This window comes from Methylobacterium gossipiicola (assembly GCF_900113485.1).
In the GTDB taxonomy this organism is placed as follows: Bacteria; Pseudomonadota; Alphaproteobacteria; order Rhizobiales; family Beijerinckiaceae; genus Methylobacterium; species Methylobacterium gossipiicola.
The window spans coordinates 1-110,653 of sequence record NZ_FOPM01000015.1; the positions used below are offsets into that span (position 1 = coordinate 1).

Annotated in this window: 105 protein-coding genes and 1 tRNA gene; 59 read left to right on the forward strand and 47 right to left on the reverse strand. The window is 69.1% G+C overall.

Annotated elements, in window-relative coordinates:
* The 9 genes from BM249_RS21735 to BM249_RS21340 form a co-directional block, all read left to right on the forward strand.
* Nucleotides 1-364: hypothetical protein (locus BM249_RS21735; RefSeq protein ID WP_177232413.1), on the forward strand; the 364-nt coding region annotated here is incomplete at its 5' end.
* 50 nt (nucleotides 365-414) lie between these two features.
* Entirely contained in the window at nucleotides 415-1,551 is a 1,137-nt protein-coding gene (locus tag BM249_RS13555; RefSeq protein WP_143103762.1) for a hypothetical protein, read from the forward strand.
* 59 nt (nucleotides 1,552-1,610) lie between these two features.
* Nucleotides 1,611-2,108: a glycoside hydrolase family protein gene (locus BM249_RS22000; protein WP_244528748.1), complete on the forward strand. Its 498-nt coding sequence runs from the start codon at nucleotides 1,611-1,613 to the stop codon at nucleotides 2,106-2,108.
* A gap of 93 nt (nucleotides 2,109-2,201) precedes the next feature.
* Entirely contained in the window at nucleotides 2,202-3,989 is a 1,788-nt protein-coding gene (locus BM249_RS21335; RefSeq protein ID WP_143103763.1) for a hypothetical protein, read from the forward strand.
* A gap of 99 nt (nucleotides 3,990-4,088) precedes the next feature.
* The gene (locus BM249_RS13570) at nucleotides 4,089-4,748 is read left to right on the forward strand and encodes a lysozyme (RefSeq protein ID WP_091972613.1); all 660 of its coding nucleotides are present in this window, start codon (nucleotides 4,089-4,091) and stop codon (nucleotides 4,746-4,748) included.
* Nucleotides 4,749-4,804: 56 nt separating this feature from the next.
* Nucleotides 4,805-5,290 carry a hypothetical protein gene (locus BM249_RS13575; RefSeq protein ID WP_091972615.1) on the forward strand — a complete coding sequence of 162 codons (486 nt, stop codon included), beginning with the start codon at nucleotides 4,805-4,807 and terminating at the stop codon, nucleotides 5,288-5,290.
* Nucleotides 5,291-5,351: 61 nt separating this feature from the next.
* On the forward strand, nucleotides 5,352-5,765 hold the full coding sequence (locus BM249_RS13580; protein ID WP_091972616.1) for a hypothetical protein: 414 nt from the start codon (nucleotides 5,352-5,354) through the stop codon (nucleotides 5,763-5,765).
* 47 nt (nucleotides 5,766-5,812) lie between these two features.
* Nucleotides 5,813-6,109 (forward strand): putative HlyD family type I secretion protein, encoded by a 297-nt coding sequence (locus BM249_RS13585; RefSeq protein ID WP_091972617.1) that lies wholly within the window; start codon nucleotides 5,813-5,815, stop codon nucleotides 6,107-6,109.
* Entirely contained in the window at nucleotides 6,106-6,690 is a 585-nt protein-coding gene (locus BM249_RS21340; RefSeq protein WP_143103764.1) for a hypothetical protein, read from the forward strand. The genes BM249_RS13585 and BM249_RS21340 overlap by 4 nt, the downstream gene beginning before the upstream one ends.
* Before the next feature lie 230 nt (nucleotides 6,691-6,920).
* Here BM249_RS21340 and BM249_RS21345 read toward each other — a convergent pair whose 3' ends face one another.
* Nucleotides 6,921-7,115: a hypothetical protein gene (locus BM249_RS21345; RefSeq protein ID WP_143103765.1), complete on the reverse strand. Its 195-nt coding sequence runs from the start codon at nucleotides 7,113-7,115 to the stop codon at nucleotides 6,921-6,923.
* A 155-nt stretch (nucleotides 7,116-7,270) separates the two neighbouring features.
* Nucleotides 7,271-7,930 (reverse strand): ParA family protein, encoded by a 660-nt coding sequence (locus BM249_RS13595; RefSeq protein ID WP_091972619.1) that lies wholly within the window; start codon nucleotides 7,928-7,930, stop codon nucleotides 7,271-7,273.
* A gap of 111 nt (nucleotides 7,931-8,041) precedes the next feature.
* Here BM249_RS13595 and BM249_RS21350 point away from each other — a divergent pair, with 111 nt between their 5' ends.
* From BM249_RS21350 to BM249_RS21355, 4 genes are read left to right on the forward strand one after another with little or no spacing between them, the layout of a single operon-like run.
* Entirely contained in the window at nucleotides 8,042-8,707 is a 666-nt protein-coding gene (locus tag BM249_RS21350; RefSeq protein WP_143103766.1) for a hypothetical protein, read from the forward strand.
* A gap of 22 nt (nucleotides 8,708-8,729) precedes the next feature.
* Nucleotides 8,730-9,293: a hypothetical protein gene (locus tag BM249_RS13600; RefSeq protein WP_091972620.1), complete on the forward strand. Its 564-nt coding sequence runs from the start codon at nucleotides 8,730-8,732 to the stop codon at nucleotides 9,291-9,293.
* Nucleotides 9,290-9,730, forward strand: coding sequence for a beta-barrel domain-containing protein (locus BM249_RS13605; RefSeq protein ID WP_143103767.1), 441 nt, complete (start codon nucleotides 9,290-9,292; stop codon nucleotides 9,728-9,730). Before BM249_RS13600 ends, BM249_RS13605 begins: the two co-directional genes overlap by 4 nt.
* Nucleotides 9,730-10,320 (forward strand): hypothetical protein, encoded by a 591-nt coding sequence (locus BM249_RS21355; RefSeq protein ID WP_143103768.1) that lies wholly within the window; start codon nucleotides 9,730-9,732, stop codon nucleotides 10,318-10,320. Before BM249_RS13605 ends, BM249_RS21355 begins: the two co-directional genes overlap by 1 nt.
* A 176-nt stretch (nucleotides 10,321-10,496) precedes the next feature.
* Here the strand turns inward: BM249_RS21355 and BM249_RS13610 are convergent, their stop codons facing one another.
* The 3 genes from BM249_RS13610 to BM249_RS13620 form a co-directional block, all read right to left on the reverse strand.
* On the reverse strand, nucleotides 10,497-11,567 hold the full coding sequence (locus BM249_RS13610; RefSeq protein WP_143103769.1) for an IS630 family transposase: 1,071 nt from the start codon (nucleotides 11,565-11,567) through the stop codon (nucleotides 10,497-10,499).
* A gap of 274 nt (nucleotides 11,568-11,841) precedes the next feature.
* On the reverse strand, nucleotides 11,842-12,063 hold the full coding sequence (locus tag BM249_RS13615) for a hypothetical protein (RefSeq protein WP_091972623.1): 222 nt from the start codon (nucleotides 12,061-12,063) through the stop codon (nucleotides 11,842-11,844).
* Nucleotides 12,064-12,144: 81 nt separating this feature from the next.
* A complete protein-coding gene (locus tag BM249_RS13620) occupies nucleotides 12,145-12,702 on the reverse strand; it encodes a metallophosphoesterase (RefSeq protein ID WP_091972624.1) in 558 nt (185 codons plus the stop codon).
* A gap of 180 nt (nucleotides 12,703-12,882) precedes the next feature.
* Between BM249_RS13620 and BM249_RS13625 the strand changes: the two genes are divergently transcribed.
* On the forward strand, nucleotides 12,883-13,413 hold the full coding sequence (locus BM249_RS13625) for a DUF2059 domain-containing protein (RefSeq protein WP_244528749.1): 531 nt from the start codon (nucleotides 12,883-12,885) through the stop codon (nucleotides 13,411-13,413).
* 31 nt (nucleotides 13,414-13,444) lie between these two features.
* On the opposite strand, the gene BM249_RS13630 is transcribed toward BM249_RS13625, so the two are convergent.
* Nucleotides 13,445-13,855: a globin family protein gene (locus BM249_RS13630; protein WP_091972631.1), complete on the reverse strand. Its 411-nt coding sequence runs from the start codon at nucleotides 13,853-13,855 to the stop codon at nucleotides 13,445-13,447.
* Between the two features lie 164 nt (nucleotides 13,856-14,019).
* Here BM249_RS13630 and BM249_RS21740 point away from each other — a divergent pair, with 164 nt between their 5' ends.
* Nucleotides 14,020-15,033, forward strand: coding sequence for a glycosyltransferase (locus tag BM249_RS21740; protein ID WP_177232414.1), 1,014 nt, complete (start codon nucleotides 14,020-14,022; stop codon nucleotides 15,031-15,033).
* Between the two features lie 3 nt (nucleotides 15,034-15,036).
* Here the strand turns inward: BM249_RS21740 and BM249_RS13640 are convergent, their stop codons facing one another.
* Entirely contained in the window at nucleotides 15,037-15,285 is a 249-nt protein-coding gene (locus tag BM249_RS13640; RefSeq protein ID WP_091972633.1) for a hypothetical protein, read from the reverse strand.
* Between the two features lie 206 nt (nucleotides 15,286-15,491).
* Between BM249_RS13640 and BM249_RS13645 the strand changes: the two genes are divergently transcribed.
* On the forward strand, nucleotides 15,492-15,743 hold the full coding sequence (locus tag BM249_RS13645; RefSeq protein ID WP_342029859.1) for a hypothetical protein: 252 nt from the start codon (nucleotides 15,492-15,494) through the stop codon (nucleotides 15,741-15,743).
* Nucleotides 15,744-15,958: 215 nt separating this feature from the next.
* On the forward strand, nucleotides 15,959-16,510 hold the full coding sequence (gene dps, locus BM249_RS13650) for a DNA starvation/stationary phase protection protein Dps (protein WP_091972634.1): 552 nt from the start codon (nucleotides 15,959-15,961) through the stop codon (nucleotides 16,508-16,510).
* 121 nt (nucleotides 16,511-16,631) lie between these two features.
* Here the strand turns inward: dps and BM249_RS13655 are convergent, their stop codons facing one another.
* The 7 genes from BM249_RS13655 to BM249_RS13685 all read right to left on the reverse strand — a co-directional run bounded on the left by BM249_RS13655 (nucleotide 16,632) and on the right by BM249_RS13685 (nucleotide 27,126).
* Entirely contained in the window at nucleotides 16,632-18,176 is a 1,545-nt protein-coding gene (locus BM249_RS13655; protein ID WP_091972636.1) for an efflux transporter outer membrane subunit, read from the reverse strand.
* Between the two features lie 113 nt (nucleotides 18,177-18,289).
* Nucleotides 18,290-21,454, reverse strand: a complete 3,165-nt coding sequence (locus tag BM249_RS13660) for an efflux RND transporter permease subunit (protein ID WP_091972638.1) — start codon at nucleotides 21,452-21,454, stop codon at nucleotides 18,290-18,292.
* Nucleotides 21,455-21,644: 190 nt separating this feature from the next.
* Nucleotides 21,645-22,943: an efflux RND transporter periplasmic adaptor subunit gene (locus BM249_RS13665; RefSeq protein WP_091972640.1), complete on the reverse strand. Its 1,299-nt coding sequence runs from the start codon at nucleotides 22,941-22,943 to the stop codon at nucleotides 21,645-21,647.
* A 356-nt stretch (nucleotides 22,944-23,299) separates the two neighbouring features.
* Nucleotides 23,300-25,411, reverse strand: coding sequence for a carbohydrate porin (locus BM249_RS13670; protein ID WP_091972642.1), 2,112 nt, complete (start codon nucleotides 25,409-25,411; stop codon nucleotides 23,300-23,302).
* A gap of 248 nt (nucleotides 25,412-25,659) precedes the next feature.
* A complete protein-coding gene (locus BM249_RS13675) occupies nucleotides 25,660-26,034 on the reverse strand; it encodes a DUF4440 domain-containing protein (protein WP_091972644.1) in 375 nt (124 codons plus the stop codon).
* Nucleotides 26,035-26,243: 209 nt separating this feature from the next.
* Nucleotides 26,244-26,483, reverse strand: a complete 240-nt coding sequence (locus BM249_RS13680) for an Lrp/AsnC ligand binding domain-containing protein (RefSeq protein ID WP_091972646.1) — start codon at nucleotides 26,481-26,483, stop codon at nucleotides 26,244-26,246.
* 226 nt (nucleotides 26,484-26,709) lie between these two features.
* Nucleotides 26,710-27,126, reverse strand: a complete 417-nt coding sequence (locus BM249_RS13685) for an NTF2 fold immunity protein (protein WP_091972648.1) — start codon at nucleotides 27,124-27,126, stop codon at nucleotides 26,710-26,712.
* A 188-nt stretch (nucleotides 27,127-27,314) separates the two neighbouring features.
* Between BM249_RS13685 and BM249_RS13690 the strand changes: the two genes are divergently transcribed.
* Nucleotides 27,315-27,911, forward strand: coding sequence for a hypothetical protein (locus tag BM249_RS13690; protein WP_091972650.1), 597 nt, complete (start codon nucleotides 27,315-27,317; stop codon nucleotides 27,909-27,911).
* A 186-nt stretch (nucleotides 27,912-28,097) separates the two neighbouring features.
* Here BM249_RS13690 and BM249_RS13695 read toward each other — a convergent pair.
* From BM249_RS13695 to BM249_RS13710, 4 genes are all read right to left on the reverse strand, one after another.
* A tRNA-Val gene (locus BM249_RS13695) sits at nucleotides 28,098-28,172 on the reverse strand.
* 139 nt (nucleotides 28,173-28,311) lie between these two features.
* Nucleotides 28,312-29,964 carry an ABC transporter permease gene (locus BM249_RS13700; protein WP_244528750.1) on the reverse strand — a complete coding sequence of 551 codons (1,653 nt, stop codon included), beginning with the start codon at nucleotides 29,962-29,964 and terminating at the stop codon, nucleotides 28,312-28,314.
* 121 nt (nucleotides 29,965-30,085) lie between these two features.
* The gene (locus tag BM249_RS13705) at nucleotides 30,086-31,108 is read right to left on the reverse strand and encodes an extracellular solute-binding protein (RefSeq protein WP_091972652.1); all 1,023 of its coding nucleotides are present in this window, start codon (nucleotides 31,106-31,108) and stop codon (nucleotides 30,086-30,088) included.
* Between the two features lie 132 nt (nucleotides 31,109-31,240).
* Nucleotides 31,241-32,281 carry an ABC transporter ATP-binding protein gene (locus BM249_RS13710; protein WP_091972654.1) on the reverse strand — a complete coding sequence of 347 codons (1,041 nt, stop codon included), beginning with the start codon at nucleotides 32,279-32,281 and terminating at the stop codon, nucleotides 31,241-31,243.
* A gap of 128 nt (nucleotides 32,282-32,409) precedes the next feature.
* Between BM249_RS13710 and BM249_RS13715 the strand changes: the two genes are divergently transcribed.
* From BM249_RS13715 to BM249_RS13725, 3 genes are all read left to right on the forward strand, one after another.
* The gene (locus BM249_RS13715; protein WP_177232415.1) at nucleotides 32,410-34,773 is read left to right on the forward strand and encodes a primosomal protein N'; all 2,364 of its coding nucleotides are present in this window, start codon (nucleotides 32,410-32,412) and stop codon (nucleotides 34,771-34,773) included.
* Nucleotides 34,774-34,959: 186 nt separating this feature from the next.
* The gene (locus BM249_RS13720) at nucleotides 34,960-36,492 is read left to right on the forward strand and encodes a sensor domain-containing diguanylate cyclase (RefSeq protein WP_091972656.1); all 1,533 of its coding nucleotides are present in this window, start codon (nucleotides 34,960-34,962) and stop codon (nucleotides 36,490-36,492) included.
* 109 nt (nucleotides 36,493-36,601) lie between these two features.
* Nucleotides 36,602-36,961, forward strand: coding sequence for a SpoIIAA family protein (locus tag BM249_RS13725; protein WP_091972658.1), 360 nt, complete (start codon nucleotides 36,602-36,604; stop codon nucleotides 36,959-36,961).
* A 3-nt stretch (nucleotides 36,962-36,964) separates the two neighbouring features.
* Here BM249_RS13725 and BM249_RS13730 read toward each other — a convergent pair whose 3' ends face one another.
* From BM249_RS13730 to BM249_RS13760, 7 genes are all read right to left on the reverse strand, one after another.
* Nucleotides 36,965-37,357 carry a hypothetical protein gene (locus BM249_RS13730; protein ID WP_091972660.1) on the reverse strand — a complete coding sequence of 131 codons (393 nt, stop codon included), beginning with the start codon at nucleotides 37,355-37,357 and terminating at the stop codon, nucleotides 36,965-36,967.
* A 220-nt stretch (nucleotides 37,358-37,577) separates the two neighbouring features.
* The gene (locus BM249_RS13735; protein WP_177232419.1) at nucleotides 37,578-38,603 is read right to left on the reverse strand and encodes an asparaginase; all 1,026 of its coding nucleotides are present in this window, start codon (nucleotides 38,601-38,603) and stop codon (nucleotides 37,578-37,580) included.
* 101 nt (nucleotides 38,604-38,704) lie between these two features.
* Nucleotides 38,705-38,908, reverse strand: coding sequence for a Trm112 family protein (locus BM249_RS13740; RefSeq protein ID WP_091972664.1), 204 nt, complete (start codon nucleotides 38,906-38,908; stop codon nucleotides 38,705-38,707).
* A gap of 21 nt (nucleotides 38,909-38,929) precedes the next feature.
* On the reverse strand, nucleotides 38,930-39,598 hold the full coding sequence (locus BM249_RS13745) for an LON peptidase substrate-binding domain-containing protein (RefSeq protein WP_091972666.1): 669 nt from the start codon (nucleotides 39,596-39,598) through the stop codon (nucleotides 38,930-38,932).
* A 43-nt stretch (nucleotides 39,599-39,641) separates the two neighbouring features.
* Nucleotides 39,642-40,535, reverse strand: coding sequence for a thioredoxin (gene trxA, locus BM249_RS13750; protein ID WP_091972668.1), 894 nt, complete (start codon nucleotides 40,533-40,535; stop codon nucleotides 39,642-39,644).
* Between the two features lie 151 nt (nucleotides 40,536-40,686).
* Complete coding sequence (locus BM249_RS13755; RefSeq protein WP_091972670.1) at nucleotides 40,687-41,172, reverse strand: hypothetical protein; 486 nt, start codon at nucleotides 41,170-41,172, stop codon at nucleotides 40,687-40,689.
* 93 nt (nucleotides 41,173-41,265) lie between these two features.
* Nucleotides 41,266-42,198 (reverse strand): alginate O-acetyltransferase AlgX-related protein, encoded by a 933-nt coding sequence (locus BM249_RS13760; protein ID WP_091972672.1) that lies wholly within the window; start codon nucleotides 42,196-42,198, stop codon nucleotides 41,266-41,268.
* An 82-nt stretch (nucleotides 42,199-42,280) separates the two neighbouring features.
* Here BM249_RS13760 and BM249_RS13765 point away from each other — a divergent pair, with 82 nt between their 5' ends.
* From BM249_RS13765 to BM249_RS13785, 5 genes are all read left to right on the forward strand, one after another.
* A complete protein-coding gene (locus BM249_RS13765; RefSeq protein WP_091972674.1) occupies nucleotides 42,281-42,811 on the forward strand; it encodes a 2'-5' RNA ligase family protein in 531 nt (176 codons plus the stop codon).
* A 37-nt stretch (nucleotides 42,812-42,848) separates the two neighbouring features.
* Nucleotides 42,849-43,613, forward strand: coding sequence for a phosphatase PAP2 family protein (locus tag BM249_RS13770; RefSeq protein WP_091972675.1), 765 nt, complete (start codon nucleotides 42,849-42,851; stop codon nucleotides 43,611-43,613).
* Between the two features lie 85 nt (nucleotides 43,614-43,698).
* Nucleotides 43,699-44,061, forward strand: coding sequence for a hypothetical protein (locus BM249_RS13775; protein WP_091972677.1), 363 nt, complete (start codon nucleotides 43,699-43,701; stop codon nucleotides 44,059-44,061).
* Nucleotides 44,062-44,169: 108 nt separating this feature from the next.
* On the forward strand, nucleotides 44,170-45,525 hold the full coding sequence (locus BM249_RS13780; RefSeq protein WP_091972679.1) for a Gfo/Idh/MocA family protein: 1,356 nt from the start codon (nucleotides 44,170-44,172) through the stop codon (nucleotides 45,523-45,525).
* 167 nt (nucleotides 45,526-45,692) lie between these two features.
* On the forward strand, nucleotides 45,693-47,093 hold the full coding sequence (locus tag BM249_RS13785) for a carbohydrate porin (RefSeq protein ID WP_244528753.1): 1,401 nt from the start codon (nucleotides 45,693-45,695) through the stop codon (nucleotides 47,091-47,093).
* Nucleotides 47,094-47,175: 82 nt separating this feature from the next.
* Here BM249_RS13785 and BM249_RS13790 read toward each other — a convergent pair whose 3' ends face one another.
* Nucleotides 47,176-48,597 carry a TAXI family TRAP transporter solute-binding subunit gene (locus tag BM249_RS13790; protein WP_091972681.1) on the reverse strand — a complete coding sequence of 474 codons (1,422 nt, stop codon included), beginning with the start codon at nucleotides 48,595-48,597 and terminating at the stop codon, nucleotides 47,176-47,178.
* Between the two features lie 93 nt (nucleotides 48,598-48,690).
* On the opposite strand from BM249_RS13790, the gene BM249_RS13795 reads away from it, so the two are divergent.
* The 3 genes from BM249_RS13795 (at nucleotide 48,691) to BM249_RS13805 (ending at nucleotide 52,249) form a co-directional block, all read left to right on the forward strand.
* On the forward strand, nucleotides 48,691-49,284 hold the full coding sequence (locus BM249_RS13795; RefSeq protein WP_091972683.1) for a regulatory protein RecX: 594 nt from the start codon (nucleotides 48,691-48,693) through the stop codon (nucleotides 49,282-49,284).
* A gap of 85 nt (nucleotides 49,285-49,369) precedes the next feature.
* A complete protein-coding gene (locus BM249_RS13800; protein WP_091972685.1) occupies nucleotides 49,370-50,584 on the forward strand; it encodes a putative DNA modification/repair radical SAM protein in 1,215 nt (404 codons plus the stop codon).
* Nucleotides 50,585-50,803: 219 nt separating this feature from the next.
* Entirely contained in the window at nucleotides 50,804-52,249 is a 1,446-nt protein-coding gene (locus BM249_RS13805) for a UdgX family uracil-DNA binding protein (RefSeq protein WP_091972687.1), read from the forward strand.
* Here the strand turns inward: BM249_RS13805 and BM249_RS13810 are convergent, their stop codons facing one another.
* Entirely contained in the window at nucleotides 52,250-52,570 is a 321-nt protein-coding gene (locus tag BM249_RS13810; protein ID WP_091972689.1) for a hypothetical protein, read from the reverse strand.
* A 138-nt stretch (nucleotides 52,571-52,708) separates the two neighbouring features.
* Here BM249_RS13810 and BM249_RS13815 point away from each other — a divergent pair, with 138 nt between their 5' ends.
* The 4 genes from BM249_RS13815 to guaD all read left to right on the forward strand — a co-directional run bounded on the left by BM249_RS13815 (nucleotide 52,709) and on the right by guaD (nucleotide 58,145).
* Nucleotides 52,709-52,918, forward strand: a complete 210-nt coding sequence (locus BM249_RS13815) for a hypothetical protein (protein WP_091972691.1) — start codon at nucleotides 52,709-52,711, stop codon at nucleotides 52,916-52,918.
* A gap of 291 nt (nucleotides 52,919-53,209) precedes the next feature.
* Nucleotides 53,210-54,025, forward strand: a complete 816-nt coding sequence (locus tag BM249_RS13820; protein WP_091972692.1) for an FAD binding domain-containing protein — start codon at nucleotides 53,210-53,212, stop codon at nucleotides 54,023-54,025.
* Complete coding sequence (locus tag BM249_RS13825) at nucleotides 54,022-56,775, forward strand: molybdopterin-dependent oxidoreductase (RefSeq protein WP_091972694.1); 2,754 nt, start codon at nucleotides 54,022-54,024, stop codon at nucleotides 56,773-56,775. The genes BM249_RS13820 and BM249_RS13825 overlap by 4 nt, the downstream gene beginning before the upstream one ends.
* On the forward strand, nucleotides 56,772-58,145 hold the full coding sequence (guaD, locus tag BM249_RS13830; protein ID WP_091972696.1) for a guanine deaminase: 1,374 nt from the start codon (nucleotides 56,772-56,774) through the stop codon (nucleotides 58,143-58,145). The genes BM249_RS13825 and guaD overlap by 4 nt, the downstream gene beginning before the upstream one ends.
* An 18-nt stretch (nucleotides 58,146-58,163) precedes the next feature.
* On the opposite strand, the gene BM249_RS13835 is transcribed toward guaD, so the two are convergent.
* Nucleotides 58,164-58,412 (reverse strand): hypothetical protein, encoded by a 249-nt coding sequence (locus BM249_RS13835; RefSeq protein WP_091972698.1) that lies wholly within the window; start codon nucleotides 58,410-58,412, stop codon nucleotides 58,164-58,166.
* A 327-nt stretch (nucleotides 58,413-58,739) separates the two neighbouring features.
* Complete coding sequence (locus BM249_RS13840) at nucleotides 58,740-59,645, reverse strand: LysR family transcriptional regulator (protein WP_091972790.1); 906 nt, start codon at nucleotides 59,643-59,645, stop codon at nucleotides 58,740-58,742.
* A 190-nt stretch (nucleotides 59,646-59,835) separates the two neighbouring features.
* Between BM249_RS13840 and BM249_RS13845 the strand changes: the two genes are divergently transcribed.
* A complete protein-coding gene (locus BM249_RS13845; protein WP_091972700.1) occupies nucleotides 59,836-60,030 on the forward strand; it encodes a hypothetical protein in 195 nt (64 codons plus the stop codon).
* A gap of 32 nt (nucleotides 60,031-60,062) precedes the next feature.
* Complete coding sequence (locus BM249_RS13850; RefSeq protein ID WP_091972793.1) at nucleotides 60,063-60,317, forward strand: hypothetical protein; 255 nt, start codon at nucleotides 60,063-60,065, stop codon at nucleotides 60,315-60,317.
* 52 nt (nucleotides 60,318-60,369) lie between these two features.
* On the opposite strand, the gene BM249_RS13855 is transcribed toward BM249_RS13850, so the two are convergent.
* The 7 genes from BM249_RS13855 to uraD all read right to left on the reverse strand — a co-directional run bounded on the left by BM249_RS13855 (nucleotide 60,370) and on the right by uraD (nucleotide 68,995).
* Nucleotides 60,370-61,443 carry a BMP family ABC transporter substrate-binding protein gene (locus BM249_RS13855; protein ID WP_091972702.1) on the reverse strand — a complete coding sequence of 358 codons (1,074 nt, stop codon included), beginning with the start codon at nucleotides 61,441-61,443 and terminating at the stop codon, nucleotides 60,370-60,372.
* A 91-nt stretch (nucleotides 61,444-61,534) separates the two neighbouring features.
* A complete protein-coding gene (locus tag BM249_RS13860; protein WP_091972704.1) occupies nucleotides 61,535-62,461 on the reverse strand; it encodes an ABC transporter permease in 927 nt (308 codons plus the stop codon).
* A gap of 34 nt (nucleotides 62,462-62,495) precedes the next feature.
* On the reverse strand, nucleotides 62,496-63,602 hold the full coding sequence (locus BM249_RS13865; RefSeq protein ID WP_091972706.1) for an ABC transporter permease: 1,107 nt from the start codon (nucleotides 63,600-63,602) through the stop codon (nucleotides 62,496-62,498).
* A 180-nt stretch (nucleotides 63,603-63,782) separates the two neighbouring features.
* Nucleotides 63,783-65,378: an ABC transporter ATP-binding protein gene (locus BM249_RS13870; protein WP_177232416.1), complete on the reverse strand. Its 1,596-nt coding sequence runs from the start codon at nucleotides 65,376-65,378 to the stop codon at nucleotides 63,783-63,785.
* Nucleotides 65,378-66,742 (reverse strand): 8-oxoguanine deaminase, encoded by a 1,365-nt coding sequence (locus tag BM249_RS13875; protein ID WP_091972708.1) that lies wholly within the window; start codon nucleotides 66,740-66,742, stop codon nucleotides 65,378-65,380. Before BM249_RS13875 ends, BM249_RS13870 begins: the two co-directional genes overlap by 1 nt.
* A 44-nt stretch (nucleotides 66,743-66,786) precedes the next feature.
* Nucleotides 66,787-67,788 (reverse strand): hypothetical protein, encoded by a 1,002-nt coding sequence (locus BM249_RS13880; protein ID WP_091972710.1) that lies wholly within the window; start codon nucleotides 67,786-67,788, stop codon nucleotides 66,787-66,789.
* A gap of 322 nt (nucleotides 67,789-68,110) precedes the next feature.
* Nucleotides 68,111-68,995 carry a 2-oxo-4-hydroxy-4-carboxy-5-ureidoimidazoline decarboxylase gene (gene uraD, locus BM249_RS13885; RefSeq protein WP_091972712.1) on the reverse strand — a complete coding sequence of 295 codons (885 nt, stop codon included), beginning with the start codon at nucleotides 68,993-68,995 and terminating at the stop codon, nucleotides 68,111-68,113.
* A gap of 327 nt (nucleotides 68,996-69,322) precedes the next feature.
* Between uraD and BM249_RS13890 the strand changes: the two genes are divergently transcribed.
* The 8 genes from BM249_RS13890 to BM249_RS21745 all read left to right on the forward strand — a co-directional run bounded on the left by BM249_RS13890 (nucleotide 69,323) and on the right by BM249_RS21745 (nucleotide 77,548).
* The gene (locus BM249_RS13890; RefSeq protein ID WP_091972714.1) at nucleotides 69,323-70,705 is read left to right on the forward strand and encodes a nucleobase:cation symporter-2 family protein; all 1,383 of its coding nucleotides are present in this window, start codon (nucleotides 69,323-69,325) and stop codon (nucleotides 70,703-70,705) included.
* Between the two features lie 35 nt (nucleotides 70,706-70,740).
* Complete coding sequence (pucL, locus tag BM249_RS13895; protein ID WP_091972716.1) at nucleotides 70,741-71,580, forward strand: factor-independent urate hydroxylase; 840 nt, start codon at nucleotides 70,741-70,743, stop codon at nucleotides 71,578-71,580.
* 78 nt (nucleotides 71,581-71,658) lie between these two features.
* Nucleotides 71,659-73,281 carry a DEAD/DEAH box helicase gene (locus BM249_RS13900; RefSeq protein ID WP_091972718.1) on the forward strand — a complete coding sequence of 541 codons (1,623 nt, stop codon included), beginning with the start codon at nucleotides 71,659-71,661 and terminating at the stop codon, nucleotides 73,279-73,281.
* A 421-nt stretch (nucleotides 73,282-73,702) separates the two neighbouring features.
* Entirely contained in the window at nucleotides 73,703-75,238 is a 1,536-nt protein-coding gene (locus BM249_RS13905; RefSeq protein ID WP_091972720.1) for a GGDEF domain-containing protein, read from the forward strand.
* A gap of 108 nt (nucleotides 75,239-75,346) precedes the next feature.
* Entirely contained in the window at nucleotides 75,347-75,802 is a 456-nt protein-coding gene (locus BM249_RS13910) for a phage holin family protein (protein WP_143103770.1), read from the forward strand.
* 78 nt (nucleotides 75,803-75,880) lie between these two features.
* On the forward strand, nucleotides 75,881-76,789 hold the full coding sequence (locus tag BM249_RS13915) for an HpcH/HpaI aldolase/citrate lyase family protein (protein ID WP_091972724.1): 909 nt from the start codon (nucleotides 75,881-75,883) through the stop codon (nucleotides 76,787-76,789).
* Entirely contained in the window at nucleotides 76,789-77,265 is a 477-nt protein-coding gene (gene dut, locus BM249_RS13920; protein ID WP_091972799.1) for a dUTP diphosphatase, read from the forward strand. Before BM249_RS13915 ends, dut begins: the two co-directional genes overlap by 1 nt.
* Before the next feature lie 109 nt (nucleotides 77,266-77,374).
* A complete protein-coding gene (locus BM249_RS21745) occupies nucleotides 77,375-77,548 on the forward strand; it encodes a ribosome modulation factor (protein WP_177232417.1) in 174 nt (57 codons plus the stop codon).
* Nucleotides 77,549-77,570: 22 nt separating this feature from the next.
* Here the strand turns inward: BM249_RS21745 and BM249_RS13925 are convergent, their stop codons facing one another.
* Nucleotides 77,571-77,912, reverse strand: a complete 342-nt coding sequence (locus tag BM249_RS13925; protein WP_091972725.1) for a hypothetical protein — start codon at nucleotides 77,910-77,912, stop codon at nucleotides 77,571-77,573.
* Nucleotides 77,913-78,086: 174 nt separating this feature from the next.
* Nucleotides 78,087-80,249 carry a TonB-dependent receptor gene (locus BM249_RS13930; protein WP_091972728.1) on the reverse strand — a complete coding sequence of 721 codons (2,163 nt, stop codon included), beginning with the start codon at nucleotides 80,247-80,249 and terminating at the stop codon, nucleotides 78,087-78,089.
* Nucleotides 80,250-80,873: 624 nt separating this feature from the next.
* On the opposite strand from BM249_RS13930, the gene sbnA reads away from it, so the two are divergent.
* The 9 genes from sbnA (at nucleotide 80,874) to BM249_RS13975 (ending at nucleotide 92,641) form a co-directional block, all read left to right on the forward strand.
* Nucleotides 80,874-81,872 (forward strand): 2,3-diaminopropionate biosynthesis protein SbnA, encoded by a 999-nt coding sequence (gene sbnA / locus BM249_RS13935; protein ID WP_091972730.1) that lies wholly within the window; start codon nucleotides 80,874-80,876, stop codon nucleotides 81,870-81,872.
* Between the two features lie 28 nt (nucleotides 81,873-81,900).
* Complete coding sequence (sbnB, locus tag BM249_RS13940) at nucleotides 81,901-82,911, forward strand: 2,3-diaminopropionate biosynthesis protein SbnB (protein WP_091972732.1); 1,011 nt, start codon at nucleotides 81,901-81,903, stop codon at nucleotides 82,909-82,911.
* A gap of 23 nt (nucleotides 82,912-82,934) precedes the next feature.
* Nucleotides 82,935-84,683, forward strand: coding sequence for an IucA/IucC family protein (locus BM249_RS13945; protein WP_091972734.1), 1,749 nt, complete (start codon nucleotides 82,935-82,937; stop codon nucleotides 84,681-84,683).
* Nucleotides 84,680-85,813: an MFS transporter gene (locus BM249_RS13950; RefSeq protein ID WP_091972736.1), complete on the forward strand. Its 1,134-nt coding sequence runs from the start codon at nucleotides 84,680-84,682 to the stop codon at nucleotides 85,811-85,813. Before BM249_RS13945 ends, BM249_RS13950 begins: the two co-directional genes overlap by 4 nt.
* The gene (locus BM249_RS13955; protein ID WP_091972738.1) at nucleotides 85,810-89,211 is read left to right on the forward strand and encodes an IucA/IucC family protein; all 3,402 of its coding nucleotides are present in this window, start codon (nucleotides 85,810-85,812) and stop codon (nucleotides 89,209-89,211) included. The genes BM249_RS13950 and BM249_RS13955 overlap by 4 nt, the downstream gene beginning before the upstream one ends.
* Nucleotides 89,208-89,981 carry an HpcH/HpaI aldolase family protein gene (locus BM249_RS13960; RefSeq protein ID WP_091972740.1) on the forward strand — a complete coding sequence of 258 codons (774 nt, stop codon included), beginning with the start codon at nucleotides 89,208-89,210 and terminating at the stop codon, nucleotides 89,979-89,981. Before BM249_RS13955 ends, BM249_RS13960 begins: the two co-directional genes overlap by 4 nt.
* On the forward strand, nucleotides 89,978-91,186 hold the full coding sequence (locus tag BM249_RS13965; protein ID WP_091972742.1) for a type III PLP-dependent enzyme: 1,209 nt from the start codon (nucleotides 89,978-89,980) through the stop codon (nucleotides 91,184-91,186). Before BM249_RS13960 ends, BM249_RS13965 begins: the two co-directional genes overlap by 4 nt.
* Nucleotides 91,183-91,566 (forward strand): ParB N-terminal domain-containing protein, encoded by a 384-nt coding sequence (locus tag BM249_RS13970; protein WP_091972744.1) that lies wholly within the window; start codon nucleotides 91,183-91,185, stop codon nucleotides 91,564-91,566. Before BM249_RS13965 ends, BM249_RS13970 begins: the two co-directional genes overlap by 4 nt.
* A gap of 217 nt (nucleotides 91,567-91,783) precedes the next feature.
* A complete protein-coding gene (locus BM249_RS13975) occupies nucleotides 91,784-92,641 on the forward strand; it encodes a manganese catalase family protein (RefSeq protein WP_091972746.1) in 858 nt (285 codons plus the stop codon).
* A 60-nt stretch (nucleotides 92,642-92,701) separates the two neighbouring features.
* Here the strand turns inward: BM249_RS13975 and BM249_RS13980 are convergent, their stop codons facing one another.
* The 3 genes from BM249_RS13980 to BM249_RS13990 form a co-directional block, all read right to left on the reverse strand.
* Entirely contained in the window at nucleotides 92,702-93,082 is a 381-nt protein-coding gene (locus BM249_RS13980) for a response regulator (RefSeq protein ID WP_091972748.1), read from the reverse strand.
* Between the two features lie 41 nt (nucleotides 93,083-93,123).
* Entirely contained in the window at nucleotides 93,124-93,861 is a 738-nt protein-coding gene (locus tag BM249_RS13985; protein ID WP_091972750.1) for an HWE histidine kinase domain-containing protein, read from the reverse strand.
* Between the two features lie 61 nt (nucleotides 93,862-93,922).
* The gene (locus BM249_RS13990; RefSeq protein WP_091972754.1) at nucleotides 93,923-94,663 is read right to left on the reverse strand and encodes a Crp/Fnr family transcriptional regulator; all 741 of its coding nucleotides are present in this window, start codon (nucleotides 94,661-94,663) and stop codon (nucleotides 93,923-93,925) included.
* Nucleotides 94,664-95,392: 729 nt separating this feature from the next.
* Between BM249_RS13990 and BM249_RS13995 the strand changes: the two genes are divergently transcribed.
* Nucleotides 95,393-96,475 carry a catalase family protein gene (locus tag BM249_RS13995; protein ID WP_091972756.1) on the forward strand — a complete coding sequence of 361 codons (1,083 nt, stop codon included), beginning with the start codon at nucleotides 95,393-95,395 and terminating at the stop codon, nucleotides 96,473-96,475.
* Nucleotides 96,472-97,179, forward strand: coding sequence for a haloacid dehalogenase type II (locus tag BM249_RS14000; RefSeq protein WP_091972758.1), 708 nt, complete (start codon nucleotides 96,472-96,474; stop codon nucleotides 97,177-97,179). The genes BM249_RS13995 and BM249_RS14000 overlap by 4 nt, the downstream gene beginning before the upstream one ends.
* A 116-nt stretch (nucleotides 97,180-97,295) precedes the next feature.
* Here BM249_RS14000 and BM249_RS14005 read toward each other — a convergent pair whose 3' ends face one another.
* The 3 genes from BM249_RS14005 to BM249_RS14015 are packed head-to-tail and all read right to left on the reverse strand — an operon-like array spanning nucleotide 97,296 to nucleotide 100,723.
* Nucleotides 97,296-98,381 carry a sensor histidine kinase gene (locus tag BM249_RS14005; RefSeq protein WP_091972760.1) on the reverse strand — a complete coding sequence of 362 codons (1,086 nt, stop codon included), beginning with the start codon at nucleotides 98,379-98,381 and terminating at the stop codon, nucleotides 97,296-97,298.
* Entirely contained in the window at nucleotides 98,378-98,812 is a 435-nt protein-coding gene (locus BM249_RS14010) for a response regulator (protein WP_091972762.1), read from the reverse strand. Before BM249_RS14010 ends, BM249_RS14005 begins: the two co-directional genes overlap by 4 nt.
* Before the next feature lie 15 nt (nucleotides 98,813-98,827).
* Nucleotides 98,828-100,723: an MHYT domain-containing protein gene (locus BM249_RS14015; protein WP_091972764.1), complete on the reverse strand. Its 1,896-nt coding sequence runs from the start codon at nucleotides 100,721-100,723 to the stop codon at nucleotides 98,828-98,830.
* Nucleotides 100,724-100,913: 190 nt separating this feature from the next.
* On the opposite strand from BM249_RS14015, the gene BM249_RS14020 reads away from it, so the two are divergent.
* Entirely contained in the window at nucleotides 100,914-101,849 is a 936-nt protein-coding gene (locus tag BM249_RS14020) for a hypothetical protein (protein WP_091972766.1), read from the forward strand.
* A gap of 9 nt (nucleotides 101,850-101,858) precedes the next feature.
* Here the strand turns inward: BM249_RS14020 and BM249_RS14025 are convergent, their stop codons facing one another.
* Nucleotides 101,859-102,194, reverse strand: a complete 336-nt coding sequence (locus tag BM249_RS14025) for a winged helix-turn-helix domain-containing protein (protein ID WP_091972768.1) — start codon at nucleotides 102,192-102,194, stop codon at nucleotides 101,859-101,861.
* Between the two features lie 140 nt (nucleotides 102,195-102,334).
* On the opposite strand from BM249_RS14025, the gene modA reads away from it, so the two are divergent.
* The gene (modA, locus tag BM249_RS14030; protein WP_091972769.1) at nucleotides 102,335-103,117 is read left to right on the forward strand and encodes a molybdate ABC transporter substrate-binding protein; all 783 of its coding nucleotides are present in this window, start codon (nucleotides 102,335-102,337) and stop codon (nucleotides 103,115-103,117) included.
* A 110-nt stretch (nucleotides 103,118-103,227) separates the two neighbouring features.
* Nucleotides 103,228-103,437 carry a TOBE domain-containing protein gene (locus BM249_RS14035; protein WP_091972771.1) on the forward strand — a complete coding sequence of 70 codons (210 nt, stop codon included), beginning with the start codon at nucleotides 103,228-103,230 and terminating at the stop codon, nucleotides 103,435-103,437.
* A gap of 45 nt (nucleotides 103,438-103,482) precedes the next feature.
* Here the strand turns inward: BM249_RS14035 and BM249_RS14040 are convergent, their stop codons facing one another.
* Together BM249_RS14040 and BM249_RS14045 are read right to left on the reverse strand one after the other, a co-directional pair.
* Nucleotides 103,483-103,968 carry an SAM-dependent methyltransferase gene (locus BM249_RS14040; protein ID WP_091972773.1) on the reverse strand — a complete coding sequence of 162 codons (486 nt, stop codon included), beginning with the start codon at nucleotides 103,966-103,968 and terminating at the stop codon, nucleotides 103,483-103,485.
* A 13-nt stretch (nucleotides 103,969-103,981) separates the two neighbouring features.
* Nucleotides 103,982-105,010 carry a substrate-binding domain-containing protein gene (locus tag BM249_RS14045; protein WP_091972775.1) on the reverse strand — a complete coding sequence of 343 codons (1,029 nt, stop codon included), beginning with the start codon at nucleotides 105,008-105,010 and terminating at the stop codon, nucleotides 103,982-103,984.
* A 691-nt stretch (nucleotides 105,011-105,701) separates the two neighbouring features.
* On the opposite strand from BM249_RS14045, the gene BM249_RS14050 reads away from it, so the two are divergent.
* Both BM249_RS14050 and BM249_RS14055 read left to right on the forward strand, forming a co-directional pair.
* Nucleotides 105,702-108,242: a TonB-dependent receptor gene (locus tag BM249_RS14050; RefSeq protein ID WP_091972777.1), complete on the forward strand. Its 2,541-nt coding sequence runs from the start codon at nucleotides 105,702-105,704 to the stop codon at nucleotides 108,240-108,242.
* Nucleotides 108,243-108,657: 415 nt separating this feature from the next.
* Nucleotides 108,658-110,653 (forward strand): beta strand repeat-containing protein (locus tag BM249_RS14055; RefSeq protein WP_210186998.1); only part of this gene is annotated, 1,996 nt, incomplete at its 3' end.

A 110,653-nucleotide genomic window follows, 5' to 3' on the forward strand; every position in this document is an offset into this window, starting at 1 on the left:
GGTGGCGCGCTATCAGGACGTGCCCGGCCTCACCGTCGCCCTGGGGGGGAAAGCGGCCATCGGCCATACTCCGGCGCCCGATGCCGATTACCAAGCCCTCGTCACCGACGTGCAAATCGGCTTTGCGGTCCTGACTGCCGCGCGCACGGTCACGCTGCCCGATGTGGATCTCTATCCCATCGGTCAAGTGCTGTTCATCGCGGACGAGTCGGGCCAGTGCTCCGTGGATCGCCCCATCACCGTCACGACCGGTGCCGGCACGAACGACACCATCGCTGGCCAAGTCGCCATCCAGATCACCGACGCCTATCAGGGCCTTGGCTTCCGCCGAGGCGCCGCCAACGTGTGGATCATCGCCCGATGAAGACGCTTCGCATCCTCGCAACGGCCCTGGCGCTCCTCCAGGCCGGTCCCGTGCTCGCCCTCGATCGCGTGCTGCCGGCCCCGCGCATCAAGGACAACGGCGACGTGCGCCTGTCCGACGATCTCAAGATCGGGCGATACCAGGGCGGCAAGTACATCGGCACTCCTGACGCCCTGACGATCCAGACCCTCAAAGCTCCCCTGTTTTCCGAGGCGGCCGGCGTGCTCGGTCGCGGCATCATCTTCGACAGCGGCGGAAGCGTCGACACGCCGACCACGTTCACGATGCCGGCGAACAAGCAGTTCGATTACATGGGATGGCGCCAGACGATCCAGCAGACCGGCGGCTCAAAGGTCTCGTGGCTGGATTACGACCTGATCGTCAACGGCGGACGCGCCGACGCACCGGGCGTTCCGGGCTCGAACGCCTACTTCCACATCGGCAACATCACGAATAACGGCCCCGGCACCGTGGCGGGCTCGTATTCGCGCGTCACCATCGGGACCGACAATACCGGCGGCAACGCCCTTGCCTACAAGGGAGGCGTCACCACACGGCCCGGCGCCGGATTGACTGCCGGGTTCCAGATGAACATCGACACGACGAGCGCCGCAAAGCCCGTCGATTACGGTTACTACCTCGGGACCAACAACTATGGCGGGTTCGGCTACGCGCCATTGAATTACGGATTTCTTGCTGCTCAAAACATCCGCATTGAACAAGCCCTTGTCCAGGGCTTTGCAGGCGGTGCGGGCGATGCGCTTCGATGGTTGTCCGTAGACGGCACCACCTATCTCGCCCGCATCGACAAAGCGGGGACCGCCTCGTTCACCCGTCTGGATATTCCGAACGGACCCACGCTTCGGTCTGACCGGCTCACGATGCCGGTCCAGGGCGTCGTAAGCCTGCCCAATGCCAACCGGGAGTTCCAACTTCAGAGCGTGGACGCTGGAGACCGCTTCCGCGTGATAGCCGGCGGCGTGGGCGAGGTCATCTCGCTCGATGCCAACCAAAACCTCGGCGTTGCCGGGTTCACGGACCGCCAGGGTGCCACCAAGTCGATCCTCATGCCGAACGGCACATGCGCCACGGCGGCGCCGACCGGCGGCGGTGTCCTGTGCGTCGAGGGTGGCGCGCTGAAGTATCGGGGCTCCTCCGGAACGCTGACGACCATCGCGCCGCCGTAGCCCGCTCGCCGCGCCGCCCGGCCCGCGCCTGAGACACCCCTGACAGTCCGGAGACCACCATGGACCTCTCATCCATCGGCGCAGCCGTGCTCATCGCCCGCGAGGGGCGACGGCTCAAAGCCTACAGCGATTCGGTGGGCGTCTGGACCATCGGCATCGGCGTCACCACCGTGGCGGGCCGCACGGTCGCGCCCGACCGGGCCGGACGCCAATGGCGTGACGCTGTTCTCGGCGCCCAGCGGTGTCGGCAGCGGTATGAGGGCCAGCGGCAGCGACACGAACATCGCCACGAGTCGGACGCCCGCCTCGGCGACGGCTGCCTGCGCGGCAGGCGCTCACTCGTGGGACAGCGACTACATCTACGTCTGCGTTGCGGCGAACACGTGGAAGCGCTCGGCGCTCGCGACTTGGTAGCGAGCCGCCAGCCTGTCGTGGAAGGTTCAAGCCCCCTTCAAGGGCTCGCGGTAGGCCGCCCAGGTGATGACATTCGATCCTGCGCGCCGTTCCATTCGATTTTGCGCGCTACAGCTGCCGGTGGGCAAACACCCTCTCGTTGAACACCACGAAGAACCGCGCCTCCCTCTGGATGAACCGGGGCGGCGACATTACCGATGCCTTCGACCCCGGCACCTTTTGAACGGACGCTCCCCATGCCGAACCGTCTCCTCGCATTCGCGGTCCTGCTGATCGCCTCCGCCGCGCCGTCGGCCGCGTTCGATCTCCAATCCTCGACCGTTCCGGGACTCGCGCCGCCCGCCCTCGGCGACGCCGAGATCGCCATCAACCGCGCCGACAAGCGCCTGATCTTCAAGAACCCCGACGGGACGCTCGGCTACGGCTCGCTGCTCAATGCGCTGCCCTCCGGCCGCAAGGCGGTCGAGCAGGGCGACGGGTCGGACTTGGGGGTTCTCCTGCCGAGCGGCAATGTTCGCTCTTTGGCCTCGAACCTCGGAGATCAGAAGTCGATCCTCGATTATGTTCAGCCGAGCGACGACGGAGACTACGCCCTGGCGATCGAGCGAGCTGCTGCGGCTGGTGTCACTGAACTGTTTCTTCCCGCCGGCACGCAATACACATTCAAGCACACGGCAACGCTGCCGAACGCAAACATGAGTATTGCATGTGCTGGCCGTAAGACGACAGAAATACGTCTTCTTGGGGATAATGATTACTTTTTCCTGGTCGGCAACACCTCTTCGATGTCGTATAATTTCTATCTTGAAGAGTGTTTATTCACAAAGGAAAAGGTTTCATCTAGTGGTGCAATTCTGAGGCTTCAGAACGTTTATAAGTGGGGTTTCAGCCATATCCGCGCGTTTTGCGAGAATAAAATCTGGCGTGTTCTCGAATTGAAAAACGCATCATCGATGATAAGCCGTGATGTTGATGTAGACAGTGTGCGCGAGCGTGCTGTCTACGCAGAGCCCGGCGGAAGCGGAACGGCCGGTTCCTTGGACGGGCTTACGATCGACCACGTGTATGACCTTTGGTATGTCGTCGGGTCTAATAGCGTATCGACTAATCCTGCTAACGAAGGTGTTTTTGAATTTGCGGACAATTTTCAGGCGATCTGGTTCCTTGGCCCTAAAGTCGCAAGCCATAAGGGTTATGCGATTTATTTTAAGGGCACTATCGCCAATCGTACCAACAATACGCTGAACCTTGTGTTTAATCCGAACATTGAAAGTGGCAAAGACCCGTCGGGGATTGTGCGGATGGACGCGACAGCGGCCTCTCATATTGCAGGCCCTTCATCTTGGAGCACGGGGAAGGGAACGACCTTTCCCGCGATTCGTCTTGATCCGGATAGCCAAGGAAACTTTGTGCGGCAGATCCAAATCGGTATATCCGGAGCCGGTTACGGCATCCTCGATGAAGGAACAGTCAACACTGTGGAGGACATGGAACTGGTCGGCTACGATTCTAGTGCCGAAACCGGGATTGTTATTGGAGCAACCGCCCGAAAAGGTCGGTACAGCCGCAACAAAGTCAGTCAGTTCCAGCGGGCGATCTTCGATAACAGCCCCGACACGGCTGGCCACGTCATCCGAGCCCTGGATTACACGGCCATCACCGGCCAGCCGCTCACCGGCCTCGTGGGGAGCGTGAACAGCAACAAAGTGGTCAAGGACATCACGAACCTCGATGCCGGCGCCCCCAACCTCGATGCCGCCGTGACCCTGTCCCCGCCGGACAAGGGTGAGACCTTCACCATCAACACGGCCGGCACCATCAACCTCATCACGCCGACCTATATCGGCCGCCGTGTCACGCTGCTGCTGGCGCAAGGGGGGACGACGATCAACGACTTACAAAGCGGCAAAGGCACGGGTGCGATCTACCTCGCCAAGCCGCTGACGACGGCCGACGGCCGGTCTCGCATCACCCTGGAGTGGCGCGGCGACTACTGGTGGGAGATCGGCCGGACGGGACCGTGAGCCCGGCGACCCTGCCCCGCATCCTCACGGCCCTTGCCGTCCTCGCCGCGCCGCCCGGCCCGAGCCCGACACCATCCCCCTGATACTCCGGAGACGACCATGGACCTCTCATCCATCGGCGAAGCCGTGCTCATCGCCCGCGAGGGGCGACGGCTCAAAGCCTACCGCGATTCGGTGGGCGTCTGGACCATCGGCATCGGCGTCACCACCGTGGCGGGCCGCACGGTCACGCCCGGCATGACCATCACGTCGGCCGAGTGCGACCGGCTGTTCGCCGTCACCGTCGCCCGCTACGTCGCGGCGGTGAACCGGGGCCTGAAGGTGCCGGTGCCGCAGCACGTGTTCGATGCCCTGGTGAGCGTCTGCTACAACATCGGCATCGCGGGATTCCTCGGCTCCACCTTCCTGAAGCGCGTCAATGCCGGCGACCTAGCCGGCGCCCGCGACGCGATCCTGATGTGGCGCAAGCCCGCCGCCATCGTCACCCGGCGCCAAGCCGAGGCCGAACAGATCGTGACGGCCTACGCCGTGGCCCTGCCGCGCGCGACGACGGCGCAGAGGCCCATCGTGGTCGCCGCCCCCGTCATCGCCGTGCTGCACCCGGAGGTGCCCACACCCGTCATCGCCCCCGTGGCGCCCGCCGTCACCGCCCGGCCGAACCTCCTGGCGCGGCTGTTCCGCTGGATCGACGACACCTATGGCGCCGGCGCGACCGTGCCGGCCGACGATGCGGGCCTGCCGACGATCCGCGCGGCCTGATCCGAGTTCCCGAGCCCGGCCGGGTCCGCCGCGCACCCCACATCTGAAAGCCCCCCATGACCCGCACGTTCCTCGCGGCGCTGGCCCTCGCCGGCGTCTTCTCCAGTCATGCCTTCGCGGCCGAGGCCACCGCCATCGTGGTCCCGTGGGGCGATGGCGTCGCCGCCGTCGGGCAGATCCTCACGGCTTTGCTGCTGCCCCTCCTCGTCGGCCTCGTGAGCCGGGCCGTGTATCAGGTCGCCCCGTGGGCGCGCCTGGTGCTGACGCAGGCTCGCCTCGAACAGATGACGAAGGCCGTGACCGACTACGCCCTCAACGCCGTCGAGGGCGCGGCCAAGGGCCAGACCCTCACCATCCCGGTCGGCTCGGCCGTCATCGCCAAGGGGGTGCAGCGCGCCGTCGACGTGGTGCCCGCCCGGGTGCTGGCGGCGGCGGGCGGCCCGGCCGGCGTGGCGGAACTCATCTTCCGGAGCCTGAAGCTCGAGGACGGCGCCAACGCCGCCAACACCCTGGCGCCGGCCCAGGCCGCCCTCGCGCCGTAGGCCGCCGCCGCCCGTGCGAGACCATCGCGTGGGCGCTCCTCCCCGAGCCCGAGGGCCAGCCATGATCACCGCCGCCATCGAATACGCTAAAACCGCAGCGGCTGCCCTCGGCGTCGGGGGCGTGCTGTTCTCCGCCTACGCCACCGCCGGCCTGCCGATCCCGGCCTCGCAGGAATTCGTCGAGGCCAAGGTCGGCGCCGTCGTCGACCGCATCAACGAGTCGGACGTGGTCATGGGTAAGAAGATCGACGTCCTGTCGGCCACTACGCTCGAGCTGCAGCGCAAGTCCATCGTGCAGCAGCGGGCGCGCCTGCGCTACGAATTCGGGGCCAACACGGCGCTGGCCACGAAGGCGGATGCCGTGCGCCGGGTGGCCCTGGAGCGGCGCGCGGCCGAGATCAGCGATGAACTCGCCGAACTCGACCGGGACGACGTGGATCTGCGTGCGCGCATCGACAAGCTGCGTCAGCCGTAGGGTCAGAACTCGATCAGCATTAAAAAGCGAAGACGGCAGCGAGGGCGATGGCTGAGGCGGAACCGGACGGCTCGGGCATCGAGATCGGCGCGCAGGTGATTAACGGCGATATCGGGTTCGTGGCGGAGGTGCAGGCCGTGGAGATAAAGCTCCAGGTGGTGCCGTTCACCCTGTACGATCTAGTGAAGGGACGGGTGCGCAGGCTTGGCCGCAACGCTGCAACTGGGGGCTCCAATGGGGCGGTACCGGTATCGGCGGAGATCCGGACCGGTAAGCGGCGGGTGATCGAGTACCTGCCGTCGACGGTGCTGCAGGCGGTGCAGGAAGCGGGGAGAGAACGGTGAAAGTTATTCGCAGATCTGACGCTTTTATTTTCGAGTCCATAATTATGATTGCATGCTCCCTGTTGGTCGTATTGTGGCCTTTTTGCGTTAACGCCGGCGAGAGAAACGACCCACGAAGCAGTCATAAAATTAGGGAAGAGACGGACAATTCCAATAATCTTGAGATTGTTGCATCTCGTATTACGGGCTCGAAGGATATAAATAATAGCGTATTCCCAGAAGAAAAATTAGGGATTTATGGAATATGGGACTGTAAAGGCACCAAAACCAAACGATGCACGACTGACGATGGCTTCAACGGCACTGTAATCGGACCAGTTACGGCTGAAGGGATTAGGGTTCGTATCATCACATACGGCTATCACGTTTCATACGTATTTGACTCTATAGCCGAATGGAATGGGAGCAGGTTAACTGCTTCAGCCTCTGAATTTCCAGAAAATCCTCCATGTACCATTGATTTTACATTTGGTAATAATTATGTTGAAAACAAACCCCGAGATGTTGAGCGGTGTTTTATATATGGCTGGCTCGGGAACAAAGATAAATTGATCAAGCATTCTTTGATTGGGGCTGAATAAAATAATTCCCAAAACATGTCCTCTGAGGTTGATTGCTTCGTGAGCGGAGAAGTAATAAAAATTCCTACTGATTCCGAACGGGGGCCCTCGCTATCGCACATCGACAAGCTGCGTCAGCTCTGATCGGGGCCGCCTCCCCGCCGCTCCCTTGCCTAGGGCGCCCTCCGGCTCCGTCCGGAAGGCGCCCTTTTTTAATTTTAGAGCTTCTGTTCGCGCTTTCCCATGCCGGGTCATCGGACCCGCCGGCCATCCTCCGGGATCTGGGACATGTCGATGTCGTAGCCCTGGGCCGCCAGGGCGGCGAGGATCAGGTATCGCACCGTGACGCCTTTCACGGCGGCTTCCTGCCGGAGCGTGATGGCAAGCGCCCTCGGGACCATCACCTTGAGCGACACCTCCGCCGAGGCAACCGCCCCTTTGGGCATTTGCCCTCTTGGGCCGTCGGTCGCTTCGTCGCGATCCGGTGGCGTGGAGACTCGCGTGAACCCGAGGTCGCCCGCGGCATTCGCCAGGCGGTCGGCCTCTTCCGGGCTCGTGCGGGGCCGGGGGCGCGGCGCCGGCTGGAACGGAGGCTTGCTCATCAGGCGGCCTGCACCTGGGCGGCGAGGATCTCCAGGACCTCGTCGAGGACGCCGGTGATCTCGGCCAGGGCCTTGGGATCGCCGTCGGGATGGGCCGGTGTCAGCCCAGTGAAGTGCATCGAGGCGTAAGCCGCCCGTTGCAGGATCTCGGTGCGCAGGACCGGGAGATCGGCACCGCGGATTTCTTGCCGGGCGTGCTGGCTCACGTTGCTCCGGAGAGAGGGCATTTGCGTCAGCAGGATCCGGGCGGGGATCGCACGGCGCAGCATCCGCTCGGCGCGCTGGACCACCTCGTAGGTCCGGAACACCTCCTGGAGGTCCATGCCGGAGATCTTCGACGGGATCAGCACGAGGTCGGACTCGGCGATCGCGTAGGTGACCATCTGCGAGGCCGCGCCTTCCAGGTCGACGAGGACGAGGCCGTACTGGCTGGCAGCCTCGGCGACCCGGTCGAGGGTCGACTTTTCGGTGATGCCGGTGATGACGTCGACACCGCAAGCCTCACCGGCCCGCTCGCGCCACGTCGCGACATGGCCGTTGGGATCGGCATCGACGACGGCGACGCGCCCACCCCGCCGGGCGAAGGCGTCGGCGAGGCAGATGACCAGCGTCGTCTTCCCGACGCCTCCCTTGGTGTTGCACACGCTGATGACGGCCACGCTCGCCTCCGATGGGAATGGTACTCCTGGGCAAGATACCATCTGCCCAAGTGGTCAAAAGGCCGTAAACTCAAGAAGGCAGATGGGCAAAGGGGAACTTGCCCATGGCGCTTGTTCGCGGCTGGTGCGTCGTTAGGTGATCGAGTATTTGCTATCGCCGGTGGTGCAGGAAGCGGGGAGAGAACGTTGACCGATACTCGAAGGTCCGATAATTACAATCTCAATTCCAGAAATAAGTTTATTTACTCTATGTTCGTAGTGTTATTTTCTTTCGGTGCGCTTGGCGACGATAAAAATAGATCAAACAACAACAACGAACCTATAAAATCAATCAATATTTCTGATAATTTAAAAATCGTCACTCCACATACGACGCGCACGGACGCTAAAAATAATGCCCCGTTTCCAGAAGATAAAATAGGAATCTATGGAGATTGGACCTGCAAAAGTACCAAGAAGAAGAAATGTACGACCGATGACGGATTCAACGGGACTGTTATCGGGCCAATTACAGATGCAGGGGTTAGGGTTCGCATCATTTCGTATGGATATCATGTTTCGTATTTATTTGATGCCATAGCTATTTGGGACGGAAACAAATTAACTGCTTCTGATTCTAGTGCTCAACTTTCCGATGAAGATCCTTGCGTGATTGATTTTATGTTCAGCGACGACTCTGTTAAAAATAAACCAGTGAATATTGAACCGTGCTTTTTATACGGACCACTTGGAAATAAAGATAAAATAATCACCCACTCCCTGACTGGCGCTCAATAATACACTTGCTCATGTCGCGCGCATGCTCATGCCCCGCGATCCGCATGAAACGTTCCGGGTGCCGGCCGGGATCGATCCGGTCCTGGCCGAGCAGAATCATGCCCAGGCCGACCGGGAGATCGAGCGGCACCTCGCCGTGATCGCCGGACTGGAGGCGGATCGGGCGCAGAAGGTTGCGAGCCTGGAGGCCAACGCCGCGCAGATCGCGCGCGGCCGGCAGCTCCTGCCTATCCTCGAGGAACGCCACACGGTCCTCGAGGGGCTGTTCGACAAGCAGTACGGCGCCCGTCCCCCTGTGTTGGAGGTAGAGCAGCAGATCGTAGAGAAACGGGCCGATGTGGCGGCAGCCCAGGGGCAGCAACGCCAGATCGAGGCGGAAATGCGCTCCCTCGCCGCCAAGACCGCGGAGGTGCGGGCGGGATTTCTGGCCGACGCCACCGACAGGCGGACGAAGGCACTGCAGAAAATCGCCGCGCTCGACCAGGACATCACCAAGGCGCGCCAAAAGGAGAGCTACCGGCGGCTTCGCGCGCCGGTGGCGGGTACCATTCAGGGCATCAAGATCCAAACGCCGGGTGGGTGGTGACGACGGCGGACGTGCTGATGAGGGTGGTGCCGGACGGCTCGGGAATTGAGATCGACGCGCAGATGCTCAACGGCGATATCGGCTTCGTTGCAGAGGATCAGGCCGTGGAGGTGAAGCTCGAGGCGTTCCCGTCCACCCAGTACGGTCTGGTTAAGGGACGGGTGCGAAAGCTCGGCCGCGACGCCGCGACTGGGGGCTCCAATGGGGTGGTATCGGGATCGACGGCGCCGTCGTTGGCGTCGAGCATGGCAACCGACCTAGCCTATCCGGCCAAAGTGACATTGGAGCAGGACTGGATCGGGGGCGAGGGACGCCGAGAGGCAATCCGACCCGGGATGCGAGTGTCGGCTGAGATCAGGACGGGCGAGCGGCGGGTGATCAAGTACCTGCTGTCGCCGGTGGTGAAGACGGTGCAGGAAGCGGGCAGGGAACGGTGATGGTGCCAATTTTTTCCAATCAAATCGAATTCCAGAGATGTTGCCGAAGAGTTATAGGTATAGAAATTTATTCCAATTCTCGACGACAACGTACAACTTGGGCTGCTATTTTATTTGCCCTTATCCAATCGGGAGCATTATTTTCACTTCCGAATTCAGCTCAAAGTAAAGAAATGACCGGACCGGCCGCCGAGAAATACCACAATATTGACAATTGCTTTCGACAGAAGAATCATTTAAATGAATCTTTGACCTGTGTTTTTACTTATAAAATCAAGTGCTATCAGAGGAGTGATAAGTCAAACGTCTCTGAGGGCATCTGCGCCCAACAAACAATTGATGCTCTTTCGCAGTTTTCCGAAGAACAAAGCAGAAATATCGTGAGATTAAGCAGTGAAATGGCAGTACAAATGCGCAGATCTCAAATCTTATGGAATCTAAATAAAGAAATCATCTGCAACTGGCCAGAGTTATCCTTCGATTCTGGATCCGATATAGGAAGATTGAAGGGAAAATGTTCACTAGAACTGCTTACGGCACAAACATTCAACAACCAGCAGATGCTGGAATATTTCCAGCAAAACCATTGATCCGCATAAACATAGGGAGAATAAAAAATGGCGGGCGCCTCTTCAAAGTTGATTGATGACGTTTTTAAGGTCCTGTCATCAACGGAAGGCAGAAATTCTTATAGATATTCAAATAGTAATATTTTTATTGATAAATCATTTGTTTTGGCTCTTTCGACGGGGTCTAGTGCACTGACTCAGACAGATGGTTCAGGGGATCGGCTGACGGCGGCGAGGATATCGGTTGCGGGTTTGGTCCAGACGAAGAGTCTGGCGTGCCGGTTGTGCTCGGCGATGTAGCGTTTGATCGCCGCCTGCAGATCGACGACGCCGGTGAAGGAGCCTCGCCGCAGCCTACGACGGGTCAGCGCCGAGAAGAAGCCCTCTACGGCGTTGAGCCACGAGGCCGAGGTCGGGGTGAAGTGGAACGTCCAGCGCGGGTGGCGAGCCAGCCAGGCGCGTACCTTCGGATGTTTGTGGGTCGCGACGTTGTCGAGGATGGCGTGGATCGCCTTGCCGGGCGGGACGGCGGCCTCGATGGCGTTGAGGAACCGGATGAACTCGCCGTTCCGGTGGCGCTGCATGCAGCGGCCGAGCACGGTGCCGGCCAGGACGTCGAGGGCGGCAAACAGCGTCGTGGTACCGTGACGGGTATCGTCGTGGGTCTGGGTGGCGGGATGGCTCGGGGCGAGCGGACGGTCGGGGCGGGTCCGCTCCAGGGCCTGGATCTGGCTTTTCTCGTCGATGGACAGCACCACCGCGTGGGCGGGTGGATCCATGTAGAGGCCGACGACATCCTCGACCTTGGCGGAGAAGGCGGGGTCGCGCGATCGCTTGAACGTGCGCAGTCGATGCGGTTGGAAGCGATGAGCGTCCCAGATCCGCTGCACGGCGCGCAACGAGATCCCGACCGCGCGGGCCACGGCACGGCCGGTCCAGTGAGTGACCTCGCCCGGCGGCTCCGAGCAGGTCAGCGCCAGGAGCTCGGCCACCGGCTCGGTCGAATGGGGCGGCGTACCGGGCGGACGCGTCTTGTCGCGCAGCAGACCTTCGACACCCGCCTCGGCGTAGCGCCGCTGCCAGCGCCACACGGCCGGGCGGCTGACGCCCGCCCGCCGGGCGACGTCCTGGACGCTCAGGCGCTCGGCTGAGAACAGGACGATGCGGGCGCGCTGGATGTGCTTGAGCGGACGAGAGCGATCGCTGGCAATCGCAGTGAGCCGTGCCGCGTCAGTTGCATCGAGGAGCACGCATACCGTCTGAGCCATGGCCCAGACTCGCACGTCTCGCCCACTGCGTGAATCCTCCGTCCGCGTCACTGCACTAGGCCGCTGGTGCCACAGACGCGAGGGCTTTCCGTTCGAGAAAAACAGTTAGTCAGAATGTTGAAAAAGCTAAGTGTTCTCAGTAAGTGGTTAGACGTCTCATGATGAGGTTAAGTTGTTGAATTTCCGGGGATTACCACGCTCCTGAAAATCGCAGTGTCGGCGGTTCGATCCCGTCTCTGGGCACCATTTTCCTTCTGATCTCGCCGCCGAACCGTCAAGCCTTCAGGCCGGTGTCGCGGGCCAGATGCCCGGCTTCCCTCAACGCCTCCTCCACCGCGCCGTAGAGGCGCCGCATCCCGTCGTCGTTCTGCGCGGGCGGCGGATGCAGCGGCACCATCGGGGTGAAGCTCAGGGCTTCGGGCGGGAGGACGGCGGGTTGGCGTTCCCCCGGACCCTTGGCGGCGCCCACGACCGCACCCAACAGTTTCGCCAGCATCCGGCCCTCTCCCTCGCACGACGTCCGACAAGGTAGTCGGGCCGCATGGGTTTCGTTCCGCGCGCTGTAAGCTCTGTGGGTTCAGCGCAAGCCCCGCAGGGCCATTTCCTCCGGAGCGCCTTCGGCCGCCGCTTGGCGCGCCAGCAGACGGGCGAGGTCGACGGGGCGATAGTCCCAGGCGTCGGCGCCGACATCGCAGGCCCGGCTGGTGTCGGGCAGGCAGGCATGGGTGTGGCCGTAGAGGTGGCGGGTCTCGCGCCAGAACCCCGGCCAGGACCGGTGCGGGTAATGCGACAGGAACAGGCGCCATGGCCGGCCGTCCGCGTCCTCCACGGTGATGCGGGCATTCTCCACGGGGGGCGCGTCCCAGGGCAGGTCGAGGACGCGGTTGGTGTCGTGGTTGCCGCGCACCAGCCGCTTGACGCCGTTGAGGCGCGCGAACACGGCGGCGCAATGCGCGCGGCTCGCTCCGGCGGCGAAATCGCCGAGGTGCCACACGAGGTCGTCGGGGCCGACGCAGGCGTTCCAGCGATCGATCAGGGCGGCGTCGTGCGTAGCGACGGAACCGAAACCGGTGCGCCGCCTCTGCACGAGCGGGGCGTCCCCGAAATGCGTGTCGGCGGTGAAGAAGGTTGCCATGCGCTCCGTGAAATGGCGCGGTCGTCCCCGGCGGCAAGCGGGTGTCCGGTCGCGCAAGGCGGGGAGTTGGACGCGACCGGTCCGGGGATTCCGGTCCCGACGGGGTGGCGGGGCGGGAAAGCCGGTGGGCTTTTCGCGGCACAGTTGGTACGGCATCGCGCGCAGAACAGGAGACTGCCCTTGCCGAATCCCCGTCTTTCCCTGCTTGCCCTCGTCGCCGGCCTATCCTTGAGCCTGTCCGTCGCGCCGGGCGCCGTCGCGCAGACCGCTCCGGCCACCGCCGACCCGGCGACCCTGAAGATCGCCCGCATGGTGGTGCAGCAGATGCAGGGCGACCGGGACATCACCCTGAACGGCATGGCCGCCCCCATGGCCGGCATGGTGCAGAGCCTGGGTATGCGTGACCCGGAGCGCAGTCAGGCGATCATCAAGGAGGTGGTGCTGCCGCTCCTCAAGGCGCACTGGGACGAGTACCTCGACGTGACGGCGGCCAGCTTCGCCAGCGTGCTCTCGAAGGAGGATCTCCAGGCGCTCGGCACCTTCTACGCCACGCCGGCCGGGCGCCGCCTCGCCGCCGCCCAGCCGCAACTCGCCCAGGCACAGATGACCAGCACGACGCGCTGGGTCCAGGGCCTGATGCCGGAGATGCAGGCGAAGATGATGGAGGCGATCAAGGCGAGCGGGGGCGCCTCGGGGTCCAAGCCGAAATGAGCGGCGTCCCCGGCCGGGTCGCGGCGCCTCGTCAGACCTCGGCGGCGGCCGCCTTCATCACCCCGGCCACGAGGCCGTAGGTCTCGACCCAGGCCTCGTGCACCGAGGGTGTGAAATCCGGGCCGAGGCCCTGCTCCAGGGTCCAGAGCAGGGCCTCGCCCACGGGCTCGTAATGGGCGGCCTCAGTGCCGAAGGCCGCGTGCTGGCGGCCGAGCTTCTGCAGGGCCGGGACGACGATGTCGGGCTTATCGAGATTGGTCACCGCGAGGCTCAGCATGGCCATGAGCTTCTTCTTCTGCTCGCGCATGTCCTCCGGGAACATCGGCCGGACCGCCGGAGCGATCTCGAACAGGCGTCCGTAGAAGAGGTCGGCGGCGGTGTCGGCGATGGGTCGGACCTTGGCGAAGCTGTCCTGAACCAGGGTGATCTGTTCGGGCGTCATCGAAACCTCGGTTGGCTGTGGGCATTCACGAAAGCGTCGCGGGGAACCCTCACGCCGCGCCTTCGAAGTAACGCTGCGACTCCCCGCCCCCCCGCCGACGATAGCGAATTTCCACTCTGACGGGGCGATTTATGTTTCGTGAGCAGCCCGGTAGAACGTCGCGCATGAAGACTCCTCACCCGCTGCGAAAGCTCCGCCCCGTCTCGGTCCCGACCCGCATGCCGGGCTTCGACGCGGCCTTCTACTGCGAGCAGTATCCCGATATCTTGCACTTCACAGGCACGCCGCTGGAGCACTACCTGCGGCACGGGTGGACAGAGGGGCGCGACCCAAGCGCCGGTTTCAGCACCAGCGGTTATCTCGCCGCCAATCCCGACGTCGCTGCCAGCGGTTTCAACCCCCTGGCGCATTTCCTCGAATACGGACTGGCGGAGGGCCGAACGGGCTGGCAGCGGGCGCCGGCGCGCCTGCGGGCCGAGACCCTCGACATTCTCCTCTACTGGACTCATGCGGAGATCGCCGAGCCGCCTGCGGCGGCCGCCTGGCGGGCTCTCTATCCGCGCGTACGGGTGTTCTCGGATGCGGACGTGATTCCCCTGCTGCCTGAAGCGTTCGTGCCGGTGTACCGCTCCATCCGCCTGCCCGCGGCCAAATCGGACATCGCCCGCTTCTTTCTCCTGCGCGCCCATGGCGGTCTCTACGTCGACGCCCATGTCGGTCCCACCGCGCGCGTGAATCTTCTAAAAACCCTCGATCCGCTGGTGGAGCACCATCTCATCCTGTTCGGCAGGAGTTGGCTGATGCCTATTGAAACCGATTTCGACCTCATGAACGGCGTGCTGGCAGCGCAACGCGGCGCCCCGGAACTCGACCTGGTCATCGACCGGATGATCGCCAACGTCCTCGAACACAAGCGGAGGGAGGACGCGACGCCCGATCACGTACCCTACAGCCTGTTCGGGCTCACGGGCACCTATGTGCTCGTCCAGACCTTTTTCGATCAGGTGCTGCCGCGCCCGCGGATCAAGCCCGATTTCGCCCGCACGGTGACGGTCCATTCCATGGCGGACAATCAGGCCTCCGGGCTCGAGGTGTCGGCGTACTACACGTATCGCAAGCCGAACGGGCACTGGAGTGAGCGACAGAACCACGAGCGGTTCTTCCTCGACGACGCCTGACCCTCAAACCGATCCGGCGAGGCTCGACGGCGCCTGCCAGGCGACGCCGGCATGCTCGCGGATGTCGCCGTCCCGGCTGCCCGTATCGGCGTCGCTGGTCCAGTCGCCGGGCTCGGCCACGGTGAGGATCGTATCGTCCGGATAAGCCGCCGACAGGAACAGACGTGCCTCGCCCTCGGCCGCCGCGCGGACGGTGACCAGGGGGCGCTCTCCCGCGGGGGAGCGGATGTTGGCGATGAAGAGCTTCGTCATGGTGAGAATTCCGTCTCGGTGAGGCCGCGTCGGTACGGCAACGCGCTGCGACGGCACAGGTCTCACGCTGTGCGAAGTCTTGCACGCGCCGCTCCGATTGCCCGGGGGGTGTGACAGAGCGCGCGGGAAACCGTCGGCGCCGGAGGGATTTGTCGTTCCGTATGAGGCCGAATGCCGGCCGCGACCCATCCCTTGGAAGTCCCGCCATGATGAAAACTGTCCTCGTCGCTGCCGCCCTGTTCGCCGCCGCGCCGGCCCTCGCGCAGGTGGGCACGCCCCAGCCTTCCGGGACCGTGGTCCAGCAGGAGCCGAACTCCACCGGCAACGACGCCAACATCGCGATCTCGCGTGGCCCCACGGGCGCCGACACCGTGACGACGGATTCGGCCGCTGGGGGCAACGCCGCGCGGCCCGAGCAGGCGATCCCCAACAGCAGCGCCAACGGCGGCGCACGCTGACGCAACGGGCGCTCACGTCGCGGCGGTGCGGTTCATCCCGCCGCGACGACCCGCCACGCGGCCGGGGGGATTCGTCGGGAACCGGCGGCCCCCTGCGATCTTGTTGGGGATATGTGCGCGATGCACGGCGCCCGACTGTCGATGGCGCCTCACGCGACGAAGGCATGGGTCACCCGTCGACGGGTCACCCGGCCCCACAACACGAAGGATCGGACATGGCGAATACGAACTCTTCCTCGGCTCAGCGGCTGCACGAGACCCAGAACGGCACCAAGTCCAACGCCAAGAAGGTGTCGACGGACGCCCTCAACGCCCGTCTCGCCGACGGCATCGACCTGGCGCTGGCGGTGAAGCAGGCGCACTGGAACCTGAAGGGGCCGCAATTCATCGGCATCCACGAGATGCTCGACGGCTTCCGCGCGGAACTCGACGACTACAACGACAAGGTGGCCGAGCGCATCACCCAGCTCGGCGGCACGGCGCGCGGCACCGCGACGGCCGTGGCGGGCGCCTCGCAGCTCGCCCCCTATCCCCTGGACGCCTACGCCATCGCCGACCACGTCGCGGCCCTCATCGACCGCTACGCCGTCTACGCCAACGCCGTGCGCCAGAACATCGACGACACCGACGAGGCGGGCGACGCCGGCACGGCCGACCTGTTCACGGAGGTCTCGCGCGGCGTCGACAAGCAGCTGTGGTTCCTTGAGGCTCACGTCCAGGAGCCGACGGGCCAGATGCGCGACGGCGACCATTCCGGCCAGCGCTGAAGCGTTTTCACGATCTGACGAAGGGCGCCGGGTTCCGGCGCCTTTTTTCGTTGAGTGGCACGCCGGGTGCGCGCTCCTTCGCCCCGCAGGCGGGGAGAGGAGGCACCCGCAGGGTCCGTCCCTACAAAAACGGCGCCGGGTCTCGCTCGGGCTTCGGGGGGCGGACGTCGTTGCGGTTCCACCAGCCGCCGCCGAGCGCCTGGAACAGGGCCGCCGTGTCGGCATACTGGTTCGCCCGCGCGGCCGCCGAGGTGACGATGGCCGAGAGGTAGGATTGCTGGGCGATGAGCACCTGGGTGCTGTTGATGGCGCCCGCGGTGTACTGCTTGCGGATGAGCTCCAGGCTCTGGCTCGTGGCTTTCTCGGCGGCGGCGGCCGCCGCCACGGCCTGGGCGTCGGATTGCAGGGCCCGCAGGGCGTCGGCGACGTTCTGGAACGCCGCAATCACCACGGCGCGGTACTGCGCCTGGGCCTGATCCAGGGTCTCCTCCGCCGCGCGCTGGCGGCGGAACAGGGTGCCGGCGTCGAAGATCGGCTGCGCCACGGTGCCGACGATGCCGTAGAACGTTGCCGCCGAACTCGCGAGCTGCGCGATCTTCACGGCGCTCGAGCCGCCATTGGCCGTGATGTTGAACTGCGGCAGGCGGTTGGCGACGGCAACGCCCACCTGCGCGCTCGCCTGCATCACGTTGGCCTCGGCCGCCTTCACGTCGGGACGCTGCTGCACGAGGTTCGAGGGCAGGCTCACGGGGAGCCGCGTCGGCAGGCGCAGGGACGCGAGGGTGAAGGTCGGCCCGATCTCCTCGCTCGGGAAACGCCCGAGGAGGGCGGTCAGCAGGTTGCGCTGCTGCGACAGCTGCTTTTCGAGGGGCGGCAGCAACTGCATCGACACCGAGAGGGCGGCCTGCTGCTGCACCACGTCGGCCCCGGCGATCTGCCCCAGGGAGAGCTGCTTGTTGTAGAGGGTCAGCACCTCGGTCTGGGCCTGGATCACCCGCTTCGTGGCGTCGATCTGGGCGCGGAGCGACGCCTCCTGGATCGCCGCCAGGACCACGTTGGCGGTGAGCGAGAGGTAGGCGGCCTCGAGTTGGAAGCGCTGGTTCTCGGCCTGCGCCTCCAGCGATTCGATCTGGCGCTCGTTGCCGCCGAACACGTCGGGCACGAACGAGACCGTCACCTGCGGGGTGTAGAGGCTGTAGAACAGCTGGCGCTGGTCGTTGAGCGGGCTCTGCAGGGCGCCGCCCGGCACCTTCTGGCGCGAGCCGAGGCCGTTGAAGGCCAGCTGCGGGAACAGGGTGCCGCGCTGGGCCTCGACATTCTGCTGGGCGATGCGCAGGGCCGCCTGGGCGGCGTCGAGGTTCGGGTTGTTGGCCAGCGCCTCCTCCACCAGCCGGTTGAGGGCGGGCGAATGGAACAGGGTCCACCACCGGCCGGGCACGTCGGCCCCGGCGATGAAGTTCTGGTCGGCCGAGCCGCCCTGGCGCGTCGTCACCTTGTCGGTGGCGGTGGGGTTGGTCAGGGGCTCGCGGGTGTAGCGGGTCACCGGCGGCGGGGCCGGCGGCACGTAATCGGGGCCGACCACGCAGCCGCCGAGCGCCGCGAGCAGGACCGCGCCCGCGGTTCTGCGCAGGAGCGGGGCGCCGGGGATCGTCGTGGTGCGTCGCATGGTGTCGCCGACTCCGCCGGGCCTTCTGGCTCCGTATGGGCGATGCTGCGGCGCGGGAGTCAACGCGGAGGCCTCCGCGTTGACGAAGCTTTCACCTCTCTGTGTCGCCCGCATCACGCCACCTCGGCCAAAGCCGCCGCGTGCGCGGCCTCCGGCGGGCGCACGCCCGGCGCCGGCTTGCGGCGCGAGAACAGGCCGATGAGGATCGGCACCACCACCAGGATGAGGTTGGGCGCGAGCAGGATGCCGCCCACCACCACGAGGGCGAGGGGCTTCTGCACCTGCGAGCCGATGCCCGTGGAGACCGCCGCCGGCAGGAGGCCGACGCAGGCGGCGACACAGGTCATCATCACCGGGCGCATGCGGACGTTGGAGGCATGCCATACGGCGGCCGTGCGCTCCCAGCCCTCGTCGAGGAGCTGGTTGTAGTACGACAGCAGGATCACCCCCTCCATGGTGGAGATGCCGAAGAGGGCGATGAAGCCGATGGCCGCCGAGATGGAGAACGGCGTCAGCGTCAGGGCGAGGGCGAAGATGCCGCCGATCATCGCCATGGGAAGCACGCTCAGGGTCAACAGCGTATCGGTGATCGACGCGAAGTTGACGAACAGCAGGAGCGCGATGAGCGCGATGGTGATGGGCACCACCACGCTCAAGCGCGCCACGGCGTCCTTCAGGTTGGTGAACTGGCCGACCCATTCGAGGTGGAAGCCCGACGGCAGGGTCACTTCCTGGGCGATCCGGCTCTGGGCCTCGAGCACGGCGCCTCCCAGATCGCGCCCGCGGACGGAGAACTTCACCGGGATGTAGCGTTCCTGGTTCTCGCGGTAGATGAAGGCCGCGCCCGAGGTCAGCTCCACGGTGGCGATCTCGGAGAGCGGCACCGGGATGATGCCGCCGGCCGGGTTCGTCGCCCCCACGGTGATGTTGCGGATGGTCTCCAGGCTGCTGCGGTATTCCGAGGCGAGGCGCACCCGCATGGGGAAGTGCCGGTCCGAGCCGTATTCGTAGAGGTCGCCCGCCGTCTGGCCGCCGATGGCCGCCTGGACGGTGGTGTTGACGTCGCCGGGCGCCAGGCCGAACCGCGCGGCCTTGCGCCGGTCGATGTCGATGCGCACGGTGGGCTGGCCGAGGGAGGCGAACACCGCGAGGTCGGCGACGCCGGGCACCTTCGCCAGCGCCGCCTTCACGGCCTCCGCCGTGCGGGTGAGCTCCACGAGGTCGTTGCCGTAGATCTTGACGGAGTTCTCGCCCTTCACGCCGGAGGCCGCCTCCTGGACGTTGTCCTCGATGTACTGGGAGAAGTTGAACTCGACGCCGGGGAAGGTCTCGTCCAACTGCTTCGACAGGGTGCGCACCAGGGTCTCCTTGTCGAGGCCGGGCCGCCACTGGTCGAAGGGTTTGAGGGGCGCCAGGATCTCGACGTTGAAGAACCCCGTGGCGTCGGTGCCGTCGTCGGGGCGGCCCTGGTGCGACAGGACGGTGACCACCTCCGGCACGTCGGAGATGATCTTGCGCAGGCGCTCGACATAGGCGTTGCCGGCCTCCAGCGAGATCGAGGCCGGCATGGTGCCGCGGATGTAGAGGTTGCCCTCCTCGAGTTTCGGCAGGAATTCGAGGCCGAGCGTCCGGGCCGCGATGGCGGAGGCGCCGAGCATCGCCGCCACCACGAGGAGCGACAGCAGCTTGTGGCGAAGGCCGAAGCGCAGGATGAGGACGTGGCCGAAGCGCAGCAGGCGCACCACCAGGGTGTCGCGCTCCTCCACGTGTTTGGGCAGGATCAGGGCCGAGAGGGCGGGCGAGACCGTGAAGGTGGCGAGCAGGCCGCCGATGAGCGCGTAGGCGTAGGTCTTGGCCATGGGGCCGAAGATGTGGCCCTCGACGCCCGTCAGGGTGAAGAGCGGCAGGAAGCCGACGATGATGATGGTGGCCGAGAAGAAGATCGCCCGGTTCACCTCCGCCCCCGCGATCGCGATGGTGCCGAGCCGCCCGTCGAGGCCGCCCGGCGCCCTCTGGCCCTCGCTGTGCTCCGGTTCGGCGAGGTGCCGGAAGATGTTCTCGACCATGATGACGGTGGCGTCGACGATGAGGCCGAAATCGATGGCGCCGAGCGACAGGAGGTTGGCCGAATCCCCGCGGATCACCAGGATGAGGATGGCAAAGCCCAGGGCGAAGGGAATCGTCGCCGCCACGATGACGGCGCTGCGGAGCGACCCTAGGAACATCCACTGCACGGCGAACACCAGCACGACGCCGACGACGAGGTTGTGCATCACCGTATGGGTGGTGGTGTGGATGAGGCCGCTGCGGTCGTAGATCCGCTCCACCTTCACGTCGGGAGGCAGGATGCCGCTGGCGTTGATCTTGTCGATCTCGGCCTCCACGAGGCGCAGGGTCGGCAGGCTCTTGCCGCCCCGGCTCATGAGGACGATGCCCTCCACGATGTCGTTCTGGCCGTCATGGCCGACGATGCCGAGGCGCGGCGCGTTGGAGACCCGGACGTCGGCGACGTCGCGCACGAGGACCGGCACGCCGCCGACCTGGGTCAGCATGGTGTCGCGGATGTCGTCCATGTCGCGGATGAGGCCGACGCCGCGCACCACCGCCGATTGCTCGCCGACATTGAGGGTCTGGCCACCGACGTTGATGGAGGAGTTGTTCAGCGCCGTCACGAGCTGGACCAGGGTCAGCCCCTGCGCCTGGAGGCGGGTGAGATCGACGGCGATCTCGTATTCCTTGGTCTTGCCGCCGAAGGCCGTGACGTCGACGACGCCGGGAATCGCCTTGAACCGGCGCTGCAGCACCCAGTCCTGCAGGGTCTTCAGTTCCGTCGACGAGTAGCCGGCTGGGCCCGTCACCTTGTAGCGCATGATCTCGCCCACGGGGGAGGTCGGCGAGATCTGCGGCTGGGCCCCGCCCGGCAGGGGCGGCAGCTGCGACAGGCGGTTGAGCACCCGCTGGAGCGCTTCCTGGTAGGTGAAGTTGTAGTTGAACTGCACCTTCACGTCGGAGAGGCCGAACAGCGAGATGGTGCGCACCACCGTGGCGTTGGGGATGCCGGCGAGCTGCACCTCCAGGGGAATGGTGATGTAGCGCTCGATCTCGTCGGCCGATTGCCCCGGATTCTGCGTGATGACGTCGACGAGCGGCGGAACCGGATCGGGATAGGCCTCGATGTTCAGCTGCGTGTAGCTGGCATAGCCCAGCGCCAGCATGGCGACGAACATGAGGCACACCAGCACGCGCTGGCGCAGGGCGAAGACGATCAGGCTGTTCATCGCGCGCAGGTCACGGTCGGCCGGTCAGGGCTGGGAAAATCGTTTTGAGGACGAGAGGTTTGGCAGACGGCAGGCCTGCGAGCCTTAGGCGGACCGCTGGTGCACAGTCCCCTCTCCCCGCCAGCGGGGAGAGGGGACTGTGCACCCCGGATGAGCGAAGGCACGGCCCGGGTCATCGGTCGGGCCCGATTCAAGACGCCTTGTCGCCGCTGACGGCGCGATCCATGAACACGGCGCCGCGGGTGACGATCTCCTCGCCGGCCTTGAGCCCCTCGACGACCTGGACCATGCCCTTGCTGGCGAGCCCCAGGGTGACGGTGCGGGCCTCGATGGCCCCGTCGGGCCGGGCGACCCAGACCTGGGCGCGCCGGCCCTCGTACACGATGGCGGCCGAGGGCACCGCTGGCCCGGCCTGGCCCGGCCCCGTGAAGATCGTGAAGCTCGCGAACATCTCGGGCTTCAGCAGCCGGTCGGGATTCTCGATCTCGCTGCGCACGGAGAGGCGGCGGGTCGCCGGATCGAGGCTCGCCGCGACGTAATCGACCTTCGATGTGAAGGTGCGGGCGCTGAAGCCCGCCACCCGCGCCTCGACCTCCTGACCGAGGCGGATCTTCGGGATCTCGCTCTCGCGCACGTTGGCCACGAGCCAGACCGTGGACAGGTCGCCGATGACGAAGACCGGATCGGAGGAGGCGCTGAGATACTGCCCGATGCCGACCTTGCGCTGGACGATGGTGCCGGCGATGGGCGCCCGGATCTGCGTCTCGGGGCTCATGCTGCCCTTCTTCTCGAAGGCGGCGATCTCGGCATCCGACTTGCCCAGGATGCGCAGGCGGTTCTTCACCGCCTCGAGGCTGGCTTCGGCGGTCTTGAGGTCGCTCTGGGCGCCGATGACGTCGTTCTGGGCCGACTGGTAGTCCTTCAGGGCCACGGCTTTGGCCTGGAACAGCTCCTGCTGCCGGGCCGCGATGGTCATATCGAGCTTCAGCAGGGCCGTGGTCTTGGCGATGGTGTTGAGGGCCGCCTGATAGTCGTTCTGGGCCTGCAACATGTCGGCGGCCTCCATGGTGAGGAGGACATCGCCGGCCTTCACCTCGTCGCCCGCCCGCACCAGCACCTTCGTCACCCGGCCGGAATACGGCGAGGTCACGGGCACGTTGTCGTCGTCGTTCAGGGCGATGCGCCCCTCCGCCATGCCTTCCGGCCGGAAGGTCCGGGTCTCGACGGCGGCGATCTGCAGGGCGGCGCGCTGGGCCGGGGTCGGCCGGAAGCTGCGCGGCACGGGGCCGGCGCGCTGAACGGTCAGATCCGCATCGTCGTCGTCGCCCCCGGACACGATCCGGGCCACGCGCTCGCGGATCGTCTCCGTCGCCCATTTGCCGAAGGGGGACTCACGTTCGGACCAGGCGACGGCGCCGAGCCCGACGCAGACCGCCAGCCCGAGCCCAAGCATGAGTTTGGAAACGCCCTTCCGGGGAGCTGAGGACATGGGAGACTTTCCGGATGGCCGGGACGAATCGGAGGAGGTGGAAACGCGGATGTCCGGGCCGTCACGCCATCCCGCCGGGGCGGAACGGGTTGGGGCAGCGGAGCCGGGATAGGAGACTCGTTTCAGGCCGAAAGATGGCGCTCGATTCGATGGCGCCCGGTGCATCCAAGGGACCGGATTCGTGACGGGAGAATGACACCCACCGTCCGGATCGCACACAGGTGCGTGACGCCCGCAGCCGACCATCGCCCACCGCTTCGAAAAACGCCGACGGGCCGGCGTGACCCGCGCGGTCCGCGAACGCCGATGGGGCGGGGCCCGCCGCGGCGGGGTCTCGTCGAGGGCGCGGCATCACCTCAGAAATCCGCATGCAGGCGGGTGCCGAAGAAATGGGCCGGGCCGCGATCGCGGTTGTAGGCGGGGTTCGCGACGAACTGATAATCGGCCGTGAGCACCAGGGCCTTGCCGAGGCTGAGCGCGTAATAGGCCTCCACGGCGCGCTCGGGGGCGTAGGTCAGGCGGCCGTCGCCGATGAGGAGCCCGAGGCCGCCATTGGCGAAGAAGGCGCGGTGGGACGGCGACAGCTGGTTCATGGAGGTGCCGAGCCCCACGGTGTCGTCGGCCCGGCCCCAGGCCGTGCCTTTCAGGGAGAGGCCGCCCGAGAAACTGCGGTCGATGTCGGTGAAGGACAGGTTCTCGTTGCGCCCGTCGGCGGCGCTGGCGCGGGCGAACACCCCGAGGTCGGCCGTCACCGCCTGTTCGAGGTTGATGTAGAATCCGCTCTTGCGGCGCGGGTGCCGGGTGGCGCCCGCCGCGTCGTTGATGTCGTCGAACACACCCGCCTGGCGCAGCCCCACCACGTCGCGGTAATTGGCGCTGTTGCCGACATTGGTGAAGGCGCCGAGCCGCAGCTTGCCGGGCTGATCGAGGAGCGGCAGCACGTGGCGCTCCTCCAACTCCACCACGAGGCCGCCGCGCTCGAACACCCTCGGGTCGAGGACGTCGCTGGAGGGCTCTTTCGGCACCTGGGTGTAGGCGGCGCGCACGGCGAATTCGGGCCGGTTGTACTCGACGACGAGACCCTGGGTGTAGCCCGGCAGGTTCGCGGGGAAATCCCAGGCGGCCGAACTCCACAGGCCCCAATTGGCGAAGTCCACGCGCGGGTCGTGGGCGTAGCGGTTGCCGTCGAAGAAGTCGCCCATGGCGAACTTGCCGGCGATGAGCGTGATCCGCTCGACGTCGTAGGTGGTGGCGACCTGATTCGGTCCGTCAGGCAGGGTCTCGGTCTCGCCGCCGAGACCGAAGGTCTGCTTCACGAAGTAGCGGGCGGAGCGCAGCTTCGGGAACGGCGCGCCGGCCTTCTGGGCCTCGCCGTTGACGAAGCCCGCGACCCCGAGGGTGCGGCTGAGGCCGAAGCCTTGGGAGAATTCCGGGTTGTAATAGAGTTCGGTGCTGTCCGTGAGCTTCAGCCCGAGGAACAGGGTCGCGGTCGTCGTCGCCTGGGCCTGGTTCGGCACGAGGCTGTTCGGGCCGGCATAGGGGGCAGGAAAGCCCGACACCGCCTGGTTGAAGAACGTGGTCTGGCCGTGGAGGGAGAACCGTTCCGCCAGGGGGCTCGTCGGCGCCGCGTCGTCGGCCTCGGCGGGCAGCCGAAGCCCGCCCGGATGCCAGACGAGGCGGGCCATCACCTCGTTGGCGACGAAGCTCGCGCGGGTGGAGACCGGGCCGCCCCCCGGCACGGCGCCGAGGCCGAACCGGCCGCTGCCCCCGAGATCGTTGTAGCGGTAATCGATCCCGAGGCTCATCTCATCGTTCACGGCGAATTGCACGCCCGCCCCGAGGGTGAAGCCGAGATAGCCGCGGGTCTGGCGTGCCGTCGCGACGGCGCCCGTGGCCGGATCGGGATAGGTGGCGAGGAAGCGCGCCTCTGCTCCGGCGAGGCCGAAGGTGGCGTAGACGAGGCTCCGCTCGAAGGCGACGCCGAGACGTGCCCGCAGGAAGCCGAATGTATCGGCCTTGACCCGGATGAGGCCGAATGCCGGATCGATCCCCTCGGTGCCGAAGCCCGTGACCGTCGAGGCCACGGGCCGCTTCAGGTTGCTGCCGAAGGCATCCACCTCCAGGCCCGCGAGCCACGGCCCGGTCTGCCAGTTGTAGCCCGCGAAGGCGCCGCCCACGGCGGTGGTGGCGTCGCGACCCCGGTCGGACCGTCCGGTGGCGTCGCCGGTCTTGAACGCCGGCACTGGACGGCCGCCGACGGCGGTGGGGCCGAAGCCGAAGGCACCGAACGAGGCCCCGGCGCTGCCCTCGAGGCCGAGATAGGGGCCGCTCCAATCGACGAAGGATGGCGGTGTGACCGGCGCGGCCGGATCGGCGGCCCGCGCCATCGGGGCCGTCGCGAAGCCGAACCCGATGAACAGGGCGGCGGTCTCGGTGAGCCTGCGCGACGGGCGGGGTGACAACGACATCGAACGGGTCTCGGGCAGGCGCAACGCAACGTGGCCCGCCTCCCTAAGCGCGGTCGATGACCGATGCATGTCGGCCGAACGACGCCGGGGGAGGGGCAGTCTCCCCTATCGGAGGCGCGTGTCCCTTCACAAAGGTTTTAATCCCGCGCCGCGCCGCGCGCCGCCGCCCTGTTGCCCCGGAGACACGCCCGTGCCGGGCGGTCCCGGGTCCGGGATTCCGAAGGGCTCGGCCCTTCGGCGCCGCGATTTCAGGCGTCCTTGTCGACGGCCGGAACGGCCAGCGGCGGCGTCTGCTGGTGCTGTACCACCCGCCATTCCTCGTGGGAGAGCCGCCGGTAGGTCGAGGTGCAATGGGCTTCGTAGGTCTCCTCGTCCCGCGTGGCCTTGACCCCGTAGGCGATGACGATGAGACCTTCTTGCGGCCGGGCGATCCGCCCGTCCGAGATCGTGACATCGGCCCAGCGGGGCGTGTTCGCCACGGCCGCGATGGCCTCGGCGCCGCCGAGCACGAAGGGCGGATGCGGCAGCACCATGAGGCATTCCTCATCCACCAGTTCGCGGTAATGCTCGGCCCCGCCGACCCACAGGCTCTTCTCGAAATTCCACACGCGCGCATCGTCCACGATGACACTCCTTCCGGCTGAAACTCAGACGGGGAAGCCGGTGGAGGCGCGTTCGTTCCGGCGTCGAATGACGCAGCGGCACGCCCGCGAAGGGGAGGGGCCGATCGCCGTGACGGGAACGGTTCCCGTGATCCCGGGATCCTGGAAAACGCTCCAACGCCTTGGGAGGGCGCGTGTTTCCGAGCCGCCGCCGCGTTGGCGGCCGATGCTCAGTGGAACGCCTTGAACGCGATGATGGTCTCGGAATCCCTGACGCCCTGGAGGCGCAGGAGAAACTCGTTCACGAACAGGCCGATATCGATATCCGCGTCGACGTGGAATTTGGCCATGATGTCGAAGCGCCCCGCCGTCGAGTAGATCTCCGAGGCGATGTCCATCGCCAGCAAGGCGTCGGAGACCGCGTAGGTCTTGCCGATCTCGCATTTGATCTGAACGAAGAAGGTTTTCATGATCCGGTTCGCTTCTCACGATCCCGCCGGGTCGCGTGCAGGTCGCTCATAGAACTTTCCCTGCGCCGCCGGCCTTTAACGAGCGGCGTCCAGGCCTAACGGTAGGGCCGAGGCGTTGTTCGGCGGGCGCTCCGATCCTGCCGTTCCACGCCGGGCGGCCTCCCGAAGCGAACCCGCCTCCCGAGTTCCGGCTCTCCCGGTCTGACGCCACGGCGCCCGTGTCGGATCAGAGGATCGCGTTTCTCCACTTTCCGTCGGACTCGTCATACTCCTCCTTCCGGTCGAGCAGCCAACGGTCGCCGCGCCGGATCAGCGTGTACCGGCAGCGCATCTCGAACCCCGTCTGCTGCTGGGTGACGATCACGACCCTCCGCGGCATGACCTCGACCGTCTCGGTGCTCTCCCGCTCCGGATCGAACTCGGGCGGCGATCCGAGGGCGGGGCCGGCCATCAGCTTGCCCCTCTTACGCTCGCGCGCCGTGACGTAGCGGTCGTAGATCGGGGCCAGATCGCGCCGGGCCTCCGCGAACCGCTTCGGGTCGCCGCCCGCGACGGGGGGGTAGTGCCGCACTTCCCAAACGTTCATTTCGGCCATGAAGCCGCGGAGCACGGCCATCGCCTCCGCTCCGGTCTCATCCGCCATGAGGGGCTCCCCTGTTCCCGACGCCGCGTTGGCCGATCCGGAATACCGGCGGACGAGGCTGTGTCGAGACCGTGGCGCTGCCGCTTGTCCAAGGTCGGATCACGTCGTCGACGGTGTGCGACAGGCGTCTCCTCCCGAATCGCCCAGGCCCGCTTCCCGCCGGGCACGGTCGAGGATATCCGTTTCGCATGAGCCGTTTCGACACCACAGCGGAAGCCGTCCGCGTCGTCCTCGCCCCGTTCGGAGCGCTCCGTCCGCAGTTCCCCGCCGACTGGAACGGCGAGATCGCGCTTCATCCCTCACTGATCCGCTTCTACGGGGAGGTCGGTCCCTATGGTGAGGATGGGCCGCATGGCCCCGACGGGCTGACCATTCCGACCACCGGCAACGCGTTCGCGATCCCTCCGCTGGCCCGGCTGTGGGAGGGGCAGGCCGGCTATCGCTGGCATGGACTGACTGGCAAGCGCCTTGCGGGCTGGCGGGACGAGTGGCTCGTCGTGGCCGATCAAGGTGGCGATCCCTTCATCCTCGACGGGACGACGGGGGCGGTCCTGCACGCGCACCACGGCGGGGGCGCCTGGGAGCCGGAGCCGATCTTCGCCGACGTGTTCGCCATGGCGCTGGTGCTGGGCACGATCGGAGCCGTGCACGAAGAAGGCGGCGAGGGCCTCTACGACGAGGAATTCGAGGTGCGCCCGGCGTGGCGCGCCGTGTTGCGCGCCCGGCTTGCGCCCTCCGTCGGCGAGACCGAGGCCGACAGCATCGCTTCCCGCTTCGGCTGGTAGGGGCCGGGCACCGGGCCCCTCCGGCACCGGACGCGTCCGCGCCTCATAGGTTCTCCACTGCCACCCGGCGGCGTCGTCGCGTTCGGCCATGATCCAGCCGCCGGATACGCCGCCGTTGAGATTTGCGTCTGCACGCGATGCAATCGCAAGAGGAAGTCTGGGAAATTATGAGGGCATCAAAGCGACTGGTGGACGGTGCAGGGATCGAACCTGCGACCTTTCCCGTGTGAAGGGAACGCACTACCGCTGTGCTAACCGTCCGCACCACGTCAGATTGGTCCGGGTCTCTCCGCCGGGGCGCGTCCTGAGAAGGACGCTGCCGGGCGTCGCCGCCGGACCGAGGGCCTTCTAGGGCGAGGTGCCCCGGCCCGTCAAGGCGGGAATCCTTTCGAAGCGGAATTTACGGGCGTGCCTCGCGCTCGGGTCCCAGGCGCATGAGGACGAGGACGGGCAGAAGGCCGACGCCGACGATGAGCAGGGCCGCCACCGTGCCGTCCTCGTAGGTGCCCCGCGCCGCTTCGCCGTAGAGGTGGGTCGCCAGCGTCTCGACGTTGAGGGGGCGCAGCAGCAGGGTCGCGGGCAGTTCCTTAACGCAATCGACGAAGACCAGGAGGGCGCCGCTGAGCAGCGCCGGCCACGCCAGGGGCGCCTGGACGCGCACGAGGGTCGCGGCGGGGCCGCGCCCCAGCATCCGCCCGGCATCGGGCAGGCTGCGGGGAAGGCGCGCGAGACCCGCCTCGCAGGTGCCGGTGGCGACGGCGAGGAAGCGGATGAGGTAGGCGACCACGAGGGCGCCGCCCGTGCCGAGGCCGATCAGCGCCGGGGCGCCGCCGAACACCCGCGTCAGCCCATCCGACAGGGCGGTGTCGGCGAGCGCCAGGGGGCCGAGCAGGCCGATGGCCAGGATGGCGCCCGGCAGGGCGTAGCCGAGGCCCGTCACCCGGATCAGACCCGGCCCGAGGCGGCCGGGCAGGAGGCGAGGACTGGCGGCGACGAGGAAACCGAGCCCGGCGGCGAGGCCCGTGGCGACGCCGGCATACAGCACCGTATGGCCGATCTCGGACCAGAGGGAGGCGGGCCAGCCGACACGGATGACGCGCTCCAAGGCCGCGCGAACAAGGTAGCTCGCCGGGATGAGGAAGCCGACGGCGACGGGGACAGCCCCGAAGCCGAGGGCCAGGCCGGCCCGCCAGCCGTGCAGGGGCCGGCGGGCGAGGGCGCGCGGGCGCTGGGCGGTTCCGGCGAAGCCCCGCCCGCGCCGGGCGTGGCGCTCGACGGCCACGAGGGCGAGGACGGCGGCGAGCATCACCAGGGCGATCTGGGCGGCACCCGGCAGATCCGAGCGGTTCACCCAGGTGGCGTAGACCTGCACGGTGAGCGTCCGCACCCCGAGGAATTCGGCGGCGCCGATGTCGTTGAGGGTCTCCATCAGGGCGAGGCTGGCGCCGAGCGCGATGGCGGGCCGCGCCAGCGGCAGGGCCACGCGCAGGAACACGGCGGCGGGTGCGCGCCCGAGCATCCGCCCCGCCTCGATGAGGTTCGCGGCCTGCATGACGAACAGGGCTCGCGTCGGCAGGTAGACGTAGGGGTAGAGGACGAAGCCCAGCAGCAGGATGCAGCCCGGCAGGGAGCGTAGGTCGGGCAGCACGAAGTCGCGGGGGCGGGCATAGCCGAGCCAGCCGCGCAGGGCCGTCTGCACCGGGCCGATGGGGTGCAGGAGATCGAGATAGGCGTAAGCCACGATGTAGGTCGGCACCGCCATGGGCAGCAGCAGGGCGGCTTCCAGCCAGCGCCGGCCCGGAAACGCGTAGGCCGAGACGAGCCACGCCGTGCCGGTGCCGAGCCCCACCACGAGGAGGCCGACGCCGGCGAGCAGCAGGCCGGTGTCGCGCATCGCCTGCGGCAGGACATGGGCGAGGAGATGCGGCCACAGGCTCCCGTCGCCTTGTGCCGCCGCAAGGACGAGGGACGCCACGGGGCTGAGGACGAGGCCCGCCAGCGCCAGGGCCGCCCCGGCTCCGAGCCAAGCGCTCACGCGTAGGGGACGCTTCACCGCTGAAATCCGGGTTCGAAGGGCAAGCCCTTCGTGGGTCCAGGGCGAAGCCCTGGGAAAGCGTCGGGCGCCGCCCGACACCCGCCAAAGGGGGGCCCCCTTTGGAATCCCGGTTCCCCGATCAATTGTCGAAGCCGACCTTGTCGAGGAGCAGGCTCGCCGCCTTGCGGTTGCGGGCGATCTCGACCAGCGGCGTGGTGTCGATGGTGAGCGGCCCGAGCGCCGCCAGCAGGGGATCGACGGGGGCGCCGGCCTTCACGGGGTACTCGTAGTTGCCCTGGGCATACATTCCTTGCGCCGCGTCGGAGATGAGGTATTCGAGGAGCTTCACCGCCTCGTCGCGGTTCGGCGCGGCCTTCGCCACCACGGCGCCCGAGACGTTCACGTGGGTGCCCCCACCCTGGAAGGTCGGCAACAGCACGGCGATGCCGTCGCCCCAGGCTTTCTGCTCGGGGCCGCCTTTGCCCGAGCGCATGAGGCCGACATAGTAGGAATTGGCGAGGCCGATCTTGCAGGTGTCGGCGAGGATGTCGCGGGCGACGTCGCGGTCGCCGCCGGCCGGTTTGCGGGCGAGGTTGGCTTTCACGCCCTTCAGCCACGTCTCCGTCGCGTCGGCACCGTGGCGGACGAGGTAATGGGCCACGAGGGCGGTGTTGTAGGGGTGCTGGCCGGAGCGCAGGCACAGGCCGCCCTTCCAGCTCGGATCGGACAGGGACTCATACGTCAGGCCCTTTTGATCCTTCAGGTCCTTGCTCGCATAGGCGACCCGGGCCCGCATGGAGAGGGCGAACCAGCGCCCCTCGGCATCGCGCAGGGCCGGGGGAATCGCCGCCTCCAGGGTGGGCGAGCGCACGGGCTGCGCGAGGTCACGGTCCACGAGGTCGATGAGATTGCCGATATCGACGGTCATGAGCACGTCGGCCTTGGCCCGCGCGCCCTCGGCCGCCACCCGCTCGGCGAGCCCCTTCTCCACGAACACCGTGTTGACGGTGGTGCCGGTCTTGGCCGTGTAGGCGTCGAGGAGCGGCTTGATCAGACCGGGCTCGCGGGTGGTGTAGAGATTGACCTCCGCCGCCAGCGCCGTGCCGAGGGTCGCCCAGGCTGCGAGGCCCGCCCACGCGAGCCGCTTGATCCCAACCGCCATGATACGCTCCCCCCGGGGTTTCATCGGTGGTGAAGGCGAGGCGGGGCGGAAAAGCAAGGCTTAAGTTTTTGATTTGTAACAGTTAAAAACTGCTGCGGGAGGCATTTTCCGGGATCGCGGCAGGACGAGCGTTTAATCCCGCTCCTCTCGAAAAATAAAGGCCCCGGCCGGGTCCGCCGCGAGATGCACCACCGTGCCGATCTCCCGTCCGTCCGACGCCGCCACCGGCAGGGCGAGGGGCTCCAAGAAGCCCTCGACGACGATGGAGAGGAGGGCGGTCGTGCCGAGGAAGCGGCGGCTGACGACGCGGCCCGGCAGGCCCTCCCCCGGACCCACGAGGCGGATCACTTCGGGGCGCCAGCAGGCGACGAGGGCTGTCCCTTCGGCGAAGCCCGGCGCGGGGCAGGGACCGAAGGGCGTCGCCACGGTGCCGGCGCGACACGGGGCGGCAACTTCGAAAAGATCGCCGAAGAAGCGGGCGGCAAAGCGCGAGGCCGGTCGGCCGTAGAGATCTGCCCCCGTCCCGATCTGGGCGATGCGCCCGGCCCGCATCAGGGCGATGCGGTCGGCGAAACCCAGCGCCTCTTCCGGGTCGTGCGTCACCAGGATCGTGGTGGTGCCGGTCTCGCGCAGAACGCCGAGGGTGTCGGCCCGCACCCGGTCGCGGGTGCGCCGGTCGAGGTTCGAGAACGGCTCGTCGAGGAGGAGGATGCGCGGCCCCGGCGCCAGGGCGCGGGCGAGCGCCACCCGCTGGCTCTCGCCGCCCGACAGGGTGGCGGGGTAGCTCTCGGCGCGGTGACCGAGGCCGACCTGTTCGAGGCGGGCCGCCGCGAGGGCCAGGGCCGTGGCGCGTGGGTGGGCGTGGAGGCCGAAGCGCACGTTCTCGGCCACGGTGAGGTGGGGGAACAGGGCGTAATCCTGAAACATCAGCCCGACGCCCCGGGCTTCCGGCGGCACGCCGCCGATTTCCGCGCCGTCGAGGCGGACGCTGCCGCGATCCGGCCGCTCGAGGCCCGCGATCACCCGCAGCAGGGTGCTCTTGCCGCAACCGGAATCGCCGAGGAGGGCGACGATCTCGCCCGGCTGCACCGCGAGGTCGATGCCGTCGAGCGCCCGCAACGCTCCGAAACGGAGGCCGAGATCCTGCAGTTCGAGGCGGGGCGTGGCGGGCATCGGCACCGGGCTCAGGCGATGAGGGAGCCCGTTAGAGAGCCGATCTGCCCCGAGGGCAATGCGGAGCCCGTCGCGCTGAGACCCGATCATGCCTATATTCCGGTTATGTTCCAGAACCTTTCGCGCCGATGCCCAGCGTCGCCGACATCCTGATCCCGCTGGCGCTCGACAGCGCCTACAGCTACGCCGTGCCGGCCAGGCTCACCCTGGCGGTGGGCGACGTGGTGCAGATTCCGCTGGGGCCCCGCGAGACCGTCGGGGTCGTCTGGGGCGTGCGCGAGAGCCCGTCGGGTTCGAACCTGCGCCCGGTCACCGGCCGCATCGAGGTGCCGCCGCTCGCCGGTCCGTTGCGCGAACTCGTGGACTGGCTCGCCCGCTACACCCTGGCGCCGAAGGGCTCGGCGCTGGCCATGGCCCTGCGCCTGCCCGACGAGGCGGCCCAGGGCGAGACCGTGCGCATCGGTGTGCGCGCCTCGGGCAAGGCGCCCGCCCGCCCGACGGCGGCACGGCTGAAGGTGCTGAGCGTGGCCGCCGATGGCACCCTGCGGGGCAAGAGCGCGCTCGCCAAGGAGGCCGGCGTGTCGCTCAGCGTGGTCGACGGCCTCATCGACGACGGCGCCCTGGAGGCCTTGGCGCTGGCCCCCGAGCCCGTGGCCCTGCCGCCCGATCCGGACCATGCCCGCGTGCCCCTGTCGGAGGCGCAAGCGCAGGCCGTGCGCGATCTCATCGCCTTGATGTATCCGGTGCCTGCCGGGGGCGCAGCGCTGTCCCTCGCGGATGGGCTCGGGTCCCCACACCTTCCAGGAGAGGGGCAGGGCGAGGTCTGTGAAATCTCCGGAGAGGCCCCACACCTCACCCCAACCCTCTCCGTCCAGGAGAGGGAGGCCGTTGCGGTGCCGGAAGCGCAGGGCAAGCTCGCCGTGGGGGCCGGGGATGGCAGGCCGCGCGCGCCCACCATCCTCCTCGAAGGCGTCACCGGCTCGGGCAAGACGGAGGTGTATTTCGAGGCCGTGGCCGATTGCGTCCGGCGCGGGCGCCAAGCCCTCATCCTCATGCCGGAAATCGCCCTGACGGCGCAGTTCCTCGACCGGTTCGCCGAGCGCTTCGGCGTGCGGCCGGCGACCTGGCATTCGGGCATCGGCGGCAAGCGCCGCGAGCGCATCCGCGCCGGGGTGGCGGCGGGCGAGATCGCCGTGGTGGTTGGTGCCCGCTCGGCCCTGTTCCTGCCGTTCACGGAGCTCGGCCTCATCGTCGTCGATGAGGAGCACGAGGCCGCCTACAAGCAGGAGGACGGGGTGCATTACCACGCCCGCGACATGGCCGTGGTGCGCGGGCGCATCGAGAATTGCCCCGTCGTCCTCGCCTCCGCCACGCCCTCCCTTGAGACGCGGGTGAACGCCGAACGTGGGCGCTACCGCCACATCGTCCTGCCCGAGCGCTTCGGTGGCCGGCGCCTGCCCGACATCAAAGCCCTCGACATGCGTTCGGACAAGCCGGAGCGGGGCAGCTTCCTCGCCCCCGTCCTGGTGACGGCGGTGCGCGAGACGCTTGCGGAGGGCAATCAGGCGCTGCTGTTCCTCAACCGCCGGGGCTACGCGCCCCTCACCCTGTGCCGGGCCTGCGGCCACCGCTACCAGTGCCGCAACTGCTCGACCTGGCTCGTGGAGCACCGCTTCCGCAAGGCCCTCGTCTGCCACCAATGCGGCTATGCCGAGCGCCGCCCCGAGGCGTGCACGGAATGCGGCACCTTCGACAACCTCACCCCCTGCGGCCCCGGCGTCGAGCGCATCGCCGAAGAGGTGACGGCGCTGTTCCCCGACAAGCGCATCATCGTCCTGTCGAGCGACTTTCCCGGCGGGGCCGAGCGTCTGCGCGCCGAACTCCAGACCGTGGCCGAGGGCGGCTGCGATATCGTCATCGGCACGCAATTGGTGGCGAAAGGCCACAACTTCCCGCACCTCACCCTGGTGGGGGTGCTCGACGCCGATATCGGCCTGACCTCCGGCGATCCGCGCGCGGCCGAGCGCACGTTCCAGCTGCTGCAGCAGGTGACGGGCCGGGCCGGGCGCGGCGAGAAGCCGGGCCGCGCCCTGCTCCAGACCTACCAGCCCGACCATCCGGTCATCGCCGCCCTGCTGTCGGGGGATGCGGAGCGGTTCTACGAGGAGGAGATCGCCGCCCGCGAGGCCGCCGGCCTGCCCCCCTTCGGGCGTCTGGCCGCCCTCATCGTCTCGGCCACCGACCGCGCCGTGGCCGAGGCCCACGGGCAGGCCCTCGCCCGGGCGGCCGAACCGCCCGAGGGGGTGATGGTGCTCGGCCCCGCCGAGGCGCCGCTGGCCCTGGTGCGGGGACGCTACCGCTTCCGCCTGCTGGTGAAGACCGAACGCGCCATCGACCTGCAGAGCTACCTGCGCGACTGGATCGCGCGCGGGCCGAAGGTTCGCGGCAACGTGAAGGTCGCCATCGACGTCGATCCGCAGAGTTTTTTGTAGGGCGAGCCCCATTCAACTCAGCGGCGACGCAAAGCGGGCCTTGAAGAGGTGCGCTTTACTCGTCGGTCTTGTTTCAAGGGTGTCCAGCGGCGGCGGTGGCGGGGAAGAATTTCTAAACGAGATCCGGCGTAATCTTTCGCGGTTCGACGACCAAGAAACGAAAACGATGCTGGGAGTTCCTCGTCGATGGCCTTGCCGCTCCGGCTCTCGAAAAGGCTGCGCTCTGCCCGCACTTGGATCGCCCTCGGTGTGCTGGCCCCCATCGGCATGCTCGTGGTCTCCGGCCTGATGCTCCTCGACCTGCGGCGGGATGCCTGGGACAAGGCCAAGCAGACGTCGGAGAACCTGCTTCAGGTCATCGAGCACGATATCTCGCGAAACATCGAAATCATCGACCTGACCCTTCAGGCCGTCGTCGACAACCTGAAGGCCCCCGGCGTAGCCGAGGCTTCCCCCGAGCTGCGCCAGCTCATCCTGTTCGACCGGGCCGCGTCGGCCCGCGACCTCGGCGTCATGCTCGTGCTCGACGAGAACGGCGACGTCATCGTGGATTCGTCGGCTTGGCCGCCGCGCAAGCTCAACAACGCCGACCGCGACTACTTCCAGGCGCACAAGGCCCGTCGAGATCTGGGGCTCGTCATGAGCGGACCGCTGGTGTCCCGCCTGACCGGAGCGCGCATCGTCGTGCTGAGCCGCCGCATCGACAAGCCGGACGGGACGTTCGGCGGCATCGTCCTGGGAAGCCTGAAACTGTCGTACTTCATCCGATTGTTCGACCAGATCGGCCTCGGCCCGGACGATGCGATCAACCTCTACCTGCGGGATGGGACGCGCCTCATCCGATACCCCTACGAGGAGGCGGATATCGGTGCGAACATCGCCGGATCGCCGACTTTCGACCGTTTCGCGAGCGAGCGCTCCGGCGCCTTCGTCGCCGTCTCCGTGCGCGACGACGTCGAGCGACACTACGCCTTCACTCACGTCGGCGATTGGCCCCTCATCCTCAACGTCGCGCTCGCGACCGACACGATCGAGTCGGCTTGGCGCAACAAGGCCCTGGTCATCAGCGGGATCGTGCTCGCGCTTTGCGGCCTGACCATCTTCCTATCGCTACTCTATGGGCGCGACCTGCGCCGCCGCGCGGCCCTACAGGCCGAACTCGCGGAGCTTTCCTGCACCGATGTCCTGACGGGACTGCCGAACCGGCGTCGCTTCGAAGAGGTCGCCGAGCGCGTGTGGGCGACGGCACGGCGGACACACAAACCCTTCGCCCTGCTCGTCGTCGATGCCGACCATTTCAAGCGCTACAACGACCACTACGGGCATTCGGTCGGGGACGAAGTCCTCAAGGGGCTCGCCAAGAGCCTGAGGGCCAGCGTGCATCGGCCGGACGATCTCGTCGCTCGTGTCGGCGGCGAGGAATTCGTGATCCTCCTGCCTGAAACCGACACGGACGGTGCCCTGCGCATCGCCGACAAGCTTCACGAGAGCGTCGCGTCCCTGGCCGTCCCTTCGGCCGGGATCGGGGCGGGTGAGGTCACCGTGAGCGTCGGCGTTGCCGTCGGACCCGCCACGACCGCATCGCCGCAGGACCTCTTCGAACGGGCGGATGCCGCGCTCTATGCCGCCAAGGAAGGGGGGCGCAATCAGACCCGATGTGCACCCGGAGGGCCTGAGGATACCGGTGCGATGCTCGCACTCCGCTCGCTTCACGTCTGAAACCAGAACGACGCCCGCGTGCCACAATGCGTCTCAGGTTCTGTGACAGACGCCCCGCCGGGTCCGGCGTTTGCAAGCGTGCGTTCGCCCCCCTCAAGGAGTGCCGCACGTGTTGACCTATACGAAATCCCCTGAGTCGAACGTCGCCGAGATCGTGGTCGATGGCCAGATCACCGATGCCGACATGAACACCGTCATCACCGCCATGCAGGCCGACCTCGACAAGGGCGGAAAGCTCAAGCTCCTGGAAGACGTGCGCGAGTTCAAGGGCATGGAGCCGGCGGCGTTCTTCAAGGACCCGCGCTTCGGCCTCGCCATGATGAAGGGCGTGAGCCACGTGGCCCTCGTCACCGACGCGTCCTGGCTGCGGATGATCGCCGACACCTTCGGCAAGGTCTCGCCCGCCACCATCAAGACCTTCGACCGCGCGCATATCGAAGAGGCGCGGACCTGGCTCGCGGGCGTCTGAGGTTTATTCCGCCTGGGCGGTGCGCGTCGCCTGACGCCGCGCCGTCCAGCGGCCCGAACACAGGGACGACACCTTCCAGGTGCCGCCGCCGGAATTGGCCTGGAGGCGGCCCGAGACCGCGCCGGTCGCGGTGCCGTTGCTGACGCTGAGGCCGACGGTGCCGTCCGGACCGACGCGGCCCGACAGGCTGGCGTTCTGACCGGAGACGAGGCGGATCTGGCCGTCGCGCACGGAGACCGAATAGCTGTAGCGGCTGTCGCAGACCATGCCGGTCTCGGTGACGAGATCCACCGACCACGCGCCGTTGAACGACACGGCCTCGCGGGCCGTCGCCGGCGCGAGGGTGGGCGCGGAAAGGGCGGCTCCGACAAGCAGCATCAGGGCACGGTTCAACATGCGGCATCCTTGCAAACGGGCGCGGACGAGCGTCGACCGGGTGCGGCCGAACTCGATCCCAAGCAAACGATCTCGTGTGAGTGTCGTCAGCATACGGATCGAAGCGGCAGGAATGTGACGTGTATTATCGATCCGTCGCGAACACCTTATGGTCGCGAGGATGAACCGGCCATGACTGGAGAAAGCTTGGCGCTGAGCTTAGGCGTTGCGCGCGAAATCGCTACTTGTCGTAATAGGTCTGCAGCGCGGCTCGGTCCTTGGTCCGGGGCACCGCCAGGAGGGCGAGGACGCGGGCCTTGTCGGGCGTGAGATCATCGGCGAACACCGCGCCCGCCTTCAGCAGGGTGTTGCCGCCGCCCTTGAAGCCGTACACGGGCAAGGCCCGGCCGTTATACACCTTGGTGGCGACGATGACGGGCACGCCCTTGGCGATGGCGTACTGGATGGCGTCGTACATCGGCGCGTTGACGTTGCCGAAGCCGTAGGCGGCCACCACGATGGCCGAGGCCCCGCCATCGGCGGATTGGCGCACCTGGGCGCCGTCCGTGCCCGCCGACATGGAGACGAGATCGACGCGCGGCATCCGCTCGGGCAGCGGCAGGGTCTGCCGGCGCAGGGACTTGCGGGAGAAGATCACCCGGTCCTCGTCGACGTAGCCGAGGGTTCCGGCATCGCCCGAATTGAAGGTCTCGACGTTGTTCGTGTGCGTCTTGCGCACCTCGCGGGCGGCATTGATGTGGTGGTTGAGCGTGACGGTGACGCCCATGTCCCCGGAATCCGGCGACAGGATCTGCCGCACGGCGTTGAGGAGATTGCGGCTGCCGTCGGCATCGGCGTCCGAGGCGTTGCGCTGGGCGCCGACCATCACGACGGGCTTCGTGCTGCGCAGGGTCAGGTCGAGGAAATAGGCCGTCTGATCCAGCGTGTCGGTGCCGTGCAGGACGACGGCGCCGGCGATCTCCGGTCGGGCCAGGAGGGCGTCGACCTGACGCGACAGGCCGGGCCAGAGTTCCGGCCCCATATAATCGCTGGGCACGTTGCTGAACTCGGTGACTTCGATCCGCGCGAGGTCGGCGAGCTTGGGCACGGCGGCGACGAGGTCTGCCCCCGACAGGGCCGGCACCGGCGCCCCCGTGGCGGGATCGTTCTTCATCGCGATGGTGCCGCCCGTGGCGACGATGGCGATGAGGGGGCGTTCCCCCGGGGCACGCTCGGCGGCCGAGGCGGTCATGGCGGAGAGGGTCATGGCGGTCAAAGCCCAGGCGAACGCGGCCAGGGCGGCGTGACGAAGGATGGCCGGTGTCGTCATGCGGCGCGCCCTGAACTTGGGGGAGGTGAGGGGACCGATCAGTCGAGGGGCCGTGCCTCTTCGGGCAGCATGATCGGGATGCCGTCGCGGATCGGATAGGCGAGCTTGGCCGAGCGGCTGATGAGCTCCTGCCGGGCGACGTCGTAATCGAGCGTGTCCTTGGTCAGGGGGCAGACCAGGAGTTCGAGGAGCTTCGGGTCGACGCGGGTCGCCTCGACCGGGCTCTGGGTGTCATCGGCCATGGGCGTTCATCCTCGATGCCATCATTGCAGGGTGGGCTCGGAGCCCGAGCCCCGCACCAACTCCATTTCGGTCACCGCGATCAAGACCTCCGCCCGCGTCTTGAGGTCGGGGGCTTCCAGCATCGCCTGTTTCTCGCGGGCGCCGAACGGGCTCATCATGCAGAGGGCGTTGACGAGGGCCTCGTTGGGGGCCTCGTCGATGCCGGCCCAGTCGACCTTCAGATCGTTGACCTCGACGAAGTCCTTCAGGGCCTTCAGCACGCCTTCGCGGTTCACGGCCTCTTCGCCCGCCCGGGGCTCGAAGTCGAGGGCGAAGTCGTCATACGAGACCTGGCAGCGGCGGTAGCGCGTGGTCACCGCCAACTCGCTCTCGACCCGGAACCGGGCGACGCCGGTGAGCGAGATGAGGTAACGGCCGTCCCCGGTCTCGGCGAACTGGGTGATGCGCCCGGCGCAGCCGACCCGGAACAGCTTCGGAGTCATGGGTGACGCGCCGGCTTCCACGTCGGGCTGGATCATGCCGATGATCCGGTCCGTGCGCAGGGCGTCGTCGATCATGGCGAGGTAGCGCGGCTCGAAGATGTTGAGCGGCATCTGTCCACGGGGCAGCAGCAGCGCACCGGGCAGGGGAAAGACCGGGATGACACCGGGGCAATCGGCCGGTCCCTTGTAGCCCGCATGCGTGCTCATCACGTCGCCTCGTCGGTTCGATGGATCACGCCGAAATCACGTGTCACGCAAAGACCAGCGTCGAGAGCCGGCGCCGGCCCCGGACGGAAGCCTTGTCCATGAGGCCCCAGGCCTCGAAGAAGGTGAGGAGCTGCTTGCGCGCCGCGCCCTCGTTCCAGGTCCGGTCCCGCCGCTCGATCTCGATGAGCTGGTCCACGGCCTCGTCGCGCTTGTTCAGGCCGTTGAGGCCCAGCGCGAGGTCGAAACGGGCCTGATGATCGGCCGGATCGGCCTCGATCCGGCGCTGGAACGCGCCGAGATCGCCGAGTTCGGCGGCCTTCTCGGCCAGTTCCAAGGCGGCGCGCACGCCCGTGAGGGCGGGGTCGTTCGCCTTGTCGGCGGGCGCGAGGGCCAGGACTTCCCTGGCCTTGTCGATCTCGCCGAGGTCGAGTTGGAGCTTGGCCAGGGCCGCGATGGCGGTGAGGTTCTGCGGCTCTTCGGCGAGGATCGCGGCGTAGAGCTGGGCGGCGCCGACCGTGTCGCCCACCCCCAGCATCGCGTCCGCCTCGGAAAGCGCCTCCTCGATGGGGGAGGGGCCTACGGGCCCGGCGAGGCGCGCGATGAACTCCTTGATCTGAGCCTCGGGCACGGCGCCCATGAACCCGTCCACGGGCTGGCCCTTGTCGAAGGCGATGACGGCGGGGATCGACTGGATGCCGAGCTGGCCGGCGATGGAGGGATGCTCGTCGATGTTCATCTTCACGAGCGTCACGGCGCCGGCGGAAGCGCGCACCACCTTCTCCAGCACGGGGGCGAGCTGCTTGCACGGGCCGCACCACGGCGCCCAGAAATCCACCAGCACGGGCTGCTGCATGGAGGCGGCGATCACGTCCTGGCGGAAGCTCGCCGTGGTGACGTCCTTGATCGGGTCGCCGGCCTGGGGCGCGTCGTTCAACATCGGGTCCTCGAAACGTCGTCAGGAGTGGTCGGTGCGGGTCGGGTCTGTCCGCCCACAGGCCCGCCCGTCAAGGGTGCCCGTCGCGGCCATGTCGCACCGCGGCGGAAAATCCCCTCCCTACGCGAGGGGGCGGCGCCCTGGGGGGGCCGGCTCAAGGGGCCGGCGCACCGGGGGGCGCCTTGGTGTCGGTGACGAAGGTGCCGGCATAGGTGCCCTTCGCCGCGTTGGCCTCGCAGGTGATGGCGGTCTTGCCCGGCGCCGGCGTGCTGAAGGCACACGATCCCACCGCCACCAGGGGGCCTTGGGTCACGCCGTCCTTCGTGGTCTCGCTCGGAATCACGAGGTTGATGGGCTGGAGCGGATCGGTCTCCTCCGTGCGCTCCTGCTGGGCGCCGTTGCCGCTGAAGCTGAGGGCCCGGCCGTCGGCCGAGAAATCGAAGCTCGTGCGGCTGCGCGAGACGGTGTTCATGAGCGTGCCCTTGCAGGTCGCGGTCACGTCCTGGCCGGCGATCACCAGCTTCTCGCAGCGGCCCTCGAGCTTGACCGCCGTCTGTGCCAGGGCCGGGCCGACGAGAAGGGCCGGGCCGGCGAGCAGCAGGGGAGCCAAGGCAAGGGGGAGGCGCAGAAATCGTGTCATGAGGCAGATGTATGGTGGCGTCCCGATCTGTCGAGGGGGCCGACCGCTGTTGGTTCCGCCGCCGCCTGCCTTTGGTTCCCGTGCCGCCTTTGCTCAGGCGGCCTGCGCCGTCGCGATCTCGGGCGGCAGATCCTTCTGGAAGGCGCGGATATCGAACCGGTCGTCCGGGACGCGGGTGAGGAAGCGTTCGGCCATCTCGAACAGCAGCAGGTCGGGCCGTACCGATTCGATGTAGGTCCAGTCGAGGCTCGACGACCACACGAAATGCACCTCGCGAAAGGTCTCGGCCAGCAGCCCCGTCAGCATGATCGGCGCGAAATGCGCGTAGGAATCGCCGAACAGCACCACCGTGCGCGGATCGGCGCCGGGGCTGTCGTTGCGATAGACCACATGGGCGCCGACGTGGAGATCGGGCGCCCGGCCGGCCGCCTCGTAAGCCTCCACCAGGGGGCTGGCGTAATGGCGCCGCGCGTCGCGGTCGATGATGCCGTGGCTCGCCGTCTCGGTCGGCTGGTCGGCGAGCTTGTCGCCGAGATCGCGAACCCGCGTCGTCTCGAAGCGCGGCCGGTCGAACAGGTCGGCGGGCGGCACCGCGCCGCACGCCCTGAGCAGGATGCGGTAGGCGAGCAGGCAGCCGTCGTAGTTCCAGTGGGTGTCGGTGCGGTAGTAGAGGGGCACCGGGCCGTCTCGGGCCGCGCGCATCGGTCCGACGAGATCGACGAAGGCCGGATTGTCGAGGAGCCGCCGGGCGAGGCGCCGGGCGGGCGAGCGCCCGGCCTCGAAGCCGAGATCGTCCGTGCGATGGTCGTAGACGGAGAGCTTTTCCGGCACGAGGGTATGGACGTAGCGGATGCCGAGGCCCCGCGCGCGGGCGGCCCGCGCTTCGATGAGTTTCGCCCAGGCGCGCAGGCGCCACCACCGCGCCGGGGTCGCGCGATACTGCGCGAGCACGCCGTTGCTGCCCCCGATCAGGAAGAGCCAACCCTCCTGCCCCACATGGACGATCTCCCGGTGTTTTCGACGCATGCCCGCTGTCTAGACGGCCCGCGCCGTCCTGAACAGGCCGGGGCTGGACCCCGGCCGCCGCCGCGCCATCTGCCTTCCGATCATGACGAACTCCGACGCGACGCCCGATCCGCTGATCCTCACCCTGCAGTTCGAGGCGCAGACCTACGCGTTCTTCGACGACCTGCGCCGGCGGCATTTCCCCGCCGCCCTCAACAGGATTCCCGCCCACGTCACCCTGTTCCACCACCTGCCCGGCGCCGACGCGGCGGGCATCCTCGAGACCGTGGCGGCCCGCGCCCGCGCGGAGGCGCCGCCCCTCGTCTCCGTGACGGGGCTGCGCTTCCTCGGGCGCGGCGTCGCCTACACCCTGGAATCGGCCGGCCTCTCGGCTTTCCGGGGGCGCCTCGCCCGCGACTTCGCCGCCGTGCTCACCGCCCAGGACGCGCAGGGCTGGCGGCCGCACGTCACGATCCAGAACAAGGTCGCGCCGGGCGCGGCCCGCGCCCTGCTCGCCGAACGCGAGGCCGCGTTCGAACCCTTCGCCTTCACGGCGCCCGGCCTGGTGCTGTGGCGCTATCTCGGCGGTCCGTGGGAACGCCGGGCCACCGTCGCGTTTGGAGAGAACCGCTGATACTCCTCCTCGCTCCCAACCGCTTCCAGGCTCCGCGATGAAATCCCTGACGGCCCTCGGCCGCATCGATCCCCTGCTCGGCCGGGCCAACGCCCTACGCTTGGCGCTGCGCCTTAACGAGGTCGGCGCCGTGGTGGCGCTGCTTGCCGTCAGCCTCCTCGGTTACGGCTTTTTCGCCCTGGCGAGCGAGGTGGGCGAAGGCTCCACCGCCGCCCTCGACCGCAAGATCCTCCTCGCCCTGCGCAATCCGGCCGATCTCTCCGACCCCATCGGGCCGCGCTGGCTCGAGGAGACCATGCGGGACATCACGGGCCTGGGCAGCGTCTTCACCATCGTGTTCGTGACGGCGGCGGCGGTGGCCTATCTCGCCATGACCGGGCGGCGGCGCATCGCCGCCTTCGTGGTCGCGGCCATCGGGGGCGGCGAGCTGTTCTCGACGGTGCTGAAGCTGTTCTACCACCGGCCCCGGCCGGACCTCGTGCCCCACGGCATGGAGGTGTTCACGGCGAGCTTCCCCAGCGGCCACGCCATGATGTCGGCCATCGCCTACCTCACCCTCGCGGCCCTCGTCGCCCGGGTCGATCGGCAACGCGGCGTGAAGATCCTCGTGATGCTGGTCGGCGTGTCCATGACCCTGCTCGTCGGCTTCAGCCGGGTCTATCTCGGCGTGCATTGGCCGAGCGACGTGCTCGCCGGCTGGTGCGTCGGCGCTGCCTGGGCCGCCCTGTGCTGGTTCGTCGCCCTCCAGCTCCAGCGCCGGGGCGAGGTCGAGGCACCCACGGAGGCTCCGCCGCCGCGTTAACGCTTTCGCAAGGATGGCGGCCCGGTGGGGCAGCCATGGGGACTCGGTTGTGGTTGTATTGTCGCGCAACCGATGGAGCCCCCCTTTGACCGACGCCCCCGAGCGCCGCCGCAATCCCCGCCAACGCAGCCTCCTCGGCGCCAGCCTCGAGGCCGGTTGCGGCGGGGCCACCACCTGCCTCGTGCGCAACCTCGGCACTGACGGGGCCAAGCTGGCCGTCAGCGACGCGGTGCCCCTGCCGGACACCTTCCCCATCCGGATCGACAAGCATCGGGCGACGCGCACGGCGCATCTCGTCTGGCGCGCGGGCGGGTTCGTCGGCGTGCGCTTCACGCCCGAGCCTGAGGCCGCGTCGGTGGTGCCCCTCCACCTCGCCCGCGCGTTGCGGCAGGTCCGGGCCGAGAACGCCGAACTGCGCAGCCGCCTCGCCGCCAGCCAGGATGGGTGATCGCGGAACACCCCGTCTCCGGGGGGCGTTCCTCCGGGGTCTTCGCCCTCTCGCGCGTGTCCGCCCGGTGGATGCCCGTTCGGCGGCTTCCCGAAGCGGTGTGTTCTCATGAATGACGATTCTTCCCGGCGCGACCGGCCCACGGGCGGCGACCTGCCCCTCTCCCGGCGAAAGCTCCTGCGTGCCGGTGGGTTGACGGTGACGGGCGCGGCCCTCGGCCTCGGGAGCGCGCGGGCGCAAGGAGGTCCCGCGCCGGGCGTGCCCGGCCCCTCGGTGCCCGCCGACACCGGAGCGGTGCAGGGCGGCAAGGTCATGTTTCCGAACTGGCGCGGGGCCGGCGACCGGGTGCCGCCACCCCCGCCCGCCCCGATGCCGCCGGCCCAGCGCGTCGGCTTCGCGGTGGTCGGCCTCGGGCGCCTCAGTCTGGAAGAGATCCTGCCGGCCTTCGGCGAGACGAAACGCGCCCGCCTCGCGGCGGTGATGTCGGGGACGCCGACGAAAGCCAAGCTCGTGGCCGAGCAATACGGCGTGCCGGCCGATGCGGTCTACGGCTACGACGAATGGGAGCGCCTGGCCCAGAACCCGGCCGTGAAGGCCGTCTATATCGTCACCCCCAACGGCCTCCACCGTGACCATGTCCTGGCCGCCGCCAAGGCCGGCAAGCATGTGCTGTGCGAGAAGCCCATGGCCAACACTTCGGCCGAGGCCCGCGAGATGATCGCGGCCTGCGCCAAGGCCAATCTGAAACTGATGATCGCCTATCGCTGCCAGTACGAGCCCTACAACCGCGAGGTGACGCGCCTCGCCCGCTCCGGCGAGTTCGGCAAGCCGCGCCTGATCCAGGCGTTCAACGGCCAGACCACGGGCCTGCCGCAGCAATGGCGCCTGCGAAAAAGCCTCGCGGGCGGCGGGGCGCTGCCGGATATCGGCCTCTACTGCCTCAACGGCGTGCGGGCGCTGACCGGCGAGGAGCCGGTCTCCATCACGGCGAGTGTGTATTCGCCCCCGGGCGATGCGAAATTCGCCGAGGTCGAGGAGACGGTGTCGTTCACCCTTCGGTTCCCTTCCGGGGTGATCGCCCAGTGCATGACGAGCTACGGCGTGCACGAATCGCGCCGGCTCCAGCTCCACACGGAGCGGGCCGACATCGACCTGCGCAACGCCTTCGCGTATCGCGGCCAGCACCTCGTGGTCTCGCATCCCGACGGCGCCGTGGAATCGCAGGATTCGCGGATGCTGACCCCGAAGAATCAGTTCGCCCTCGAGATCGACCACATGGCCCGCTGCATCCTTGAGGACCGGCGCCCGCGCACCCCCGGCGAGGAGGGGCTGCAGGATCAGGTCCTCATGGAGGCGATCTACGAGGCGGCCCGCTCGGGCCAGCCCGTCACCGTCGGACCGCCGCCGGGGGCCAAGGACGGCCTCGATGTCACGCGCGGCCCCGAACTCGACGAGGCCGGCTGATCGTGGGACGGATCGTCATGGAAGCCCTGTAGGATGTGGGGCAATCCATCCGCCGTTCCGCCGCGAGCCCGCCCATTTCCCGCCGCCTTCGCTTCGCCCTGTGCCTCGCCTGCGCCGTCGATCCCTCCCTCGCCACGGCTGAGAGCCCGGCCGAGGAGCGGGCGCGGATCGCGGCCGAGGGCATCGATATCGGTTCGGATCGCGGCGCGGGTGGCGACCCCCTGACCTCGGTCGCCCAGTCGGTCACCTCGTCGCGCCCGTCCGCCAATCTCGACACCACGATTCAAGACAGTCTCGGGGCCTCCGGCGATCCGTTCGGCCTGCGGGCCTTCCTCAAAACGCGCGGCATCACCTATAGCCTCACCTATATCGGCGAGGGCCTCGGCAACGCCACGGGGGGCTTGAGGCGGCGGGCGATTCTCGAAGGGCTTCTGGACCTCGAAATCGACGTCGATCTCGGGCCGCTGGTGGGCTGGCAGGGCGCGGCGCTGCACACGAACCTGTTCCAGATCCACGGGGCGGGCCTGTCGCGCGGCACCCTCGACAATCTCATCACGGTGAGCGGTATCGAGGCGCTGCCGTCCTCGCGCCTCTACGAATTGTCGTTCGAGCAGAAACTGTTCGACGAAAGAGTCTCCCTGCGCTTCGGCCAGCTCGCCGCCGATACCGAGTTCGCCGTGACCCAGACCGGCACGGTGTTCGTGAACTCCACCTTCGGTTGGCCCAACAACAAGGCCGTGGTGATCCCGAGCGGCGGACCGATCTATCCCCTGGCGACGCCGGGCGTGCGGGCGAAGGTCGTGCCCAACCCCAATCTCTCTTTTCAAGTCGGTCTGTTCGACGGCGATCCGGCGGGCGCGCCCCGGGGCGGCGATCCCGATCCGCAGCGGCGCAACCGCACCGGTACCGATTTTCGCACCCGCGATCCGGCCCTGGTGATGGCGGAGGTCGCCTACGCCTACAACATCGCGCCCGGAAGTCTGGGCGAGGCCGGGACCGTGACGCTCGGCGGCTGGCACCATTTCGGACGCTTCGACAGCTTGCGCCTCGACGCGGCCGGTACGCCCCTGGCGTCGCCGTTGAGCACCGGCCTCCCCCGACGCTTCCGGGGCGATAGCGGCCTCTACGCCATCCTCGACCAGACGATCTACCGCGAGCCCAACGATCCCAACGACGGCGCCAGCGTGTTCGTGCGGGTGGCCGGCGGCCCCGCCGACCGCAACCTCATCGACCTCTACGTCGATGCAGGCATCGCCTACAAGGGCCTGCTGCCGGGGCGCTCCGACGACACCCTCGGGGTCGCCTTCGCGCTGTCCCGGATCTCGCCCGCGGCCCGGGGCTTCGACACGGACACGCGCTTCGCCACCGGTCTCCCCGGCCCGCGTCGCAGCAGCGAGGCGGTGCTGGAGGCGACCTATCAGGCCGTGCTCGGCCCCGGCGTGACCCTGCAGCCCGATTTCCAGTACGTGTTCCGCCCGAGCGGCGGCATCGCCAACCCGCGCGATCCCGATGCCGGGCGCATCCGCAACGCGGCGGTGTTCGGCCTGCGCACGACGATCCGCTATTGATCTACCGCGTCCGCGAGGAACCCCCATCGCGTCACCGGCTCCGGGGCGTCGGCCGAGCGGTCGACGCCGAAGCGACCCGAGGCTACTCGGCGGCCGGCGTGTGCAAGGCCAGATGGCGGGTCGTGCGGCGCCGGACCGCGTGGGGCAGGCTGTCCGGTTCGCGCCCGTCCAGGCCGTGGCGCGCATCGCTCATGGCGGCGTGGACGGCATCGATGGCGAGGATGAGGGCGCTGATCGTGCGGGTGTCGATGTGGCGCTCGCGGGCATGGCGGACCACGTCGGCCACGAGTTCGTCGGTCTCGCGAACGAGGGTGTCGAGGGCTTCCCGGGTGTGGGCGCTCCGCACCTCCCGCAGGAGGTCGAGGAGACGGTCGAGCACCACGTCGATGCGCTCGCGCCGCTCGCGGGCGAGGCGCTGGCCGAGCCAGGCGATGCCGGAGCCGATGGTGCCACCGAAGAAGAACAGGAAGTAGACGTAATCCTCGTAGCGCTCGAACAGGGTCTGCTGCTCGCGCTCGAAATAGTCCACGGCGCCGGGATGGTTGGGCAGCCGCGCGCTCGTCGCCGCCACGGTGGAATCGAAATCCGGCGCCTTCATCAGGTTGGCGAGCGGCGCCTGGGCGGCGAGCTTCGAGCGCCACTCGAACAGGTGCTGGGTCACGGACGCGACGGTGTAGCGGCTGACGGCACCCCGCGCCATGAGCCGGTAGGAGGCGCCCACGGTCTTCACGTCCTCCTCCGGCCGCTTCGGACGCCCGCCGAAGGTGCCGGCGGGAATCGTCACCGTCTGCAATTCGGGCATCCGCTGGATGATGGCCTCGCCGTCCGGCACCGCCACGAACCCCACCTCCTTGTCCGGGACGGCGGCCTCCACGGCGCGCACGGTGGAGATCGCCGCCTTCGAGGCCGGGGCGGCGATGACCGCCACGGCGTCGACGCGCCCCTCCGCCACGGCGCTCGTGACCTCGTTGGGCTTGAGCGGCACCACGGTGACGTGGGCGGCCCCGACCTTGGCGGCTTCGCCCGGTTGGGCCACGGTGAAATCGTAGAAGCCGAGGAGGTTCGTGAGGAACGGCATGTCGGCGCCGTGCCGTTCCACGAGGCCGAGGCGCTTGCGCGACAGGTCGGGAAAGCTGTCGAGTCCGCCCGAGGCGGGCGCGACGATGAGCAGGGCCTCGTCGTGCAGGATTGCCAGGGTCAGGCCGTTCTCCGGCAGGAACACGTCCGGGCGCACCACGGCGAGGTCGGCCTGATTGTGCTGGAGTGCCTGCGCGCTGTCGCGGACATCGTCGTAGGGCACGATCTTGAGGCGGACGTCCTCATGGCCCCGGGCCAGAGCGCGCGAATAGGTCTGCAGCAGCGTCGCCTCGGCGCCGTCGCGCGGCCCCACCGCCACCGTCAGCACCGTCGGGCGCGACAGGTAGAATACCGCGCCCGCCAGGGCCGCGAGGCCGAGGGCGAGGGCGACGAGGAGCCATTCGCGTCTCAGGAGGATTGCCGGCATGACATGCTTGAGCCCTCATCCCAGGGGGTGGTCCGGCATCGGACGATGCCGACCGACTCTGAACCGGAAACCTGTCCGAAGGGTGAAGAACCCATGAAGCCCGCGAACGTTGCAGAACCAGCAAAGGCCGGGCCAACCGTGAAACCGACCCCGCCCGTCACCGCCGCCTACCTCGAGCGGGTCGCCCTGCATTACCTCGAACGCTACAGCGCCTCCGTGGCGATGCTGCGGCGGACCCTCCAGCGCCGGGTGGAGAAACGCTGCCGCCTGCGCGACGAGGACCCGTCCGTCCATGCCGAGGCCATCGAGGCCGTGGTCGCCCGCGCGGTGAGCGCCGGCCTCGTCGACGACGCGCGCTTCACCGCCGGCCGGATGGCGGCCCTGCGTCGACGCGGCACCTCCGCCCGCGCCCTCTCGGCCAAGCTCGCCGCCAAGGGCGTGTCGCGGGACCTCGTGGCCGACGCCATGGCGGCCGAGCGCGACGCGGCCGAAGCGGAAGGCACCGATACCGAGGAAGCGGCGGCCGCCGCCTATGCCAAGCGCCGCCGCCTCGGCCCCTGGCGCCGCCCGGATACCCGCGAGGCGCATCGCGACCGGGATCTGGCCGCCCTGGCGCGGGCCGGCTTCCCCTACGGCCTCGCCCGCCGCATCGTCGAGATGGAGATAGAGGACGAGTCGGAGGCATGACCCTGCGACGATCCGGCAGGGCACGAACGCCGGATTCGCACGCGAAAAATTTGAACAGAGCACGAACGAGGGCCATCTTCCCTCTATGGACGAAGCCCTCGCGAAGAAGCTGCGCATCCTCGCCGATGCCGCCAAGTACGACGCCTCGTGCTCCTCGTCCGGTGCGCCGAAGCGCACGGCCGGCAAGGGCGAACTCGGCTCGACCACGGGAGCGGGCATCTGCCACGCCTACACTCCGGACGGGCGTTGCATCTCGCTCCTCAAGATCCTGCTGACGAATTACTGCCTGTTCGACTGCGCCTATTGCGTCAACCGCCGCTCATCCAACGTGAGCCGCGCCAAATTCACCGTCGAGGAGGTCGTGACCCTCACGGTGGAGTTCTACAAGCGCAATTACATCGAAGGTTTGTTCCTCTCGTCGGGCATCATCAAGTCGCCGGACCACACCATGGAGCTGCTGACGCGGGTGGCCAAATCGCTCCGGCGCGACCACGGTTTTCGCGGCTACATCCACCTCAAATCGATCCCCGAGGCGAGCCCGTGGCTCATCGAGGAAGCGGGGCTCTACGCCGACCGGCTCTCCATCAATGTCGAATTGCCGACCGAGAAAAGTCTCGAGACCCTGGCGCCGGAAAAGAACGGCGCGGTGATCGAGAACGCGATCCAGCAGATCGGCGAGCGCATCGTCGAGGCCAAGGCCGAGAAGCGTCGGTTCTCGCCGGCCGGGCAATCGACGCAGGTGATCGTCGGCGCCGACACCACCACGGACGAAGCCCTGATGCGCAAGAGCGCGCTCCTGTACGGCTCGTTCAACCTGAAGCGGGTGTATTACTCGGCCTTCAGCCCGATCCCGGATGGCTCGACGATCCTGCCGCTGAAATCGCCTCCGCTTCAGCGCGAGCATCGGCTCTACCAGGGCGATTGGCTGCTGCGCTATTACGGCTTCACCCCCGACGACGTGGCCGACGCCACGGAGGACGGCATGTTCGCCCTCGATGTCGATCCGAAGCTCGCCTGGGCCCTGAAGCACCGGGCGCATTTCCCCCTCGACGTGAACCGGGCCGACCGGGAATGGCTGTTGCGGGTGCCGGGCCTTGGCGCCAGGGCCGTGGACAAGATCATCCGTGCGCGCCGCCACACGCGTCTGCGCCTCGACGACGTCGCCCGCCTCACCTCGGGGTTGAAACGCGCCCGGCCGTTCCTCATCGCGGCGGATTACCACCCTGGCGGCGGACTCACCGACCGCCTCGATCTGCGCGCCCGCCTCGCCGATCCGCCGAAGCAGCTGAGCCTGTTCTGATGAGACGTGCCGCAGGGCGCCATTCAGTCATCGTGGGCGGCGGCGCTTCACGCGGGCAGCACGGGTCTCCTCTCCTGAAAGGAGAGGGACAGGGTGAGGTGTGTGACCTTTTCGGAGCATTCGCACACCTCACCCCAGCCCTCTCCTTTCAGGAGAGGGAGCCTGTCGCATCGCACATCGACTCCCTGACGCCTTCGACGAAGCCGTCGATCGTTGTCGATGCGTGAAGTCGATCCCATGCGCTCGGATGCGAGTTCTGCGATCGCCCTGCGCGAGGGCGCCGACCTGTCGGGGTTTCGCGCCGCCGTCCGGCGTCTGGCCGCCGCCGGCATTCCCCCCGAGCGGGTGATCTGGTCCGTGGGTGAGGCGCCCGGCCTGTTCGGCGCCCGCGAACCCGAAACGGAAGCCCCACCCCTCGCCCTGCCGCGCGGGGTTGGCGACCTCGTCACCCGCGTGGTGCCCCACCGTGATCCCGAGCGCTACGCCCTGCTCTACACCCTGGTGTGGCGGGTCCTGCACGGCGAGCGGCGCTTGCTCGAAGTGTCGAGCGATCCCCTGGTCCATCGCTTGGAGCGCATGGCGAAAGCCATCGCCCGCGACCTGCACAAGATGCACGCCTTCCTGCGCTTCCGCCGGGTCGAGGGTGAGGAGCCGGAGCGGTTCGTGGCATGGTTCGAGCCCGATCATCACATCCTGGAAGCGGCGGCCCCGTTCTTCGTCGGGCGCTTTCGGAGCCTGCACTGGACCATCCTTACGCCGGAGGGCTCGGCCCGGTGGAATACGGCCGAACTCACCTTCGGCCCGCCGGGGCGGCGCGAGGATGCGCCGGCGGAGGATGGTTTCGAGGCGGGCTGGCGCGATTACTACGAGAGCACCTTCAACCCGGCCCGCACCAACCTCGCCGCCATGCGGGCGGAGATGCCGAAGAAGTACTGGCGCAACCTACCCGAGACCGCCGCGATTCCGGGCCTCGTCCGCGCGGCGGCCACACGCACGGAGACGATGATCGAGCGGGTTCCGCGCCCCGCGATCAAGCGCGATCCCGTCCGGGCGGTGGCCGCCATGGCGGATCAGGCGCCGGATTCGTTGGAGGCCCTCAATGCCCTCATCCGCCGCTCCGAACCCCTGGTGCCGGGGGCGACGCAGGCGGTGCTGGGGGAGGGGCCTCCGGGCGCCGCCATCGCCTTCGTCGGCGAGCAGCCGGGCGATCAGGAGGACCGCCAGGGCCGCCCCTTCGTCGGCCCGGCGGGGCAGCTTCTCTCCCGCGCCATGGCGGAGGCCGGGATCGTGCGCGCGGACGCCTACCTCACCAATGCAGTCAAGCACTTCAAGTTCGAGCAGCGCGGCAAGCGCCGTCTCCACCAGAACCCCACGGCCGGAGAGGTCAGCCATTACCGCTGGTGGCTGGAGCGCGAACTCGACTTGGTCGCGCCCCGCCTCGTGGTGGCGCTCGGCGCCACCGCCGTCCTGGCACTGGCCGGCCGGGCGATCCCCGTGACGCGGGCGCGCGGCCCGGCCGAGTTCGGCAGGGGCTATGCCGGGTTCATCACCGTCCACCCCTCCTACCTGCTGCGCTTGCCGGAGGGCGCGAAGGAAGAAGCCTATGCGGCCTTCGTCGCCGACTTGCGGCGGGTGGGCGATCTGGCGCGGACGCTCGCGGCCTGATCAGCGCCGCCGCGTCAGGCCGTACAGGGCGAAGCCCGCCAGCGCCGCCAGCCCCAGGGCGAGGCCGCGGTTGTCGTTCACCGCCGCCGCCACCGACTCGCCCGTGCGGCGCAGGTCGTCGGCCAGGGGCGAGCCCGTGAGGATGCGCTCGGCCCGGTCCTTGTTCTCGGGCCGGGTGTTGATGGCGACGGCGAAATCGTCGTCGTGCCGGACGATGTCGATGCTGTTGCGGGCGAACCCGGCCCGCGCGAGGCGGTCCCGGGCCGCACGGGCCAGGCGCAGGGACGAGAAGGAAACCGAGGCGACGACGCTGTCCGACATGCGTTCTCTCTTTCGTGGGGTGGGAGCCAAACACGGCGGCGTGATCGCGGGTTCCGCCCGCGCCGCCTTAAGACCCCGGCAACCCTGGCGGCTTAGGCCCGGCCTCCGGCCCCGCCGGCCCTCACAGGAGATGTCCGCTTGCGCGATCCCTTCGTTCCCGACGCGTTGGCCGAGCGCCTGCGGGCCAAGCGGCGCAACACCCGGCCGGTGGACACCCTCACCTGCGATCCGGGCAAGCCCGTCTTCGCCGAACTCCTCGACGGGCGCGGCCACGGCACCGGGCAATACGTGCGCCTGTCGCAGGGCATGGTCGAGCGCATCACCCGCGTGATGCGTGGGAGCGCGTGATTCGGCTTTCGGTCGATGGCCTCGGATGGCTCACGCAGGACGGGGCTCCTCTCCTTTCCGGAGGGGGCCCCGCGCCGGCCTGAGGCCCAATGGATCAAGGGGAAATGGCATGAGGAACCGCTTCGAGGCCGGGTGACCGCCCGCCCACTGCGGCACGAAACATGCTCGAGGCGGAAACATGCCGCCGGCTGGCGCCCCGCTCCGAAGTCGCGCCTGCGCCCGGCAGGCCGTATCGTCGCGATGGCCGAACACCGGCGAGGACGTTCGTTCACGGGGAAGGTCCGCATTCCCATGGATCTCGACACCATCACGGCGGTCCTACGGCCCCCGAGCCTCGACGAACTGCCGCCCTGGCAGGACGGCGACGCCTGGCTCGCGGGCGGCACGTGGCTGTTTTCCGAGCCGCAGCCCGGCCTCACCCGGCTGATCGACCTCTCCACCCTGGCCTTGCCGGCAACCGAAGTGTCCGAGGCGGGCCTGTGGCTGTCGGCGACGGGGACCATCGCCGAACTCGACCGGCTCGCCCTGCCCAACGATTGGATCGCCGCGCCCCTCGTCGGGCAATGCTGCCGGGCGCTGCTCGGCTCGTTCAAGATCTGGAACCGGGCGAGCGTCGGCGGCAACCTCTGCATGGCCTTGCCGGCCGGGCCGATGATCGCCCTTACGGCCGCCCTCGACGGGCTCTGCCGTCTGCGCCGGCCGGATGGCATGGCGCGGCGCCTGCCCGTTACGGATTTCGTCCTTGGGGTCCAGCGCACGGCACTCGCCCCCGGCGAGATCCTCCTCGGCATCGACGTGCCGGCGGCGGCCCTGAAACGACGCACGGCGTTCCGCCGCATCGCCCTCTCGCCGGAGGGGCGGTCGGGCGCCCTGCTCATCGGCACCCGAGACCGGGCGGGCGATTTCGCCCTCACGATCACCGCCGCGACGCCGCGGCCGGTGCGCCTCGCCTTCGCGACGGTGCCGGCGGCGCCGGACTTGCAAGCCGCCCTCGCGGCGGCGACCGAGACGGATGGCTGGTACGACGACGTCCACGGCGCGCCGGATTGGCGCCGACACGTCAGCGGGTTGCTCGCCGAAGAGATCCGGGAGGAACTCGCCCGATGAGGCTGACGGTCAACGGACAGGTTCAGGATGCGGCCCCCCACGCCGGGCAATGCCTGCGCACCCTGCTGCGGGACCTCGGCTGGTTCGGGGTCAAGAAGGGCTGCGACGCGGGCGATTGCGGCGCCTGCACCGTCCACCTAGACGGGGAGCCGGTGCATTCCTGCCTGTTGCCCGCCTTCCAGGCGGAGGGGCACAGCGTCATCACCATCGAGGGGCTCGCCGCTCCCTGCGCGCCCGGTGACGGCGTGCCCGATGGGCTGCACCCGATGCAGGCGGCGTTCTGCGCGGCCCAGGGCTTCCAATGCGGCTTCTGCACCCCCGGCATGGTCATGACCGCCGCCGCCCTCGACCAGGGCCAGCGGCAGGATCTCGGCACGGCCCTGAAAGGGAATCTGTGCCGCTGCACCGGCTACCGGGCGATCCGCGACGCCGTGGCGGGGATTGCGCATGCGCAAGCCGAGGGCCGTCCCGTCGGCCGCTCCCTGCCGGCCCCGGCGAGCCGGGCCGTCGTCTCCGGCCGGGCGGCCTACACCTTCGACGCCGCCGTGCCGGGCCTGTTGCACCTGAAGGTGCTGCGCGCCCCCCACGCCCATGCCCGGATCCGGCACATCGACCGCACCGGGGCGATGGCGGTGCCGGGCGTCGTCGCGGTGTTCACCCATGAGGACGCCCCGCGCCATCGCTTCTCCACGGGGCGGCACGAGAACCCCGGGGACGACGCCGCCGACACAATGGTGTTCGATCCGGTGATCCGCTGCCACGGCCAACGTGTCGCGGCGGTGGTGGCCGAGAGCGAGGCGGCGGCGCTCGCCGGGGTGCGAGCCCTGCGGGTGGAGTACGAGATCCGGCCCGCCGTGTTCGACCCCGACGCGGCGTTGCGGCCGGACGCGCCCCTGGTCCACGACCCCGCCGACCGGGAACCGCCGCGGCCGGGCGAGGACGCGCCGCCGCTCCTGCCGCATCCGAACCTCGCCGCCGAGGCACACGGCGCCATCGGCGATGTCGAGGCGGGGTTTGCCGAGGCCGACCGCATCCACGAGGCCGAATACGTATCGCAGCGGGTGCAGCACGTGCATCTCGAGACCCACGGGGCGCTCGGCTGGCTCGATCCGGATGGCCGCCTGACCCTCCGGGCCTCGACCCAGGTGCCATTCCTCACCCGCGATGCGCTCGCCCGCCTGTTCGACCTCGACCGCGACCGGGTGCGCGTCCTCGCCGGCCGGGTCGGCGGCGGCTTCGGCGGCAAGCAGGAGATGCTGACGGAGGATCTTGTGGCCCTCGCCGTCCTGCGCACGGGACGCCCGGTCAAATACGAGATGAGCCGCGAGGAGAATTTTTCCGCCGCGACGACCCGCCATCCCATGCGCGTGTGGGTGAAGCTCGGCGCCAAGGCGGACGGGCGCCTCACCGCCCTGTCGCTCCGTGTGATCTCGAACACCGGCGCCTACGGCAACCATGCCGGCGGCGTGCTGCATCACGGCTGCAACGAGAGCATCGCGGCCTATGCCTGCCCGAACAAGCGGGTCGAGGGTTACGCCGTCTATACCCACACCCTGCCGGCCGGGGCGTTTCGCGGCTACGGCCTCAGCCAAACCATCTTCGCCATCGAATCGGCCCTAGACGAACTGGCGCGGGATCTGAGCATCGACCCCTTCGCCATGCGCCGCCGCAACGCCGTGCGGCCCGGCGACCCGATGATCTCGACGAGCCTCGAACCCCACGACGTCCTCTACGGCTCCTACGGCCTCGACCAATGCCTCGACCTCGTGGAGGCGGCTTTGGCGGATGGCGGCGGTGAGCCGGCGCCGGGGCCGGATTGGCGCGTCGGCCAGGGCATGGCGCTGGCCATGATCGACACGATCCCGCCGCGCGGCCACTTCGCGCACGCCCGCATCCGCCTGGAACCGGACGGCACTTACGCGCTCTTCGTCGGCACCGCCGAATTCGGCAACGGCACCAGCACGGTTCATGCGCAGCTCGCCGCCGAGGTGCTGGGGACGGTGCCCGAGCGCATCCGTCTGATCCAGGCCGACACCGATGCGGTTCCCCACGACACCGGCGCCTATGGCAGCACCGGCACGGTGGTGGCGGGGCAGGCGAATGTTCGCGCGGCGACGGCCTTGGCGGACAAGATTTGCGTGGCGGCGGCCGAGCGGACCGGCACCCGGCCCGCCGCGTGCCGCCTCACCCGCGACGGCGTCGAGACGCCGAGCGGGGTCATGCCCCTGGCCGATCTCGCCCGCGACGCCGTGTTCGAGGCGGCGGGCGCGGCCGATGGCAGCCCGCGCTCCGTCGCCTTCAACGTCCAGGGTTTTCGCGTCGCCGTGCAGCCCGAGACCGGACTCGTCCGCATCCTCAGGAGTGTGCAGGCGGCGGATGCTGGGTTCGTCATCAATCCGATGCAGTGTCGGGGGCAGATCGAGGGCGGCGTCGCCCAGGCCCTCGGGGCGGCCCTCTATGAGGATGTCCGCCTCGACGCCGAGGGCCGGGTGGTGACGCGGACCTTACGCAACTACCACATCCCGGCCATGGCCGACGTGCCGGTGACGGAGGTGCTGTTCGCCGACACCCACGACACGGTGGGGCCGCTCGGCGCCAAATCCATGAGCGAGGCCCCCTACAATCCCGTGGCGCCCGCCCTCGGCAACGCCATCCGGGACGCCACCGGTGTCCGGTTGACTGCCACACCCTTCGCCCCCGACCGAATTTTTCACACGCTCACGGCCGTGCCGGAGAAGGCGAGCGCATGACGGAAGCACCGGCCCGGATGCGGGCGATCCGTGGGCAGGCCGTGAGCCTGACCGGCAATCCCTTTCTGGCGGAAGGCTGCCTCCGGCACGAGGCCGATGCCCTGATCCTCATCGAGGACGGGCGTATCGCGGCCTTCGGCGACTACTCGGACCTGGCGCACACGATTCCGCCGGGTGTCGAGGTCGTGGCTTACGAGAACGCCCTGATCCTGCCCGGCCTGATCGACACCCACGTGCACTATCCGCAACTGCAGATGATCGCCTCGTATGGCGAGCAATTGCTGGCGTGGCTCGAGAAATACACCTTCCCGGCGGAACTGCAGTTCGCGGATCACGCCCATGCGGAGCGGGTGGCGAAGCTGTTCTTCCGCGAGATCCTGGGGGCCGGCACCACCACGGCGGTGGTCTATTGCACGGTCCATCCCGGCTCCGTCGAGGCGTTCTTCGCCGAGTCGGCGCGGTTCAACACCCGGATGATCGCCGGCAAGGTGCTGATGGACCGCAACGCCCCGGCCGCCCTCCTCGACACGGCGCAGCGTGGCTACGACGAGAGCAAGGCGCTCATCGCCCGCTGGCACGGGGTCGGCCGGCAGCATTACTGCGTGACCCCACGTTTCGCGCCCTCCTGCACCCAAGCCCAGCTCGATGCCGCCGGCACGCTGCTCAAGGAGCACGACGGCCTCTTTCTCCAGACCCATCTGTGCGAGAACCCCGACGAGATCGCCTGGGTGCGCGAGCTGTTTCCCGAACGGGCGAGCTACCTCGACGTCTACGTCAACGCCGGCCTCGTCGGGCCGCGCACGGTGCTGGGCCACGCCATCCACGTCTCGGAAGAGGATTTCTGCACCTGCCACGCCAGCGGCGCGGCCATCGCCCATTGCCCGACCTCGAACGGCTTCCTCGGCAGCGGCCTGTTCCGGCTCTTCGACGCCCTCGATCCGCGCCGACCGGTGCGGGTCGGCCTCGGCACCGATGTCGGCGCGGGCACCACCCTGTCGCTGCTCAAGACGCTGGGCGAATCCTACAAGGTCGCGGCCCTGCGCGGCACCAAGCTCGACGCCGTGCGGGCGTTCTGGCTGGCGACCCTCGGCGGGGCGGAGGCTCTGCGCCTCGACGACCGCATCGGCCGGATCGCCCCGGGCTACGATGCCGATCTCTGCGTCCTCGACCTCGCGGCGACGCCGCTGCTCGGCTTTCGCACCGCCACCTGCGGCGGCATCGAGGAGCTGCTGTTCGTGCTGATGACGCTCGGCGACCACCGCACCGTGCGGGCCACCTGGGTCGCGGGCGAGCCGGTCTACGACAATCGCCGCGCCGGCGACCCGCTGCGCTACCCGGAGGCGGTCGTCAGGCCCATGCCGGTTTCGTGACGCGGGCCAGCGGCGACGTCAGCGCCCGGAGGCGGAAGCCGGCGCCCGCACCGTCGAACCCGTGACGGAAACGCCCTCGTTCCACGGGGCGGCGGGGCGGCCGTGGCGCCCGGCGCCGCGGTGCAGGTTCGTGGGGCCGGCAAGGCCCTCCAGGCCGCCCGGGGCGGTGACGGCGGGGATGCCGGCCGGGGCGTTGTAGCTCTGGGCCGAGGCGGCGGTGGTGAGGGCGAAGCCAAGAAGCGCGCCGGTGACGAGGCGTGAGATCATGGGGACAATCTCCTTGAGACGGGTATTCGTGTCGCGATCGGATCGCCGATGCGTCCTATCCTGGAAACTGTGCACCGATGCCTCCGGAGGCAACACGACTTGCCTCGATGGTGTGCATTTTGAAGTGGCATCTTCGGGGCGCCGACCCGCGCCGTCTTGCGTTCGGCCCTCCGAATACTCAACCGGATCCGACGGTTAGAGGGTGGATGCCGCCAAAGTCGACAAGTTCGGACGGGTGGCACGGGATTTTCGGAAGCGGTGCTCTTTCACACGCGATCGGCGGCAGGCGGTCGCGCCCGCCCGTGGCGCGATGAGCGCGCCGGTCCCTCAATCGATGGTGCTCTCGCGCGCGAACTCGGCCTGGATGCGGATGGCGAGGAGGTGGGCGGGGCCGTCGAGGGCCGAGCGGGCGCGCTGCATCAGCGAAGCCCGTTGGATGATCGCCCCGGCATCCGCCAGGGGCGTGAAGGCCAGGACACCGCGCCGGATCTCCTCGCCGACATCGGAGAGGTTGACGAAGGTGATGTGGGGCGACGTCTGGGCGAGACGCTTCATGAGCTCGAGGGAATTGGTCTCCACCACGGGTGTGAAGCTGGCGCCCTCGGGCACCAGCTGTTCGAGCACCGTGCGCAGGGTCATCGAGCGGTCGGCGACCACGAGGGGATGGGCGAGGCAATCGGCCATCCGCACCTGATACCGGCCGTTGAGGGGATGGTCTGGCGCCATGACGGCGCCGAGGCGGTGTTCGAACTCGGCGATACAGCGCAGGCGCGGGTCGGGCGGAAAGCGGTAGGCCAGGGCGAGATCGGCCTCGCCCGCGAGCAGGGCGGGGGCGATCGCCTCGGCCGGCAGGACCATCACCTTGACGACGATGTGCGGATGGGTCTCGCGGAACGCGCGGATCACACCGGGCAGGACCCCGGCGGCGATGCTCACCATGGTCGCCACCGTCACCTCGCCGCGCGTCAGGCCCTTCAAGGCGGCGACCTGCGCCAGCATCCGCTCGTGGTCGTTCAGGGTGTCGCGCACGTGCCGCATCAGCACCTCGCCCGCCGCCGTGAGGCGCAGGCCGCGCGGCAACCGCTCGAACAGGGGCGTGCCCATGGCCTCCTCCAGGGCGAGGATCTGGCGGTTGACGGCGCTCGAGGCGACACCGAGGCGCTTGGCCGCCTGACGGATCGAGCCGCTGCGCGCCACCTCGTCGAGGTAGCCGAGCAGGCGATGATGCAGCATCGGTGTCGCGGCTTCCGGCATCATGCAATCCTCGACGTCAGCAGGGCGCACGCTTCGCAGGGAGCTTGCCAACCGCTCCACCCGCCGGCTTCGTGATCGGGCGCGATGGGCCGTCGACGCCCCCGGCGGCATGGCCTTTGCTGCGTTCGCCCCGGAAACGGTGCCCGGCACGGCGCCGTGGGAGCCTCCCATGCGCGCGACATCCCTCGGCCTGCCCCTCCTCGCCTGGTTCCTCGCGATGTTCTGCCTCGGGAGCGGCGTCGCCACGGCGCCGGGGGCCCGCGCCCAGGGGACGGTCACGCCGCCGGCCGGGCAATCGCGCCTCACCGCACCGGGCGGACGACGCGGCAAGGCCGCCCGATCCCGCCGAATCCACCGCCACTGATGCGTCTGCCCCTCACGAACGGAGACCGCCCCATGCGCCCCATGTCGACCGTAGCCCTGACCCTTTTCGCCCTCGCGGGGCTCGGCACCGCCGCGCTTGCCCAAGGATCGACGGGCGCGCCCGCCGGAACGCCCGGTGCCACCGCCCCGGGCGGCACCGAAGGCGCCGCCGCCCTCCGCAACGAACGCGAGGCGGTCCGGTCCGGCGACGCCATTCCGGCGCCTCCCGGCATCGGCATCCCGGCCGAGACGGTTCCGCCGGCCGCTCCGCCGCCGCCGCGTCCCTGACGACCGCGCGGCGGCGTCGCGTGTGCGAACGCCGCCGCCGGAACGAGGTGGGTTATTGCGGCGGCTTGTCGTCGATGCCCTTCACGTACCAGTTCATGCCGAGGATCATGGGATCGGGGGCGTGTTCGCCCGCCTTGACGGCGATGGACCCGTCCTGCTTCAGCACCGGCCCCTGGAAGGGATGGATCCTGCCCTCGGCGATGCCCTTCTTCGTCTCCTCGGCCAGGGCCTTCACGTCGTCGGGCATGTTGGTGAAGGGGGCCAGCACGACCAAGCCGTCCTTGAGGCCACCCCAGGTGTCGTGGCTCTTCCAGGTGCCGTCGAGGACCGCCTTGGTCTCGGCGATCACGTAGCCGTCCCAGTCGTCGACGATGGCGGTGAGCTGCGCCTTCGGGGCGAACCGAACCTGATCGGAGGATTGGCCGAAGGCGAACTTGCCCACCTTCTCGGCCTCCTGCAGGGGGGCCGCGGAATCGGTGTGCTGGGTGAGGATGTCGGCCCCCTGCGCCAGCAGGGCCTTGGCGGCTTCCGCTTCCTTGCCGGGGTCGAACCACGTGTTCACCCAGACGATCTTGATCTTGATGTTCGGATTGACCGACTGGGCGCCGAGCATGAAGGCGTTGATGCCGCTCACCACCTCGGGGATCGGGAACGACGCGATGTAGCCGACGGTGCCGGACTTCGACATCTTGCCCGCGATCTTGCCGCAGACGTAGCGGCCTTCGTAGAAGCGTGCCGAATAGGTGGAGACGTTCTCGGCGCGCTTGTAGCCGGTGGCGTGCTCGAACTTCACCTTGGGGAATTTCTTGGCCACCTTCAGGGTCGGCTCCATGAAGCCGAACGAGGTGGTGAAGATCAGCCCGGCGCCGGAGCGGGCGAGCTTCTCGATGGAGCGTTCGCTGTCGGCCTCGGGCACGTTCTCGAGGAACACGGTCTCGACCTTGTCGGGCAGGGCCGCCGCCAGGGCCTTGCGGCTGAGGTCGTGCTGGTAGGAATAGCCGAAATCGGCCACCGGCCCGACATAGACGAAGCCGACCTTGAGCTTGTCCGCCGCCCGCGCCGGGGTCAGCGCCGCCGTGGCGCACAGGAGCGCTCCGGCCATTCGCGTGACGATGCTGGTCCTCATGGATGGTGCCCCTTGTCGACGGAAGGTGTTCGTCGTGTTGTCGGCGTCGTGCCGAGGTGGAATGACAGCAAGACCAGGGCCAGGGCCGGGGTCACCGGCTCGGCGCGAAGACCCGCCCGAGGGCGGCGGGGGCCGACGAGCCGCCCTGGCGTCGGCCGAGGGACAGGGCGACGAGGGCCAGGATGGTGGCGAGGTAGGGCACCGCCGAGAGCAACTGCCCCGGCAGGCCGAGCCCCGCCGCCTGGGCATGGAGCTGGAGCACGGTGGCGCCGCCGAACAGCAGCGCGCCGGCGGCGACCCGCACGGGTTGCCAGGAGGCGAAGACCACGAGGGCGAGGGCGATCCAGCCGCGCCCGGCGGTCATGCCGGGGGACCAGAACGGCGTGTAGGCGAGCGACAGATAGGCCCCCGCGAGCCCGGCACAGGCGCCCCCGAACAGCACGGCGAGGAAACGGACCTTGCGTACCTTCAGCCCGAGGGCGTGGGTCGCCGTGTGGTCGTCGCCGATGGCCCGAAGGCTGAGGCCGGCGCGGCTGCGCCACAGGAACCACCACACCCCGGCCACCAGAAACGCCGCCGCGTACACGAAGGCATCGTGTCCGAACAGCAGGGGACCGACGACCGGCAGGTCGCTCAAGACCGGCAGATGGAGATGCGGCGCCGGATCGCGCTTCATCCCGACATAGCCGGCGCCGACGAGGCCGGAGAGACCGAGCCCTAAGATGGTCAGGGCCAGGCCCGAGGCGACCTGATTGGCCGCCAACCCCACGGTGAGCAGGCCGAACAGGGCGGCGAGGAGCAGGCCGGCACCGACGCCGCCGCAGGCGCCCAGCAGGGTCGAGCCGGTCTGCGTCGCCACGGCGAATCCCATGGCGGCGCCGAGCACCATCATGCCCTCGACGCCGAGGTTGAGCACGCCGGCCCGCTCGGCCACGAGTTCGCCGATGGCCGCGAGGATCAGGGGGGTGGCCGCCGTCAGCACCGTGACGAGGACCATCTGGACGATGTCGAAACTCATGGGGCGGCCCTCCGGCCGGCGCGCGGTGAAAGGCTCACGACGCCGCCTTGGCGGCCGGGCCGCCGGGCACGAGGCGAACGTGGTAGCGGGTGAGGACGTCGGCCCCGAGCACGAGACCGAGGAGCAGGCCCTGGAAGGCGCGGGTCAGGTCGAGGGGGAGTTTCAGGTCGATCTGCGCGCCCTCTCCGCCGATGGTCGTCAGGGCGATGACGAGGGCCGCGAGAAGAATGCCGGGCGGGCTGAGGCGGCCGAGGAACGCGACGATGATGGCGGTGAATCCGTAGCCGGGGGAGATCTCCGGCTGGAGCTGGCCGATCCGGCCCGCGACCTCGCAGATGCCGGCGAGGCCGGCGGCTCCGCCGGAGATGGCGAAGACGCCGAGCGTCAGGCGCGCATCGGAGAAGCCGGCGAAGCCCGCCGCCCGTGGGCTCGCGCCGACGGCCCGGACCTCGAAGCCGAACAGGGTGCGGGCCAGCACGAGGGCGCCGAGCCCGATGCCGAAGAGGGCGATGGGGACGCCGGCATGGAGCGACTCGCCTTCGAACAGGGCCGGCAGCCGGGCCGCGTCGTCGAAACTCACGCTCTGGGGGAAATTGAAGCCGTTCGGATCGCGTAAGGGGCCGCGCACCATGTAGTCGAGCAGCAACTGCGCGACGTAGACGAGCATGAGGCTCGTCAGGATCTCCGAGACGCCGAGCTTCACCCGCAGCAAAGCCGGGATCATCGCGAACGCGATGCCGGCGAGGGTGCCGGCGGCGAGCATCGCGGGCAGGATCCAGCCGGTGAAGCCCTGGCTACCAAAACCTTGGCTACCCTGGGTCGCGATGGCGACGCAGCCGCCCGCGAGGCCGCCGACGACGAATTGCCCCTCGGCGCCGATGTTCCATAGGTTGGCGCGGTAGCAGAAGGCGAGGCCCGTCGCGATGAGCGCCAAGGGCGCGGCCTTCAGGGCCACTTCCTGGATCGACCAGAGTTCGCTCAGGGGCGCGACGAAATAGGTGACGAAGGCCTGGACCGGCGAGACGCCCAGCGCCGCCACCGCCACACCGCCGATGAGCACCGCCGCGAGGAAGGCGAGGGCCGGCGACAGCAGGTCGAGCCACGGCGAGGGCCGGGCGCGGGGGAGGAGATCAAGGCGCATGGCGCGCTCCTTTCAGTCCGTTTCCGGTTGCTGCGCTCGGTGTCGATGGGCGCGACCGGCGCCCTCTCCCGGAAGAGAGGGGACCCGCGTCCGTGACAGATTGCATGGAGCAGCCGGGGAGAGGATCGGTCCGGGATTGTGGGCTTCGCCCGCCGGAAAAGGCCGGGGCCGATAGCCGGCTCAAGACACGGCCGCCAGGGCGTCGGCCGGTGCGGCGGCGATGGGAGCATGGGCCTCCGCTTCGCCGGCCCCGCCCATGAGCAGCCCCACGGCGGCGCGGCTCGTCTGGCTCGTCGGCACCGGCGACGACAGGGCGCCGGCATGCAGGACCGCGATGGAATCGGCGACCTCGAACAGCTCGTCGAGGTCCTGGCTGATGACCAGGACGGCGCAGCCGCGCCCGGCGAGATCGAGCACCGCCTGCCGGATATGGGCGGCCGCCGCCGCATCGACGCCCCAGGTGGGTTGGTTGATGACGAGGATGCCGGGCTCGGCGAGGATCTCGCGTCCCACCACGAATTTTTGCAGGTTGCCGCCGGAAAGCGTGCCGGCGGCGGGGTCGGGGCCGGCCTTGCGCACGTCGAACGCCTCGATGATCCGCCGGGCGAGGTCCCGCGCCGCCCCGAGGCGCAGCAGGCCGAAGCGGCTCAACGGAGCGGTGGCGTGGCGCGAGAGCAGGGCGTTCTCCGAGAGGCTCATGCCCGGCGCGGCGGCGTGGCCGTTGCGTTCCTCCGGCACGAAGGCGGCGCCGAGGCGGCGGCGGGCATTGATGCCGAGGGTGCCGGCGGGCCGGCCGTCGAGGCGCACGGCCTCCGGATTCGGGGCGCGGCGCTCGCCCGACAGGGCGTCGAACAGCTCCGCCTGCCCGTTGCCGGCGATGCCGGCGATGCCGAGAATCTCGCCCTCCGCGACAGTGAGGGAGAGGTCGCGCAGGGGCGTGGCGTGCAGGCCCGGCGCCGGCAGGGTGAGGTGATCGACCACGAGGCGGTCGGCGCTCCTGGGCCGGTTCGCCTTCGGCCGCACCTCGCGCACCTGGGTGCCGACCATGAGGGCGGCCAGCGAGCGGGCGGTCTCGGCCTGCGGATCGCAGGTGCCGACGACCCGGCCGCCGCGCAGGATCGTGGCGCGGGTGCAGAGGCGGCGGACCTCGTCGAGGCGGTGCGAGATGTAGAGGAGCGCCCGGCCCTCGTCGCGCAGGCGCTCCAGCACCGTGAACAGGGCCTCCGCCTCGCCCGGCGTCAGCACCGAGGTCGGCTCGTCGAGGATCACGAGCTTCGGGTCCTGCAGCAGGCAGCGCACGATCTCGATGCGCTGGCGCTCGCCGGCCGACAGCGACCAGACCGGCCGCGCCGGATCGAGGTGCAGGCCGTAATCGCGGCCGAGACCGGCGATCCGCTCCGTCAGGGCGCGCCCCCTCAAGGCCGGCGGCATCACCAGGGCGATGTTCTCGGCCACCGTCAGGTTCTCGCAGAGCGAGAAGTGCTGGAACACCATGCCGATGCCCAGCGCCCGGGCGGCATCGGGGTTGGCGAGGCGCACGATGTCGCCCCGATGGGTGACCACGCCCTCCGTCGGCTCCAGCAGGCCGTACAGGATCTTCATCAGGGTCGATTTGCCGGCCCCGTTCTCGCCCAGGAGGGCGTGGACCTCGCCGGCCCGAATCTCGAGGTCGATGCCGTCATTGGCGGTGAAAGCGCCGAAGCGCTTGACGATGCCGTAGGCGCCGAACAGCGGCGTCGGCCCCCCGCGCGGAGCGTGTGCGACGGTGGCGTCCATCAGGCGGTTCCGAACAGTGCATGGGCGAGGCGGGTGTGCTCCTCGCGCAAACGCCCGGTCTCGATCCCCAGGGGATGGCCGTCGAGGACGCGCCAGGCGCCCGCGACCATCACCCGGTCGGCCCGGTGCGCCCCGCACAGGACCAGGGCGGCGAGGGGATCGTGCGCGCCGGAGAAGCGGAGTTCGTTGAGGGTGAACAGGGCGAGATCCGCCTCGCGACCGGCCTCGATGCGGCCGATATCGGAGCGGCCGAGGCAGCGGGCCGAGCCCTCCGTGGCCCAGCGCAGGGCATCGCGATGCGTGACGGCCTCGGCCCCGTAGGTGAGGCGCGAGAGCATGAGGGCGTGGCGCACGCCCTCGATGAGGTTGGAATTGTCGTTGGAGGCCGAGCCGTCGACGCCGAGGCCGACGGGCGAGCCCGCCGCTTCGAGCTCGCAGGTGCGGCAATGGCCGGACGCCAGCACCATGTTGGAGGTCGGGCAGTGGCAGATGCCGACGCCGGCGGCCCCCAGGCGCTTCACCTCGCCGTCGTCGAAATGGATGCCGTGGGCGACCCAGGCGCGCGGCCCCATCCAGCCGACCTCTTCGAGGTAATCCACCGGGCGCTGCCCGAAGGCGTCGAGGCAATAGGCGTTCTCGTCGAGGGTCTCGCCGAGATGGGTGTGCAGGCGGCAATCGTGGCGCTCGGCGAGCACCGCGCTCTCGCGCATGAGGCGCTTGGTGACGTTGAACGGGGAGCAGGGCGCCAGTCCGATCTGCACCATGGCGCCGGGCGCGGGGTCGTGGAACAGCCCGAGCACCCGCTCGCTGTCGGCGAGAATCGTGTCGTCGTCCTGCACCAGGGCCTCGGGCGGAAGACCGCCATCCTTCTCCGACAGGCTCATGGAGCCGCGGGTGACGAAGGCGCGGATGCCGAGCGCCCGCGCCTCCTCGACCTGGATGTCGACGGAGGCTTCGAGCCCTTTCGGGAACAGGTAGTGGTGGTCCCCCGCCGTGGTGCAGCCCGAGAGCAGCAGCTCCGTGTAGGCGAGGCGCGTCGCCATCCGGAACGCCTCCGGATTCAGCCTCGGCCAGATCGTGGACAGGGCCTTGAGCCAGGGGAACAGCGGCTTGTCGAGGGCGACGGGATGGGCGCGGGTCAGGGTCTGGAAGAAGTGGTGGTGGGTGTTGACGAGGCCCGGGATCACCACGTGGCGCGACGCGTCGAAGGTCTCGTGCAGGGGCGTGACCGGCCTAGCGCCGGAGGGCACCGTCTCGACGATGCGGCTGCCCTCGACCACGAGGCCGCCGCCGGCCCCGTCGGCGAGGATCGCCAGGGGATCGCGGATCCACAAACGGCGGAGCGGGGCGGGGGAGGCTGTCATGCGGCGTCCTCGGGAGCGGGTTTCACGGCGGTCGCGGCACGTCTCTAGAAGACGTGGAAGGCGACGCCGGCCAGGAAGCTCTTCTCTTCGGTGCCCTTGAAGGTGCGGGTTTCCACGTTGCCGAACTTGTTCAGCCAATATTGGAAGCCGATGAAGACATCGACCCGGTTCGGCTGATCGTAAACGAGCTTGCCGAGATCGAGGACGAGGTTGGTGCGGGACAGGAATTCGACCCCGCGCGGCGGGTTGAAGGCGTAGGCGCCCGGATTGTCGCTGATGCCGCGCCCTTTGGGCAGGACGATGTTGTTGAAGCCCGCGAGCGTCAGCGGCAGGCCGGTGAAGCTCAAGGGCAGGCTGTAGACGATCTCGAATTCGGGGACGGTGTTGAAGCTCTGGTCCCGGTCGGGGCCGACGTTGAAGCCGTTGCGGTTCCATTCCTTGTAGGCGTGGACCGACAGGTTGAGGAAGCCGGCCGGAACGTCGAAGGCGAAGTTCAGGCCGCCGACGACATCGCGCTTCTTCGAGCCGAAGGCGTCGTTCTGCGAATTGGCGTCGAAGCCGAAGGCGAGGGAGACTTCCTTGACGATCCCCGGCACCGTGAAGGCCTTGGTGCCCGTGAGCGCGTTCAGGCTCAGGGTGCCGCGATAGAGGCCGTAGGCTTCGGTGTTGCCGTAATCCTGGAAGACCGGGATGCCGCCGGGCGCGTTGGTGGTGCCGGCGGGGAATTGCGAGCCGGATTTCAGGATGTCGAGGGAGAAGAAGTTGGTGCCGTAGGCCCAGGCATCGGCATGCGAGATGTTGAGGATGTGCTTGGGCGCCTCACGGCTGCGGAAGCTGCCGTCCGGCCGCTGGATCTGGATGCCGGGCGTGACCGTGGGAAATTGATAGCGATAGCTCACCTGGGTGTCGGCGAAGAGGAAGAACGGCACTTCCTTCACCGTCGTCTCCAGCGGCGCCTTCGCCCGCTCCGGCCCGAGATCCGCCGCGCAAGCCGCACCGAACATGCCGCAGGACAGTACGATCGCCGCGAACCCCCGAACCAGCATTCTTCTTCTCCACAATCGCGCTTTCGGTCCGGTCACAGCAATGCCGGTGCCAATACGGATGTGAGGCGCCCTTTTAGGGTCTGCGTGGCCGCTCATGGTACTGCGATGCCACACAAGTCGGCTCGGGCGGGGCATAAAGGGTGTTGAACCGGCCCAAGCGCCCCGCCCGGGCACGGTGGAGCCCCGGGCCGAGTCTTCCGGTCGCGCCGGGCTTGGCGGCGCAACCGGCATGGTTTTGCCCGGCGGCTGCCCAAGCTGCGCATGGCCTGGACGCGATGCCGAAATGCGCTCGGCGTGGTCGCGCCGTGCGCGCGGAAGCGGCTCAGCTGCCGCGATAGGTCTGATAGCTCCACGGCGTCGCCACCAGGGGGACGTGATAGTGGCCCTCCGGCTCGGCGACGCCGAAGCGCAGGGGCACGACGTCGAGGAACGGCGGCTCCGGCAGGTCGAGGCCGAGGCCGCGATGGTAGTCGCCCAGCCCGACCCGCAATTCGTAGGTCGCCATCGGCACCGGGCGCCCGTGGATCAGGGGCGTGTCCGTGCGCCCGTCCGCGTTGGTGACCGCGCGGGCGACGAGGGCGGCTTCCGTCGCCGACACGATCTCGAACAGATCCACCGCCACGCCGGCGGCGGGACGTCCGAGGCGGGTGTCGAGGACATGGGTCGAGACCCGGCCCGTGGTCTCCAGCGGGCCGTCTCCGCTGACCAGGGCGTCGAGGCGGATCGCGGCGATGCGCAGGACTTCCGCCTCGGCGGTCCGCCGTTCGACCGCGAATGTCGAGTCGAGGCGTTTTTCGAAGGTGGCCAGCAGGGACGCGCGGCCGTGTCGCTTGACGCAGAGGATGAACGGCAGGCCGAATTTGTCTCGATAGGCGGCGTTGAGGGCTTCGAAGCGGGCGATCTCGGCCTCCGACAGGCGGTCGAGACCGGCCGCCGCCTGCTCGGCGATGGAGGCGGCGGCGATCCGGCCGGCCCGTGCCGCCCGCCCGGCGAGCTCGGGATGTCCCGTGAGCAGGGCGAGGCGCCGCGCGTCGTCGGCGCCCTCCACGATGGCGCGCATGGCCGAAAACAGGGCCGTGACCGTGGCGTAGGGACGGCCCGCGGCGGCGCCCTCGGCGACCCAGGGCGCGTGCTCGAACACCGCCCCGAGGGTGGCGACGAACGCCGCCGGCGACGCGGCGTTGAGGGCGGACAGGTTCACGGTCATCGTCTGCTCTTGCGCGAAATCGCGCCCATCGGCGGGCTTCTCAACGCTAGCAGAGGCCGGGCCATCTTTTCGAACCGGGTTTCGGGAGGGCCACCCCTTCGGCGGCCCCCGCCCCGAAACCATGTCGTCCGAGGCCCGGTGCTGCCGCCTCGGCATCGCACCGCCGCCGAGGCGCGCACGGTTCTCCGATCTCCCATCGACCGAGCCGGTTCTGCTCAGCCAAGCGGCACCCCCCGCCCTCAGCCGTCTGAACTTGCTGGCACACGCCTTGCGCGACTTCGGTCCAAGCCGGGCGGGCGGGGTCCGGGCCTGAGGACGGGGGACGGCATGGAACGGCGGGCAACGGCTACGCGGGCGCAGGAAGCGGCGCCGCCCGATGCGGAGCGGCTGCGCCCGCTCTCCCTCGGTCTCCTCGGTTTCCAGCACGTGCTGGTGATGTATGCGGGCGCGGTGGCCGTGCCGCTCATCGTCGGGCGCGCCCTGAAGCTTTCGCCGGAGGAGATCGCGCTCCTCGTCAGCGCCGACCTGTTCGCCTGCGGCATCGCCACCCTGATCCAGAGCTGGGGCCTGCCCGGCATCGGCATCCGTATGCCGGTGATGATGGGCGTGACCTTCGCCTCCGTCACGCCGATGATCGCCATCGGCGCCAATCCGGATCTCGGCCTCGCGACGATCTACGGCTCGGTGATCGTCGCCGGCGTGTTCGGCCTCCTCGTGGCACCCCTCGTCGGGCGGCTGCTGCCGCTGTTCCCGCCCGTCGTCACCGGCACCATCATCCTGGTGATCGGAATCTCGCTGATGCGGGTCGGGGTGAACTGGGCGGCGGGCGGCCTCGGCAGCCCCGCCTACGGCGCCCCGCTCAACCTCGGCCTCGCGGCCTTCGTGCTCGTGGCGATCCTCGCGCTGACCCGTTTCACCACCGGCTTCGTCGCCTCGGCCTCGGTGCTCATCGGCATCGTGCTGGGCATGCTCGCCGCTGCTGCCTTCGGACTCGTGGATGTGAGCAAGGTCGCGGCGGCCCCCTGGTTCGACGTGGTGCGGCCGTTCCATTTCGGCTGGCCCCGCTTCGACCTCGTCTCGGCCACCACCCTGTGCATCGTGATGATCGTGGTGATGATCGAATCGTTGGGGATGTTCCTGGCGCTGTCCGCCATCACGGCCGATCCCGTCGACGAGGCCCGGCTGAGCCGGGGGCTGCGCGCCGACGGCCTCGGCACCCTCATCGGCGGCGTCTTCAACACCTTCCCGTACACCTCGTTCTCGCAGAATGTCGGTCTCGTGGGCGTCACCGGCGTGCGCTCGCGGCGCGTCACCATGGTGGGCGGCGCCATCATGCTGGGGCTCGGGCTGATCCCGAAGCTCGCCGCCCTCGTCGAGGCGGTGCCGCCCTGCGTGCTCGGCGGCGCCGGCCTCGTGATGTTCGGCATGGTCGGGGCGACGGGCGTGCGCATCCTCGGCGCCGTCGATTACGCGGGCAACCGCAACAACCTGTTCATCGTCGCCGTGGCGGTGGGCTTGGGGATGATCCCCCTCGTGGCCCCGGCCTTCTTCAAGCAGATGCCGCACGCGCTGCACCCGCTGCTGGAATCCGGCATCCTGCTCGCGGCGATCGCGGCGGTGCTGCTCAACCTGTTCTTCAATGGGCTCGGCAGCGCGGCACAGGCCCGCGACGCGGCCCTGCACCAATCCCGAACGGCGGACGCTCACTGAGGCCCGCCCCGTTTCCCATCACTCCGGAGTCGAGAATGCCCCTGATCTCATCGCGATACGGCAAGGCCCGCGTCCGGGTGATGCGCCTCACCCGCGACGGTGACCACCACACGCCGCGCGAGATGACCCTGACCGTCCTCCTGACCGGCGCCTTCGACGCCGCTTGGACCTCGGGCGACAACCGGGCCTGCATCGCCACCGACAGCGTCAAGAACATCTGCAACGTGGTGGCGGGAAGGAATCTGTCCCTCGACAAGGAGGCCTATGTCGAAGCCATCGCCCGCACCTTCCTCGACACCTATCCGCAGGTCGAGGCCATCGAGATCGAGGGCGAGGAGACGCGCTGGCTGCGCCACGCCATCGCGGGCGAACCGCACGGCCACGTCTTCACCCTGGACGGCAACGGCATGGGATACGTCCGGCTGGCGGCGCGCCGGGACGGCGCGGTGCGGCAATCGGGCCTGCGCGGCTTCACCCTCATGAAGACGACGCAATCGGGCTGGTCCGATTTTGTCGACGATGGCTACCGCACCCTGCCGGATACCCGCGACCGCATCGCCGCGACCGCCATGGACGCGACCTGGACCTGGGGGGACGATCCGGCGGATCACGACGCCGCCAACGCCCGGGTGCTCGCCATCCTGCTGGAGGTGTTCGGCGCCACCTATTCGCACAGCGTGCAGGACAGCATGTACCGGATGGGCGAGGCCGTGCTGGCGGCGATCCCCGAGATCGCCGAGATCGGCTTCGCCATGCCGAACAAGCACTACATCCCCCTCGACCTCGCGCCGTTCGGCCTCGACAATTCCGGCACGGTGTTCCTGCCCACCGACGAGCCCCATGGGCAGATCGAGGCCACCATCGGCCGGGGCTGACCCGGCGGCGCCCCCGCGACGGCGACCCATCGCCGCCCGGTGTTCCGCATCCGGGTGAACCGCCGTAGAGAGCCGGCGATGGAGCTCAGACCCTACCAGCGCGCCAGCCTCGATGCCCTTTACGCCTCCTGGCGCAGCGACACAGGCGACGGCCTCATCGTCCTGCCCACGGGGGCCGGCAAGGCCTTCGTCATCGCCGCCCTGGTGCGGGAGACGATTCTGCGCGATCCCACCGCGCGGATCGCCGTCGTCACCCACACCCGCGAACTCATCGCCCAGAACCACCGCGAACTCCTCGCCACCTGGCCCGAAGCCCCGGCCGGCATCTACTCGGCGGGCCTCAATCGCCGCGAGACGGCCACGCAGGTGCTGTTCTGCGGCATCCAGTCGGTGTGGAACCGACTCGATGCCATCGGCGCCTTCGACCTCGTGGTGGTGGACGAGGCCCATCTCATCCCCCGTGCCTCGGAGACCCGCTACGGGCGCTTCCTCGCCGCCCTGCGGGCCGCCCGGCCGGATTTGCGCGTCGTCGGCCTCACGGCGACGCCCTACCGCCTCGACAGCGGCCGCCTCGACGAGGGCGCGGGCCGCTTGTTCGAGCGCATCGTCTACGAGGCCAATGTCGGCGACCTCATCCACCAGGGCTACCTCGCGCCCCTGATCTGCAAGGCGACGGCCACGGCGCTGGATGTGTCCGGGGTAGGCAAGCGCGGCGGCGACTACATCCCGAGCGCCCTCGAGGCGGCGGTGAACCAGGACTGGATCACCCGCGCGGCCGTCGAGGAGATGGCCGGCTACGGCCGCGACCGCCGGGCCTGGCTCGCCTTCTGCGCCGGGGTCGCCCACGCGGAGGCCGTGCGCGACGCCGTGCGGGGGCACGGGGTGACCTGCGAGATGGTCACGGGCGAGACGGGCAAGCGCGAGCGCGACCGCATCGTGCGCGACTTCCGCGCCGGCCGGGTGCGCTGCCTCACCTCCGTGGGCGTGCTCGCGACGGGGTTCAACGTGCCGCGCGTCGATCTCATCGCCCTCCTGCGGCCGACCCAGAGCACGGGGCTCTACGTCCAGCAGGTCGGACGGGCCTTGCGCACGGCACCGGGCAAGACCGACGCCCTCATCCTCGATTACGCCGGCTTGGTGCGGATGCACGGCCCCGTCGACATCGTCACCGCCCGCAGCGCGGCGCTCGTCAAGGGCCGCGAGGGCGAGATCCGCGCCAAGGCCTGCCCCGGCTGCGGTGCCCTCATCGCCCTCAATGCGAGCACCTGCGAGGCCTGCTGGGTCGAGCCCGAGGACGAGGCCGACGACGGGCCGGGCCATGAGGCGGCGGCCGACGACGAGCATCCGATCCTGTCGCGGGCCGTGCCGGTGTGGCGCGAGGTGCGCGGCTGGCAACTCGCCCGTCATGCCGCCTGCCTCGAAATCCTGTTCCGCCTCGGGGAGGGGTTCATCCACCGGGTCCGGCTCGACCTGGAGCAGACCGGCTATCCGCGCGAGAAGGCGGTGCAGTGGTGGCGCCAGCTCGGTGGCGGACGCGACGTGCCCATGAACGTCACCGAAGCCCTCGACCGGGCCGGCGACCTCACCCGCCCGGACGCGATCCTCATCCGGGCCAATGGCCGCCTGTCCGAGAGCGTGAGTTATCGTTTCGCGGACGGACGGACCTTCGTCGATACGCGACGGCTCGACGGGGTGGGTTAGTGCTGTGACGCAATCACTTCGTTCATGCGCCAGAGCACTGGGCTTTTGTTTTTGCATCACTTTTCCCAGACACGGCTGAAGCCTCCGTCTGGATCGATGCCCTAGGGGCGCTTCGGCCGAAATGGATGCCGGCTCCGATCCGGCGCGGAATCCTTCTGGCAATCGAGCGAATATTTTTGCAATTATTGTGCTGGCTATATTGCGCGGGATCGCTGGCGGAATTGGAGGTGTTTTGGAGGCCCGGGGTCTGTTGGTTTTTGGGATGAGAAATATTTGTTCTATAAGTTTTTTTGCGGGTTTAAGCCCTTCCGTTGCATCCTTGTTTCTTTATTCTTGATATAGGTTGCGTCTCTGTTCGACGTGGACGAAGACGGCATACCGTGTGCTCCGGCACCGGAACGCCCGCAACCGACGACCCTTCATGACCGCTCCGCCCACGCTCGCCATCGCCGTGTCCGAGTCCGCCGCCTTCCGGATGGGGCGAGTGCGGCGCGCCTTCGCCGATGCCGGCTGGACGGCGGCGATCGTGCTGCCCTGCGTCCTGCTGTCGGTGGTGACGTCCCGGCTGCTCGGACCGCTCGCCCTGTTCTGGCCGGCGGATGCCGTGCTGCTCGGCATGCTCCTCCGGCATCCCGAACGCGCCAGCGCGGCCGGTTGGCTCGGGGCATCGGCCGCCTATCTGGCGGCTGATCTCTGGTCGGGCAGCGGCTGGCTCCGGGCGGCTTGGTTGAATGCCGGCAATCTCGCGGGCGTCGTGACGGGCTACCTTGTCGCTCGCCGCATCCTGCCCGTCGCCCTGCGCCGCCTCGATCAGCCCCGCGCCATGCTGCGCGTGCTGGTCGTGTGCTTCGTCGGCGTCGTGGTGCAAGCGGTGATCGGCGGCTCCGCCAGTCCGGTGCTGTTCGGGCATAGCCTGCTCAGCGGACTGATCGACTGGTTCAACGGCGAGCTTGCCACCTTCATCATCCTAACGCCGCTGATCCTCGCCGCGCCCCGGGGAGGGACCCTGCGCGGACTGCTGGCGCGAGGCCGGGCCCTGGGGGAATGGCCTTGGACTGATCTCCTGCCGGGTCTCTCCCTCGCTTTGTCCCTGGCCGGCGCCCTCGCCCTCGGTGGGCCGGGGGTGCTGGCCCTGCCGGTGCCGGCACTGATCTGGTGCGCCCTGAGCTACCCGGTGTTTCCGACCCTGGTGCTGACGGCGCTGCTCAGCATCGCGCAACTGTATTTCATCGCCATCGGGGTCATGCGGCTCCCGGAATCCAACCTCCTGTCCATCGACGCCGTCCAGTCGGCGCGCCTTGGCATCGCCCTGGTGGCCCTCGGGCCGATGGCCGTGGCCGTCGTCAACGCCGCGCGCAACGACCTCCTGCGCCAACTCGACCACATGGCCCGCCACGACCACCTCACCGGGATGCTGCGGCGCGGGGCCTTCCTCGAAGGCGCGACCGCGATGCTGGCCGACCGGATCGCGGCGGGGCGGCCGGCGGCGGTGCTGATGATCGACATCGACCACTTCAAGCGGATCAACGACCGCTTCGGCCATGCCCAGGGCGACCGGGTGCTGGTCGCGGTCTCGGCCACCCTGCTGGCCGGATTGCGCGACGACGATCTCGTGAGCCGCCTCGGCAGCGAGGATTTTCCCATCCTGGGCCGGCTCGGCGGCGAAGAGTTCGCCGTCCTGTTGCCCGATGCGGGGGCGGCCGAAGCCCGCGCGGTGGCCGAACGGCTGCGCCTGAGCGTGGCGGCCCTCGCCCTGCCAGAGGTGGAGACGGCGGCTGGAACGCTGCCGGCCCTCTCCGGCTTGACGGCGAGCTTCGGCCTGGCCACCTGCGACGCGGCCCGTCCGCATTCCGTCGAGACCCTGCTCGCCCGGGCCGATGCGGCCCTCTACGTCGCCAAGGCGACCGGGCGGAACCGGGTGGAAGACGCCGACGCGGAGCTTCCGACGGCGACCTGACCGCCCGCCGGGCCTGGACGATCCGTGAAGCGTCGCGATGGCCGGGAACACCCGCGCCCGGCCACGGTTCCATCGTTCGGCCCGTTTCGGGCCGCGAGCGAGGACATCATGCGCGATCCGTCGGCCCCCACCCCCTCGGCCCGAGGCGCTTCGGCCGGCGCCGCCGAGGCGGCGACCAAGGGAGCGACCAAGGGGCTCGCCGGGCTGTTCGGGGACAGCGTGCGCAACGCCGCCGACCTCCTGAGTGCCGAGTTCGAACTCCTGCGCCGGGAGACCGACGGCAACATCCGGGCGATCCTGCGCCTCGTCACGATCCTGGGCACGGCCGTGCTCCTCGTGCTCGCCGCCATGATGTTGTTCGTGGTGTTCCTCGTGAAGGGCATCGGCGCGCTGCTGGGGTCGGACATCGCCGGGGCCGTCGTGGTCGGCGGGCCGTTCGCCGCCGTCGCCCTCGCCCTCACGGTATTCGGCCTGCGCCGCATGGCCCGCAAGAACCTCCTGCCGCGCCGGTTCGAGCGCCAGATCGCCGAGGATGCCCGCATGGCGACCCGCCCGCGCGCCTGAGCTCGGTCCCTTGAATCGTCGCTCGGGGAACGCTACCGCTCCCGCCGACGCGACGATTCGCGTGACGGGATCACCGCCATGACCGAGATTCGCCCCCGCCGCAGCGTGCTCTCCATGCCGGGCTCGAACGCCCGTGCCCTGGAGAAGGCCGCGAGCCTCCCCACCGACGTGGTGATGATCGACCTCGAGGATGCCGTGGCGCCCGAGGCGAAGAACGAGGCGCGCCGCGCCGTCGCGCAGGCGGTGGCGGAGAGGCGGTTCGGTCGGCGCGAGGTGGTGATCCGGGTCAATCCCCTCGACACCCCATGGGGCGAAGCGGATCTCGCCGCCATCGCACCCGCCGGAGCCGACGCCATCCTGGTCCCGAAGGTCACGGGCTCCGATGTCCTCGTGACGGTGGGCAGCCGCCTGCGCCGCCTCGGCGCGCCCGAGCGCACCCGCGTCTGGGCGATGATCGAGAGCCCCATGGCGCTCCTGCACATCACCGACATCGCGCAATCGGCCCGCGACGTCGACACGCGTTTGGCCTGCCTCATCGTCGGCCCCAACGACCTCGCCAAGGCGAGCCGGGTCCGCCTCGGCGTGCCGGGGCGCCCGGCCCTGATGCCGTGGCTGATGAACGTCCTCGCCGCCGCCCGCGCCTACGAGATCGATTGCATCGACGGCATCTACAACGCGTTCCGCGACGAGGCCGGGTTCCTCGCCGAGTGCGAGCAGGGCCGCGATTGCGGTTTCGACGGCAAGATGCTCATCCATCCGGGGCAGATCGAGGCCGCCAACCGGGTGTTCGGCCCGACGCCGGAGGCCGTCGCCGAGGCCCGTGCCATCATCGCGGTCTTTTCCGATCCGGCGAACGCCCGGCGCGGCGTCGTCGATTTCAACGGGCGGATGATCGAGCGCCTGCACGCCGTCGAGGCCACCCGCCTCGTCGCCATGGCGGACGCCATCGCGGCGATGGGTGAACCCATCGCGTCGGCGACCGCGTGATCCAGGCCGTCCCCGAACTCGCCGTCGACCTGCGTCTCCTCGATCCCCGCCTCGCCGGCTGGGGGTTTCCCCGCTGGGGTTCGGACGGGGCCGCCGGCCTCGACCTCCATGCCTGCCTCGACGCGCCCCTGACCCTGCCGCCCCAGGGAGCCGCCGTGCTGATACCGGCGGGCTTCGCCCTGGCGATCCGCGACCCCGCCTGGTGTGCCCTGGTCTATCCGCGTTCGGGGCTCGGTCACCGCGACGGCCTCGTCCTCGGCAACGGTGTCGGGGTGATCGACGCCGACTATACCGGCCCGCTCATGATCTCGGCCTGGAACCGCAACCCCACGGGGCCGGCCCTCGTGGTGACACCGGGCGACCGCATCGCCCAGCTCGTCTTCACCCGCGTCGCCCGGCCGGCCTTCGCGATCGTCGACACCCTGGAGGCGTCCGGGCGCGGCGCCGGCGGCTTCGGCTCGACGGGCGTGCGATAGGCTTTCGCCGACGCAGGCTCAGGCCGCCGCGAAACATGCCACCGCTGCGGGAGCCAATCGCCCCCGCCCAAGTTTCATTCCGGCAACACCATCCGGCATGGAGAGGACCATGGCATTCGTTTCGCAGAAGGTGATGGAAGAGGGTCTCGCCGCCAAGCGCGCCGGCCGATCGGACGAGGCGAACCCCTATCCGGCGGGCTCGCAGAACAGCGCCGACTGGCTCGAGGGTTACACCGCCGACGAGCCGGAGCAGAACATCGATCCCGTGGAATCCGACGGCTGAACGCCAGGCGCGCGGAGCCGCCTCAGCGCCTCAGCATCGCGATCCAGGACGAGACCGGGTCGACCACGTAGGCGGCCATGGAGGCCGCCCACTCGCGAGCCCGCGCGGTGATCGTTCGGTCGCGTCGCCCCGTGCCGCGCTCGGCCATGAGGGCGGCGACGTAGGCGTCCTCGTGCTCCTTGCAGGCATCGAGGGCGTTGCGTTGCGAGCCCGCCTTGCCCTGGAAGGACGGTTGCTCGGCGAACGCCGTGCGGACGCACGACGTCCAGGCCCGTTCCAGGGCCGGCACATCGGCACCGGCCATCGCCGCGCCGGAGGGGACGCAGAGCGCCAGAATCAGAACCAGTCGCGCCGGGATTCGCATGGGCTCGATATCGCCGATTCGGCCGATCCCTGACAAGCGCGTCGCGCCCCGGCCCCGCCATCGTGAGGGGGCTCGCGGGCGCTCCATGCGTTGGCGGAAGGGCGACGCGGTGACGAAGCCCGTCGCGATGGGGCGCCCCCCTCGCGACGGATCGGCGGGTCTGCCCGGCCCGGATCAGAAATCCACCGTGGCCGAGACGAGAACCGTGCGGGGCGTGCCCTGGCTGAGGACGCCGCGCCCGGTGCTGGCCCAGTAGTTGTTGCCCGTCACGTTTACGACGTTGGCCCGCAGGGTCAGGGGCCGGTCGTTGAAGGTCGTGGCGTAGCGCACGCCGAGGTCGAGGGTCGCCCAGTCGGGAATCTTCTGGGTGTTGGCGAGGTCGTAATATTGCGAGCTCGTGTAGATCACCCGGCCCGTGAGGCTGAGGCCCGGCAGGAACGAGGGCGGCAGATCGACCTCGCCGTAGAGGTTGAGCTGCACGCTCGGCACGCCGATGGCGACCTTGCCGACGTTCGCGGCGAGTTGCGCCGCGGTCTGTACGCCATCGAGGAAGCTGACGCCGCCGAGGACCCGGACGCCGGGCGTCGGCTCGCCGAACACGGTGAGTTCGACGCCGTCGTTGCGCTGGCGCCCGTCCACGGAGAACACGAGGGTGCGCGGATCGGTGAAGCCGAAGGGCTGCTCGATGCGGAAGGCCGCGAAGCCGACACCCACGCTGCCGAAATCGTACTTGGCGCCGATTTCCGTCTGGCGCGACACGAAGGCCGGGAAGGCCTCGTTGGCGTTGCGGGCGTTCACCGGCGGGGCCGGCGAGGTCAGGCCCTCGATGTAGTTGGCATAGAGCGAGAGGTGTTCGAGGGGCTTCACCACGAGGCCGAAGCCCGGCGAGAACGCGCCGCTCTCGCTCGAACCCGTGCGCAAGCCCGTGGTGGGGCTGATCGACTTCACGTCGATCTCCTGCCAGCGGCCGCCGAGGGTGAGGAGCACCCGATCGTCGAAGAACGACAGGGTGTCGGCGATGGCGACGCTGCGGTTGATCCGCTTCGACGTCGTCGGCGTCAGGCGCGACAGGGCGGCGGGCGAGCGCGGCGCGACATACGTCGGGTCGTAGAGGTTCGACACGATGGTCGGCCCGACGGGGACGCCCGCCGGCTGCGAGAGATCCTGCCAGAATCCCACCGCCGCGAGGCCGAAGCTGTGCTTGACCGGCCCGGTCTCGACGGTGCCGCGCAGGCCCGCTTCCGCCGTCTCGTTGGGAATGCGGAACGGAATGAACGAGATCGGGTCGCGGTAGTCGCCCCGCGCGTTGAAGATCTGCAGCACCCCGCCGAAATATTCCTGCCGGAAGTTCGCCCGCCCATAGGCCGCGTAGGCGGTCAGGTTCTCGTTGAGGTCGTACTCGACCCGGAAGGCGGCCGACTTGTTCGAACTCGTCCGGTACTCCCACGGCTGCTGCTGGTTCAGGCTGAGATCCGGCGCGCGGGGAATCGCGAAGCCCGACAGCACCGAGCGGTTGCGCAGGGGCGAGACGAAGTCGAGTTCCTGATAGCCGAGATCCGCGCTCGCCCGCAGGCGCTCGCCGCGATAGTCGAGGGCGAGCGCCGCGACGCCGAAATGCAGGCTCTGATTGTCGATGGGGGTGTTGCCGTTGTTCAGCGCCCCGTTGAAGCGGATGCCCCATTCCTTGTCGTCGCCGAAGCGCCGGCTGACATCGACGGCCTTGTAGATCTGGGCGTTGGACGAATACCCGATGGTGAAGCGGTTCAGGGGCTCGTCGCCCGCGCGCTTCGGAATCAGGTTGATCACGCCGCCGATGTTGCCGAAGGGCGGGATGCCCGAGAGCAGGGTCGAGGGGCCGCGCAGCACCTCGACGCGCTCGATGGGCTCGATGGCGGGGTTGAAGGCGTCGGCCACGCCGAACAGACCGTTGAAGCCCATATCCTGGGCGAAGACCGGAAAGCCCCGGATGAAGAAGCCGAGGATGCCGGAGAAGGCCGGCACGTTGGTGCGGATGGAGGGGTCGTTGTTGACCACGTCCTGCACGTTGCGGGCCTGCTGGTCGCGGATGAGCTTCTCCGTGTAGCTCGTCGAGCTGAACGGCTGGTCGAAGACGTTGCGATTGCCGAGGAAGCCGAGGCGGGAGCCCGAGGCCACGGTGCCGCCCGCGTAGGGCGGGGGCGGCGGGCCGACGACGGCGTTGGGGCCGCCATTGCCGCGTCCGCCGCCGCTGCCCTGGACCGACAGTTCGTCGAGGCGCACCGATTCCTGGGCCTGGAGGGTCCCGGGGCCGGCCGCCAGGGCGACCGCCACGAAGCCGGCTGTCGAGCGACGCTTCATGCGGCGCCGAATGCGTGAACGGCCTGTCCTCTCCACCACTGACATCGGGATACTCCGGTAACGACGCGACATGTCGCAATCCCGACGGGATCGCGAACGGACGGCGAGCCCACAGGGGCTCTGCCTTCGCGTGTTTCATCGGCCAAGCTTTGCTGAATCTCAAGGTAGAAGTCGAAGAAAAGTGGTTGTTCTCCCGCTTGTTGTTGCGGGATTGTTACAAAAACAAGTTATAATAATTCCAGACAGTCTGGTTCGACTGGATATTTCCTAGGATGATCTGGCAATGCACGGTCAATGATCGCAGTCTGATCCCCGAGCCGATTTTCCGAGCTCACCTCGATCCGTTGGCCACGCGAGGGCGTAGAGCGGTTCGGCCGCGCCAGACGTGATGGATTCACGGGAGTAAAAATTTCCATTTCTTAGTGTCGTTCTAAATGGTTCGCGAGCAAGATTTGAAGTCTTACAATTCAAGAAGCTTAGAATTTTGTATTTTGACCGATGATCGACTTGCCAAGTCGCGTGCATGTTCTCATTCAGTCCCGGCATCGACACGGCGCGAAGCGGGACGACAGGGATTTCGTCCGCCGCCGCGCCCCAAACCCGATCAGAAAGGGAGCCGCAGCGATGAAGCCGAATGCCGGACCACCCGTCGGACAGACCCCCCTGGTGTCCCTCGACCGCCTGTTCCCGCCCGAGATCGTTCCGGTCTTCGCCAAGCTGGAGATGCTGAATATCGGCGGCAGCGTGAAGGACCGCACGGCGAGCCACATGGTCGAACAGGCCCTCGCCTCCGGCCGGATCGGGCCGGGCAGCCACCTCGTGGAGAGTTCGTCGGGCAACCTCGCGGTGGCCCTCGCGATGATCTGCAATCGCCACGGCCTGCCCTTCACCGCCGTGGTGGACCCCAAGATCGCCCCGGCCAACCGCCACCTCATCGAGGTGTTCGGCGGCCGCATCGACATGGTGACCCGCACCGATGCGCAAGGCGGCTACCTGCAGACGCGCGTCCGCCGCGTGGCCGAACTCGTCGAGACCCTGCCGGGCGCGGTCTGGCTCAACCAATACGCCAATCCCGACAATTGGCGGGCGCATTACCACGGACTCGGCGCCGAGATCGTCCGCGAGATGCCCGTGGCCCCGACCCACGTCGTGGCGGCGGTGAGCACCTGCGGCACCCTGATGGGGCTGGCCCGCCGCCTGCGCGAGCGCTGGCCGGGGATCGAGGTCGTCGCCGTCGACATCGAGGGCTCGGTGATCTTCGGGGCCAAGGGCGGCGCCCGCGACATTCCCGGCATCGGCGCGAGCCGGGTGCCCGAGCAACTGTCCCTGCCCGAGGTCGATGCGGTGATCACCGCGACGGATTGGGAATCGACCCTCGCGTGCCGCCGCCTCGTGGCGACGCAGGGAATTTTGGCCGGCGGCTCCTCCGGCACCGTGGTGGCGGCCATCGGAAAGCTGATCCCGAATCTGCCCGCTGGCTCGCGCATCGTCACGCTGCTGCCGGACCGGGGCGAGCGCTACCTCGACACCGTCTACGCCGAGGGCTGGCCCGCGCCCGAGCGCCGCATCACCCGCCCGTTCGCGGCCTCCTACCGCCGCCTCGCCCGACGCGCCGCCGCCTGACACCCCCCCCTCAACACCGGACAATCCCATGACAGCCGCGACCCTGCGCTACCTCTCACGCTCCGACATCGCCGGCCTCGGCGGCGACCACTCCGACTTCTACATGGAGGCCGTCGAGGCGGGCTTTCGCCTGCACGCCACCGGCGATTTCGTGCAGCCGTTGAAGCCCTATCTGCGCAGCCCGCGCACGAACCACATCGCCGACCGCATCATCGCCATGCCGGCCTGGATCGGCGGCGACCGGCCCATGGCGGGCCTGAAATGGATCGGCTCGAAGCACGACAATCCGGCGGCGCGCGGCCTGGCGCGGGCGAGCGCCGTGATCGTCCTCAACGATCCCGAGACCAACTACCCCGTCGCCGTCATGGAAGCCGGCCTCGTCAGCGCCATGCGCACCGCCGCCGTGGCCGGGCTCGCCATCCGGCACCTCGCCCGGGAAGGGTTCTCCGACGCCACCATCCTCGGCTGCGGCCCCATCGGCGCGCATCAGGCCGCGATGCTGGCGGAGCAATTCCCGACCTGCCGGCGCCTGACCCTGTTCGACCTGCGCCCGGAAGCCGCCGAGGATCTGTCCGCCCACCTGCGCGACCGGTTCCCGCACCTCGCCGTCTGCCTGGCGCCGAGCGCCGAGGCGGCCGTGCGCGACGCCCCCGTGGTCATCACCTGCACGGTGACGGACACGCCCTATCTGCCCTTCGCCTGGCTCGCCCGCGGCACGCTGCTCGCCAACGTCTCGATCATGGATGTCGAGCGCGACGTGTTCCTGAAGGCCGACAAGGTGGTGGTCGACGACTGGGACCAGTCGAACCGCGAGAAGAAGATCATCAATCTCCTGGTCGAGGCGGGGGAGTTCTCGCGGGAGCGCCTCCATGCCGAACTCGGCGAGATCATCGTCGGCCGAAAAGCCGGCCGCGAGAACGACGACGAGATCATCCTGCTCAACCCCATGGGCATGGCCATCGACGACATCGCCTGCGCCCGCGCCATCCTGGCCCGCGCGGAGGCGGCTGACGCCGGCACCGTGCTGCCGCTGTTCTAGGGGGCGGAACCGTGGCGGATGGGATGGACTGGGCGGGGGCGCACCTCGCCGAGACCTTCGATGCCCTCTGGATCGAGGATATCGGGGGCCTGCGGAGCCAAGCCGTCCTCGGCCCCCCATGCGGGGCGACGGGGGCGCGGGACTACGCCCTCGCCCTCGGGGCCGGACACCTGCGGGCGCGGGTGGTGCCGGACGGCTGGCGCGACGGCGTTCGCCTCTCCGGTCCGGTCCGGTACGAGACGGCGGCGAGAGGGGAATCCCTCGACGCGGCGGGTCTCCTCGCGCGCCTCCTCGCGGGCCTGTCCGACCTGCCCGAGGGCGTCGCCCAACGTACAATCGCCGAGGCCGAAGCCATCCGCGACCGGGCGGACCTGTGGACCGACACCGCCGAAACGCTTCAACAGGAGGTTCTGGCCGGATCGGCCCTGGCCTTCGAGCGCCTCGCGGCGTGGCGTGACCGGCCGTTCCACCCCCTCGGGCGCGCCCGCCACGGGTTCGACGACGGCGACGCCGTGGCGTACGGCGCCGAGCATGGCCGGCTGTTTCCCCTCGACTGGTGGGCTGTGGCGCGCGAGGGGTGCGCTGCCGCCCCCGGCGCCGATCCGGACGGTCCGGCCTCGACCCTGCTCGACGCGGCCCAGCGGGGCCAACTCGACGCGGAACTCGTGCGGCGGAGCCTGAGCGGTACGCATGTGGCCCTGCCGGTGCATCCCTGGCAGGCCGAACACAGCCTGCCGATGGCTTTCGGGCCCGAGATCGCCGAAGGCCGCCTCGTGCCCCTCGGCTTTCGCGGGCCGCTCGCCGCCGCCACATCGTCCCTGCGGACCCTGGCGTTCCCGGCCCGGCCGGATCTCCACCTGAAACTGCCCCTCGACGTGCAGACCCTCGGGGTTCGCCGCACCCTGCCGCCGCAATCCCTGCACAACGGCCTGCACGGGGCGGCCCTCCTCGCCGCCGCCCGCGCCCGCGACCCGTGGTTCGCTCGTCACGTGGTCCTCGCCGACGAAGCCGCGTTCTGGCACGTCACGGAACCCGGCGGCGACCTCTTCGCCGCGCGCCCGGCCCTCCTCGGCTGCGCCATCCGGCGCCTGCCGACGGACGGCGCCGTGCCCGTTCCCCTGGCGAGCTTCGCCGTGGCCCCCCTGGGGAGTCTGCCGCCGGCCGTGAGCGCCCTCGGCCTCGGGGCCGGCGATCTGCCTCGCCTGTTCGCCGGTCTCGCCGACCTCGTCCTCGGCACGGCCCTGGGGGGCGCCTGCCTCGGCTTCGTGCCGGAACTGCACGGGCAGAACGCCCTCGTGCTCCTGGAGAAGGGAGAGCCGGCGCGCCTGCTCCTGCGCGACCACGACACCGTGCGCTGCGCCCCCGCCTGGCTCGCCGAGGCGGGGCTCCCGGTGCCGGCCTACCACCTCGCCGATCCCGTCCGGAACACCCTGCTCCTGCGCCAGCCGGAGGATCTGCTCGCCTACGTGCAGACCCTCGCCATCGACGTCGCCCTGCGGGCCGTCGCCGAAACCTTCGCGGCGGCCGGCACCGGCTTCACCCTGGGGGCGGCCCGCGCAACCCTCGCCGCCACGGTGGAGCGGGTGCTGGCGCGGGCCGCGCTCCCGGCCCCGCGCAAGGACGTCATCGCGGCGCGGATGCTTGGGCGCGAGACCGCCCCGTTCAAGGCCGTGCTGGCGCCCCTCCTCGCCACCGTTCGGATCGGCACCTCCATGCCGAGCCGTGTCGTCGCGGCGCCGAATCCGCTTTGGCGCGGGGAGCCAACCCTATGAACCGCGTCGCCCTCCTCGTCCTGCAGATCCTCGCGACGGCGATGCCCCTGGCGCTGCTGCCGTTCCTCGGCCTCGCCGTGGAGCGGATGAGCGCGTCGTCCCCCGCCTGGACCGTCGTGGCCCTGGCCGCTCCGGCCGTCACCACCCTGGCCCTGACCCCGGTCTGGACCCGGCTCACCCCCCGCGTGTCCCTGGCCGCCCTCCTGATCTGGACCGGCGTCGTGACGGGGTTGAGCTGCGGCCTCGTCGCCGTCGCCACGCATCCGGCCGTCCTCGTGCTCGCCCGCCTGCTGCAGGGGGCGGCCGGCGGCGGCGTCGTCCTCGCCCTGGCGTTCCGCGCCACCGGCCGTAGCGCGGGGGCGGGCTTCACCCGGATGCAGCAGGCTTCTGCCGCCGGCTGCCTCGCCGGGCCGCTCGTCGGGGGCGTGGCCTTCCAGGCCGATGCCTTCGGCGCCCTGATGCTCGCGGGCGGCGCCGCGACCGTCTTGGCCGCCTTGTTGGCCGCGCCGGGTCTGCGCGCCCTGCCGCAGGAGGCACCCGTCGCCGTCGCGGCCGGGGGGATGGGTGGGACGCCCCTGTTGGTCGCCGGCTTGTGCGGCAGTGCCGGCGCCTTCGCCTTCGTTGCGTTCTTCCCCGCCTGGGCGACGGCGCACGATCCCGCCCTCTACACCCCCGGCCTCATCGGCGGCTTGCACAGCCTGAGCTGGATCGCCGCCCTCCTCGTCCTGCCGGCCTGGGGCCGGGGCCTCGACGCCGTGGCGCCCGTGACGGCCCTGGGCCTCGCCCTCGTGGGGACCGGCCTCGCCTTCGCGGCGATCCCCCTCGGCGCCGGTCTCGCCGGCATCGTCGCCCTGCGCCTCGCGCAGGGGGCGCTCTACGCCGGCCAGGCGCCCGCCCTGTTCGCCGCCATGGACGCCGCCGCGCCCGGTCGCGTCGCCGGCATCGCGAGGGCGCGGGCCAGCCTCACCGTCGGCCAGCTCGTCGGACCCCTGGCGGGTGGCCTCGTCCTCGCCCCGTTCGGACCCGGCGGCGCCCTGTGGGCGGCGGCCGGCCTGTCCCTCGTCGGCGCGGCGGCCCTGCTGGCCGCTCAGCCCCTTCCGATCTCGTTCCCCTGGAGCCGTGCCCGATGATGCGCCCCCTCACCGATCTCCGCCCGGACCCCGTCGCCGCCACCTGTGACCGGATGGCCATCGAGCGCCTCCTCAACACCTGGCTGCGCGAAACCGCAGGCGCCGCCCCCGTCGCGGGCGCGATCCACACCCTCGTCCTCGGGGACGAAGCCGTGCTGGCGCCCTGCCTGCGCGCCTCGCCCGCCGGGTTCCACACCTGGGGGCCCCTGCGCCTGCGCCGGGCGGACGGGCGCACGACGCCCCTCGACGATCCCGCCGAGCTCGCCCGCCGCATGGTCGATGCCCTCGCGCCCGAGGCGACGCCCGTGCGCGAGGCGACGAAGCGCCGGATCCTGGACGGCCTCGACCGGGCGCGGGACCACGCCGTCGCCTGTGCGGGGCGGAATCCGGACCGCAGCCCGGCGGGGCTGGAACAGAGCCTGTGGCACGGCCACCCGTTTCACCCCCTGGCGAAAAGCGTCGATGGTTTCACGCAGGCCGATGCGGCGGCCTACGCCCCCGAGCGGGGCGCCACCTTCGCGTTGCGCTGGTTCCTCGCCGATCCGGACCTCGTCGCCAGCCAGTGGCGCGACGCCGGGGCGGAAGCCGCGACGCGGCCGGCCCTCGTCGCCCTGTCGGGCCTGTCGCCCGAGCGCATCGGCGGGCGTTGGCCAATCCCGAGCCATCCGTGGCAGGCGGCCCGCCTCGCCGCCGACCCGACCGTGATGGCGCTCATCACTGAGGGCCGCCTTGAACTGACGCCGCCCTGCGGCGCATCCGTGCGCCCGACCTCTTCGGTCCGCACGGTGTTCTGTCCGTCCGAGAACCTGTTCCTCAAGCTGCCCATCGCCGCGCGCATCACCAACTTCGCCCGCACCAACAGCCGCGAGCACCTCGCCCGCAGCCTCGCGGCCGCCCGCGCCCTGCGGGCCGCTCCGGACGCCGTGGCGGCGGCCGGTCTCGACATCCTGAGCGAGCGCGGGGCGCTGGCCCTCGACCGGCCGGAGCTGGAGGCCATCACGGGAATCCTCGTGCGCGAAGGCCCATCGCGAAAAGCCTTCGTGGTCGCGGGCCTCCTCGAACCCTCGCCCCGCGACGGGCGGCCGATCCTCGCCGAGATGGGCTGCGATCTCACCGGCCTCGGCGAAGCCGCCGCCTGGATCGAGGCCTATGCCCGTGTCGCCGTGCTGCCACCGCTGCGCCTGTTCGCCACCACGGGCATCGGGCTGGAGGCCCATGCGCAGAACAGCCTGCTCGCTTTGGAAGATGGGCGGCCGGCCCGCCTCGTGGTCCGCGACCTCGAAGGGGTGAGCATCGACGCCGCAATTTTCGCCCGCCTCGCCCCCGATCACGGCCTCGATCCGGCGGTGCGCTACAGTGCCGAGGAGGCGTGGGCGCGCCTCGTCTATTATCTCGTGGTCAATCAGGTCTCGCACGTGGTCGCCACCGTGGCCCGCGCCGCCGGGGCCGACGAAGCCCCGCTCTGGGCGACCCTCGCCCAGGCCCTCGCGGCGGCCGACGAGGCGCCAGAGGTCCGTGCCCTCATCGAGCGGCTGCTGGCGGCCGAGACCCTGCCGGCCAAGGCGAATCTCGCGAGCTGCCTCGCCGGGCGCGGCGAACGCCCGGACTACGTGGCCCTTCCCAATCCCCTGCGCGCCGGCAGGGGTCGCCCGGAGGCGGCGGCCTGGGACGCGGCCGGGCAACGGGTCGCCGAGCAACTCCTCGGCGCCCTGCTGCACGAGGATCTGCTGCCTGGCTCCGTCGTTCGGTGCGAAGGCTCCGACGCCGCCCTCCGCCTCACCCTCACGCCCTCAGCGGGCGCCCCTTACAACGCCCGCGCCCGTCGGATGCACGCCTACGGGCGGGTGCTCGTCGAGCCCGGCAGCCTCACCGTCGCGGAGGGGCCGGTCACCGATGCCGGCGCATTCCTCGCCGCTCTTCTCCCCCACTTACCGGGCGGGGCCGCCGACCACGCGCGCTTCGCCGAGGAACTCGCCCGGACCCAGCACAACCACGCCGAGGCCCTGGTCCACGGCGCCGGGCGCCCCCTCGGCACTCTCGCCTACGATGCCCTCGAAGGCGCGCTGCCGGACGGCCACCGCTATCACCCCTGCTTCAAGTCCCGCATCGGCTTCAGCCCCGCCGACAACCGCGCCTATGGCCCGGAATTCGGGGCGCCGGTCCACCCCGTCTGGATCGCCGCCCACCGTAGCCTCGCCGAGGCGACGTCCATGGGCGTGAGCGGTGGACAGGACCCGGATCTCCTCGCCCTCAGCCTCGACCTGGAAACCCGCGCCCGCTTCGTCGCCCGGATCGTGGCGGCGGGGGGGCACCCCCAGGACTTCCACTGGCTGCCGGTCCATCCCTGGCAATGGGACAGGGTGGGGGAGGGGGCCACCGCGCCCCAGCGCCGCGCCGGGACGGTGATCGTCCTCGGAACGGCGCGCCACGCCTACGGCGCCCAGCAATCCATCCGGACGCTCGCCGACCGCACGGCGCCCGAGGCCCCGAGCCTCAAGCTCGCGCTCTCCATCCGCAACACCTCCACGGCCCGGACGCTCGCTCCCCACACGGTGCTCAACGCCCCCCGGATCAGCGCCTGGCTGACGGAGGTGGTGGCCGGGGACCCGTATCTCAGCGCGTCCGGCACCCTCCTCCTCGCCGAGCGGATGGGCGTGGCCGTGACCCTGCCGGACGATCCCGGCGGCACCCTGCGGGGCGCCCTCTCGGCGATCTGGCGCGATCCCGTCGCCCCCCATCTCGGGGACGAGGCGGCCGTGCCGTTCACGGCCCTCACCCACCGCGACGGGGCGGACCCGTTCATCACCCCCTGGATCGCCCGGCACGGCGCCGAACCGTGGGTCGATGCCCTGCTGCAGGCGGCGTTGCTGCCGGTGATGCACCTCCTGCTGGTGCAGGGCATCGCCGTCGAGAGCCACCAGCAGAACATGGTGCTGCTGCACCGGGACGGCTGGCCCACCCGCGTCGCCCTGAAGGACTTCCACGACGGGGTCCGGTTCATTCCGGAGCATCTGCCCGGCCCCCGCCCGGCCCTGGTGCCGACCCCGGCCGAGCACGCCCGGGTCAATCCGAACTCCTACGTGGAGGCGCGCGACGTCGAGGATGTCCGCGACTTCGTCCTCGACGCGCTGCTGGGCGTGAACCTCGCCGAACTCGGCTGGTGCCTCGAACGCTGGTTCGGCTACGCCGAGACGCGGTTCTGGGACCGGGTGGTCGAGACGCTGCGCCGTCATTGCGCGGCGTTTCCGGCGGCACGGGCGGGGGCGCGACGCTACCGCATCGCCGCCGAGACCCTGGTGGTGGAGGATCTCGCCCGCCGCCGCCTCGATCCGGCCGGGGCCAGCGGTCGTCGGCGGCCCAACCCCCTGGCGCCGCTCGCCGCGAGTTTAGAGGCATGAGCGCGCGCCTGCGCCTGCGGCGCTGCCTCGAAGCCGGCCGCCCCGCCGGCGGCCTGTTCGTGTCGATTCCGGCGCCCGAGATCGTCGAGATCGCCGCCGTCGCCGGATTCGACTTCGTCCTCTTCGACCTCGAACACACCCTCATCGACGGCGCCGCCCTCGAACACCTCCTCGCCGCCGCCGACCGGGCCGGTCTCAGCGCCCTCGTGCGGGTGCCGGACGCCCGCTCGGACCGGATCCTGCCCTGCCTCGATGCCGGGGCGGCCGGCATCGTCGTGCCGCGCGTCGCCAGCCTCGCCGAGGCCGAGGCCGCCGTGGTCCGGGCGCGCCACGCCCCGCGCGGCCGGCGCGGTGTCAATGCCGGGCGCCTCGGCCGCTACGGCGATACCGATCTGCCGGCCCTGCCGGCCCGCCTCGATGCCGAAACCCTGGTGATCGCCATGATCGAATGTCCGGACGGCCTCGCCGAGGCCGGGGCCATCGCGGGCCTCGACGGCATCGACGGTCTGCTCCTCGGGGCCGCCGACTACGCGCAGAGCCTCGGCCTGCCCTGGCAGACCCGCGCCCCGGCGGTCATCGCCGCCGGAACCGCCATCGCCGAGGCGTGCCGGGCCGCCGGCCGCCACGCCTTCGCCATCGCGCGCGACGCGTCGGATCTGTCCCGCCTGCGCGACGAGGGGACCCTCGGCCTCGTCCTCGCCAACGATCGCGGCCTCCTGCGCCGCGCCCTCACCGAGACCCGCCGCGAACTGGAGCCCTTCGCGCGATGACCCTGTATCGCCCATCCCCCGCCCACATCGCCGCCGCCACGCGGGGCGCGGACCCGGCCTGCGCCTTCCTGCACGATCTCGACGCCCTGCGGCGTCAGGCCGAGACCCTGCGCCGGCCCCTGCCGCCGGGAGTCGATTTCTTCTATGCCGTGAAGGCCAACAACGACCCACGCATCCTCCAGGCGCTTGCCCCCCATGTCAGCGGCTTCGAGGTCGCCTCGGCGGGTGAAATCCTGCGGGTGCGCGAGGCCGTGGGTCCGCAGGCCCGCATCGTCATGGGCGGCCCGGCCCGCACGGCGGATGACATCCGCACGCTGCTCGCCCAGGGCGTCGAGCGCCTGCATGTCGAGAGCCTGCACATGCTGCGCCTCGCCGACGCCGTGGCGCGGGAAGTCGGCACGGTCCTGCCGGTCCTCCTGCGGGTCAACCTTACGGGGCCGGTGCCGGGCGCCACCCTGACCATGGGCGGAGCCGCGACGCAGTTCGGCATCGAGCAGGGCGCGATTCCGGACGCCATCGCGATCCTGCGGGATTGCCCGGCCCTGCGGTTCGAGGGCTTCCATTTCCACACGGTCTCCAACGACCGCGACGCCGCCGGCCACGCCGCCCTCTGCGCCGCGCAACTGGCGCTCGCCCGCGACTGGGCCGCGACCCACGGCCTCGACTTGCGGATCGTCAACCTCGGCGGCGGCTGGGGGGTCGATTACGCCGACCCGGATTGGCGCTTCGACACGGACGCGTTCGCACGCGCCCTGTTCCCCTTGCCCGATGCTGCGCCCCGGGTGCAGTTCGAGTGCGGGCGGATCGTCGCCGCCTACCACGCGGCGTATCTGTGCGAGGTCGTGGATCTCAAGCGCGCCCATGGCCGCGCCTTCGCTCTCCTGCGCGGCGGCACCCATCACTTCCGCCTGCCGAGTTCCTGGGGCCACGACCATCCCTTCGTGGTCCTGCCCCGCGCGGCGTGGCCCCATCCGTGGCCCCGGCCGGACATCACGGGCGAGCGCCTGACGCTCGCCGGCGAATTATGCACGCCGAAGGATATTCTCGCCCGCGACGTGCGGGTGGAGCGGCTGCGGATCGGCGACCGGATCGGCTTCCTCATGGCTGGCGCCTACGGCTGGGACATCTCCCACCATGACTTCCTGTGCCACGCCCATCCGCAACGCCTGTTCTTCGGCGCCGGACCGGACGGGTCCGCCGCATGAGCGATCCGGTCATCCTTCTCGCCCCCTCCGACCTGCGCCCCACGGAAGCGGTCTGCCCCGATCAGGTCCGCGCGGTGATCGCCCTCATGATCGCCGAACAGGCCTGGACGCAGCCCATCTGCGTCGAGCGCACGACCCTGGCGATCCTCGACGGCCATCACCGCCACGCCGCCGCCCTCCAGCTCGGCCTCGCCCGCGTGCCCGTGCGGGCCTTCGATTACGCCGAGGTCGAACTCGCCTCCTGGCGGGCGGACTGGAAGCCGACGCGCGAAGACGTGTTGCGGCGTGCCCGCACCGGGGCGCTGTATCCGGCCAAGACCACCCGCCACACCTTCGCGCCTTCGGTGGCGACGGCGCTTCCGCTGCAACGGTTGATCTGATCCGCAAGCGATCCCGTACGCTTCGCCCTGTGCGTATGAAAACAACCTTTGTTGATGATCTGTGTTGTCATCAACATAGTATAGAATAAATATTCGTTTATATTTTGGCGAACTTCCTCCTGCGCTCTCCGTTGTGACCGTATCGTGTGGCCGTTCGGGCGAGGCATAGCCTTGCGGTTGCTGGCCCGTCGGCGGCGGATCACAGGGAGTTTCCAGGATGCTCTATCACGACAAGAAGCTGCAATATCCGGTCAAGGTGGAAAGTCCCGATCCCGTCTATGCCCGTATGCTCCAGCAGGCCATCGGCGGCATCGAGGGTGAGATCCGGGTGTGCATGCAGTACTTCTTCCAGGCTTGGGGCGCGCGCGGCCCCACGACGAAGTATCGCGACATGCTGCTCAACACCGCGACGGAGGAGATGGGCCATATCGAGATGCTCGCCACCGCCGTGGCCCTGAACCTCGAGAACGCCCCGACGAAGCTCCAGGAGGCCGGCGTCGCCGACACGGTGGTGGGCGCCGTGATGGGCGGTGAGAACCCCCGCCACGTCGTCGAGGGCATGCTGCACCGTCACCTGCTCTCGACGGGCATGGCCGCCCTTCCGGCCAATTGCGAGGGCGTGCCCTTCGACATGAGCCACATCTACGCCAGCGGCAACCTCGCCGCCGACATGTACTGCAACGTCGCCGCCGAGACGACGGGCCGGGTGCTGGCCGTGCGCCTGTCGAACGCCACCAACGATCCCGGCATGAAGGACATGTGGAGCTTCCTCATCGCCCGCGACGTGATGCACCAGCAGCAATGGCTCGCCGTCATCGAGGAGATGGGCGGGAACGAAACCACGCTGCCGATCCCGAATTCCTTCCCGCAGACCGAGGAGCGCACCGAATTCAGCTACGCGTTCTTCGCCACCGGCGTGGACGGCTCGCCGCCGCCCGAGGGCCGCTTCACCTCCGGTCCCTCCCTCGACGGCAAGGGCACCTTCAGCGTGTTCCAGAACCGCCCCATGGGCGAGGAGCCCGTGCTCGGCCCGGCCCGGCCCGACAGCGGTGCCCAATCCGAGCAGATGGCCTGACGGAGACTGGACCTCGCTGGTGTTCATCGGGGTCCGCGCCCACCCCGGCGAGGGCTCGGATCAGATGCGCGCGGCGAGGTCGCGCAGCATATGGATGAGTTGGGCGGGCTCCACGGGCTTCTCGTGGTGGCGCACATGCGCGAACCGCTGCGGAATCACCGTTCGCTCGTAGCCCGTGGCGAACACGAACGGCACGCCGCGCGCCTCCAGGGCATCGGCGACGGGAAAGACCATCTCCTCCTGCACGTTGATGTCGAGCACCGCGGCGTCGATGTCGGGTGTGGCGTCGATGAGCGCCAAGGCGGCCCGCACGCTCGGCACCGGACCGAGCACCTGTGCCCCGGCATGCTCGAACTCGTTCTGCATGTTCGTGGCGATGAAGTAATCGTCCTCCACGAGGAGGAGGCGGCGGCCGGTGATCGGCTGGGTGTCGGCATCCATGACGACGATCCTTCACGACGGTTGCAAGGGCAGAGAGCGTGTCAGGGTCCCTCGAGGAGCTCGTCGAGGGGGGACGACGCGTCGAGGGGGGAGGGCGCTTCGGCCACGACGTGTCCGATCCGGGCGCTCAAGGGGATGCGGATCGTGCAGCGCAGCCCGTTCGGTTCGTACGCCAACACGGTCTGCGCCTCGAGCTCGTAGGCCAGGGTCCGCTCCAGCACCCGCGTGCCGAAACCGGTCCGTGTCGGAGGCGTGACGGTGGCGCCGGTCTCCTTCCACTCAAGGGTCAGCAGCGGCTCGGCCGATCCCCCGTCCGCCACGGTCCACGCCACCGCCACCCGCCCGAGGGCGCCGCCGAGTTCGCCGTGCTCGATGGCGTTGCTCGCCAACTCGTACAGGGCGAGGGCCATGAGCTGCGCCGCCTTCTGCCGCAGGAGGATGCGCGGCCCGGAGATCGTGGCGCCGTCTCCCTCGCGGACGAGGTGCAGTTGCAGGGCGTCGGAGACCATGGTGTGAAGGCTGACCTCGCCCACGGCGTCGATGGCGGTCCGGGCCCGCATCAGGGCTTCGAGCCGCCCGTCGAGGTGGGTAACGTAGGTCGCGATGTTCTCGGTGGTCTCGGCCGATTGATGGATCACCGCCCGCAGCATCGCCACGGTGTCGCGCAGGCCATGACGCAGCCCGTCATGCAGGCCGACCTTGTCGAGGAGCCGGCGCAGCCGCGCATTGTCGCTCTCCAAGGCCGCCAATCGCGCGGCGCTGTCGTCAGGCTCTGTCATACCGATTTTCCACACCCAGGGCAGGATATACGGAAGGGGCCTTGTTTAGAATAGGTATAATCTAACTACGCATCGGGTCAGGCTCGTTCGGTTCCATTGTGAAATGGAGGTAGGCCGGATCGAAATGGGCGAGGCGTGCCAATCCTTCGGGGTCGTGCAGGGTGAGTTGCCGGCTGCGCAGGGTGATGAGGCCGGCCGAGCGCAGATCCTGCAGCGTGCGGTTGATGTGAACGCTGGTCTGACCCAGGGCATCGGCCAGATCGTTCTGGGTGATCGGGAAGGCGCAGGTATCCCCCTTGGTCAGCCCCACGGCGGAAAGCCGCGCGAACAGCTCGCAGAACAGGTGAGCGAGGCGCTCGATACCCGTGCGGCATCCGAGACTCACCGCCCATTCGCGCTGGATCGCGGCATTGGCCAGGGTTTCGCGATGGAGCACGTAATCGAGGTTCTGGCTGCGCGCCGTGAGCTCCTGAATGACCGACCCGCGAATCTGCGCGAGGGTGACGGGGGTCAGGGCGCAGACGGCATGGTCCATCCGGTCGAGCAGGAAGATGTGGGGATCGCACGGATCGCCTGGCAGGAGCATCGACACGATCTGGCGGCGACCATCGGCGAGCTGCTTGTAACGACAGGCCCAGCCGTCGAGGACGACATTGACCGCGCGCGGATCTTCTCCCTCCATGATGATGTCGGTCCGCGCTGCGATCTGCCGGCGGACGCCAAGGGATTCGGCCAGCCAGAGTCGGTCGGCGTCCGAGAGGGGGCCGTAATGCTGTAGTTTTCGTACGAGCGGGTCGGGCATACGCTGTTCCCGTGGAAGGATTTCGCGAACGTACTCCCAAACCCCTCCGCTCCTACTCATGTAGGTTAAATTCGGCGTGCCCGTTCTTCGGGCGGCCGTTTCATGGCCCGGAAGAATGGCGTGATCGCGCGTTGGGCGCGTCCGTCGCCGGGAGTTCGTCGTGGTCGCCGAGGAGGTGACGCCCGGACGCGATGACTTGGATCGTATCCGGAACTCGCATTGCCGGCGCGCCACGGCCTCCAGATCCCGCAGGTAGACGATGACCGACCGGCGGTCGTCGCCCTTCCGAGTGCGGGCCAGTTCGACCTTGGCGGTGACGTGTTCGGAGACGGTCTCCCAGAACCGGGATGATCTCGAGGAGGTTTCGGGCATGATGAGTGCTCCCGTTACCGTGTCAAGTATTCCAGGACGATGCAGGCCGGTGCGGACGATCCGCGTCGCCGAAAGGCGTTGCCTGATGTTTCGATCTTCGTGTCGAATGATTTCGCGAGCCATCACCTAGGTCAGGGAAACATCGGTTTTTGTCGAAGCGGCGAATGAAACATCCTGTCATCGCGTCGCGCCGGCGCGGAAAGAGGCTTGTCCGCCCCCGCCACGGGGCGGCGGACATCCCGCCGTAACGTGGGAGGCCGGAGCGGCGCCCTTTCGCCCCTCACGTGCACGTGTTCCCCCGCGCCGGAACGGGCGGCGGCGCGATCGGTTGGCGCAGCGACACTTGGAGCGTCCCCCATGCCCATCGCCCCCGTTCGCTACAGTTCCGATGCCGAGACCATCGACCCCGACGAAGGCAGGGTCATCAAGGGCCTGTGCGCGACCTTCGACACGATTCTGGAGCGGACGGCTCGGGATGGGGGCCACGCCGTGCGCGCGGTCCACGCCAAGGCGCACGGCATCCTGGAGGGCACGATGACCATCTTGGCCGGGCTGCCGCCCGAACTGGCGCAGGGGCTATTCGCGACGCCCGGCTCGCATCGGATCTACCTGCGTCTCTCCACCAACGCGGGCGATATCCTGCCCGACGCCGTCTCGCTACCGCGCGGTCTCGCCCTCAAGGTCCTGGATGTGCCCGGCGAGCGACTGCCGGAGGCGGAGGGGACGAGCCAGGATTTCATCATGGTCAACGGCCCGGTGTTCCAGGCCAGGACCGCCGAGGCGTTCCACGGCAGCCTCAAGCTGCTGGCGAAGACCACGGACCGGGGCGAGACCCTGAAGGTCGCGGCCTCCAAGGTCCTGCGCGGCGTCAACACGGCACTCCAGGCCGTCGGAATCGAGAGCCCCACGATCGCGGGCTTGGGGGGCGCGCCGAACGTCGATCCGTTGGGCGAGACCTACTACAGCGTCACGCCGTTCCGATACGGCGACCACATCGCCAAATTCTCCCTCGCGCCCGTGGCTCCGACCCAGACGGCGCTGACCGGCCGCGAGATCGATGCTTCGGGGCGGCCCGACGCCATTCGAGAGACGGTGCGGGCGGAAATGCGGGGGCTCGAAGCCGTCTGGGCTTTCCGGGTCCAGTTGTGCCGCGACCTCGCGCGCCAACCCGTCGAGGACCCGACGGTCCGGTGGGACGAGGAGGAGGCACCGTTCCAGACCGTGGCGACGGTCACGGTGCCGCCCCAGGACAGCTGGGACCCGGACCGGGTGGCGGCCGTCGACGAGGGGATGCGCTTCGGGGTCTGGACGGGGCTCGCCGCGCACCGGCCGCTCGGCAACATCAACCGCGCCCGCAACGCGCCGTACCGGCACTCGGCCGCGTTTCGCCAACGCTTCAACGGCTGTCCCATCCATGAGCCGGTGGGGAAAGGGGCATGATTCCGACGACCGATTCCCGCCCGGGCGTCGTCCGCCCGAAGGTGGTGACCTTCGACATCATCGGAACGGTCTTCAGCCTCGAACCCCTGCGCGTCGCCCTGGTCGAATTGGGCTTGTCCGCGGCATCCGTGGAGTTCCTTTACACCGCGACCCTGCGGGACGCCTTCGCCCTCGCGGTGACGGGCGGCTTCGCGCCCTTCCGCGCCGTGATGGCCGGGTGTCTCGACGAGGTGCTGGCCCGCGAGAGCGTGGCGGCTTCGGCGGAAGCGAAGCGGGCGGCGCTCGACCGAATGGCGCGCCTGCCGCCGCACGACGATGCCGGGGCGGCGTTCGCGGCCTTGCGCGCCGCCGGCATCCGGATCTTCGCCCTGAGCAACGGCGCGGCGGAAACCACGCGGGGGCTGTTCGACACGGCGGATCTCGGCGGCCGCATCGAACGCATCCTCTCCGTCGAGCAGGTCGGGCTGTCGAAACCGAGACCGGAAGTCTACCGTTTCGCCGCCGAGACCGCCGGAGTCGCGCCGGCCGAGATGGCCCTGGTGGCGACGCACCCCTGGGACATCCACGGCGCCAAGGCGGCCGGCCTCGTCGGGGCCTACGTGGCCCGGGGGCTGCCCTACTCGCCCGTCCTGCGGCCGCCGGACGTGACGGGGGAAACCCTGCTGGACGCCGCCCGGGGGCTCGTGAACCTTCCGGTTGCGTGAACCTCACGCCGCCTCCGATCGGTCCCTTCCGGCTGTCGCGAGTGCGGGGGCCTCTCCTTTTCGGAGGGGAAGCCGGTCGCCTGCCCTCGATCCAAGCTGGTCGACCGGAAGCGGGATCAATCCTGGAAGCACAGGGTCGCCCGCGTGCCCGGGCCGGGAGCGTCGTAGACCACGGCGGAGCGCAGGTTCGTCGCCATGGCCTTGACGATGCGGGAGCCCAAACCGGTGCCCCGGGGCTGGCCCACGCCCGTCCACCCCACGCCATCATCCTCCACCGTCAGGCGAAGGGCGTCCGCGCCGTGTCGCCCGAGGGCGACGCGGATCTCGCCGGGGGTCCCGGGCGCATAGGCGTACTTGTAGGCGTTGGTCACGAGTTCGGTGACGATGACCCCGAGGGACACCGTCTTGTCGGTGGCGAGCCGCACGGGCTCCACCGCCAGCCGGATGGCGTGGTCGCGGCCGGCGGCCTTCATGGCGGCCTGCAACTCCTCGACGAGGCTCGACAGGTAGGCGTCGAGTTCCACGGCCTCGACGTCGTCGGAAGTATAGAGGCGGCGATGGATGCCCGCGATGGCCTGGATGCGGGCCTGCATCTCGATGAGCGCGGCTTTGGCCGCCGGGTCCGCGACGGCGTTGGTCTGCATGTGGGCGAGGGCCGCCACCAGGGCCAGGGAGTTGGCGACGCGGTGATTGACCTCACGGAGCAGGATCTCGGCGCGGTCGCGAGCTTCGCGCACAGCCTGATCCGCCCGCTCCTTGTCGCGCCGGAGGGTCTCCTGACGCAGGGCCGTATCGATGGCCTCTCCGAGGAGTTCCCGGAACTGTCCCTGGACATCCTTCCAGACGTAATCGACGGCCCCGGCCTTGAGGGCCGCCACGGCGACGCGGCTGTCCTCGGAGCCCGTCACGTAGATCACCGGCGGCGCGTCGGGCAGGGCCCGGATGGCCGGCAGCACGTCGAGGCCCGTCTGGCCCGGCATGTGATGGTCGAGGGCGACGACGTCGATCCCGCCCGCCCCCAAGCGCGCCAGCCCGGCCTCGCCGTCGGGGGCGAGTTCGACGGCGTAGCCGCGCGTGCGCAAGGCCCGCTGCACCAGCCGCCCGAGGCCCGGATCGTCGTCGACGTAGAGGATGCGCGGGGCCGTCCCCGCCTCGGGGACGGGCGCGGAGGGCGATGCCTCTGGGGACTCGTCGCCATTCATGGCGTTTCGGGCACCTGCATCACCGAGAAGAACAGCCCGAGCTGCCGGATCGCGTTGGAGAAGCCTTCGTAGTTCACCGGCTTGGTGATGTAGACGTTGGCGCCCAGATCGTAGCAACGCTGGATCTCGCGGCTGTCGTCCGTCGTCGTCAGCACCACGACGGGCGAGCGCCGCGTGTGCGGGTTCGCCTTCACCTTCTCGAGGATGTCGAGGCCGGTCATGTCCGGCAGATTGAGGTCGAGGAGGATGAGGAGGTGGCGTCGGGCGCTCGCCTCGCCGGAGCCGTCCGGTCCCAGCAGATAGGCGAGGGCCGAGGTGCCGTCGCGGAACGGCACGATTTCGTTGTTCACCCCGGCCCGGCGGATGTTGCGCTCGATGAGGCGGGCGTGGCCCTCGTCGTCCTCGATCATCACGATGCAGACGGGTTGCATGGGCGGCCTCCGAACCTATTCCGCGGCGAGGCTCACGGGATCGGCCTGTCCGGTCCGACCCGTAGCGCCCTTCCGCGGCAGCGTCACGCTGAACGTGGTGCCCTGACCCAATTGCGACGTCACGTCGATGCGCCCCCCCAGCGATCGCACGAGGGCCTTCACGTGGGCGAGGCCGATGCCCTCGCCCGGCCGGTCCTGGGCGCCGGAGCGCCGGAACAGCTCGAACACGCGGGCATGGTCGCGGGCGGCGATGCCCCGGCCGTTGTCGGCGACGTCGAACCGGACCCGGCCCCCGCCCAGGGGCGCGGCGCTGACGGTGATCCGACCAGGCCGCTGCGGATCGAGGTACTTGACCGCGTTGTCGAGCAGGTTGGCGAAGATCTGCTCGATGGCGAGGCGGTCGGCCACGATCTCCGGCAGGGGGCCGGCGAGGCTCACGCGGGCGCCCACGGCGGCGGTCTGATGCTGCTGGGCATCGGCGAGGCGGCGAACCAGGGCGGTCATATCGAGGGGTTCCGCCCGGAAGGCGCGTCGTCCCTCGCGCGACAGCCGCAGGATGGCGGCGATCAGCCCCTCCATGCGGGTGACGGCGGCCGTGATGAAGCCGAGGGCCTCGCGCAGATCGGTGTCGATCCGGGCGGCCTCCGGGTGCCCCTGGAGGGCGCGGGCGATGTCGCCGCGCGTCTCCTCGAGTTCGCTCGTGAAGCCCATCACGTTGACGAGGGGCGCCCGCAGGTCGTGGCTGACGATATAGGCGTAGCGCTGCAACTCCTCGTTCGAGTCGCGCAATTCCGCTTCCGCCTCGCGCTGCTCGGTGATGTCCGTGTGCACGCCGACCCATTCGCGGATGGCGCCGTCCTTCAGGATCGGCACGGCATGGATGGCGAAGTGGCGCCAGCTGCCGTCATGGGCGCGGACCCGGTGCTCGTGCACGAAGTCCCGGCGGGCCGCGACGGTCTCGGTCCAGGCCGCGATGCTGGAGGCGGCGTCGTCGGGATGGACGGCATCGGCCCAGCCGAATCCCTCGTATTCGGAGCGTGTCTGCCCCGTGAGGGCGGCCCAGCCCGGTTGTTCGCCGACCATCCGCCCCGTGGCGTCGTTGGTCCACAGCACGCCGTGCACCGCCTGGATCGCGGCGCGAAACCGCGCCTCGCTCGCCTGATGTTCCTCCTGGATCCGCAACTGATCGAGGGAGGAGGCGAACAGGCCCAGGAACAGGATCGCGAAGGTGGTGACGGCGACGGCCAGCGCCAGATTCTGCTGCACCGGTCCGACGGTGGCGATGTGCGCCGCGTGGGCGCCGGCCGCTTCGGCCGTGAAGGTCGCGGCCGCCATGCCGGTGTAGTGCATTCCCGCCACGGCGAGGCCCATGATGGCGGCGGCGAGGAGCTTACGCCCGACCGTGTGCCGGCGGACCGTGAGCCACAGGGCGGCCGTCGCCGCCGCGATGGCGATGGCGACGGAGAGGGCGACGATGGCGGGGTCGTAGGCGAGGTTGCCGGGCACATGCATCGCCGCCATGCCGGTGTAGTGCATCCCGGCGACGCCCAGGCCCATGAGGGGGCCGCTCGCCAGAACGTCGTTCGGCTTGGCGGCGGGGCGGCTGACCCAGGCGAACGCCGCCCCGGTGGCACCGAGGGCGATGGCGAAGGAAAGACCCGTCAGACCGGCATGGTAGGTCACCGGCAGGCCCATCTCGAAGGCCAGCATACCGATGAAGTGCATGGACCAGATGCCGCCGCCCATGGCGGCGGCGGCCCCCGCCACCCAGGCCCAACGCTGTCCCGGTGCCGCGTCCCGCACCCGCGAACCGAGATCGAGGGCGACGTAGGCCGACAGCATCGCGATGGCGATGGAGAGGGCGACCAAGACCGGATTGTAGCCGGTTTGCAGCGGGGACGGGTCGTTCATGGGACCTCTCGGCGAACGGACGGACGACGCGAGGAGCCGCGCCGCGTCGTCATGATCCCGCGCCTGCGCGTGCGGGAAACGCGTCGCTGTGATTCACGTGAAATCTCACACCGCGCCATGGAATTTCGATCCGTCCCCTGTGATCCTTCGGCATCAGCCAAGCAATGGGCGGACGCGCTAGCAGAATGCAATGTCCCGTCCCGTCTTGCCATATCATCCCAGATCGCTCCCGCGAGCCCTGCTGTTCGCCATCGCTCTCGCGGGCGCGGGCATGGTCGAGGCCCGGGCGGCGGGCGGCGACGCACCGGATACGGTCGATACCGAGAACCTGTTCGGGTTCACGGAGGGCACCGACACCGGCAAGAAGGGCGAGCAAGAGATCGTGGTCGACGCCATCGGCCGCTTCAGCAAGCGCCGCGGCGGCCCGGGGATGTCGGGTTATGGCGCCGCCGAGCCCATCGTCAGCTACCAGATCGATCCCACGGACGAGTTCAGCATCGAGCCCGGCCTGCAATTCGAGGCGCGCGACACCCGCAACATCGCGGGCGTGCCGAACAAGCGGCTCGGCACCTTCAACGGCGGCTCCGTCGAACTGAAGTACCAGTTCCACACGCGCAGCGACGACGCGCCCTTCGGCATCGCCCTCCAGGCCGAGCCCCTGTTCTCGCGGGTGACGCCCATCGAAGGGCAGGGGGCGGACGTGTTCAGCATGGACACGCGCCTCATGGTCGATGCCCGCCTGATCCCGGACCGGCTCTGGGCCGGCGTCAACCTCATCTACGATCCCTCCGTCGCGCGCCTGAAGGGGGCGGGCGAGACCGACCGGTCCTCCAATCTGTCCCTGTCGGGCACGGTGATGGCCCGGATCACCGACACCCTGTTCCTCGGGCCGGAACTGCGCGCCCTGCGGGCCTATGACGGCGCGTTCCTCAACCGGTTCCTCGGGCATGCCGTGTTCGCCGGGCCGGTTCTGCACTATCAGGTGTCGAAGAAGGGCTTCCTCACGGTGGCGTACGCGACGCAGTTGATCGGCCACGACCGGTCGCAAGCCTTCGCGGACCGCGCCTTCAACCTCACCCAGTTCGCCCGCCACAACCTGCGTATCCGCTTCGGCATCGACTTCTGAGCGGCGATCTCACGGATCGGACGATAAGAGGCCGGCGAAATGCGGCAGGGCCGAAGCTTCCGCCGCGCGCTCGACGGCGCGGTAACGGGCGACGACCTCGGCGCCGAGGCCGGAGAGACGGGCGCCGCCGCCGGCCTTGCCGCCGGTCTGGGCTTCGACGACGGGGCGTCCGAACCCGTTGTTCATGGCCTCGACCAGGGTCCACGCGCGGCGATACGACATGCCGAGCGCCCGGCCCGCCGCCGAGATCGAACCATGCTCGGCAATGGCTTCGAGGAGCTGCACCTTTCCGGGCCCGATCCGGAAACCGGGCGCCACGTCGATGCGGATGCTCAAGCGGGCCATGCGGCCTCCTCGTGTCCCCCCGCGACGCCCCTGGCCGCGCTCGAACGGTTTGCCACCGGACCGGCCTCGGCGGGAGTGCTGGTCTTCGTTATGCTTGTCCGTATATAACCAAGCCCTCTCCGTTCCGAGGGCCGATCCCCATGCGCACCGCTATTCGAACCCTGCTCTTCGCGGCCCTCGTGGCCCTGACGCCCGCCGCTCAGGCCGCCGAGACCGTCACGGTGTTCGCCGCCGCCAGCCTGAAGAACGCCCTCGACGCCGCCGGCAAGGCGTTCACGGACGAGAGCGGCATCGCGGTCCGGGCGAGCTACGCCGCCTCCTCGGCCCTGGCGCGGCAGATCGAATCCGGCGCGCCCGCCGATCTCTTCGCCTCGGCCGATCTCGAATGGATGGATTACCTCGCCGATAGGAAGCTCGTCCGCCCCGAAAGCCGGGTGAACCTCCTCGGCAACCGTCTCGTGCTGATCGCCCCGAAGGACGCCCCGATCACCGCCGTGCCGTTCACGGCGGAGGCGTTCGCGGCGGCCCTCGGGAGCGATGGGCGCCTCGCCACGGGCGAGGTCAAATCGGTGCCCATCGGCAAGTACGCCAAGGCGGCGTTTGAAAAACTCGGCCTCTGGAGCGGCCTGCAGGCGCGTCTGGCCCAGGCCGACAACGTGCGGGCCGCCCTGCTCCTCGTCTCGCGCGGTGAGGCGCCCCTCGGCGTCGTCTACGAGAGCGACGCGAAATCCGATTCCGGCGTGAAGGTGGTGGGGGTGTTTCCGGCGGACTCCCACCCCAGGGTGGTGTATCCGTTCGCCGTCACGGCCGAGGCCAAGGGGGCGGGCGCCGCGCGCTTCCTCGACTTCCTGAAGGGGGCGACGGCCCGGCCGATCTTCGAGGCCCAGGGCTTCCGGGTCCTCGATGGCGCTTCCGGACGGTAGGGCGTTTTCGCGATCCCGGGATCACGCAAGTCGCTCCACCTCTTTCATCAAACACGTTGCCCGTCGAACCGGTCTCCGGTCGGCGGACAAGGCTCGAAGGGACAAGTCTCATGAAGATCAGCGCACGCAACACCCTCAAGGGCAAGGTCGTCTCCGTCGAGAAGGGCGCCACCACCGCCCACGTGAAGATCGAGGTCGCCGACGGCACGGTGATCACCGCCTCGATCACCAACGAATCCGTGGACAGCCTCGGCCTCACGGTCGGCGGACAGGCCTATGCCGTGGTCAAGGCCTCCGATGTGATGATCGCCGTCGATTGAGGTCCTTTTATACTGCGCGGGGCCTCTGCTCCGCGCAGTGCCATGTCATTCGAAATCCCCCGGCTGCGGTGGGGCGACGGGTGTGAACAGGCTCCGATCCGGCTTGAGGTCGAGGAGCGGGGTTCCGTCGAGGCAGTCGAGGCCGCGCACGGTGACGATGGGGCCGTCGATTCCCACGAGCTGCGCGATGGAGGTTCCGATGGGGTTCGGCCGCACGGGCGAGCGTAGGGAGAAGGTGCCGCGCGCGACGCCGTCGCTCGCCGGACATTGGTGGACGAGGTCGCGCCGCGAGGCATCGAGCCAGTACAGCACCTCGATCCGCGCATAGGCGCAGAGCCCGTCGAGGGCCGCGACCCAGGGCTCGAACACCTCGATCCGGCAGAGGGGACCATCGGCCCGGCCCATGCGCGGGCAGGCGAGGCGATCGGTCCAGGGGGTCGCGATGCGCCCGATATAGACGAGGCCCGCATCGGTGGCGGCCGGTGGCACGACGGCGATCTCGTTCCGTCGGATTTCGTTCAGGCGGACCATCGCGGCGCTTCCCTCAAGCCTTCGGAACGGCGGCGCGATAGCCGGGCGTCCGCGCCGCCCGTTCGGCCAGGGTGTGGGCCAGGCTGTCGAAGGGCGCGTCCGGAAGCGAGGCGCTGAAGGCGAGGTGGTAGCATTCCCAGCCGAGCGTCAGGAAGGCGAGGCCGAACCGCTCGGCCGCCGCCCGGGCTCCGAACCCGGCATCGGCCGCTCCGGAGGCGATGAGCGCCGCCACCGCCTGATGGGTGAACTCCTCCCCGGCGTATCCCTGGATGTCGGAGGGGGCGAGGCCGTATTCCGCCAGCAGCCGGTCGAACCACAGCCGCGTGCCCGAGCCCTTCTGGCGGTTGACGAAGCGGGCCCGCAGACGCGCCAGATCGGCGAGGCCCCCGATGCCGAGGGGATTGCCGGCGGCGAGCATGAGGCCCTGCTCCCGCTCGAACAGGGGGCGGACCCGGAGGGCCGGGTTGTGTTCGAGATCGGCGAAGACCGGGCCGCCGAGGGCCGGGCCGTCCGGTCCGCAATGGAAGCCGGCGGCGTCGGCGCGGCCCCCCGTGAGGCGGATCACGGCCTCTTCGCTGCCGGCGACCACGAGGGCGATGTCCGGCCGGTCGGCCAGCACGTCCATGAGGAGCAGGTCGTGGCTGGCCACCAGGGCGAGGGCGGGCGACGTCTGGCCCAGCACGGCCCCGAGGCGTGTCAGGACCGACCGGCCCTCGCGCGCCATCGGCCCGGCCAGCGCCGTCGCCGCCTCCGCCAAGGCTTCGTGCAGGGTCGTGCCCGTCTCCGTCAGGGCGCTGCCGTGCCCCCGCGTCTTTCGGACGAGCTGGTGACCGAGGGCGGTTTCGAGGGCGCGCAGGCGTTCCCAGGCCGCCCGATAGGACAGGCCGAGTTCCGTGGCGATGCCCTGGACCGAGCCCGTGCGGGCGATGGCTTCGAGGATGGCGAAGGCTTCCGCGACGCCGATGCGCTGCGATCCGATCCGGATGGTGCCCCCGATCCCGAGATCGATGCTGAAGGGCGTCTCTTCGGCGGCTTGCGTCATGTTTCGGCCGTCGCAACTTTCTTCCCGCCGCGCGGTCGCGGTTCGGAACCGGTGTCGATAGCACATCCGGAGGCGCCCATGGGACGGGGTCCGCTCCGATCCGAATCAGCACCCGTCGCCCCATCGGAGGCGCCGCCATGCCTGGCCACGGTTCGGGCGATGCTCCACCCGATGCTGCCGCCATGGGCACGAAGACTGCCGCAGGCCCGGTCTCCCGCGAAGTGGTCGTGAACTCGCCGGCGCCATCCGTGTGAGGGGATTCGTTTCAGTGCGGTATCGGTCCCGGAACGAAGGCATAGGTTCGGGCGGGATCGGATTTTTGCAGTGCGAAAATTTGCCACGACGGTGGGAGCTTCGACGATGTATTTGGTCGAGGCCGGGGCATCCGGCACGTTGCGGGGCCTCTACATCGTGAGGGGCGCGCGCGTCGGCACACAATGGATCGGGGCGACCCGCCGAGATTGCCGAATTATCCCGATTTGAATTGCCACTATCTCACCTAAACGCCTGTGGGATAAGGAAAAATTGTGGCAGGAACACCACGGCATTCGGCATTCCTTCGCGCCGTGCCGCTGGATTCACTGCGCCGCCCCGTCTCGCCCTTCCCCCCCGGCGGCACTTCGCCCATGAACGAGGCAAGCGTCACCGCAAAGTTGCGATCATGAAAACGGTCTGGGGTCGGGGAAGAAACATGCGTTCGCTGCGGTACAGTCTCTTTGCCTCGGTCGCGCTGCTGCCGTGCGTCGCGCACGCTCAGAATGCGGTCTCCCTGAGCGAGATCAGCGTCGTCGCCACGACCCCCGTCGGTGTCGCGTCGGGCAGCGGCGCGCCCAGCGTTCCGGCACTCCAGGCGCCGGGCGGCCCGGCCCTGCAGGTTCCCGACACGACACGCCTGCGCGGCGGCGCCCTGCCGCTCAACAAGATCCCCAGCACCGTCGAGTCGGTCACGGCCGCCGATCTCAATTTCGACCGCGCCACCTTCAACGCCGTCGAGACTCTGGCCCGCCGCGTGCCCGGCCTCAACCTCTCCGACAGCCAGGGCAACAACAACCGCGTCGACATCAACTATCGCGGCTTCCAGGCCTCGCCGGTCACGGGCGTGCCGCAGGGCCTCGCCGTCTACCAGAACGGCGTGCGCATCAACGAAGCCTTCGGCGACACGGTCAACCTCGACCTGATCCCGCAGGTCGCCATCAACCGCATCGACGTCGTCACCGGCAACCCGGTCTTCGGCCTCAACGCGCTGGGCGGCGCCATCAACATCCAGATGAAGAACGGCTTCAACTGGCAGGGCACGGAGATCACCGCGCTCGGCGGCTCGGACGCCCGCATCGCCGGCTCGCTGCAGCACGGCAAGATGATCGGCCCGTGGAGCATCTACTTCGCGGGTGACGGCCTCAACGACCGGGGCTGGCGCTTCCAGAGCCCGAGCACCATCGGCCGCGTCTACGGCGATGTCGGCTATCGCACGCCGGATTCGGAGTTCCACCTCATCGGCCAGTTGGCGCGGACCTATTTCGGCGCCGCCGCCGCGACGCCGACGGACTTCACCCACGTCGATCCGCGGGCGATCTTCACCTACCCGCAGACCACCACCACCGAGCTCGGTACCATCCAGCTCACGGGCCGCGTCGACATCTCGCCGACCTGGGATCTCTCGGGCAACGCTTACTTTCGCCGATTCAGCCAGCAATACATCGACGGCAACGACAGCGATTTCGAGAATTGCTCACGCAATTCCTCGTTCCGCGGTCGCCTCTGCTTCGAGGATGACGGGTTCACCCAGGCGCCTGGCCAGAGCCGCAACGCCTTTACCAACCAGTTCCTCATGCTCGGCCGTGGCGCGCCGAACGGCATCCCGTTCACCGCCGGCGTTCCCTACGGCACCCTCGACGTGACCAAGACCGAGGCCACGGGCTACGGCGGCTCGCTCCAGGCCGCCAACCGCGACCGGGTGTTCGGCTTCAACAACAGCTTCGTGGTCGGCGGCTCCATCGACGTCGCGAATTACGGCTACAAGTCGTCGAGCACGCTCGGCGTCATCAACCCCGACCTGTCGGTGACCACGAACCCGCTCACCCCCGCCTACGGCACGGTTCCGGGGCTGGGCACCGACTTCCTGCGCACGGCCGCCGCCCTCGGCATCGCACCGAGCTCGGTGACGGGCTCGAACCTCTATATGGGCCTCTACGCCACCGACACCATCGACCTCACCGACGCCCTGTCGCTGACGGCGGGCGCGCGGCTGAACTTCGCCCGCATCGCGAGCGAGGATCAGACCGGCTTCTCGCCGGACGTGACCGGCACCCATTACTTCAACAAGATCAATCCCGTCGCCGGCCTGACCTACCGCTTCTCGCCGGGCCTCAACCTCTACGGCGGCTATTCCGAGTCGAACCGCGCCCCGACGCCCCTCGAACTCGCCTGCGCCAACCCGCTGCGCCCCTGCCTGCTGCCGAACTCCCTCGTGGCCGATCCGCCGCTCAAGCAGGTGGAAGGCCGGACCTACGAGGTCGGGTTCCGTGGCGCCCTGCCGAACTTCTACGATGGCGGCCTCGTCAACTATAAGATCGGCGCCTTCCGCACGGATCTCACCAACGACATCCTGTCGTTGGCCACCCCCGGCAACGCGGCGCGCGGTTACTTCGTGAACGTGCCGGGCACCCGCCGCCAGGGCGTCGAAGTCGGCCTCGAATACGTCTCCGATTGGCTGTCGGTCTACGCGAACTACGCGCTCATCGACGCCACCTTCCGGTTCAACGGCACGCTGTCGTCGCCGAACAACCCGCTCTCCGTCGATGGCGCCATCAACGTCGTGCCGGGCAACAAGGTGCCGCTGATCCCCGATCATCAGTTCAAGGTCGGCTTCGACGTCGAAGTGCTGCCGCGTTGGCGCGTCGGCATGGCCATGCAGGCGTTCTCGTCCTCATACTACCGGGGTGACGAGTCGAACCTGAACCGCAAGCTGCCGGCCTACTATGTGCTGAACCTGAACACGAGCTACCGGGTCGATAAGAACCTCGAACTGTTCGGATACGTCACCAACCTGACGAACAACCGCTACACCACGTTCGGGACCTTCTTCGAGCCCGGCCTGGTGGCCAACCGCTACCCGGTCAACGACCCGCGCACGACGACCCTTGCCCAGCCGCTCTCGGTCTATGGCGGCATCCGCTACACCTTCGGTGAAGCCCCCGTGCCGATGGCCGAGCCGATCATACGCAAATACTAAGCGGGATCGTCTCGCGATATCCTCGCGTCGTCCCGTCCGGGGACGACCGACATGCGAAAAGCCGGCCTCGCAAGGGGCCGGCTTTTTCGTGTCCGAGGTCCGCGACCGGGGCACTCGTCCGATGCGGATCGCTCCGGCTTCACTGGGCCGATGGCGCCATTTGCCAAAACATCCCGATCATATTGCTTGTTGACCATGAATAGATTGCGGGATTTTCTCGTTTATCCAAGGCGAACGATGAAAGGTCCCAGTAGATATGTGATCGTTTTGCATCGCTTCGAGTCAAAGTGATTTCGTATAATAATAAGCCCGAACTATTTTTTGACTCCGCCGCAAGCCTCTTTCATCGTCTCCTCACCCCGCCCGGCCTCTGTGCTGTCGGCCGGGAAAAATCATAAGGTTTCAGGGGGGTCGAATGTCGAGGCAAGGTCAGGTGCTGCGCCGCTCATTGATGGCGAGCGTTCCAATTTGGACCCTGGCGATCGCCGAAGCTTCGGCGGCGTGCCAGCCCGCCACGCCTACGAGTGGGCAGACCGTGACCTGCACGGATGCGCAGCCGACGGGCTTCGTCGCGCCGGCCGGCGTGACGGGGCTGACGGTCAACATCCAGTCCGGCGCCACCCTCGGTTCGCAGCAGACCGGTGTCGGCACCAATCCGAACTTCGCCAACGTACGGGTGAACGGCACCAGCGTCGTCAACAACGCCGGCATCATCGACAACGGCGCGCCGCAGAACCGCGACAACTACGGCGTCAACCTGGCGGGCGACCGCTCGACCCTGAACAACACCGGCACGATCACCCTGACGGCGCCCGCCGGCAACAGCACGACGCGAATCTACGGCGCCTTCTCGAGCGCGCCGAACGGCTCGCAATATGAGAGCACCACGGTCAACAATTCCGGCACCCTCGCGGTGACGCAGAACGGCAACGGCATCGCGCGCGGCATCTATTCCGGCGAGAACACGACGCTGTTCACCATCAACAACAGCGGCCTGATCTCGGCCACGCGCGGCGCTTCCGCCACGGCCTCCACCGCCGTCGTCGCGGGCGTCGATTCCGACGACGACACCGACCGGCTCGTGATCAACAACAGCGCCGCCGGCCGGATCACCGCCACGGGCACCAACACCCGCGCCCTCTCGGGCCGCGCCGCCCAGTACGAGATCAACAACAGCGGCACCATCACCAACACCACCGCCGGTGAAGCGGCCATCGCCACCTTCGCGGTGAATGCCGGCAATGCCGGCGACGCCACCACGCCGCGCGCCTACAACACCGTCATCACCAACACGGCGACCGGCGTCATCAACGGCGACGTGCGCAACTTCGACCAGGATCTCCAGACCGCCGCGACGGTGGTGAATCTGCGCCGCACCGGCACGATCACAAATGCCGGCACCATCAACGGCAACCTCGCCTTCGGCGGCGGCAGCCAGACGGTGAACAACACCGGCCGCATCTCCGGCGGCCTGTCCTTCCTCGACGTCGCCGCCACCGTGAATACGGTGAACCTCGGCACGGGCTCGAGCATCGGCGGCAACATCACCGCGCAGGGGCAGGGCACCAACACCCTGAACCTCACGGGCACCGGGACCCTGACGGGCACCGTCGCGGGCTTCACCAGCCTGAACCAGACCGGCGCCGGCAGCGCCTGGACCACCGCCAGCGGCTCGGTCCAGAATCTGTCCGGAAACCTCACAGTCGCGGGCGGCAATCTGACGCTGGGCGCCGGCTCGATCCAGACCATCGGCGGCCTGATCCAGGTGACGGGTTCGGGCGCGCAGCTCACCGTCAACAACACGCTGACCAACAAGACCGTGAACCTGTCGGGCTCGAACACGAGCCTGGTCAACAACGGCACCCTCACGGGCACCGGTGCGGCGGGCCGGGCCAACACCTCGGCGAACCGCGTCTACGGCGTGCTCACCAACTCCACGGGCGCGGATTTCGCCAACGTGGCGGTGACGAACAACGGCACCATCGCGGTGACGGAGAACGGCATCGGCATCTCGCGCGGCATCTATGCCGGTGAAAACATCGCCTCCATGGCGATCACCAATGCCGGCACCATCTCGGCGACGCGCAACGGGACCGGCACGGCGGCCGTCGCGGCCATCGATTCCGACGACGACGTCGCGGCCCTCACCGTCACCAACCGCGCCGGCGCCACGATCAGCGGCACCGGCACCGGGGTCCGCGCCATCCAGGGCCGGGCGCAGGCCTACACCATCGTCAACGACGGAACGATCACCGGTCCGACCGGTGGTCAGGCCATCGTGGTCTACGGTGCCGGCAACGCCACCCTCGCCAACAACGCCGGCGGCGTCATCAACGGCGACGTGCGCTTCACCGATGCCGACCCGCAGAACGCCACCACGGCCAACCGCCGCAACAGCACCACGACCAATG

Bases quoted from the DNA above. Each gene is read 5' to 3' on its own strand.
- BM249_RS22000 (WP_244528748.1), top strand. From the start codon at position 1,611: ATGGACCTCTCATCCATCGGCGCAGCCGTGCTCATCGCCCGCGAGGGG.
- BM249_RS21335 (WP_143103763.1), top strand. From the start codon at position 2,202: ATGCCGAACCGTCTCCTCGCATTCGCGGTCCTGCTGATCGCCTCCGCC.
- BM249_RS13570 (WP_091972613.1), top strand. From the start codon at position 4,089: ATGGACCTCTCATCCATCGGCGAAGCCGTGCTCATCGCCCGCGAGGGG.
- BM249_RS13575 (WP_091972615.1), top strand. From the start codon at position 4,805: ATGACCCGCACGTTCCTCGCGGCGCTGGCCCTCGCCGGCGTCTTCTCC.
- BM249_RS13580 (WP_091972616.1), top strand. From the start codon at position 5,352: ATGATCACCGCCGCCATCGAATACGCTAAAACCGCAGCGGCTGCCCTC.
- BM249_RS13585 (WP_091972617.1), top strand. From the start codon at position 5,813: ATGGCTGAGGCGGAACCGGACGGCTCGGGCATCGAGATCGGCGCGCAG.
- BM249_RS21345 (WP_143103765.1), bottom strand. From the start codon at position 7,115: ATGCCCAAAGGGGCGGTTGCCTCGGCGGAGGTGTCGCTCAAGGTGATG.
- BM249_RS13600 (WP_091972620.1), top strand. From the start codon at position 8,730: ATGCTCATGCCCCGCGATCCGCATGAAACGTTCCGGGTGCCGGCCGGG.
- BM249_RS21355 (WP_143103768.1), top strand. From the start codon at position 9,730: ATGGTGCCAATTTTTTCCAATCAAATCGAATTCCAGAGATGTTGCCGA.
- BM249_RS13610 (WP_143103769.1), bottom strand. From the start codon at position 11,567: ATGGCTCAGACGGTATGCGTGCTCCTCGATGCAACTGACGCGGCACGG.
- BM249_RS13615 (WP_091972623.1), bottom strand. From the start codon at position 12,063: ATGCTGGCGAAACTGTTGGGTGCGGTCGTGGGCGCCGCCAAGGGTCCG.
- BM249_RS13620 (WP_091972624.1), bottom strand. From the start codon at position 12,702: ATGGCAACCTTCTTCACCGCCGACACGCATTTCGGGGACGCCCCGCTC.
- BM249_RS13630 (WP_091972631.1), bottom strand. From the start codon at position 13,855: ATGACGCCCGAACAGATCACCCTGGTTCAGGACAGCTTCGCCAAGGTC.
- BM249_RS21740 (WP_177232414.1), top strand. From the start codon at position 14,020: ATGAAGACTCCTCACCCGCTGCGAAAGCTCCGCCCCGTCTCGGTCCCG.
- BM249_RS13640 (WP_091972633.1), bottom strand. From the start codon at position 15,285: ATGACGAAGCTCTTCATCGCCAACATCCGCTCCCCCGCGGGAGAGCGC.
- BM249_RS13645 (WP_342029859.1), top strand. From the start codon at position 15,492: ATGATGAAAACTGTCCTCGTCGCTGCCGCCCTGTTCGCCGCCGCGCCG.
- dps (WP_091972634.1), top strand. From the start codon at position 15,959: ATGGCGAATACGAACTCTTCCTCGGCTCAGCGGCTGCACGAGACCCAG.
- BM249_RS13655 (WP_091972636.1), bottom strand. From the start codon at position 18,176: ATGCGACGCACCACGACGATCCCCGGCGCCCCGCTCCTGCGCAGAACC.
- BM249_RS13660 (WP_091972638.1), bottom strand. From the start codon at position 21,454: ATGAACAGCCTGATCGTCTTCGCCCTGCGCCAGCGCGTGCTGGTGTGC.
- BM249_RS13665 (WP_091972640.1), bottom strand. From the start codon at position 22,943: ATGTCCTCAGCTCCCCGGAAGGGCGTTTCCAAACTCATGCTTGGGCTC.
- BM249_RS13670 (WP_091972642.1), bottom strand. From the start codon at position 25,411: ATGTCGTTGTCACCCCGCCCGTCGCGCAGGCTCACCGAGACCGCCGCC.
- BM249_RS13680 (WP_091972646.1), bottom strand. From the start codon at position 26,483: ATGAAAACCTTCTTCGTTCAGATCAAATGCGAGATCGGCAAGACCTAC.
- BM249_RS13685 (WP_091972648.1), bottom strand. From the start codon at position 27,126: ATGGCGGATGAGACCGGAGCGGAGGCGATGGCCGTGCTCCGCGGCTTC.
- BM249_RS13690 (WP_091972650.1), top strand. From the start codon at position 27,315: ATGAGCCGTTTCGACACCACAGCGGAAGCCGTCCGCGTCGTCCTCGCC.
- BM249_RS13705 (WP_091972652.1), bottom strand. From the start codon at position 31,108: ATGGCGGTTGGGATCAAGCGGCTCGCGTGGGCGGGCCTCGCAGCCTGG.
- BM249_RS13710 (WP_091972654.1), bottom strand. From the start codon at position 32,281: ATGCCCGCCACGCCCCGCCTCGAACTGCAGGATCTCGGCCTCCGTTTC.
- BM249_RS13715 (WP_177232415.1), top strand. From the start codon at position 32,410: ATGCCCAGCGTCGCCGACATCCTGATCCCGCTGGCGCTCGACAGCGCC.
- BM249_RS13720 (WP_091972656.1), top strand. From the start codon at position 34,960: ATGGCCTTGCCGCTCCGGCTCTCGAAAAGGCTGCGCTCTGCCCGCACT.
- BM249_RS13730 (WP_091972660.1), bottom strand. From the start codon at position 37,357: ATGTTGAACCGTGCCCTGATGCTGCTTGTCGGAGCCGCCCTTTCCGCG.
- BM249_RS13735 (WP_177232419.1), bottom strand. From the start codon at position 38,603: ATGACCCTCTCCGCCATGACCGCCTCGGCCGCCGAGCGTGCCCCGGGG.
- BM249_RS13740 (WP_091972664.1), bottom strand. From the start codon at position 38,908: ATGGCCGATGACACCCAGAGCCCGGTCGAGGCGACCCGCGTCGACCCG.
- BM249_RS13745 (WP_091972666.1), bottom strand. From the start codon at position 39,598: ATGAGCACGCATGCGGGCTACAAGGGACCGGCCGATTGCCCCGGTGTC.
- trxA (WP_091972668.1), bottom strand. From the start codon at position 40,535: ATGTTGAACGACGCGCCCCAGGCCGGCGACCCGATCAAGGACGTCACC.
- BM249_RS13755 (WP_091972670.1), bottom strand. From the start codon at position 41,172: ATGACACGATTTCTGCGCCTCCCCCTTGCCTTGGCTCCCCTGCTGCTC.
- BM249_RS13760 (WP_091972672.1), bottom strand. From the start codon at position 42,198: ATGCGTCGAAAACACCGGGAGATCGTCCATGTGGGGCAGGAGGGTTGG.
- BM249_RS13765 (WP_091972674.1), top strand. From the start codon at position 42,281: ATGACGAACTCCGACGCGACGCCCGATCCGCTGATCCTCACCCTGCAG.
- BM249_RS13770 (WP_091972675.1), top strand. From the start codon at position 42,849: ATGAAATCCCTGACGGCCCTCGGCCGCATCGATCCCCTGCTCGGCCGG.
- BM249_RS13780 (WP_091972679.1), top strand. From the start codon at position 44,170: ATGAATGACGATTCTTCCCGGCGCGACCGGCCCACGGGCGGCGACCTG.
- BM249_RS13790 (WP_091972681.1), bottom strand. From the start codon at position 48,597: ATGCCGGCAATCCTCCTGAGACGCGAATGGCTCCTCGTCGCCCTCGCC.
- BM249_RS13795 (WP_091972683.1), top strand. From the start codon at position 48,691: ATGAAGCCCGCGAACGTTGCAGAACCAGCAAAGGCCGGGCCAACCGTG.
- BM249_RS13800 (WP_091972685.1), top strand. From the start codon at position 49,370: ATGGACGAAGCCCTCGCGAAGAAGCTGCGCATCCTCGCCGATGCCGCC.
- BM249_RS13805 (WP_091972687.1), top strand. From the start codon at position 50,804: ATGCGTGAAGTCGATCCCATGCGCTCGGATGCGAGTTCTGCGATCGCC.
- BM249_RS13810 (WP_091972689.1), bottom strand. From the start codon at position 52,570: ATGTCGGACAGCGTCGTCGCCTCGGTTTCCTTCTCGTCCCTGCGCCTG.
- BM249_RS13820 (WP_091972692.1), top strand. From the start codon at position 53,210: ATGGATCTCGACACCATCACGGCGGTCCTACGGCCCCCGAGCCTCGAC.
- BM249_RS13825 (WP_091972694.1), top strand. From the start codon at position 54,022: ATGAGGCTGACGGTCAACGGACAGGTTCAGGATGCGGCCCCCCACGCC.
- guaD (WP_091972696.1), top strand. From the start codon at position 56,772: ATGACGGAAGCACCGGCCCGGATGCGGGCGATCCGTGGGCAGGCCGTG.
- BM249_RS13835 (WP_091972698.1), bottom strand. From the start codon at position 58,412: ATGATCTCACGCCTCGTCACCGGCGCGCTTCTTGGCTTCGCCCTCACC.
- BM249_RS13840 (WP_091972790.1), bottom strand. From the start codon at position 59,645: ATGCTGCATCATCGCCTGCTCGGCTACCTCGACGAGGTGGCGCGCAGC.
- BM249_RS13845 (WP_091972700.1), top strand. From the start codon at position 59,836: ATGCGCGCGACATCCCTCGGCCTGCCCCTCCTCGCCTGGTTCCTCGCG.
- BM249_RS13850 (WP_091972793.1), top strand. From the start codon at position 60,063: ATGCGCCCCATGTCGACCGTAGCCCTGACCCTTTTCGCCCTCGCGGGG.
- BM249_RS13855 (WP_091972702.1), bottom strand. From the start codon at position 61,443: ATGAGGACCAGCATCGTCACGCGAATGGCCGGAGCGCTCCTGTGCGCC.
- BM249_RS13860 (WP_091972704.1), bottom strand. From the start codon at position 62,461: ATGAGTTTCGACATCGTCCAGATGGTCCTCGTCACGGTGCTGACGGCG.
- BM249_RS13865 (WP_091972706.1), bottom strand. From the start codon at position 63,602: ATGCGCCTTGATCTCCTCCCCCGCGCCCGGCCCTCGCCGTGGCTCGAC.
- BM249_RS13870 (WP_177232416.1), bottom strand. From the start codon at position 65,378: ATGGACGCCACCGTCGCACACGCTCCGCGCGGGGGGCCGACGCCGCTG.
- BM249_RS13875 (WP_091972708.1), bottom strand. From the start codon at position 66,742: ATGACAGCCTCCCCCGCCCCGCTCCGCCGTTTGTGGATCCGCGATCCC.
- BM249_RS13880 (WP_091972710.1), bottom strand. From the start codon at position 67,788: ATGCTGGTTCGGGGGTTCGCGGCGATCGTACTGTCCTGCGGCATGTTC.
- uraD (WP_091972712.1), bottom strand. From the start codon at position 68,995: ATGACCGTGAACCTGTCCGCCCTCAACGCCGCGTCGCCGGCGGCGTTC.
- BM249_RS13890 (WP_091972714.1), top strand. From the start codon at position 69,323: ATGGAACGGCGGGCAACGGCTACGCGGGCGCAGGAAGCGGCGCCGCCC.
- pucL (WP_091972716.1), top strand. From the start codon at position 70,741: ATGCCCCTGATCTCATCGCGATACGGCAAGGCCCGCGTCCGGGTGATG.
- BM249_RS13900 (WP_091972718.1), top strand. From the start codon at position 71,659: ATGGAGCTCAGACCCTACCAGCGCGCCAGCCTCGATGCCCTTTACGCC.
- BM249_RS13905 (WP_091972720.1), top strand. From the start codon at position 73,703: ATGACCGCTCCGCCCACGCTCGCCATCGCCGTGTCCGAGTCCGCCGCC.
- BM249_RS13910 (WP_143103770.1), top strand. From the start codon at position 75,347: ATGCGCGATCCGTCGGCCCCCACCCCCTCGGCCCGAGGCGCTTCGGCC.
- BM249_RS13915 (WP_091972724.1), top strand. From the start codon at position 75,881: ATGACCGAGATTCGCCCCCGCCGCAGCGTGCTCTCCATGCCGGGCTCG.
- BM249_RS21745 (WP_177232417.1), top strand. From the start codon at position 77,375: ATGGCATTCGTTTCGCAGAAGGTGATGGAAGAGGGTCTCGCCGCCAAG.
- BM249_RS13925 (WP_091972725.1), bottom strand. From the start codon at position 77,912: ATGCGAATCCCGGCGCGACTGGTTCTGATTCTGGCGCTCTGCGTCCCC.
- BM249_RS13930 (WP_091972728.1), bottom strand. From the start codon at position 80,249: ATGAAGCGTCGCTCGACAGCCGGCTTCGTGGCGGTCGCCCTGGCGGCC.
- sbnA (WP_091972730.1), top strand. From the start codon at position 80,874: ATGAAGCCGAATGCCGGACCACCCGTCGGACAGACCCCCCTGGTGTCC.
- sbnB (WP_091972732.1), top strand. From the start codon at position 81,901: ATGACAGCCGCGACCCTGCGCTACCTCTCACGCTCCGACATCGCCGGC.
- BM249_RS13945 (WP_091972734.1), top strand. From the start codon at position 82,935: ATGGACTGGGCGGGGGCGCACCTCGCCGAGACCTTCGATGCCCTCTGG.
- BM249_RS13950 (WP_091972736.1), top strand. From the start codon at position 84,680: ATGAACCGCGTCGCCCTCCTCGTCCTGCAGATCCTCGCGACGGCGATG.
- BM249_RS13955 (WP_091972738.1), top strand. From the start codon at position 85,810: ATGATGCGCCCCCTCACCGATCTCCGCCCGGACCCCGTCGCCGCCACC.
- BM249_RS13960 (WP_091972740.1), top strand. From the start codon at position 89,208: ATGAGCGCGCGCCTGCGCCTGCGGCGCTGCCTCGAAGCCGGCCGCCCC.
- BM249_RS13965 (WP_091972742.1), top strand. From the start codon at position 89,978: ATGACCCTGTATCGCCCATCCCCCGCCCACATCGCCGCCGCCACGCGG.
- BM249_RS13970 (WP_091972744.1), top strand. From the start codon at position 91,183: ATGAGCGATCCGGTCATCCTTCTCGCCCCCTCCGACCTGCGCCCCACG.
- BM249_RS13975 (WP_091972746.1), top strand. From the start codon at position 91,784: ATGCTCTATCACGACAAGAAGCTGCAATATCCGGTCAAGGTGGAAAGT.
- BM249_RS13980 (WP_091972748.1), bottom strand. From the start codon at position 93,082: ATGGATGCCGACACCCAGCCGATCACCGGCCGCCGCCTCCTCCTCGTG.
- BM249_RS13985 (WP_091972750.1), bottom strand. From the start codon at position 93,861: ATGACAGAGCCTGACGACAGCGCCGCGCGATTGGCGGCCTTGGAGAGC.
- BM249_RS13990 (WP_091972754.1), bottom strand. From the start codon at position 94,663: ATGCCCGACCCGCTCGTACGAAAACTACAGCATTACGGCCCCCTCTCG.
- BM249_RS13995 (WP_091972756.1), top strand. From the start codon at position 95,393: ATGCCCATCGCCCCCGTTCGCTACAGTTCCGATGCCGAGACCATCGAC.
- BM249_RS14000 (WP_091972758.1), top strand. From the start codon at position 96,472: ATGATTCCGACGACCGATTCCCGCCCGGGCGTCGTCCGCCCGAAGGTG.
- BM249_RS14005 (WP_091972760.1), bottom strand. From the start codon at position 98,381: ATGAATGGCGACGAGTCCCCAGAGGCATCGCCCTCCGCGCCCGTCCCC.
- BM249_RS14010 (WP_091972762.1), bottom strand. From the start codon at position 98,812: ATGCAACCCGTCTGCATCGTGATGATCGAGGACGACGAGGGCCACGCC.
- BM249_RS14015 (WP_091972764.1), bottom strand. From the start codon at position 100,723: ATGAACGACCCGTCCCCGCTGCAAACCGGCTACAATCCGGTCTTGGTC.
- BM249_RS14020 (WP_091972766.1), top strand. From the start codon at position 100,914: ATGTCCCGTCCCGTCTTGCCATATCATCCCAGATCGCTCCCGCGAGCC.
- BM249_RS14025 (WP_091972768.1), bottom strand. From the start codon at position 102,194: ATGGCCCGCTTGAGCATCCGCATCGACGTGGCGCCCGGTTTCCGGATC.
- modA (WP_091972769.1), top strand. From the start codon at position 102,335: ATGCGCACCGCTATTCGAACCCTGCTCTTCGCGGCCCTCGTGGCCCTG.
- BM249_RS14035 (WP_091972771.1), top strand. From the start codon at position 103,228: ATGAAGATCAGCGCACGCAACACCCTCAAGGGCAAGGTCGTCTCCGTC.
- BM249_RS14040 (WP_091972773.1), bottom strand. From the start codon at position 103,968: ATGGTCCGCCTGAACGAAATCCGACGGAACGAGATCGCCGTCGTGCCA.
- BM249_RS14045 (WP_091972775.1), bottom strand. From the start codon at position 105,010: ATGACGCAAGCCGCCGAAGAGACGCCCTTCAGCATCGATCTCGGGATC.
- BM249_RS14050 (WP_091972777.1), top strand. From the start codon at position 105,702: ATGCGTTCGCTGCGGTACAGTCTCTTTGCCTCGGTCGCGCTGCTGCCG.